At 65.5% G+C, this 112,594-nt stretch carries 106 protein-coding genes, 1 tRNA gene and 3 pseudogenes (2 of these 110 only partly in view); 37 read left to right on the top strand and 73 right to left on the bottom strand.

All coding sequences use genetic code 11. The annotated features are described in order from the left end of the window. Window positions 1-555, bottom strand: the start of a protein-coding gene (locus tag ACOYJQ_RS04860; RefSeq protein WP_433456839.1) for an FkbM family methyltransferase. It extends 681 nt beyond the left edge of the window; only the first 555 of its 1,236 coding nucleotides appear in the window; its start codon is at window positions 553-555; the stop codon falls past the left edge of the window. Between the two features lie 138 nt (window positions 556-693). Between ACOYJQ_RS04860 and ACOYJQ_RS04855 the strand changes: the two genes are divergently transcribed. Genes ACOYJQ_RS04855 through ACOYJQ_RS04845 form a run of 3 tightly spaced genes read left to right on the top strand, consistent with a single transcriptional unit; the run spans window position 694 to window position 3,921 of the window. Further along, the gene (locus ACOYJQ_RS04855) at window positions 694-1,581 is read left to right on the top strand and encodes an NAD-dependent epimerase/dehydratase family protein (RefSeq protein ID WP_433456838.1); all 888 of its coding nucleotides are present in this window, start codon (window positions 694-696) and stop codon (window positions 1,579-1,581) included. After that, the gene (locus tag ACOYJQ_RS04850) at window positions 1,553-2,629 is read left to right on the top strand and encodes a radical SAM protein (RefSeq protein WP_433457186.1); all 1,077 of its coding nucleotides are present in this window, start codon (window positions 1,553-1,555) and stop codon (window positions 2,627-2,629) included. Before ACOYJQ_RS04855 ends, ACOYJQ_RS04850 begins: the two co-directional genes overlap by 29 nt. Further along, a complete protein-coding gene (locus tag ACOYJQ_RS04845; protein WP_433456836.1) occupies window positions 2,626-3,921 on the top strand; it encodes a glycosyltransferase in 1,296 nt (431 codons plus the stop codon). The genes ACOYJQ_RS04850 and ACOYJQ_RS04845 overlap by 4 nt, the downstream gene beginning before the upstream one ends. Here ACOYJQ_RS04845 and ACOYJQ_RS04840 read toward each other — a convergent pair. The 3 genes from ACOYJQ_RS04840 to gmd all read right to left on the bottom strand — a co-directional run bounded on the left by ACOYJQ_RS04840 (window position 3,885) and on the right by gmd (window position 6,890). Then, on the bottom strand, window positions 3,885-4,388 hold the full coding sequence (locus ACOYJQ_RS04840; protein ID WP_433456835.1) for an NUDIX hydrolase: 504 nt from the start codon (window positions 4,386-4,388) through the stop codon (window positions 3,885-3,887). The genes ACOYJQ_RS04845 and ACOYJQ_RS04840 overlap by 37 nt on opposite strands. 228 nt (window positions 4,389-4,616) lie before the next feature. After that, the gene (locus ACOYJQ_RS04835; RefSeq protein ID WP_433456833.1) at window positions 4,617-5,534 is read right to left on the bottom strand and encodes an NAD-dependent epimerase/dehydratase family protein; all 918 of its coding nucleotides are present in this window, start codon (window positions 5,532-5,534) and stop codon (window positions 4,617-4,619) included. Window positions 5,535-5,834: 300 nt separating this feature from the next. After that, the gene (gene gmd, locus ACOYJQ_RS04830) at window positions 5,835-6,890 is read right to left on the bottom strand and encodes a GDP-mannose 4,6-dehydratase (protein WP_433456832.1); all 1,056 of its coding nucleotides are present in this window, start codon (window positions 6,888-6,890) and stop codon (window positions 5,835-5,837) included. Window positions 6,891-7,256: 366 nt separating this feature from the next. On the opposite strand from gmd, the gene ACOYJQ_RS04825 reads away from it, so the two are divergent. The 3 genes from ACOYJQ_RS04825 (at window position 7,257) to ACOYJQ_RS04815 (ending at window position 11,638) form a co-directional block, all read left to right on the top strand. Then, window positions 7,257-9,500, top strand: coding sequence for a transglycosylase domain-containing protein (locus tag ACOYJQ_RS04825; protein ID WP_433456830.1), 2,244 nt, complete (start codon window positions 7,257-7,259; stop codon window positions 9,498-9,500). Between the two features lie 310 nt (window positions 9,501-9,810). Next, complete coding sequence (locus ACOYJQ_RS04820; RefSeq protein WP_433456828.1) at window positions 9,811-10,347, top strand: CesT family type III secretion system chaperone; 537 nt, start codon at window positions 9,811-9,813, stop codon at window positions 10,345-10,347. Between the two features lie 421 nt (window positions 10,348-10,768). Then, complete coding sequence (locus ACOYJQ_RS04815) at window positions 10,769-11,638, top strand: hypothetical protein (RefSeq protein ID WP_433456826.1); 870 nt, start codon at window positions 10,769-10,771, stop codon at window positions 11,636-11,638. 6 nt (window positions 11,639-11,644) lie between these two features. On the opposite strand, the gene ACOYJQ_RS04810 is transcribed toward ACOYJQ_RS04815, so the two are convergent. The 3 genes from ACOYJQ_RS04810 to ACOYJQ_RS04800 are packed head-to-tail and all read right to left on the bottom strand — an operon-like array spanning window position 11,645 to window position 13,881. After that, window positions 11,645-12,913, bottom strand: coding sequence for a glycerate kinase type-2 family protein (locus ACOYJQ_RS04810; RefSeq protein ID WP_433456825.1), 1,269 nt, complete (start codon window positions 12,911-12,913; stop codon window positions 11,645-11,647). Between the two features lie 23 nt (window positions 12,914-12,936). After that, window positions 12,937-13,161, bottom strand: a complete 225-nt coding sequence (gene yacG / locus ACOYJQ_RS04805; protein WP_433456823.1) for a DNA gyrase inhibitor YacG — start codon at window positions 13,159-13,161, stop codon at window positions 12,937-12,939. Between the two features lie 24 nt (window positions 13,162-13,185). After that, the gene (locus tag ACOYJQ_RS04800) at window positions 13,186-13,881 is read right to left on the bottom strand and encodes a Maf family nucleotide pyrophosphatase (RefSeq protein ID WP_433457185.1); all 696 of its coding nucleotides are present in this window, start codon (window positions 13,879-13,881) and stop codon (window positions 13,186-13,188) included. Between the two features lie 227 nt (window positions 13,882-14,108). Between ACOYJQ_RS04800 and ACOYJQ_RS04795 the strand changes: the two genes are divergently transcribed. Beyond that, the gene (locus ACOYJQ_RS04795; RefSeq protein ID WP_433456821.1) at window positions 14,109-14,483 is read left to right on the top strand and encodes a hypothetical protein; all 375 of its coding nucleotides are present in this window, start codon (window positions 14,109-14,111) and stop codon (window positions 14,481-14,483) included. Window positions 14,484-14,577: 94 nt separating this feature from the next. On the opposite strand, the gene pssA is transcribed toward ACOYJQ_RS04795, so the two are convergent. The 3 genes from pssA to ACOYJQ_RS04780 all read right to left on the bottom strand — a co-directional run bounded on the left by pssA (window position 14,578) and on the right by ACOYJQ_RS04780 (window position 16,984). Then, window positions 14,578-15,438, bottom strand: a complete 861-nt coding sequence (gene pssA / locus ACOYJQ_RS04790; protein WP_433456819.1) for a CDP-diacylglycerol--serine O-phosphatidyltransferase — start codon at window positions 15,436-15,438, stop codon at window positions 14,578-14,580. Between the two features lie 52 nt (window positions 15,439-15,490). Beyond that, window positions 15,491-16,189, bottom strand: a complete 699-nt coding sequence (locus ACOYJQ_RS04785) for a phosphatidylserine decarboxylase (protein WP_433456818.1) — start codon at window positions 16,187-16,189, stop codon at window positions 15,491-15,493. Window positions 16,190-16,297: 108 nt separating this feature from the next. Next, window positions 16,298-16,984, bottom strand: coding sequence for a Crp/Fnr family transcriptional regulator (locus ACOYJQ_RS04780; RefSeq protein ID WP_433456816.1), 687 nt, complete (start codon window positions 16,982-16,984; stop codon window positions 16,298-16,300). Between the two features lie 920 nt (window positions 16,985-17,904). On the opposite strand from ACOYJQ_RS04780, the gene ACOYJQ_RS04775 reads away from it, so the two are divergent. Then, complete coding sequence (locus ACOYJQ_RS04775; RefSeq protein WP_433456814.1) at window positions 17,905-19,776, top strand: ABC-F family ATP-binding cassette domain-containing protein; 1,872 nt, start codon at window positions 17,905-17,907, stop codon at window positions 19,774-19,776. A 15-nt stretch (window positions 19,777-19,791) separates the two neighbouring features. Here the strand turns inward: ACOYJQ_RS04775 and ACOYJQ_RS04770 are convergent, their stop codons facing one another. Next, entirely contained in the window at window positions 19,792-20,388 is a 597-nt protein-coding gene (locus ACOYJQ_RS04770) for a superoxide dismutase (RefSeq protein ID WP_433456813.1), read from the bottom strand. A gap of 659 nt (window positions 20,389-21,047) precedes the next feature. On the opposite strand from ACOYJQ_RS04770, the gene ACOYJQ_RS04765 reads away from it, so the two are divergent. The 4 genes from ACOYJQ_RS04765 to ACOYJQ_RS04750 all read left to right on the top strand — a co-directional run bounded on the left by ACOYJQ_RS04765 (window position 21,048) and on the right by ACOYJQ_RS04750 (window position 24,779). Then, window positions 21,048-22,190, top strand: coding sequence for a hypothetical protein (locus tag ACOYJQ_RS04765; protein ID WP_433456811.1), 1,143 nt, complete (start codon window positions 21,048-21,050; stop codon window positions 22,188-22,190). A 232-nt stretch (window positions 22,191-22,422) separates the two neighbouring features. Next, on the top strand, window positions 22,423-22,824 hold the full coding sequence (locus ACOYJQ_RS04760; RefSeq protein ID WP_433456809.1) for a helix-turn-helix domain-containing protein: 402 nt from the start codon (window positions 22,423-22,425) through the stop codon (window positions 22,822-22,824). Beyond that, on the top strand, window positions 22,821-23,675 hold the full coding sequence (locus tag ACOYJQ_RS04755) for a DUF6456 domain-containing protein (RefSeq protein WP_433456808.1): 855 nt from the start codon (window positions 22,821-22,823) through the stop codon (window positions 23,673-23,675). The genes ACOYJQ_RS04760 and ACOYJQ_RS04755 overlap by 4 nt, the downstream gene beginning before the upstream one ends. A gap of 279 nt (window positions 23,676-23,954) precedes the next feature. After that, the gene (locus ACOYJQ_RS04750; RefSeq protein ID WP_433456806.1) at window positions 23,955-24,779 is read left to right on the top strand and encodes an IS5 family transposase; all 825 of its coding nucleotides are present in this window, start codon (window positions 23,955-23,957) and stop codon (window positions 24,777-24,779) included. 19 nt (window positions 24,780-24,798) lie between these two features. On the opposite strand, the gene ACOYJQ_RS04745 is transcribed toward ACOYJQ_RS04750, so the two are convergent. The 8 genes from ACOYJQ_RS04745 to ACOYJQ_RS04710 all read right to left on the bottom strand — a co-directional run bounded on the left by ACOYJQ_RS04745 (window position 24,799) and on the right by ACOYJQ_RS04710 (window position 33,721). Further along, window positions 24,799-25,680, bottom strand: a complete 882-nt coding sequence (locus ACOYJQ_RS04745) for a 3-hydroxybutyryl-CoA dehydrogenase (protein WP_433456805.1) — start codon at window positions 25,678-25,680, stop codon at window positions 24,799-24,801. 190 nt (window positions 25,681-25,870) lie between these two features. Further along, entirely contained in the window at window positions 25,871-26,803 is a 933-nt protein-coding gene (locus ACOYJQ_RS04740; RefSeq protein WP_433456804.1) for an electron transfer flavoprotein subunit alpha/FixB family protein, read from the bottom strand. 2 nt (window positions 26,804-26,805) lie between these two features. Next, a complete protein-coding gene (locus ACOYJQ_RS04735) occupies window positions 26,806-27,552 on the bottom strand; it encodes an electron transfer flavoprotein subunit beta/FixA family protein (protein WP_433456803.1) in 747 nt (248 codons plus the stop codon). 226 nt (window positions 27,553-27,778) lie between these two features. After that, complete coding sequence (locus ACOYJQ_RS04730) at window positions 27,779-28,351, bottom strand: cob(I)yrinic acid a,c-diamide adenosyltransferase (RefSeq protein WP_433456801.1); 573 nt, start codon at window positions 28,349-28,351, stop codon at window positions 27,779-27,781. Window positions 28,352-28,484: 133 nt separating this feature from the next. Next, window positions 28,485-28,676 carry a twin transmembrane helix small protein gene (locus tag ACOYJQ_RS04725; RefSeq protein ID WP_433456799.1) on the bottom strand — a complete coding sequence of 64 codons (192 nt, stop codon included), beginning with the start codon at window positions 28,674-28,676 and terminating at the stop codon, window positions 28,485-28,487. A 121-nt stretch (window positions 28,677-28,797) separates the two neighbouring features. Then, the gene (locus ACOYJQ_RS04720; protein ID WP_433456797.1) at window positions 28,798-31,260 is read right to left on the bottom strand and encodes a TIGR02302 family protein; all 2,463 of its coding nucleotides are present in this window, start codon (window positions 31,258-31,260) and stop codon (window positions 28,798-28,800) included. Between the two features lie 104 nt (window positions 31,261-31,364). Continuing rightward, on the bottom strand, window positions 31,365-31,844 hold the full coding sequence (locus tag ACOYJQ_RS04715) for a tRNA (cytidine(34)-2'-O)-methyltransferase (protein ID WP_433457184.1): 480 nt from the start codon (window positions 31,842-31,844) through the stop codon (window positions 31,365-31,367). An 11-nt stretch (window positions 31,845-31,855) separates the two neighbouring features. Then, window positions 31,856-33,721: an ABC transporter ATP-binding protein gene (locus tag ACOYJQ_RS04710; protein WP_433456796.1), complete on the bottom strand. Its 1,866-nt coding sequence runs from the start codon at window positions 33,719-33,721 to the stop codon at window positions 31,856-31,858. 351 nt (window positions 33,722-34,072) lie between these two features. Here ACOYJQ_RS04710 and hemF point away from each other — a divergent pair, with 351 nt between their 5' ends. Further along, window positions 34,073-34,972 (top strand): oxygen-dependent coproporphyrinogen oxidase, encoded by a 900-nt coding sequence (gene hemF / locus ACOYJQ_RS04705; RefSeq protein WP_433456794.1) that lies wholly within the window; start codon window positions 34,073-34,075, stop codon window positions 34,970-34,972. A 47-nt stretch (window positions 34,973-35,019) separates the two neighbouring features. Here hemF and ACOYJQ_RS04700 read toward each other — a convergent pair whose 3' ends face one another. Beyond that, the gene (locus tag ACOYJQ_RS04700; protein WP_433456793.1) at window positions 35,020-35,472 is read right to left on the bottom strand and encodes an Lrp/AsnC family transcriptional regulator; all 453 of its coding nucleotides are present in this window, start codon (window positions 35,470-35,472) and stop codon (window positions 35,020-35,022) included. Between the two features lie 129 nt (window positions 35,473-35,601). Here ACOYJQ_RS04700 and ACOYJQ_RS04695 point away from each other — a divergent pair, with 129 nt between their 5' ends. Then, window positions 35,602-35,835 carry a PaaI family thioesterase gene (locus ACOYJQ_RS04695; protein WP_433456792.1) on the top strand — a complete coding sequence of 78 codons (234 nt, stop codon included), beginning with the start codon at window positions 35,602-35,604 and terminating at the stop codon, window positions 35,833-35,835. A 15-nt stretch (window positions 35,836-35,850) separates the two neighbouring features. Here the strand turns inward: ACOYJQ_RS04695 and lysA are convergent, their stop codons facing one another. After that, the gene (lysA, locus tag ACOYJQ_RS04690; protein WP_433456790.1) at window positions 35,851-37,125 is read right to left on the bottom strand and encodes a diaminopimelate decarboxylase; all 1,275 of its coding nucleotides are present in this window, start codon (window positions 37,123-37,125) and stop codon (window positions 35,851-35,853) included. 44 nt (window positions 37,126-37,169) lie between these two features. Beyond that, on the bottom strand, window positions 37,170-37,427 hold the full coding sequence (locus ACOYJQ_RS04685; RefSeq protein WP_433456789.1) for a hypothetical protein: 258 nt from the start codon (window positions 37,425-37,427) through the stop codon (window positions 37,170-37,172). Window positions 37,428-37,702: 275 nt separating this feature from the next. Between ACOYJQ_RS04685 and tlpA the strand changes: the two genes are divergently transcribed. Continuing rightward, a complete protein-coding gene (tlpA, locus tag ACOYJQ_RS04680) occupies window positions 37,703-38,341 on the top strand; it encodes a thiol:disulfide interchange protein TlpA (RefSeq protein WP_433456788.1) in 639 nt (212 codons plus the stop codon). A gap of 28 nt (window positions 38,342-38,369) precedes the next feature. Here the strand turns inward: tlpA and grxD are convergent, their stop codons facing one another. The 6 genes from grxD to purC form a co-directional block, all read right to left on the bottom strand. Further along, window positions 38,370-38,705 carry a Grx4 family monothiol glutaredoxin gene (gene grxD / locus ACOYJQ_RS04675; RefSeq protein WP_433456786.1) on the bottom strand — a complete coding sequence of 112 codons (336 nt, stop codon included), beginning with the start codon at window positions 38,703-38,705 and terminating at the stop codon, window positions 38,370-38,372. Window positions 38,706-38,755: 50 nt separating this feature from the next. Beyond that, window positions 38,756-38,992: a BolA family protein gene (locus ACOYJQ_RS04670; RefSeq protein ID WP_433456784.1), complete on the bottom strand. Its 237-nt coding sequence runs from the start codon at window positions 38,990-38,992 to the stop codon at window positions 38,756-38,758. Between the two features lie 29 nt (window positions 38,993-39,021). Further along, window positions 39,022-41,232, bottom strand: a complete 2,211-nt coding sequence (gene purL, locus ACOYJQ_RS04665; RefSeq protein WP_433456782.1) for a phosphoribosylformylglycinamidine synthase subunit PurL — start codon at window positions 41,230-41,232, stop codon at window positions 39,022-39,024. A gap of 78 nt (window positions 41,233-41,310) precedes the next feature. Next, window positions 41,311-41,994, bottom strand: a complete 684-nt coding sequence (gene purQ / locus ACOYJQ_RS04660; protein ID WP_433456781.1) for a phosphoribosylformylglycinamidine synthase subunit PurQ — start codon at window positions 41,992-41,994, stop codon at window positions 41,311-41,313. Window position 41,995: 1 nt separating this feature from the next. Further along, window positions 41,996-42,241 carry a phosphoribosylformylglycinamidine synthase subunit PurS gene (gene purS / locus ACOYJQ_RS04655; RefSeq protein ID WP_433457183.1) on the bottom strand — a complete coding sequence of 82 codons (246 nt, stop codon included), beginning with the start codon at window positions 42,239-42,241 and terminating at the stop codon, window positions 41,996-41,998. A 358-nt stretch (window positions 42,242-42,599) separates the two neighbouring features. After that, complete coding sequence (purC, locus tag ACOYJQ_RS04650) at window positions 42,600-43,397, bottom strand: phosphoribosylaminoimidazolesuccinocarboxamide synthase (protein WP_433456779.1); 798 nt, start codon at window positions 43,395-43,397, stop codon at window positions 42,600-42,602. Window positions 43,398-43,790: 393 nt separating this feature from the next. On the opposite strand from purC, the gene ACOYJQ_RS04645 reads away from it, so the two are divergent. Further along, window positions 43,791-44,114, top strand: coding sequence for a DUF1476 domain-containing protein (locus ACOYJQ_RS04645; RefSeq protein ID WP_433456778.1), 324 nt, complete (start codon window positions 43,791-43,793; stop codon window positions 44,112-44,114). 59 nt (window positions 44,115-44,173) lie between these two features. Here ACOYJQ_RS04645 and ACOYJQ_RS04640 read toward each other — a convergent pair whose 3' ends face one another. Beyond that, window positions 44,174-44,860, bottom strand: a complete 687-nt coding sequence (locus ACOYJQ_RS04640) for an alpha/beta hydrolase (RefSeq protein WP_433456777.1) — start codon at window positions 44,858-44,860, stop codon at window positions 44,174-44,176. A gap of 51 nt (window positions 44,861-44,911) precedes the next feature. Continuing rightward, complete coding sequence (locus ACOYJQ_RS04635) at window positions 44,912-45,130, bottom strand: YdcH family protein (protein ID WP_433456775.1); 219 nt, start codon at window positions 45,128-45,130, stop codon at window positions 44,912-44,914. Between the two features lie 356 nt (window positions 45,131-45,486). Between ACOYJQ_RS04635 and ACOYJQ_RS04630 the strand changes: the two genes are divergently transcribed. Continuing rightward, window positions 45,487-45,675, top strand: a complete 189-nt coding sequence (locus ACOYJQ_RS04630) for a YdcH family protein (RefSeq protein ID WP_433456773.1) — start codon at window positions 45,487-45,489, stop codon at window positions 45,673-45,675. On the opposite strand, the gene ACOYJQ_RS04625 is transcribed toward ACOYJQ_RS04630, so the two are convergent. Continuing rightward, window positions 45,668-45,844: a hypothetical protein gene (locus ACOYJQ_RS04625; protein WP_433456772.1), complete on the bottom strand. Its 177-nt coding sequence runs from the start codon at window positions 45,842-45,844 to the stop codon at window positions 45,668-45,670. The two genes, ACOYJQ_RS04630 and ACOYJQ_RS04625, sit on opposite strands and share 8 nt — an antisense overlap. A 156-nt stretch (window positions 45,845-46,000) precedes the next feature. Here ACOYJQ_RS04625 and ACOYJQ_RS04620 point away from each other — a divergent pair, with 156 nt between their 5' ends. Continuing rightward, window positions 46,001-47,917, top strand: a complete 1,917-nt coding sequence (locus tag ACOYJQ_RS04620) for a propionyl-CoA synthetase (protein ID WP_433457182.1) — start codon at window positions 46,001-46,003, stop codon at window positions 47,915-47,917. A gap of 252 nt (window positions 47,918-48,169) precedes the next feature. Here the strand turns inward: ACOYJQ_RS04620 and ACOYJQ_RS04615 are convergent, their stop codons facing one another. Beyond that, window positions 48,170-49,120, bottom strand: a complete 951-nt coding sequence (locus tag ACOYJQ_RS04615; RefSeq protein ID WP_433456770.1) for an IS481 family transposase — start codon at window positions 49,118-49,120, stop codon at window positions 48,170-48,172. A 74-nt stretch (window positions 49,121-49,194) separates the two neighbouring features. On the opposite strand from ACOYJQ_RS04615, the gene ACOYJQ_RS04610 reads away from it, so the two are divergent. Beyond that, complete coding sequence (locus ACOYJQ_RS04610) at window positions 49,195-49,362, top strand: recombinase family protein (protein ID WP_433456768.1); 168 nt, start codon at window positions 49,195-49,197, stop codon at window positions 49,360-49,362. Here the strand turns inward: ACOYJQ_RS04610 and ACOYJQ_RS04605 are convergent. From ACOYJQ_RS04605 to ACOYJQ_RS04590, 4 genes and pseudogenes are all read right to left on the bottom strand, one after another. Then, a complete protein-coding gene (locus tag ACOYJQ_RS04605; protein ID WP_433457181.1) occupies window positions 49,334-50,284 on the bottom strand; it encodes a recombinase zinc beta ribbon domain-containing protein in 951 nt (316 codons plus the stop codon). The genes ACOYJQ_RS04610 and ACOYJQ_RS04605 overlap by 29 nt on opposite strands. Before the next feature lie 43 nt (window positions 50,285-50,327). After that, window positions 50,328-50,549, bottom strand: a complete 222-nt coding sequence (locus ACOYJQ_RS04600) for a hypothetical protein (protein ID WP_433456767.1) — start codon at window positions 50,547-50,549, stop codon at window positions 50,328-50,330. Further along, window positions 50,539-50,757, bottom strand: a complete 219-nt coding sequence (locus ACOYJQ_RS04595; protein WP_433456766.1) for a helix-turn-helix transcriptional regulator — start codon at window positions 50,755-50,757, stop codon at window positions 50,539-50,541. Before ACOYJQ_RS04595 ends, ACOYJQ_RS04600 begins: the two co-directional genes overlap by 11 nt. Before the next feature lie 130 nt (window positions 50,758-50,887). Continuing rightward, a pseudogene (locus tag ACOYJQ_RS04590) lies at window positions 50,888-52,460 on the bottom strand (AAA family ATPase); the annotation flags it as partial. 29 nt (window positions 52,461-52,489) lie between these two features. On the opposite strand from ACOYJQ_RS04590, the pseudogene ACOYJQ_RS04585 reads away from it, so the two are divergent. Then, window positions 52,490-52,570: pseudogene (locus ACOYJQ_RS04585) on the top strand (hypothetical protein); the annotation flags it as partial. An 830-nt stretch (window positions 52,571-53,400) separates the two neighbouring features. On the opposite strand, the gene ACOYJQ_RS04580 reads toward ACOYJQ_RS04585, so the two are convergent. From ACOYJQ_RS04580 to ACOYJQ_RS04565, 4 genes are all read right to left on the bottom strand, one after another. Beyond that, window positions 53,401-53,796, bottom strand: coding sequence for a hypothetical protein (locus ACOYJQ_RS04580; RefSeq protein WP_433456765.1), 396 nt, complete (start codon window positions 53,794-53,796; stop codon window positions 53,401-53,403). Continuing rightward, the gene (locus tag ACOYJQ_RS04575) at window positions 53,793-54,485 is read right to left on the bottom strand and encodes a hypothetical protein (protein ID WP_433456763.1); all 693 of its coding nucleotides are present in this window, start codon (window positions 54,483-54,485) and stop codon (window positions 53,793-53,795) included. Before ACOYJQ_RS04575 ends, ACOYJQ_RS04580 begins: the two co-directional genes overlap by 4 nt. A gap of 99 nt (window positions 54,486-54,584) precedes the next feature. Next, window positions 54,585-54,854 carry an excisionase family DNA-binding protein gene (locus ACOYJQ_RS04570; protein WP_433456761.1) on the bottom strand — a complete coding sequence of 90 codons (270 nt, stop codon included), beginning with the start codon at window positions 54,852-54,854 and terminating at the stop codon, window positions 54,585-54,587. 52 nt (window positions 54,855-54,906) lie between these two features. Next, window positions 54,907-55,041: a hypothetical protein gene (locus ACOYJQ_RS04565; RefSeq protein WP_433456760.1), complete on the bottom strand. Its 135-nt coding sequence runs from the start codon at window positions 55,039-55,041 to the stop codon at window positions 54,907-54,909. A 419-nt stretch (window positions 55,042-55,460) separates the two neighbouring features. On the opposite strand from ACOYJQ_RS04565, the gene ACOYJQ_RS04560 reads away from it, so the two are divergent. Further along, window positions 55,461-56,057, top strand: coding sequence for a tyrosine-type recombinase/integrase (locus ACOYJQ_RS04560; protein ID WP_433456758.1), 597 nt, complete (start codon window positions 55,461-55,463; stop codon window positions 56,055-56,057). Here the strand turns inward: ACOYJQ_RS04560 and ACOYJQ_RS04555 are convergent. The 3 genes from ACOYJQ_RS04555 to ACOYJQ_RS04545 all read right to left on the bottom strand — a co-directional run bounded on the left by ACOYJQ_RS04555 (window position 56,058) and on the right by ACOYJQ_RS04545 (window position 59,307). Next, window positions 56,058-56,134 (bottom strand) — tRNA-Arg (locus tag ACOYJQ_RS04555). A gap of 145 nt (window positions 56,135-56,279) precedes the next feature. Further along, window positions 56,280-57,791: a sensor histidine kinase gene (locus ACOYJQ_RS04550; protein WP_433456756.1), complete on the bottom strand. Its 1,512-nt coding sequence runs from the start codon at window positions 57,789-57,791 to the stop codon at window positions 56,280-56,282. Between the two features lie 10 nt (window positions 57,792-57,801). Next, window positions 57,802-59,307, bottom strand: coding sequence for an FAD-dependent oxidoreductase (locus ACOYJQ_RS04545; protein ID WP_433456755.1), 1,506 nt, complete (start codon window positions 59,305-59,307; stop codon window positions 57,802-57,804). A gap of 442 nt (window positions 59,308-59,749) precedes the next feature. Between ACOYJQ_RS04545 and rpmH the strand changes: the two genes are divergently transcribed. The 8 genes from rpmH to ACOYJQ_RS04505 all read left to right on the top strand — a co-directional run bounded on the left by rpmH (window position 59,750) and on the right by ACOYJQ_RS04505 (window position 66,533). Then, window positions 59,750-59,884, top strand: coding sequence for a 50S ribosomal protein L34 (gene rpmH / locus ACOYJQ_RS04540; RefSeq protein ID WP_166949980.1), 135 nt, complete (start codon window positions 59,750-59,752; stop codon window positions 59,882-59,884). A gap of 206 nt (window positions 59,885-60,090) precedes the next feature. Continuing rightward, window positions 60,091-60,597: a ribonuclease P protein component gene (gene rnpA, locus ACOYJQ_RS04535; protein WP_433456753.1), complete on the top strand. Its 507-nt coding sequence runs from the start codon at window positions 60,091-60,093 to the stop codon at window positions 60,595-60,597. After that, window positions 60,594-62,423: a membrane protein insertase YidC gene (yidC, locus tag ACOYJQ_RS04530; protein WP_433456751.1), complete on the top strand. Its 1,830-nt coding sequence runs from the start codon at window positions 60,594-60,596 to the stop codon at window positions 62,421-62,423. Before rnpA ends, yidC begins: the two co-directional genes overlap by 4 nt. Window positions 62,424-62,536: 113 nt before the next feature. Further along, a complete protein-coding gene (gene yihA, locus ACOYJQ_RS04525) occupies window positions 62,537-63,202 on the top strand; it encodes a ribosome biogenesis GTP-binding protein YihA/YsxC (RefSeq protein WP_433456749.1) in 666 nt (221 codons plus the stop codon). A 97-nt stretch (window positions 63,203-63,299) separates the two neighbouring features. Continuing rightward, on the top strand, window positions 63,300-63,683 hold the full coding sequence (locus ACOYJQ_RS04520; RefSeq protein ID WP_433456747.1) for a DUF423 domain-containing protein: 384 nt from the start codon (window positions 63,300-63,302) through the stop codon (window positions 63,681-63,683). Window positions 63,684-63,810: 127 nt separating this feature from the next. Beyond that, window positions 63,811-64,716, top strand: coding sequence for an acetylglutamate kinase (gene argB, locus ACOYJQ_RS04515; RefSeq protein WP_433456745.1), 906 nt, complete (start codon window positions 63,811-63,813; stop codon window positions 64,714-64,716). Between the two features lie 155 nt (window positions 64,717-64,871). Then, window positions 64,872-65,207, top strand: coding sequence for a DMT family transporter (locus ACOYJQ_RS04510; RefSeq protein ID WP_433456743.1), 336 nt, complete (start codon window positions 64,872-64,874; stop codon window positions 65,205-65,207). A 141-nt stretch (window positions 65,208-65,348) separates the two neighbouring features. Beyond that, window positions 65,349-66,533: an OpgC family protein gene (locus ACOYJQ_RS04505; RefSeq protein ID WP_433456741.1), complete on the top strand. Its 1,185-nt coding sequence runs from the start codon at window positions 65,349-65,351 to the stop codon at window positions 66,531-66,533. Between the two features lie 8 nt (window positions 66,534-66,541). Here the strand turns inward: ACOYJQ_RS04505 and tam are convergent, their stop codons facing one another. Beyond that, the gene (gene tam / locus ACOYJQ_RS04500; RefSeq protein WP_433456740.1) at window positions 66,542-67,336 is read right to left on the bottom strand and encodes a trans-aconitate 2-methyltransferase; all 795 of its coding nucleotides are present in this window, start codon (window positions 67,334-67,336) and stop codon (window positions 66,542-66,544) included. Window positions 67,337-67,548: 212 nt separating this feature from the next. Then, window positions 67,549-69,204 (bottom strand): energy-dependent translational throttle protein EttA, encoded by a 1,656-nt coding sequence (ettA, locus tag ACOYJQ_RS04495; RefSeq protein WP_433456738.1) that lies wholly within the window; start codon window positions 69,202-69,204, stop codon window positions 67,549-67,551. Between the two features lie 251 nt (window positions 69,205-69,455). On the opposite strand from ettA, the gene ACOYJQ_RS04490 reads away from it, so the two are divergent. From ACOYJQ_RS04490 to ACOYJQ_RS04480, 3 genes are all read left to right on the top strand, one after another. Continuing rightward, window positions 69,456-70,208: a metallophosphoesterase gene (locus ACOYJQ_RS04490; RefSeq protein ID WP_433456737.1), complete on the top strand. Its 753-nt coding sequence runs from the start codon at window positions 69,456-69,458 to the stop codon at window positions 70,206-70,208. Window positions 70,209-70,286: 78 nt separating this feature from the next. Beyond that, a complete protein-coding gene (locus ACOYJQ_RS04485; RefSeq protein WP_433456735.1) occupies window positions 70,287-71,273 on the top strand; it encodes a DMT family transporter in 987 nt (328 codons plus the stop codon). 52 nt (window positions 71,274-71,325) lie between these two features. Beyond that, window positions 71,326-72,210, top strand: coding sequence for a uracil-DNA glycosylase (locus ACOYJQ_RS04480; RefSeq protein ID WP_433456733.1), 885 nt, complete (start codon window positions 71,326-71,328; stop codon window positions 72,208-72,210). Between the two features lie 38 nt (window positions 72,211-72,248). Here ACOYJQ_RS04480 and ACOYJQ_RS04475 read toward each other — a convergent pair whose 3' ends face one another. From ACOYJQ_RS04475 to ACOYJQ_RS04455, 5 genes are all read right to left on the bottom strand, one after another. Further along, the gene (locus tag ACOYJQ_RS04475; RefSeq protein WP_433456732.1) at window positions 72,249-73,862 is read right to left on the bottom strand and encodes a PEP/pyruvate-binding domain-containing protein; all 1,614 of its coding nucleotides are present in this window, start codon (window positions 73,860-73,862) and stop codon (window positions 72,249-72,251) included. A 12-nt stretch (window positions 73,863-73,874) separates the two neighbouring features. Further along, entirely contained in the window at window positions 73,875-75,821 is a 1,947-nt protein-coding gene (locus ACOYJQ_RS04470; protein WP_433456731.1) for a hypothetical protein, read from the bottom strand. Window positions 75,822-75,923: 102 nt separating this feature from the next. Then, complete coding sequence (locus ACOYJQ_RS04465) at window positions 75,924-77,564, bottom strand: AAA family ATPase (protein ID WP_433456730.1); 1,641 nt, start codon at window positions 77,562-77,564, stop codon at window positions 75,924-75,926. A gap of 347 nt (window positions 77,565-77,911) precedes the next feature. Further along, window positions 77,912-79,429: a carbohydrate-binding domain-containing protein gene (locus ACOYJQ_RS04460; protein ID WP_433456728.1), complete on the bottom strand. Its 1,518-nt coding sequence runs from the start codon at window positions 79,427-79,429 to the stop codon at window positions 77,912-77,914. Window positions 79,430-80,284: 855 nt separating this feature from the next. Continuing rightward, window positions 80,285-80,761 (bottom strand): hypothetical protein, encoded by a 477-nt coding sequence (locus ACOYJQ_RS04455; protein ID WP_433456727.1) that lies wholly within the window; start codon window positions 80,759-80,761, stop codon window positions 80,285-80,287. A gap of 754 nt (window positions 80,762-81,515) precedes the next feature. Between ACOYJQ_RS04455 and ACOYJQ_RS04450 the strand changes: the two genes are divergently transcribed. Further along, window positions 81,516-82,655, top strand: coding sequence for a PA0069 family radical SAM protein (locus tag ACOYJQ_RS04450; RefSeq protein ID WP_433456726.1), 1,140 nt, complete (start codon window positions 81,516-81,518; stop codon window positions 82,653-82,655). A gap of 20 nt (window positions 82,656-82,675) precedes the next feature. Here ACOYJQ_RS04450 and ACOYJQ_RS04445 read toward each other — a convergent pair whose 3' ends face one another. Next, window positions 82,676-84,379, bottom strand: coding sequence for a lysine--tRNA ligase (locus tag ACOYJQ_RS04445; RefSeq protein WP_433456724.1), 1,704 nt, complete (start codon window positions 84,377-84,379; stop codon window positions 82,676-82,678). Window positions 84,380-84,625: 246 nt separating this feature from the next. Between ACOYJQ_RS04445 and ACOYJQ_RS04440 the strand changes: the two genes are divergently transcribed. Together ACOYJQ_RS04440 and ACOYJQ_RS04435 are read left to right on the top strand one after the other, a co-directional pair. After that, window positions 84,626-86,527: an aminopeptidase P family protein gene (locus ACOYJQ_RS04440; protein WP_433456723.1), complete on the top strand. Its 1,902-nt coding sequence runs from the start codon at window positions 84,626-84,628 to the stop codon at window positions 86,525-86,527. A gap of 129 nt (window positions 86,528-86,656) precedes the next feature. After that, window positions 86,657-87,325, top strand: a complete 669-nt coding sequence (locus ACOYJQ_RS04435) for a carbonic anhydrase (RefSeq protein ID WP_433456722.1) — start codon at window positions 86,657-86,659, stop codon at window positions 87,323-87,325. Window positions 87,326-87,335: 10 nt separating this feature from the next. On the opposite strand, the gene cydC is transcribed toward ACOYJQ_RS04435, so the two are convergent. From cydC to ACOYJQ_RS04400, 7 genes and pseudogenes are all read right to left on the bottom strand, one after another. After that, entirely contained in the window at window positions 87,336-89,033 is a 1,698-nt protein-coding gene (gene cydC, locus ACOYJQ_RS04430) for a thiol reductant ABC exporter subunit CydC (RefSeq protein ID WP_433456720.1), read from the bottom strand. Further along, window positions 89,030-90,847 (bottom strand): annotated as a pseudogene (gene cydD / locus ACOYJQ_RS04425) (thiol reductant ABC exporter subunit CydD); the annotation flags it as partial. The gene cydC and the pseudogene cydD, both read right to left, overlap by 4 nt. Further along, complete coding sequence (cydX, locus tag ACOYJQ_RS04420) at window positions 90,808-90,924, bottom strand: cytochrome bd-I oxidase subunit CydX (protein WP_433456718.1); 117 nt, start codon at window positions 90,922-90,924, stop codon at window positions 90,808-90,810. The pseudogene cydD and the gene cydX, both read right to left, overlap by 40 nt. Before the next feature lie 12 nt (window positions 90,925-90,936). Beyond that, window positions 90,937-92,088 (bottom strand): cytochrome d ubiquinol oxidase subunit II, encoded by a 1,152-nt coding sequence (cydB, locus tag ACOYJQ_RS04415; protein WP_433456717.1) that lies wholly within the window; start codon window positions 92,086-92,088, stop codon window positions 90,937-90,939. 5 nt (window positions 92,089-92,093) lie between these two features. Continuing rightward, entirely contained in the window at window positions 92,094-93,671 is a 1,578-nt protein-coding gene (locus ACOYJQ_RS04410) for a cytochrome ubiquinol oxidase subunit I (RefSeq protein WP_433457180.1), read from the bottom strand. 582 nt (window positions 93,672-94,253) lie between these two features. Beyond that, window positions 94,254-94,940 carry a VIT1/CCC1 transporter family protein gene (locus ACOYJQ_RS04405; RefSeq protein ID WP_433456715.1) on the bottom strand — a complete coding sequence of 229 codons (687 nt, stop codon included), beginning with the start codon at window positions 94,938-94,940 and terminating at the stop codon, window positions 94,254-94,256. Between the two features lie 155 nt (window positions 94,941-95,095). Continuing rightward, window positions 95,096-95,926, bottom strand: a complete 831-nt coding sequence (locus ACOYJQ_RS04400; protein ID WP_433456714.1) for an aldo/keto reductase — start codon at window positions 95,924-95,926, stop codon at window positions 95,096-95,098. A 332-nt stretch (window positions 95,927-96,258) separates the two neighbouring features. Between ACOYJQ_RS04400 and ACOYJQ_RS04395 the strand changes: the two genes are divergently transcribed. After that, window positions 96,259-97,329: a YncE family protein gene (locus ACOYJQ_RS04395; RefSeq protein WP_433456713.1), complete on the top strand. Its 1,071-nt coding sequence runs from the start codon at window positions 96,259-96,261 to the stop codon at window positions 97,327-97,329. A gap of 100 nt (window positions 97,330-97,429) precedes the next feature. Here the strand turns inward: ACOYJQ_RS04395 and ACOYJQ_RS04390 are convergent, their stop codons facing one another. From ACOYJQ_RS04390 to ACOYJQ_RS04370, 5 genes are all read right to left on the bottom strand, one after another. Then, a complete protein-coding gene (locus ACOYJQ_RS04390) occupies window positions 97,430-97,933 on the bottom strand; it encodes a hypothetical protein (RefSeq protein ID WP_433456712.1) in 504 nt (167 codons plus the stop codon). A gap of 92 nt (window positions 97,934-98,025) precedes the next feature. Then, entirely contained in the window at window positions 98,026-98,808 is a 783-nt protein-coding gene (locus ACOYJQ_RS04385; RefSeq protein ID WP_433456710.1) for an amino acid ABC transporter ATP-binding protein, read from the bottom strand. After that, complete coding sequence (locus ACOYJQ_RS04380) at window positions 98,805-99,980, bottom strand: amino acid ABC transporter permease (protein ID WP_433456709.1); 1,176 nt, start codon at window positions 99,978-99,980, stop codon at window positions 98,805-98,807. The genes ACOYJQ_RS04385 and ACOYJQ_RS04380 overlap by 4 nt, the downstream gene beginning before the upstream one ends. 9 nt (window positions 99,981-99,989) lie before the next feature. After that, window positions 99,990-101,213 carry an amino acid ABC transporter permease gene (locus ACOYJQ_RS04375; protein WP_433456707.1) on the bottom strand — a complete coding sequence of 408 codons (1,224 nt, stop codon included), beginning with the start codon at window positions 101,211-101,213 and terminating at the stop codon, window positions 99,990-99,992. Between the two features lie 186 nt (window positions 101,214-101,399). Next, a complete protein-coding gene (locus ACOYJQ_RS04370) occupies window positions 101,400-102,419 on the bottom strand; it encodes an amino acid ABC transporter substrate-binding protein (RefSeq protein ID WP_433456705.1) in 1,020 nt (339 codons plus the stop codon). Window positions 102,420-102,783: 364 nt separating this feature from the next. On the opposite strand from ACOYJQ_RS04370, the gene metC reads away from it, so the two are divergent. Beyond that, window positions 102,784-103,980, top strand: a complete 1,197-nt coding sequence (gene metC / locus ACOYJQ_RS04365; RefSeq protein WP_433456704.1) for a cystathionine beta-lyase — start codon at window positions 102,784-102,786, stop codon at window positions 103,978-103,980. A gap of 289 nt (window positions 103,981-104,269) precedes the next feature. Here metC and ACOYJQ_RS04360 read toward each other — a convergent pair whose 3' ends face one another. The 10 genes from ACOYJQ_RS04360 to secY form a co-directional block, all read right to left on the bottom strand. Next, window positions 104,270-105,586, bottom strand: coding sequence for an RluA family pseudouridine synthase (locus ACOYJQ_RS04360; RefSeq protein ID WP_433456702.1), 1,317 nt, complete (start codon window positions 105,584-105,586; stop codon window positions 104,270-104,272). Next, window positions 105,583-105,966, bottom strand: coding sequence for a fluoride efflux transporter CrcB (gene crcB / locus ACOYJQ_RS04355; RefSeq protein WP_433457179.1), 384 nt, complete (start codon window positions 105,964-105,966; stop codon window positions 105,583-105,585). Before crcB ends, ACOYJQ_RS04360 begins: the two co-directional genes overlap by 4 nt. Then, the gene (locus tag ACOYJQ_RS04350; RefSeq protein ID WP_433456700.1) at window positions 105,966-107,279 is read right to left on the bottom strand and encodes a replication-associated recombination protein A; all 1,314 of its coding nucleotides are present in this window, start codon (window positions 107,277-107,279) and stop codon (window positions 105,966-105,968) included. The genes crcB and ACOYJQ_RS04350 overlap by 1 nt, the downstream gene beginning before the upstream one ends. Window positions 107,280-107,305: 26 nt before the next feature. Further along, a complete protein-coding gene (locus ACOYJQ_RS04345) occupies window positions 107,306-108,709 on the bottom strand; it encodes a Do family serine endopeptidase (RefSeq protein WP_433456699.1) in 1,404 nt (467 codons plus the stop codon). Window positions 108,710-109,039: 330 nt separating this feature from the next. Further along, the gene (rplQ, locus tag ACOYJQ_RS04340) at window positions 109,040-109,453 is read right to left on the bottom strand and encodes a 50S ribosomal protein L17 (protein WP_433456698.1); all 414 of its coding nucleotides are present in this window, start codon (window positions 109,451-109,453) and stop codon (window positions 109,040-109,042) included. 130 nt (window positions 109,454-109,583) lie between these two features. Next, window positions 109,584-110,600, bottom strand: coding sequence for a DNA-directed RNA polymerase subunit alpha (locus ACOYJQ_RS04335; RefSeq protein WP_433456696.1), 1,017 nt, complete (start codon window positions 110,598-110,600; stop codon window positions 109,584-109,586). A gap of 118 nt (window positions 110,601-110,718) precedes the next feature. After that, window positions 110,719-111,108 (bottom strand): 30S ribosomal protein S11, encoded by a 390-nt coding sequence (gene rpsK, locus ACOYJQ_RS04330; RefSeq protein WP_433456694.1) that lies wholly within the window; start codon window positions 111,106-111,108, stop codon window positions 110,719-110,721. 124 nt (window positions 111,109-111,232) lie between these two features. Next, entirely contained in the window at window positions 111,233-111,601 is a 369-nt protein-coding gene (gene rpsM / locus ACOYJQ_RS04325; protein ID WP_433456693.1) for a 30S ribosomal protein S13, read from the bottom strand. A gap of 148 nt (window positions 111,602-111,749) precedes the next feature. After that, window positions 111,750-112,346, bottom strand: a complete 597-nt coding sequence (locus ACOYJQ_RS04320; RefSeq protein WP_433456692.1) for an adenylate kinase — start codon at window positions 112,344-112,346, stop codon at window positions 111,750-111,752. Further along, window positions 112,343-112,594, bottom strand: partial view of a preprotein translocase subunit SecY gene (gene secY, locus ACOYJQ_RS04315; protein WP_433456691.1) — the end only. The gene runs 1,086 nt beyond the window's last position; the window shows 252 of its 1,338 coding nt (coding positions 1,087-1,338); its start codon lies beyond the right edge, outside the window; it ends in the stop codon at window positions 112,343-112,345. Before secY ends, ACOYJQ_RS04320 begins: the two co-directional genes overlap by 4 nt.

The raw sequence follows: 112,594 nt of genomic DNA, 5'->3' as shown, positions 1-112,594 counted from the left end.
GTGCCAGCGGCCGAGCACGGACTCAACCGCGTTGCGTTCCGCCACATCGAGGCGACCGGCGAACCAGCCGTTGGACAGGGGATGCCGGTCGCGGCAGGACTCGGCCAGATCGTAGAAGGGCACGATATCGCGCCAGCCGCTGTCCTGAAGCGACCGGGCAAGCGGCACGAACGGCGCTGTCGCGACGCATACCGCCAGCAGGGCATCGGCCTTGATATCCCCGGAAACCTCGTCGGGCGCGACAAGGCGTGTGCCGGCCCAGAACCGGTCGTTGCGCAAGGCCGCCGCGTTGCGGTCGACGACGAGATCGACCGCGAAGCCGAGCCCCGTCAGATGGTCATGCGCCATGCGTCCGAGATCGCCGCCGCCATAGAGCACCAGCGGGCGGCACGGCAGGCGTGCGCCTTCGGGAGCGTCCCCGTCATCGATCTCCCGCAGCAAGGCCGCCGCGGCTTGAATGCCGGGCAACGTCTCGAAACGGCGCGCCGCAAACAAGCGCGGACGGGCGGCGGACGCATCCCCGCGATCATGCGATACAGGCTTGGTAGCGGCCATATCCGTCCCGTCTTGCGGTTGTCGTGCAGTCTGTCATGATGGCGCTCGCCGAGAAGGACATGCGATGACCGATCTGTCAGCTTCTAGCAGCAACTACCTGTTGCGAACCTTGCCATGAGTTCCGCCATGAGTTCCCCCATGAATACCGTACTGCTGACCGGCGCGGCCGGATTTGTCGGCCGCAAGATCCACAAGCATCTGACGGATAGCGGGTATGACGTGCGGCTCGTGCTCCGTCCGGGCAGCGCTTCCCGTCTGTCGGTGGCGCCGCAGCCGGGCCGGATCATCGAGACGCCCGATCTGTTCGGCGAGACGGCGGAATGGTGGGCAAGGAACTGCGAGGGCGTCGATACCGTCATCCACGCAGCATGGTATGTGAAGCACGGCGTCTATCTCGACGCGCCGGAAAACGCCGCATGCGTATCGGGCACCTTCGCCCTGGCCAAAGGCGCGGCGGAAGCCGGCGTCGGCCATTTGATCGGCCTGGGCACTTGCCTGGAATACCGCCTGCCGGGCACGCATCTGCATGCCGATTCGCCGCTCGAACCCTCGAACTTTTACGCCGCCTGCAAGCTTGCGACCTATCACATGGTGCGTGCATGGCTGGCCTCGCGCGACACCGTTTTCAGCTGGTGCCGCATCTTCTATCTTTATGGCGAGGGCGAGGACCCGCGCCGTCTGGCCGCCTATCTGCGCCGGCGAATCGAAGCCTCCGAAGTGGCGCGCCTTTCCGCCGGCACGCAGGTCCGCGACTTTCTGGACGTCGACGCCGCGGGCCGAATGATCGCGAGCCTCGCGCGGACACGACAGCCTGGCGCAATCAACATATGTTCAGGTAGGCCGATTACGGTTCGTGCATTTGCGGAGCAAATAGCCGATGCCTACGGCCGCCGGGATTTGTTGGAGTTCGGGGCCATGCAGCCCCATCCCTCGGACCCCAGCGCCGTGGTCGGCGTCTGCAATCTCGTCCCGGCGATGGAGTTGCTGGAGTCCTCGAATGAAAGCGCAGCTGAAGCCCAGAATTAATCTTCATGACCGGACGCCGCTGGAGACGGTCATCCCGCTGGAAACGCCATTCATCGTCTTTGTCGACCCGGCAAGCTCCTGCAACTTCAAGTGCACCTTCTGCCCGACCGGCCACCGCGACATGATCGCCCGGACGGGACGCTACCAGGGCGCGATGAAGTTCGAGGTGTTCCGGAAGGTCATCGATGATCTGGGCGAGTTCAATCGGCCGATCAAGGTGCTGCGCATGTACAAGGACGGCGAGCCCTTCCTCAACAAGCGCTTCGCCGACATGGTCGCCTATGCCAAGCAGAGCGGCTATTGCGACTATATCGATTCGACCACGAACGGCACCTTCCTGAGCCCCGACCGCATAGGGCCCGTCATCGAGGCCGGTCTCGACAAGCTGAACATCTCCGTCGACGGCATGACGCGGGAAACGTATCTACAGTTCACCGGCTTCAAGTTCGACTTCGAGAAATTTATCGAGAACGTCAAATGGATCTATGCCAATAAGGGCAATATGGAAGTCTCGATCAAGATCCCCGGCGAGCTGATTACGGAAGCTCAACGCCAGGAGTTCTTCGACACTTTCGGCAACTATTGCGACCGCATTTTCATCGAGAACTTCGCCCCCTGCTGGCCGGAATTCGATATCGAAAAACATACCGGCGTGAAAATCACCGGCGGCATCTATCAGCAGGACATCGGCGATACCGATACGTGCCCCTATATCTTCTACGGCTATTCGGTGAACGCCGATGGTTTGGTGAGTTCCTGCTTCCTGGATTGGGGGCGCAAGCTTGTCATCGGCGATGTCCGCAATGACAGCATGAAGGCCATCTGGAATTCGGAGCGCATGAACGCGCTGCGTCTTCAGCATCTGGAGGGCCGGCGCCGGGAAAACGGCGTTTGCGGCAATTGCGGCCAGTTGAGCCACTGCCTGCCCGACAATATCGACGCCCATCGCACGATGCTTCTCGCGCGCTTCAAGACCCATCTGGGTGAGTTGCCTCAAGTACCTGCGCCGGGCGGCATCAACATGCCGAAAATCGACGCCGCCGAATGAAAATCCTGCACGTAGCGGCCCATTTGGGGGGCGGCGTCGGCAAGGCGCATTCCAGCCTCGTTGATGCCGACGCTCTTTCCATCCGGCGCCATTACGTGCTTCTCGAGGAGCCGCGCGATACCCGTTACGCCGAGAGCATATCGCATAGCGGCGCGGCGCTCACCATCGCTCCCGACGAGGCGACACTGCTGAAACTGGCGGCCGCGGCGGATATCGTTCAAATCGAATGGTGGAACCACCCGCGGCTCTATCGCTGCCTTTGCAGCAACGACTGGCCCTTGATGCGCAGCGTCATCTGGTGCCATATCTCGGGCTTGGCGCCCCCTCTCGTCCCACCGGCGCTCCTGACGCTTGCCGACCGCTTCATCTTCACATCCGGCTGTTCGCTGGCCACCCTGTCGGGGCTCGATCTGTCTCCTGCGGATTTGAGGCGGATCGGCGTCGTCAACAGCGGTTTCGGCTTCCCGACAAGACAGCGCAGCAAGGAGCCTCCGCGCCGCGAAGGCTCCGTCAGCTATCTGGGAACCGTCAGCTTCAGCAAGATGAGCCGCGATTTCTTTCAGGTCGTCGACGATGCGGGCGACAGCGGCATGCTCGTGGAGATTTGGGGAATGGTCGAGGATGATAGCGAAGTCGCGAGCGTCGCCCAGGCCATGCGGCACCCTGAACGCATACGTTTCATGGGGCATGCCGCCGATCCGGCAAGGGTGCTGGAAACGACGCGAATTTTTCTTTACCTGCTGAAGCAGGACCATTTCGGCACCGCGGAGAATGCCCTGGTCGAGGCCATGTCCTACGGCTGCGCGCCGCTCGTCTTCCCAAATCCGCCCGAGCTTGCCATCGTCACGGACGGCGAAACCGGCTTCGTGGCCGAGAACGCCGCCGACGCCGCCGGACGGCTCCGCTGGATGCGCGAGCATCCGATGGAGACTGAACGAATCGGACGCAATGCGGCGGCGCATGTCGCCGCCACACGGCTGCCCGCCCATAGTGCAGCAGCCTTCGCCCGGATCTATGACGACCTTTTGGCAAGTGAGAAACGGCCGGTCGATTTCCGTGCCGCGCTCGGCTCCACGGCAGCCGATTGGTTCATGGGCACCCAAAATTCAACGGCCTCCGGGCAGACGGATTGGATGAGCCTTTCAACCACCCCCACCAAAGGCAGCCTCCATCACTTCCTCGCCTGCTGCCCCGATGACCGCTCTCTTCAGCGTCTACCGGCCGTTGGAGCGCTTTCCGATCAAGCGGAATCATCTCACCCGCGCGAGGCCGCCTTGCGCGCCTTGCGATAGAGCTTGTGCGAGGACCGGGGCAGGCCCTTGTCGCGCACCGCGCGCAGCAGCTCGCCCAACGAGGCGTCGCCTGCCCGCTCCGCCGCCTGCGCCACCGGCAGCCACTCCACCTCGCGTTCGCCGCGCTCCGGCCAGCGGGGCAGGTCATCCACCACCCACAGCGGATAGAGCTCCACATAACAGCGCGTGCTGCCGCCGTCGCCGAGCCGCTTGTCGTAGATATAGCCGCCTACCGGGCTCTTGCCGGTAACGCCCAGCACGCCCGCCTCCTCCTGCGCCTCGCGCGCCGCCGTCTGCGCGCCGGACAGGCCCTTGATCGGCCAACCCTTCGGCACGATCCAGCGCCGCGTCTCGCGCGACGTCACCATCATCACCTCAAGGCCGCCCGCATCGTCCATGCGCAAGGGCAAGGCCCCGAACTGCCGCCGGTAACGCGACTTCTTCTTCTCCGTCATCGTCATGGTCATCGCCGGCACCGGATCGTCAACCGAAGCCGGCGCTCTTCCCGCAAATCGATGTTCAAATGCTCTTCGCCTTCCTCCATCGCCCGCCTCCCTCCGCATGCGCAGCCGCGGGCGGAAATGGAAATTATCCAACATTCGTCGAATAACATAAACAATCGGATTTATGGAGTCGACAGGCCCGCGATTCAAGGCTGTCGGCGAACTTACCCGCAAACGGATGACGGTTTCGTATCAGTGGCCGTCACATTCGACAGCCAGCATCCAGCGCAGGGTGTCCGCCAGCGGCGGGGCGGGCGGGCCGGCATGTCGTCCTGTGGCGGAAACGGCGGCCTGCTCCGTGTTCCATTCGATCGGAACACCTTCCAGCAGGCGCTGCATGCGGGTGGCGTCGCCGTATTGCACGGGCGTTTCGCCGGGGCGCATCAGGGCGGGATCGGTGAGAATCGCCGGCCGATGGCCGGTCTGCGCTTCCAGTTCCGCCAGCAGGGCGGCGATGGCGAGCGGCCGGCCCGAACACAAATTGTAGACATCTTCCACCCGATCGGCCGTCAAAAGGGCGAGGTAGGCGCGGACGATGTGGCGCACATCCGAAAAATCGCGGGCGATGTCACGGTTGCCGAGGCGCAGCTCCGGCGCGCGGGCGCGGAAGGCGGCGACGAGCTTGGGCACCAGGAAGCGCGCCGCCTGCCCCGCGCCGGTGTAGTTGAAGGGCCGCGCGATCACCACGCCGAGGCGCTCGCGATAGGGCCGCGCGAGACATTCCATCGCCAGCTTGGAAGCGCCATAATGCGTGGCGGGCGACAGGGGCGCATCTTCCGCCAGCCGGCCGGCCTGCGCGCCGTAGACGTGGCTGCTGGAAGCGAGCACGACCCGGCACGGGGGGTGCGGCAAATTCGCCAGCGCTTCGAGCAGGTTGGCGGCGCCCACCGTGTTGACCGCGTAGACACGGGCGTCGACGCCGTCGGGCGCGAAGGAAAGGCCGGCCAGATGCACCACGGCCTCCGGCGCCAGCGCGGCCACCCGCTGCGCCAGCTCGCGCGGGCGGGTGACATCCGCCGCAAGCGGCAGCGCCTCATGGCCGTGGTCGGCCAGCAGCGGCGCGAGATGGCGAGCGGTGAACCCTCCCTCGCCGGTGACAAGCACGCGCATGACGTTCTCCGTCCGCCGCTTTCGGATATGTCCAGAGCATCGTGCAGAAAAGCGGATACCACTTTTCGTCGACAAAGATGCGTTAAATCAGAAACTTGGAGCGGTTTGCGTTCAAGTCGATTGATCGTTTTGAACGCAAACTGCGGTAAAATGTAGAATTTAGAGCATTTCGGCGTTTCGTTGAAACGCAGAAATGCTCTATCTTATTGACTTGACGCGTTTTCTTCACGCAAAGCGGTATCCGCTTTGCTTGAAAACGCTTTAGAGCGGCGTGACGATTCCGCTTGAATGCACGCCGCTCTAGAAGGACAGACCTTGCCGGTTTCGCCGGATGTCCGCTTCTACCATGAGCTGGCACAGGCGCTCCAGCCCGGTTTGCGCCCGCCAGCCGAGTTCGCGCTCCGCCTTGGCGGAATCGCCCAGCAGCACATCCACCTCCGCCGGGCGGTAGAGGCGCGGATTCACACGCACGCGCACCTCGCCGGTGCGGGCGTCGCGGGCCTGCTCGCCCTCGCCTTCCCCCTCCCAGACCAACGCGACGCCGATGATGCCGTAAGCCAGTTCCGCGAACCGGCGCACGCTGGAGGACCGGCCCGTCGCCAGCACGAAAGTGTCGGGCCGCTCGCATTGCAGCATCGCGTGCATGCCCACGACATATTCGCGCGCATAGCCCCAGTCGCGCTGCGCATCGAGCGCGCCAAGCTCAAGCGGCGCGCTGTCGCCAAGCGAGACGCGCGCGACGTGATCGGCGATCTTGCGGGTGACGAACTCCTTGCCGCGCAAGGGCGATTCGTGGTTGAAGAGAATGCCGGAAACCGCGAACAGGCCGTAGCTCTCGCGGTAGTTCACGGTGGCCCAATGCGCCATCAGCTTGGCGAAGGCATAGGGCGAGCGCGGATAAAACGGCGTCGTCTCGGACTGGCGCGGCGTCTGCGCCTTGCCGAACATTTCCGACGTGCTCGCCTGATAGAAGCGCGTGTCGGGCTTGACGATCCGCACCGCCTCCAGCAGGCGCAGCGCGCCGAGCGCGGTCATGTCGGCGGTCGCGAGCGGTTGCTGGAACGAGACGCTGACGAAGCTCTGTGCAGCGAGATTGTAGATCTCGTCCGGCCGGTGATCCGCCACGAGGCGGATGGCGCTGGTGGCGTCGCCGAGGTCGAAATCCACCAGTTCGAGGCCGGGATTGCCGAGCAGCCCCAGTTCCGCCAGCCGCCAGTGATTCACCGAGGACGTGCGCCGCACCGCGCCCACGACGCGATAACCCTGCTCCAGAAGGTATTGCGCCAGATAAGCGCCGTCCTGGCCGGTGACGCCGGTGATGATCGCGGTCTTGCGGGAGGATGACACGGCTGACATATGACTTTCGCGTTGTGAACAGGGGCAGGCGCCGTGCGGCGGAACGCCGGTTATCGGTTTTCGTGCCGTCATGCGTTATCAGAATTGATCGTCATATGGCAAACGATCGATTTTCGGCATCATCTTTTCGAATATCCCGCCATATTCTTCCATTTTCACTTGTTATGTGGCATCGGCGGTATTCGTGCAAACGCGGCGGCGTCGCATAAAATGCAAATCCTCCGCAAGTGCGGGGCAAACGCATCGTCGATTCCCGCAAGGCCGGCGCGGCGGGCGGCAACGTCCCCTTAATCCGCCACATTTACGATGCCAGAAGATAACCGAGACAACGGCGCGCGTTCCGGCGCGGACAGACATCCGGGTGAAATGACGCAAGGCAACGCTCACGGCAACGGTCACGGCAACGGCGGGTTCCGGCGGGAACCGCGCTTCGAGGCGGGCGACGGGCAGGATTCCGGCGCTGACGGCGGCACGCAGGAATGGCGCGTGACGGCGCAGGATCGCCTGCTGCAAGGCGGGCGGCCGGCGGGCTCCGGCGTGGAAACGGCCGGCGACGATCAGGTGCGGGGGGAGCCGGGAATGGCGGCAGGGCGCGGCAAGGGGGCGAGAAAGGCCGCAAGCGGGCATCCGGCGCGGCGCGCGCCAGCGAGGGGCGCCGCGAAGCGCCGCAGGCCGAGGCGGCGGCGCAGCCTCGTCGGCATGCTGTTTTCGACGCTTGCGGTGCTCGCCATCTGGGGCGCGATCGCGGTCACGGGCTTCGTGGCGTATCACTTCGCGCAACTGCCGCCCATCGACACGCTGACGGTGCCCAAGCGCCCGCCCAACATCGCCGTGCTCGCGGCCGACGGCTCCCTGCTCGCCAACCGCGGCGACACGGGCGGGCGGGAGGTGGCGCTGAAGGAGCTGCCGTCCTATCTGCCGAAAGCGTTCATCGCCATCGAGGACCGGCGCTTCTTCGAGCACATGGGCATCGATCCGCTCGGCGTGGCGCGCGCGCTGGTGCGCAACGTGAGCGCGGGCGGGGTTTCGCAGGGCGGCTCCACGCTGACGCAGCAGCTCGCCAAGAACCTGTTCCTGACGCAGGACCGCACCGTCTCGCGCAAGATCCAGGAGGCGATTCTCGCGGTGTGGCTGGAGCAGAACTTCAGCAAGAACGAGCTTCTGGCCCTTTATCTCAACCGCGTCTACTTCGGCTCGGGCGCCTATGGCGTGGAGGCGGCGGCGCTGCGCTACTTCGGCAAACCGGCCAAGGACGTGACGCTGGCGGAAGCCGCGATGCTCGCCGGGCTGGTGCAGGCGCCCTCGCGCCTGTCGCCCACGCGCAACCCGGCGGCGGCGCAGGCGCGGGCGCAGCGCGTGCTGATGAGCATGGCGGAAATGGGCTTCATCACCGAAAACGAGGCCAAGGGCGCGCTGATGACGCCGGCCGAGACGGTGAAGCCGCGCGGCGCGGGCAACGCCAACTACGCCGCCGATTATGTGATGGACGTGCTGGACGATTTCATCGGCAAGGCGGAAACGGATATCGTGGTGCGCACCACCATCGACCGCGCGATGATGGACGCCGGCGAAAGGGCGCTGACCGACACCATCGCGAAAAAGGGCGCGGAAGCGCATATCGCGCAGGGGGCGCTGGTGGCGCTGTCGAACGACGGCGCGATCCGCGCGCTGATCGGCGGGCGCAACTACGCGGCAAGCCAGTTCAACCGCGCCACCGCCGCGCGGCGGCAGCCCGGCTCCGCCTTCAAGCCCTTCGTCTACCTCACGGCGCTGGAGCGGGGCATGAACCCCGGCACCGTGCGCGTCGACGAGCCGGTGAACATCGGCGGCTGGCAACCGCGCAACTACACGCGCCGCTACAGCGGCCCGGTGACGCTGGCGAACGCGCTGGCGCACTCGCTGAACACAGTCGTCGTCAAGCTGGCGGTCGAGGTGGGGCCGAAGACGGTGGCGCAGACGGCGCAGCGGCTCGGCATCACCTCGCCGCTCACCGCCAACGCCACGATTGCGCTCGGCACCTCGGAGGTGAGCCCGCTGGAACTCACCGCCGCCTATGCCGCCTTCGCCAACGGCGGCACGGGCGTGGTGCCGTGGATCATCCGCGACGTCAGGACGCCGGACGGCAAGACCGTCTACCAGCGCGCGCCCTACGACCTCGGCCGCGTGATCGGCGAGGATGACGCCTCGATGATGAACTACATGCTGCATCAGGCCGTCACCATCGGCTCCGCGCGGCGCGGCGCGATCGAGGGCTACGAGATCGCGGCCAAGACCGGCACGACGCAGGAAACGCGCGATGCGTGGTTCGTGGGCTACACCAGCGGCCTTGTCACGGGCGTCTGGCTCGGCAACGACGACAACTCCCCCACGAAGAACGTTTCCGGCGGCACCCTGCCCGCCGAGACATGGCGCGCCTTCATGGTGGAGGCGCTGAAGGGCGTGGAGCCCCGCCGCCTGCCCGGCAGCCCGTGGGATGCGCCGATCAGCGAACTGCCGCCGCAAGCCCCGCCGCCGCCGGCCACGGCGCAGCCCGCTCCGCTGGACCTGCAAAGGCCCGTCCCGCAGCCGCCACGCGAAAAGAACTTCTTCGAGCGCCTGTTCGGCGGCTGATACCGCTTCTCCATGACCATGCCTCATCGGGAAACGGCGGCGCGCTCCGGTAAACCTCGCACCATCGAGCCGGTTAACGGCCGCTGAAGCAAACATTCCGCGCGCGGTCCCGGGCATTTGTCGGTTCAACAGGGCCGGCAAATGCTCAGATGCCAAAATACCGGCAAGTGTGATATGGATCACAAGGCGCGCCGCCGCCGGTGATACTCTGCGGCCGCGCCGGCTTCAGGGGCAAGCGCGCCAGTAGCAGAGTGTCATATTACTGTGTCATCATGATCTTTGTTTTATGAATTTTTCAGGATGAACCGGCATGAGCGATCCGGCACTTGGTATTCCATCGGCAGAGCATGGCGATCCGCAGGATGTGCATGTGCCGGTCGCGGCGCGGCTGCTGCTTGAGGATTTCGGCCGCGACATCGGGTTGCCGGGGCTGGCTTTCAGCGCGAAGGGCGAATGCTGGCTGAATTTCGGCGATAACCTCGCGGTGTTCGTTTTCCTGCCCGCCGATGAAGGCGCGATCCTCGTCTGCATCGATGCCGGCGCCCTGCCGCCCGGCAGCGACGCGCAGGCGCTGAAGCGGGAAATCGACGCGGCCCGGCCGCCGGTGGAGCCGGGCAAGACCTTTCTCGTCGTGGACGGCAAGAGCGAGCGGCTCAAGCTGGCGGTCAACCTGCCGCTGCCGGGGCTGGACCAGACCACCTTCCAGAACGCCCTGCGGGACATCCTGCACCGGATGGAACGCGTGAAGCGCGATCCGCTCGCAGAATGCGCCGCGCCGCACGGCAGGACGGAACACACCGCCACAACCGCCGACCTGCCGTTCGACAGCATGATCATCCGCCTGTAACGGCTTCCCACGAACGCGGAGCGACATACGATGACTAGTTATTTCGGGGCGGCTTTGAACACGGCGGCCCGTTTCATCGCTAATTTCGGGGCGGCTGCTGTCGAAACAAGCAATGCCGGCGGCAATATCGATTCGGCAGCACTCTTTCAAGATTATCCTATCACTCCGGCATCAGCGAGATCGTCCGAATCTTATCGCTCTGTCCTCGATACCATGACGACCGGCGACACTGACACCAGGACGAGCACGACATCGGAAGATGAGCATATACCAAGGGCATCGGAAGAGACGTCCTCCATAGGGGATGCAGCATACGACGACAACGAGTTCGATCGCGGAAGCACGACATCGCAGAACTCGTTTTTAATAACGCGGAAGCGCAGCCCCTCTGAAACGAGTACGGTGTCAACCGATGCGGCAGATGCGAGCGATCGATGCGGCAGATGCGAGCGATCCGCTCAAAAGCCATATAGCGGCATTCCAAAGTTCCCAGAAAGAACTACTTGACCGCAACGATTTGATATCTACTTGGCTGGCGGATCGTCGCCTCCAGCAAGTTGCATGCGCAGCATTGGCATCCCCCGACTCTACGGAAGACCGCCTCAAAGGCATGAGTGCTATCGACAACAGCAACAACGGCCCGATCGGGGAAAGCAGTACCGTAATCGAGCGCTTGCGGGCAAAAGTTGAAGATCTAAGTACAAAGCACAAACTCACTCCCCAGGAAAGAGAAGCGATCTACAGAGTCATCAGTAAAAGCCCGGACGGCATCAAGCAACTCAAGCTACTGATCAAACAGAAGCAAAGGCGAACGGCGGCGCCAACTACTGCGCCGACCCCTGCGCCAGCGACGGCGACAACGGCGCGCGCTCCAGCACAGACGGCTACAACACCGCCGACGACGGCGGCCCGCGCTCCGGCACCGACGGCGACAACATCGCCGGCAACGGCGGCCCATGCTCCTGCACCGACAGCAACAACACCGCCGACGATGGCCCGTGCCCCGGCACCGACGGCGACAACACCAGCGGTAACGACCGCTCCAACACCGGCGGCAGCAACCCGCGTACTGGAACGGCTCTCGGCAGACGCAGACTACCGCCGCGACAATCCTCCTTCGGTCAGGAGTTCCATTCTGGACTTCCTGCGGGCCTTCCTCGACGCGCTGGGCGAATTGAGCGTGGAAGATCTGGCCGGGCTGGAGGAGATAGACGACGCAGCGCTCTTGGCGTTTCTCCGCGAGAACGATTGCGCGGACTGGCTGGACTTGCCCGCGACGGGGATCGCCTGAGCGGCTTCAGCCCGCCACCAGCACGGCCCGGAAATCGTTAACGTTGGTAAGCGTCGGCCCGGTCATGACGAGATCGCCGAGCGCCGCGAACAGGCTGTAGCTGTCGTGGCGCGCCAGCGCCGCCGCCGGGTCGAGATCGGCCGCCAGCGCGCGCCGCCAGGAATCCGGGCCGATGACCGCCCCGGCGGCATCTTCCGTGCCGTCGATGCCGTCCGTGTCGCCGGCAAGCGCCCAGATGCCCTCGTCGCCTCGCAGCGCGAGCATCAGGCCGAGCAGAAAGGCGGTGTTCCGCCCTCCCCGGCCGGCCGGCCCCCGGCCGATGCTGACGGTCGTCTCACCGCCGGAAAGCAGCACCGCCGGGGCGCCGGCAGGTTCGCCGTGGCGGCGTATGGAACGGGCGATACCCGCCATGGCGGTGCCGAGTTCCCGCGCCTCGCCCTCCAGCGCATCGCCGAGGATCACCGGCGCAAGCCCTTCCGCGCGGGCCGCTTCCGCCGCCGCGCGCAGCGCCAGCATGGGCGTCGCGATGAGCCGGTAATCGGGAGCGGCCGCTTGCGCCGCCGCATCGGCGTCGCGCGTCAGCAGGGGCAGGAGATGCGCGGGCAGATCGCCGGCGATATGCGCCAGAAAGCCGTCGACGTCGGCCTCGCGCCCATCCGGCGGCACTGTCGGCCCCGATGCGATGGTGAGCGGGTCGTCGCCCGGCACGTCGGAGATGGCGAGCGTCACGACGCGCGCCGGCGCGGCGGCCGCGGCGAGCTTGCCGCCCTTGATCGCGGACAGACGCCGCCGCACGGCGTTCATCACGCCGATATCCGCGCCGCTCGCCAGCAGCAGGCGGTTGACGGCGCGCTTGTCGGCCAGCGTCACGCCCGCCGCCGGCAGCGCCAGCAAGGAGGAACCGCCGCCCGATATCAGCGCCAGCACGAGATCGTCCGGCCCGAGGCCGCGCACGGCATCGAGCACGCGCCGCGCGGCGATCTCGCTGTTGTCGTCCGGCACCGGATGCGCGGCCTCGATGACCGCGACGCGCCGCGTCGGCACGGCATGGCCGTAGCGCGTCACCACCACGCCGCTCAGGGGCACGTCGGTCCAGGCGGCCTCGACCGCCTGCGCCATCACGGCGGCGGCCTTGCCCGCGCCCACGACGACGCAACGCCCTCGCGGCGGCTCCGGCAGATGCCGTGCGAGCACCCGCAACGGATCGGCGCTTGCCACCCCCGCATCGAAAAGGCGGCGAAGAACGCGGCGCGCCCGCTCGTCGTTCCATTCCATGACGCATCCTCCCAACCGGCGAATCAGCCGCGCTCCGTGTCGGCATCCCGCTCGTCGCCGGCATTTTCGCCGGCATCTTCCCCCGCCTCTTCCGCTGCCGGAATGACATAACCGCCCGAGAGCCACCGATGCAGATCGACATCCGCACAGCGCTTCGAGCAAAATGGCCGCCAGCGCGTTTCCGTGGGCTTGCCGCAAATGGGGCAAACCGCTTGCGCGCGCCTCTCGCTATCGTCGGCATCCGGCATGATGCGCCCTCCCGATCCGGCCTGTCACAGATTGAGCCAGTGGCGATGCACGGGAAAGCCCTCGCCCGACAGCAGCGACACGGTCTCGTACAGCGGCAGGCCGACCACGGCCGAATACGACCCCACGATCCTGACCGCGAAAGAGCCTGCCAGCCCCTGAATCGCATAGCCGCCGGCCTTGCCGCGCCATTCGCCGCTGGCGAGATAGCCGTCGAGTTCCGCGTGCGAGAGGTTCTTGAAGCGCAGCCGCGTCTCGACCACGCGGTCGCGCACGCGCCCCTGCGGCGACACCACCGCGAGCGCCGTATAGACGCGGTGCGTGCGCCCCGAGAGCAGGCGCAGGCACTCTTCCGCCTCCTCGGCGATTTCCGTCTTGGGCAGTATCCGGCGGCCGACCGCCACGACCGTATCCGCCGCGACGATGTAAGCGCCGCCGACATCCTCGCCGCGGCCTTCCGCCGCCTTCAGCAGCGTCTTCGCTGTTTCCGCCTTGCCGATGGCGACGCGCCGCGCATAGTCGCGCGGCTTCTCGCCGCGCCGCGGCGTCTCGTCGATATCCGCCGGCAGGAGCAAATCCGGCGTCAACCCCACCTGTTCGAGCAGCGCGAGACGCCGGGGCGACGCCGAAGCCAGCACGAGCAGCGGCCGCCACGGCGGACGCTGCACGGACGATGCGGAAGCGCCGCCGCGCTCCTCCTTCTGCTCACCCGGCGCAACCATATCGCTCAACGGATTCTCCTGCAAACGTCGCCACGCTATCCATTTGTTTATGCGTCATCTTTTTCAGAAACTGGATATCACCTTTCAATGCCGCGCTCCAGCATGGAACAATCGGCCGCAACAGGAATTATGTCACGCAGCGGCTCGTCGTGCTCCCGTCGTCAGGGAGACATCACGGTCGCTTATCCATATCATTACGACATAGCTCCATCCGGCGCAGGTTATCCATGTCCTTGAAACGCTTCACCCCTCACGTCACGCCCGCGCAACTGGCGAAGGCGACCGAGACGGCACAATTCGCCGCCACGACCATCGCTTTCCGCCTGCCGCAATTCCTCTACGACACGCTCGACCCCACCCATCCGATGAGCGCCGAAACGCAACGCGCGTTCTCCGAAAAGGCGGCCGCCGCGATGGAGGGCAGCGTCATCGCCGCGCAGGCGTGGCAACGCCTGTGGATCGACATGGCTTTCGGCCGCGTGGGGCCGAACGACCTGTCGCGCAAGATCATGAAGATCGCCGACGACAGCGCCGCGCCCGCGCGCCGGCGCGTCAAGGCCAACGCGAAGCGCCTCACCGGCAAGCATCTGCACGGCAAATGACGCCGGACCCGCTCCACGTCGACGAGTTTCGCCTCTCGACGTGGGCATGAGTATGGGCATGGCCCGATCCGAAACAGCGCGGCGCGGAAAAGCGCTACGAAGGCTCTTCCGGCGCGGGCTCGCCCGTTTCCTCCGGCGTGTCCGCACCGGCGGCCCGCGCCCGCGCCTCCTCCCGCTCGCGGGCGCGATAGCGCGCCACACCGAACGGCAGCGACAGCAGATAGGCGACGGTGGCGATCGCCAGCACATGAAACGTGAAGCTCACCAGCAGCGCCGCGAAGAGAACGACGAGCACGAACAGCGGCAGCACCATCTCGCGCGGAATACGCTGGCCCGCAGCCTTGCCCGAGAAGGTCGGTATCTGGCTCACCATCAGCAGGCCGATGAACACCGTATATGCCGCGACCGCCGGCGCCGCGAGCTCGCCCACCGGCCAGACGATGAAATGCAGATAGACCGGCAACAGCACCGTGAGCGCGCCCGCCGGCGCCGCCATGCCGACGAAGTAGTTCTTCTGCCACTCCGGCCGCGACGGATCGTCGAGCATCACGTTGAAGCGCGCCAGGCGCAGCGCCGCCGCGATGGTGTAGACCATGGCCGCGATCCAGCCGAGCGACTTCATCTCGTCCAGAATGAACGTATAAAGCAGCAGCGCCGGCGCGACGCCGAAGTTCACGAAGTCGGACAGCGAATCAAGCTCCGCGCCGAAGCGCGACGTGCCCTTGAGATAACGCGCGACGCGCCCGTCCGCGCCGTCGAGCACCGCGGCCACGGCGATGGAGAACACGGCGAGATCGAGACGCGCCTCGATCGCCATGCGAATGGCGGTCAACCCGAGACACAGCGCGAGCAGCGTAATCAGGTTGGGAACGAGCAGCCGCAGCGGAATCGGCCGGAAGCCGCGGCGGCGCGGCTCCTCGGTATCGGGAACGAAAGGCGGAAACAGGTCACTCATACGCGCTATTCATACACCAGCGCGCACGCGGGGCAAACGGCATCCGCGTGCCTCACGCGCCGCGAAAGGTGCGCGGCGGCTCGGCGGACAGGAGATCGGCCAGCACCGTCTCGCCCGCGACCGTGCGCTGGCCGAGGCCGACCAGCGGTTGCGTGCCGACGGGCAGATAGACATCCAGACGCGAGCCGAAGCGGATGAGGCCGAATCGCTCCCCCGCCTGCACCGTGTCGGTTTCGCGCACGAAACAGACGATGCGCCGCGCCACCAGACCCGCGATCTGGACGACGCCGATGCGCGTTTCCCCCGAGGCGATGACGAGCCCGTTGCGCTCGTTGTCCTCGCTCGCCTTGTCGAGATCGGCATTGATGAACACGCCCGGCGTGTAGACCACGCGCTCGACCGCGCCGTCCACCGGGCTGCGGTTTACATGGCAGTCGAACACGCTCATGAAGATGGAGATGCGCAGCAGCGGCCCCTCGCCCAGCTCCAGCTCGGGCGGCGGCAGCGTTTCCGCGATGGCGCTGACGCGCCCGTCCGCCGGCGCCACCACGAAACCGGGATGCACCGGCGTCTGCCGTTCGGGATCGCGGAAGAAGTAGCAGATCCAGAGGGTCGCGATGAGACCGATCCAGCCGAGCGGCGACCACAACTGTCCAAGCACCAGCGAGGCGATGGCGGCAACCGCGATGAAGGGATAACCTTCCTTGTGAATCGGCGTGATTGTCTGCCTGATGGAATCGTAGATGGACATCTTCCTGTCTCCGCCTTTGCCCGCCGTGAAGAAACAGCCTCTCGCCACGCATGACAGAGACATGCCGGCCCCGGCGCGTCAACCGCTCCCGCGGGTGAATTGCCGCGCTCAGGTCATTTCGCGCATGGCGTCGTCTAGGCGGCGGCGCAAGACAGCGGGCTGCTTCAAAACCAGCGCGCCGCGCGTGCGCTCGATCACGTCGTCGCGCGAGAGCGAGGTGAACTCGCGCGTCACCTGCTCACGGCGGCACCCGATCCGCGCCGCCAGCACATGATGAAACGGCGGCGGTGTGATGACGCGCTCGTCCGGCCGGCCGGCGCGCGGCGTCGACAGCCGCAGCAGTTCCGCGTAAAGGCGGTGGCGCAGATCGAGAATCGCATGCTCGGTCAGCCGCGCGTTGAGTTCGCGCACCCTTTGCGCCAGCAGGCGCAGCAGGCGGTCGCTCACGGTGGGCGAGGCGAAGACGATCTCGCGGAAGACGCTCGCCGGCATGACGCAGACCTCGCCCTGCGTCAGCGCAGCGACGTTGGCCGACCGGCCGATACCGTCGATCGCAGCCAGTTCGCCGAAAAACTCGCCGGCGCGCATGTCGTCCAGAATGATTTCGCGCCCCGCCCGCGTGCGCACCAGCACGCGCACTTCTCCCGCGACGAGAAAATAGACGTCCGTCGACTGCTCCTCGTAATCGATCAGCACCTCGTCGGCCGTGAAGCGGCGCCAGTGAAGCCGCGAGTCCAGACGCGACAGGTCGATACCGGCGCCCTCGAAAAACGGCACCCGATCAAGCGTACTCATCCTGCCTCCCGATCGCGAATCTGGACTCTCCGGTCAGGATACACCGGAAGGAAAGAAATCCGTCTGCTGAAATTGCCGTCTTCAGCCGACACGGAAGGCGAAACCGGCCAAGCGGAGACCCGACCGTCCCTGAAGCTTTATTCATGAAGCGCATTCCGACCGATCAAACGATTCCGTTTGATCGGAACGCGGTCTAAAGCGTTTTCAAGCAAAACGGATGCCGCTTTGCTTGAAAACGCGTCGAATCAATGAGATAGAGCATTTCGGCGCTTCAACGAAATGCCGAAATGCTCTAGAAATGCATTGCGGATCGCAACCCGGAATCGCCTCCGGCCATCAGCGACGGACCGTCTTGTGCCGACGCAGGGTGACGCAGACCCGCGGATACGATATTCGCCGTCATCGCGATCCCGAGAATCAGGGCCGCGACGGCTATGGCGAAGGCGCTCCGCGAGAATTGGCAGGGCAAAGTTTTCATGGCACGGCCCGAATCACGCTTATCCACAGAACATCAACAAAACCGTTACACGCTGTCCACAATCCGTGAAAGCGCGAAACTGCCGCGATCTCATGGTCATCCGCTTGTCTTGCACGGTCTTGCGATACGATGCACACTTATCCACATATTCACCGACGAATTTGAACCTACGTAATTTTATAACTTTCGCAAGCCTTAAAATGTGAATCCGGGGGCAAGAAGTTCGTTTTCCGTTCACCATATGGCCCGACCGCCTCACCTGATCCGCAGCGTGGTCGAAATCCCCTGCGGATACTGCAAATACTTGCACGCGGGCCGGTTTGACGCGACAAGGGCTGTCTGCGCATGCGGCAGGCGGGGCGTGGCGGCCCGCTTTCCGCTACCGCGCCAGCGGCATCCATCGGACACAGGCCGGCGAAACGCGCCGGGCGGCACATCGGACATGTTACAGATCAACGATCTCACCTACCGGCTGGGCGAGCGGCTCATTCTCGATCACGCCAGCGCGGCGATTCCCGGCGGCGCGAGGGTGGGGCTCGTCGGCCGCAACGGGGCGGGCAAGACGACCCTTTTCAAGCTTCTGCTGGGGGAACTCGCCTCGGAAAGCGGTTCCGTCTCCCTGCCGCGCGGCCACCGCATCGGCGCGGTGGCGCAGGAAGCGCCGGGCGGGCCGGAATCGCTCATCGACGTCGTGCTCGCGGCCGACACCGAGCGCACCGCGCTCATGGCCGAGGCGGAAACGACACCCGACCCGCTTCGCCGCGCGGAGATCGAGACGCGCCTCGTCGACATCGGCGCGCATGCCGCGCCGGCGCGCGCCGCCAGCATCCTGCATGGTCTGGGCTTCGATTCGGAAGCGCAGGCGCGTCCCTGCTCCTCGTTTTCGGGCGGCTGGCGCATGCGCGTGGCGCTGGCCAGCGTGCTGTTCAGCGAGCCGGACCTGCTGCTGCTCGACGAGCCCACCAACTACCTCGATCTGGAAGGCACGCTGTGGCTTTACGATTATCTGGCCCGCTATCCCTACACGGCGCTGGTGATCAGCCACGACCGCGAATTGCTGGACACGGCCGTGGATCACATCCTGCATCTCGACCGGGGCAAGCTCGTGCTCTACCGGGGCGGGTTCACGTCCTTCGACCGGCAACGGCGGGAGAAACAGGCGCTCGCGGCCAAGGCGCGCACGAAGCAGGAGGCGGAGCGCAAGCACCTGCAAAGCTTCGTCGACCGCTTTCGCGCCAAGGCATCCAAGGCCAAGCAGGCCCAGTCGCGCATCAAGCGGCTCGAAAAGATGGAGCCGATCGCCGCCATCACCGAAGAGGAGACGATTCCCTTCCACCTGCCCGGCCCCGAGCGCCCGCTGTCGCCGCCGATCGTCGCGATGGAAGGAGCGGCGGCCGGCTATGACGGGCGCGCGGTGCTCGACAGGCTCAACCTCACCCTGCTGCCGGACGACCGCATCGCGCTGCTGGGCGCCAACGGCAACGGCAAATCCACCTTCGCCAAGCTGTTGTCAGGCCGGCTGGAGCCGATGAAGGGCACTGTCACGCGCGGCGCGAAGCTGCGGGTGGCCTATTTCGCCCAGCATCAGCTCGACGAGTTGCGCCCCGGCGCCACGCCCGTGCAGCATGTCGCTGCACTGATGCCGGAAGCGACGGAGGCGCAGCAGCGCTCGCGCGCGGCGCAACTCGGCTTTCCCGCCGCAAAAGCCGATACGCCCGTGGCGCAATTGTCGGGCGGCGAGAAGGCGCGGCTGCTGATGGGCCTTGCCGCCTTCAACGCCCCGCATCTGCTGATTCTCGACGAGCCGACGAACCACCTCGACATCGACAGCCGGCAGGCGCTGATCGAGGCCATCAACGATTATCCGGGCGCGGTGGTGCTGGTGAGCCACGACCGCTTTCTGATCGAGGCGTGCGCCGATCGGCTGTGGCTGGTCGGCGTGGGCTCCGTCAAGCCCTATGACGGGGACATGGACGATTACCGCCGCCTCGTGCTGGCCGGCGACGCGCCGGCGACGCGCAGCTCCGGCGGGGCGGGCGGCGGGGAAAAGGCCGACCGCCGCCGCAACGCCGCGAAAACGCGCACCGCCCTCGCCCCGCTGCGCAAGCGCATCGAAACGCTGGAGGCGCGCATGGCGAAACTGTCGGACGGCATCGCGAAGATCGACGCCGCGCTCGCCGCGCCCGACACGTTCAGCCGCAACCCCGAGAAGGCGGCGGAACTGGCGAAAATGCGCTCGGACGCCGCCCTCGCGCTCGCGCAGGCGGAAGAGGAGTGGCTCGCCGCCTCGGCTGAAATCGAGGCGGCGTCCTGAAAGCCTTCGGGGCGATCAAACGGCCTTGCTGTACAGCTCGGCGACATATTCCCAGTTGACGAGGTTTTCCACGAACGCCTTGAGATAGTCGGGGCGGCGGTTGCGGTAGTCGATGTAGTAGGAGTGCTCCCACACGTCGACGCCCAGAATCGGCGTCGCGCCGTGCACGAGCGGGTTTTCACCGTTGGGGGTCTTCAGAACGACGATCTTGCCGTCCTGCACGGCAAGCCACGCCCAGCCGGAACCGAACTGGCTGACGCCGGCCTGGATGAAGTCTTCCTTGGCCTTCTCGACGGAGCCGAGATCCTCGATGATCTTCTTTTCCAGTTCGCCGGGGATCGCGCCGCCGCCGTTGGGCTTCAGCCAATGCCAGTAGTGCAGATGATTGTAATGCTGGCCGGCGTTGTTGAACAGCGCCTGATTGGTGCCGAAGGACGCCTTGACGATTTCCTCGATGGACTTGCCGGCGAGATCGGTGCCTTCGAGAAGCTTGTTGCCGTTGTCGACATAAGCCTTGTGGTGCTTGTCGTGATGATACTCAAGCGTCTCGCGCGACAGGTAGGGCTGAAGGGCGTCGTGGGCATAGGGAAGTTCGGGAAGCGTAAACGACATGGCATGCTCCTGAGGGTTTGATGCTTGGTTTCCGTCGCGGGCGCCGCTGCCGGCCCCCGCAGCTTCAGCGATGACGACACTACCAACCGTTGCGGCGGCTGACAATGAAAGCAGAAATTCACGGCGTTGCATATCGGCCTCCATTTACACGAAATAAACGCGCACCGTCCCATGAATGATACGTCGGAAAGCATGCGCGGGAATGTTCGCGCGCATATCCGGCCATGCCGCCGCGTGCGCCCGGACACCCGCCGGACGGCCGCGGCGGAGAAAGCCCAATCCTCCGGGCGCCAGACTCCCGCGGATACCGGGCTTCCGTGCCGGCGAAACCATGCGCAGACAGCATCTTGCACGGATCGCGCCTTGTTTTCGGCGAATTTTTTTCGATAGTAGACCAAACGACAAGGCAGTTCAGTGAAAGCTTCACGCGCTAGGATGTCCGCGAATGGCCCGCCTCCCGTCACAAAGGGGCCTTCTTTCCCGGCGCAGGGGGTCATCCGGGAAATGTCCGCAGTTCCAGAGACACTTTACCATCGCATGAAACGTCAATGCTATTATGACCGCCGTGTCATCGAATGCAGGTCTGCGCCGGGTATGATCGGGACGCCCGGCGTTTTCCCGTCAGCCGGACCTGCATCCACCGCAAGGGTGCCTGTCGCATGATTTTTTTCAGCACTGTTCTCGCATGCCTTCTCATCGGCAGCGGTCTCGGCGCCGTCGTGATCGGCTCGGGCATGATCGTCCTCGAAAGAGGCTGGTCGATGGTCATCTCGGGCACGATCGTCGCCACGGGCGGCGCCCTGCTGCTCGGCATCGCCATGCTTCTGCGGGAATTGCGCCGCCTGCCGGAGCGTCTTGCCGACCGTCTCGCGGACGCCCTGCCGGAGATCGCGGCGTCGCTGCCGCCCGCGCTCGACAGCGGCTCCGTCGACGCCTTCCACGCGGCTCACGACCGTCCCGCCCCCGTCCGGCCCCGTCTGGAGCCGCCCCTGACGACGGAGCAGGAGGAAAGCAGGCCCGACCTTGCCAGATCCGACCTTGCCGGATCCGGGGATCTCGCGCCGGATTCGCCGGCCGGAAACGGCGCTTTGAAAATCCAGATATCGCTGCACAACGACGAAAGCCCGACGGGCGACGATACGGACGAGTCCGATCGGACACGGCGCAAGTTCTGGCCGCGATTCGGCAAACCCGATGTCCCGGCGCGCGTCGAGAAGACACAGCCGGAAGCCGTACCCGCCGGCCCCACGGCGGCGGAACTCGCGCGCGAGCGGCTGGCGCTGGCCGACGTCCCCGACCGGCCGGCACCCTCTGGCGGCGAAGCGCCCGTTTCCACGCCGGACAAGAACGAAACCGCAGCCGAAACCGGAATCAGGGCCGATCCCGCCTCCGCCGCAGCGCGGTTGAGACCGGAAGTGCCGCCACCCGCCCCGAAGGGCGACACCGCCGCCGGGAGCGGCGAGGGCAATGGCGGTGACGGCAGGCGCGACGATGGCAAGGACGGCGCGCGAAAGGACAACGGCACGCCGCCGGCGGTGGGCGACAGCCCGGCGGCAGCGCAGACGCAACCCGCATCCGGCGACAGCCCGGAAGGGAGCGCCGACACGGTCGTGGGTTCCTATCGCGCCGGCGCAAACGTCTACACCATGTTCGACAGCGGCGCGATCGAGGCGGAAACCCCGAAGGGCGTTTTCCGATTCGCGTCTCTCGACAAGCTGAAAGCCTATATCGCCTCCGGCGAGGATGCCGCGCTCGCCGGCACGCCCGTCGACCGCAAACCGGAAACATCGGCCGCCGGCTGAGCGACCGGCTGAAGGCGCGCCGGCCGCGGCCGCGCGCCTTCCCGTCCGCCCTCTTTCTCCATCGCCGGATTTCTCCCGGATCATCACTTATCCGCAGCTAATCGCACCGGAACGGCTCCGCCTCCCGGAAAATCATTGCGCTTGCGATTTAGGATGATACTCCTATTAATGCGATTTATGTCGCATTAAGCGGATAATATACCTATATCCTGCCTGATGATGGAGGTTTTCGATGTCCTGGATCGGATTCGGTCACGGCGGCGGCCGTCCGCTGCACGAGGCCATGATCTGCCGTCAATGTGAGGCCGCCCTATCATCCGCGTTCGACGTGCCGCTTGCAGCCCTGCGCGCGAGCCGCAGAAGCCGGGCGCGGCATGCGCTGGCCCGCGCCGGCGCCATCTATCTCGCACGGACCTCTTTCGGACTGGCGGAAACAACCGTGGGCCGGGCGTTCGGTCGCCATCGCTCCACCATCGGGCATGCCTGCCGCCGGATCGACGAGCGGCGCGCCTGCGACCGGAGCATGCGGCACGGCCTGCTTTGCCTTGAACACGCCCTTGCCCGGCACGTCGCGCGCCGCTGGCAGGATGCGGCCATGGCCGGAAACGGGGAAACGCCGGAGGTTGCGCGATGAGCAAACGCCCTGTCAACGGCAAGAACGTATCGCCCAAAAAGAGCGCATCACCGGCCGGCCCGCGCACCGACGCCGAAACGCTCCAGCTCCTGCGCCATCTCGCGCAGGACGGCAACATCGCCCTGATCGGCAGCCAGTTGCCGGATCGCGTCATTCTGTCGAGCGCACGCGGCGGCGTATCGCTCGGGCGAGGCAGCGTGCCGGCCGCCGTCGCCGGCACGCTGCTTGAGCAGCGGCTGATCCGCCTCACGCCGGATAAAACCTTCGCCATCACCGAAGCGGGACGCATCGCGCTTGCCCGCCTTCTGCACGCGCCCGCCGCTTCCTCCGGCCCGCACCGCCGCCTGCGCACGGCGTCGTCATGCGATGACGGCAAGGTCGCCAACGTACAGGTCAACGATGCCGAGAGCCCCCTCGCCTGGCTGCACAAACGGCGCGGGCGCAACGGCGAGCCCTTCATCGACGCGGCCTGCTTCGAGGCGGGCGAACGCCTGCGCCGCGATCTGACGCTGGCGCAGCTCATGCCCCGCGTCACCAGCAACTGGACGCCGGCGCGCGGCGATCGAGCCGGCGGCGGCCCTGCGATCGCCACCGAGACAATGGTTTCGGCGCGCCAGCGGCTGCACCGGGCGCTCGACGCGGTGGAGGGCGAATATGCCGGCCTCCTGCTCGATGTCTGCGGGTTTCTCAAGGGCCTGGAGGAAGTGGAACGTGAACGGCACTGGCCGCCGCGCTCCGGCAAGGTGGTGCTGAAACTCGCTCTCCAGCGCCTCGCCCGCCACTACGGGCTCGGCGCACAGGCAAACGGCCCGGATCGCGGCCGGGGAATCCGCGTCTGGCAGGATCTTTGAACGGCGCGGCAGGCCGCCCCGGATATCGATACGCTTCGCATACCGCCCCGGTGGCGCCCGGCTCCGGCGCGGGGATGGGCAGCAAAGGCAAATATCAAGACTGGATAAACACGGCCACCTGAAGCATTCCGACATTTCGTTGAAACGTCGAAATGCTTCAGGATTTTGATTTTACGCGTTTTCTTCACGCAAACCGGCATCCGGTTTGCTTGAAAACGCCTCAGAGACCGTTTGAAAACGGTAGTGGTCAACATTGCCGATTTGTGATTCAAGCTATCCATGTGGACAGCGAAGACCCGAGGCCGGATGGCCACTATCGAGAAGAAGACCCTCCGTTACCCAACCGATCTGACTGACGAAGAGTGGCTGCAAATGGAGCCGCTGCTGCCCAGGCCTGCCCGGACTGGCCGGCACCGAAGTGTTGATCTGCGCGAGGTTTTGAATGCGGTGCGCTATCTGGTGCGCACGGGCTGTGGCTGGCGTATGCTTCCGGTCAACTTTCCGGCGTGGCAGACCGTCTATTGGTGGTTCCGCCGGTTCGTGCGCCAGTTCCTGTTTCGGACGATCCACGATATCGCCCTGATGATCGACCGGGAACGCAGCGGGCGCGAGGCCTCGCCTTCGGCTGGTATTCTCGACAGCCAGACGGTGAAAGCCCCGGCGGCCGGGGCCAAACGCGGCTTTGACGGCGGCAAGAAGATCGTCGGTCGCAAACGGCATATCGCTGTCGATACGGACGGGCGCCTGTTGATGGTCAACCTGACGTCTGCCGACATCTCCGATAGTGCCGGAGCGCAGCAGGTTCTCGACGGGATCCGTAAGCGCTGGCCGTGGCTGAAGAAATTCTTCGCCGACAGCGGCTATGACAGGGTCAAGCTGATGGATAAAGCCGCTTGGAAGGACTTCGTCATCCAGATCGTCAAGCGCATCGAAAATCAGGACGGCTTCAAGGTGCTGCCGCGACGATGGGTCGTTGAACGCACTTTCGGCTGGATGATCCGTTGGCGACGCCTCGTTCGCGACTACGAGGCACGCATCGATGTCGCCGAGGCCATGCTACACATCTCAATGGGAAGCCTCCTTCTACGAAGAATATCCCATTGAGGCGTTTTCAAACGGACTCTCAGCGCGTCGGCACCGGCTTCTCGCCACGGTAGTCGTAGAAGCCGCGGCGGGTCTTGCGGCCGAGCCAGCCGGCCTCGACGTACTTCACGAGCAGCGGGCAGGGGCGATACTTGGAATCCGCCAGCCCCTCATACAGCACCTGCATGATCGACAGGCAGGTGTCGAGGCCGATGAAGTCCGCCAGTTGCAGCGGGCCCATCGGGTGGTTGGCGCCGAGGCGCATGGCGGTATCGATGGACTCGACCGATCCGACGCCCTCGTAAAGCGTGTAGATCGCCTCGTTGATCATCGGCAGCAGGATGCGGTTGACGATGAAGCCCGGAAAATCCTCGGCGACCGTCAGGCTCTTGCCGAGCCTTTCGACAAGAACACGCGTCGCCTCATAGGTCTCCTCCGCGGTGGCAATGCCGCGGATAACCTCGACGAGCTGCATCACCGGCACCGGGTTCATGAAGTGGATGCCGATGAACTGCTCCGGCCGGTCGGTGGTGGAGGCCAGGCGCGTCACCGAGATCGAGGACGTGTTGGTGCCGATCAGGGCGGAGGGCTTCAGCGCGGGGCACAGGGCCTGGAAGATCTTGCGCTTGATGTCCTCGCTCTCGACGGCGGCCTCGATCACGATGTCGCTGTCGCCGAAATGCTCGTAGCTGAGGGCGGGGGCGATGCGCGAGAGCACGGCGGCCTTCTCGTCCTCCGTCAGATGCCCCTTCGTCACCTGCCGGGACAGGTTGCCGTTGATGGTGGCGAGGCCGGCGTTGATGCGCTCCTCGCTGATATCGTTGAGCGCGACCTCATAACCGGAAGCGGCGCAAACCTGCGCGATGCCGCCGCCCATCTGCCCGGCCCCGATGACGCCCACCTTGCGAATCTCGATCGACATGTTGCCCGTCCGTTGCGTTGTTGCTGAATGGTTCGATGAATGCGTTGGTGACCGGTTCTGACGCGGGGTGGCGCCCCATCCCGTCCCGGATTCGGCGACACCTTACAGACCTATTTTGACGTATTTTCTTCAGGCGGACGGATCGTCCGCCCGAAGATGCCCCGGCACGCGGCAATTCGGCCTGGAACGCTTATCCCAGCGCCTTCTCCAGCTCGGGCACGACCTTGAACAGATCGCCCACGATGCCGTAGTCCGCCACCTGGAAAATCGGCGCTTCCTCATCCTTGTTGACGGCGACGATGACCTTGGAGTCCTTCATGCCGGCAAGATGCTGAATGGCGCCGGAGATGCCGAGCGCGATGTAGAGATCCGGCGCGACGACCTTGCCCGTCTGGCCGACCTGAAGGTCGTTGGGGGCATAGCCCGCGTCCACGGCCGCGCGGCTCGCGCCGATGGCGGCGCCCAGCTTGTCGGCCAGCGGCGGAATCACCTCGTTGAACTTCTCGGCGGAACCGAGCGCGCGGCCGCCCGAGACGATGATCTTCGCCGCCGTCAGCTCCGGCCGCTCGGACTTCGCCACCTCTTCGCCCTTGAACGACGACAGCGCCGGATCGGCCGCGGCCTCCACCGTCTCGACGGATGCGGAGCCGCCCTCGCCCGTCGCCTTGAAAGCCGCCGTGCGCACGGTCAGCACCTGCTTCGCATCCGTGGTCTGCACGGTCTCGATGGCGTTGCCGGCGTAGATCGGATGCTCGAACGTATCGGCGGACACCACCTTGGTGACGTCGGACACCTGCGCGGCGTCGAGCAGCGCGGAGACGCGCGGCAGCACGTTCTTGCCATGCGAGGAAGCGGGCGCCACGATCGAGCGGTAGCCGCCCGCGAGGCCGGCGACCAGCGCCGCCAGCGGCTCGGCCAGCCCGTGCGCATAGACCGCGCCTTCCGCCAGCAGTACCTTTTCCACGCCTTCGAGCTTCGCGGCGGCGTCGGCGGCGGCGCGCGCGCCCTCGCCCGCGACGAGAACGTGCACCGGTTCGCCCAACTCGCGTGCCGCGGTCAGCGCCTTGGCCGTGCCGTCCTTGAGAGCCGTATTGTCGTGATCGGCAATGAGCAAGGTCGTCATGATCAGAGTACTCCCGCTTCCTTGAGCTTCGACACCAGTTCCGCCGCGTCCGCCACCTTGACGCCGGCCTGCCGCTTCGCCGGCTCGGCGGTGTTCAGCACCTTGAGGCGCGGCGACACGTCGACGCCCAGCGCCTCCGGCGTGGTTTCGGCGATGGGCTTCTTCTTCGCCTTCATGATGTTGGGCAGCGAGGCGTAGCGCGGCTCATTGAGACGCAGGTCGGTGGTGACGATGGCGGGAAGCCGGAGCGAAACCGTCTGGAGACCGCCGTCGACCTCGCGCGTCACGTCGACAGCGCCGTCGCCGATCTCCACCTTCGATGCGAAAGTGCCCTGACCCCAGCCGAGCAGCGCCGCCAGGATCTGCCCCGTCTGGTTGGAATCGTCGTCGATGGCCTGCTTGCCGAGAATGACCAGATCGGGCTTTTCCTGCTCCACGACCTTCGCCAGCACCTTGGCGACCGCCAGCGGCTCCACCCGGCTCTCCACCTTGACGAGGATGCCACGGTCGGCGCCCATTGCAAGGCCGGTGCGGATGGTTTCGGTCGCCTGCGCCGGGCCGATCGACACCAGCACCACCTCGGTCGCCTTGCCCGCCTCCTTGAGACGCAACGCCTCTTCGACGGCAATTTCGTCGAACGGATTCATCGACTGCTTGACATTGGCAAGGTCAACACCGGAACCGTCGGGCTTGACCCGAATCTTGACGTTGTAGTCGACCACCCGCTTGACGGGCACCAGCAATTTCATTGACAACCTCCATCGGGCTTTATTGGAATTTATCTCAGGTAAACCCTGACCTCACCTCGTGAACTGATCGTATTCCACCAGCGAACGCAATAGAATAAATCTCCGGCTGCCCTTCCATTTGCTCACGAGTCTGGCCGCCGACGCCTTCACGTTCCCAAACGGCCGTTTGTTCGGCACCGCAACGTAGCGATGCGGATTTGCGGTTGTCAATCGTGATCTGCGGCCGTCAGCGGTTCGCGCCCGGACGCCACAGGACATCCTGCGCGCCGTTGCCGTTCGCGGCGCGTCCGAGCACGAAGAGCAGGTCGGACAGCCGGTTGAGATAGCGCACGACCGCCGGCGACACCTGCCCCGGTTCTTGCGCCGAGAGCGCGACCGCCACCCGCTCCGCCCGGCGACAGACAGTGCGCGCCAGATGCAGCGCCGCCGCCGCGGGCAAACCGCCCGGCAGCACGAAGGAGCGCAGCGGCGGGAGCGCGGCGTTGAACGCATCGATTTCCCGTTCGAGCCGCTCCACCTGCGCATTCACGATCCGCAGCGGCTCGAACGGCAACGGTTCCGGGCCTGCCGGGGTCGACAGGTCCGCGCCGAGATCGAACAGGTCGTTCTGCGCGCGCGCCAGCACCGCGTCGATCTCGCCGTCGGTATGAAGCCGCGCCAGGCCGATCGCCGCGTTCGTCTCGTCGACGACCCCCATCGCCTCGACGCGCAGATCGTGCTTGAAACGCCGCCCGCCACCGGTGAGGCCCGTGGTGCCGTCGTCGCCGGTGCGGGTGTAGATGCGATTGAGACGAACCATGATCGGACACCACCGTTACGACCGGAAGGACATTAAAGCGTTTTCAGGCAAAGGGGATACCGGTTTGCGTGAAGAAAACGCGCATAGTCGGAAGCCTGAGCATTTCGACGTTTCAGCGAAATGCCGAAATGCTTCAGCGCGATGCGATCAGCAGCACGAGCAGCACCACGACGACGGCCGCGAACTGGAACAGCACGCGCAACTGCATCAGCCGTTGCGAGCGCTCGGGACTGCCGCCGCGCATCAGGTTGATCAGGCCGAGCACGAGCACGACGGCAACGGCCCCCACCATGACCGACACAAGGATATAGCCGAGAGAGCCCATTCGCCTGCCTCCACCGCAACCAGAGCGCCCATCGATCAAGTGGCGTCATTCAATCGACGGAAATCGCTCGAAACCAATGACTTGCAGAGCATTTTCAGACATTGCGACATCGAAAGACGCTCTACTCGCGGCGCAGCAGACGCTCCAGATAATCACGCTCCGGCGCGGGGCGCGCGGGGTCGCCCAGCCGCCGGCGCAGTTCCTCCAGAATGCGGCGCGCACGCACGATGGCCGATTCGTCGGCGCCGGGCACGCGCGTATCGCCGTCCGACCAGCGGCGCTGTCCGGTCGCGCGGCCGAGCGGGTCCTGCTCGTTCCCGCCCGGTTGCCGCGCCCCCGGCTCGCCGCCCTCGCCCTGTTGCGCCTGCCTCATCTGCCGCGCGAGCCCCTGCGCGCCGTTCAGCAGCGCCTCCAGCGCGCGGCCCTGCGCATCCACCGCGCCCTCGCCGTCGCCTTCCGCCAGACGCTCCTGCGCATCGCGCATGGCGCGTCCGGCCGCGCCGAGACCCGGCTCCGCTTCCAGCCCCTGCCCCGCGAGGCCGCGTTGCAGACGTTCCAGCCGGTCGCGCAACGCCTGCTGACGGCCGGCGAGATCGCCCTCGCCGGTCCCTTCCGCCTCGCCGCCGCCTTCCGACGCCTCGCCGTTCTGCCGGTAGGTGTCGTCACGCAGGCGCTGCTGGTTGCGGATCATGTCGTCGAGCGAGCGCAGCGCCCGCCCCGCCTCGCCGGCCTGCGCCCCGGCCGAGGGGGCGCCCTGCGCCATCCGCATGTTGTTGAGGATGTCGTTGAGCTGCTGCAACAGCCTTTCAGCCCCGGCCATGTCGCCTTCGCGCGCCATGCGCTCCATGCGGTCGATCATGGCGGAGAGTTCTTCCGGCGTCACCGTCCGGCCCTGCGCGCCGTCGCGCGCCTGCGCCTGATCGCGATTACGGGCCTGATTACGCGCCATTTCGGCCAGATGCCGGTTCATCGCCTCGCGCAGCGCCTGTGAGAGACGGGCGATTTCGTCCGCCGAGGCATTGCGGTCGATCGCCTCCTGCAACGCCCGTTGAGCGGCGCGCAGGGCGCGTTCCGTATCCGCGGCGTCGCCGTCCTCGATCCGGAGCGCCATATTCCACAGAAAATCCGCCACCGCGACGAGATCCACGCCGCTCTCCGCGCCGGTCAGCATGCGATCCGCCGTCACCAGCCCGAGATAGACGCCGCTTTCGGGCGTGAAGACATCCGGCGCGATCGCCAGCGCGCGCAGCGCCAGCCGCACATCGCGCCAGTCGTGCGGCCGAAAGACGAGATTGCGCCGCTGCTCCACGAGCGCCTTCGCCAGCGGGTTGGCGAAGGCGCGCTGCGGCAGCTTCACCTCCAGCGCCTCGCTGCGCCCCTCCTGCCCGCCGCCGTCCCGCGCCACGAGCGTCAGCAGAACCGTCGCCCCGGCCCACGGATGCGCCGCCAGATCGGCGGTGGTGCGCAACTCCTGCTCCGCCTCGCCCGCGCGCGGCAGCGGCAGCGCGATGACGGGCGGCGGCACCAGCGCCTGCTCGGCATCCTCGCCCGGCAGCGATACCGCGCCTTGCGCGGAAACCACGCCGTGATCGTCGCCCGCGCGGAAAGCGATGGTGAGCCCGCCGCGCCGGGAAGCCTCCGGCGGCGCGGCGAAGGCGATGACGGGCGGCTTGTCCGGTATGGCGGCGATCGTCAGCACCGCCTGTCCCGCGCCGGTGTCGCGCGCCACAGCGCCCGGCCCTTCCACGGTATAGCGGCTCTCGCTGATGCCCTCGCCCGCCGGCTGCGCCGCGGGCCGGGCGGCAAGGCCGCCGGAGACGGCCACGTCCCGCATCGCGCCGCCGGCCGAGCGCAGCACCAGCACGCTGCCGGCGGGCGCCGAAACCTCCCGCGTCCCCACGCGCGTGAGATCGAGCATGACGGGCGGCAGGCGCGTATAGGCGGGCGGGTCGATCCACCCGTCGACGCGCGCGGCGGCGCCGTCGGCCGCCGCCTGCCCGCGCCAGTCGAAGGCCAGCGCCAGCCGCCGGCCCCGTTCGGGCCCCGCGATGAAGGCCGCCGCCACCAGCGCCACGACCAGCGCCCCGCGCAGGCCGAAATGATCGTATTCCGCCGTCAGCGGGCGCGGCAGCCGCGCGCGCAGCCGCGCCACCGCTTCCGCCGCCCGGCGCTGGTGCAGCGCCCACAGGGCGCGGCTCGCGGGATCGTGCGCACCGAGCGCCTGCGCGTCGGACAGCGCGCTCGCGGGATCGGCCAGACTCGCCGGCCCTGCGGCATCGGCATCGCGGTCGAGCACCCGCAGCGCCGCGCGCCGCGACGGATAACGCACGGCAAGGGCGGGAATCGTGGCGACGATGAACGCCAGCGCGAAAACGATCGTGCCGGCCATGCGCCCGCTCGCGGGCAGCAACGACCATAAGCCCAGCCACGACACGACGACGAACGCGCCCGCGACACCCAGCGGCCACCACAGGCGCGGCCAGACGCGCTCCCAGAACAGCGCCCGGCGCGTGCCCCGCACGGCGCGCTCCAGCCGCTCGCCGGCCTGACGCACCTTCATTTCTTGCCCTGAGGGGCCGCTCACCGGCGTGATCCTCGTTCTACCGCTTTACGCATCCGTCCATCAACCAAGGTTAGCACGCTCCGCTCGCCCGCGCACGCGTGCGAACGTATTTGTGAGCAGCAAATTCATCCGTCCGCGGCCTGCCCGGCCGGGAAGCCGCCCAGTTGCCGCAGCGCCTCGCCGAGCAGCATGGCGGCGCTCACCGCCACGTTGACGGAACGCAGGCCGGGACGGATCGGCACGACGACGCGCGCATCGGCGGCGGCATGCACTTCCGCCGGCACCCCCGCCGATTCCCGCCCCACCATGACGATATCGCCGGGCCGGAACACGAACGCCGTGTAGGGCACGCTGGCGCGCGTCGTCGCCAGCACGAGGCGGCCGCCCGCCGCCGCGCGCCATTCCTCGAAGCGTCGCCAGGAATCGTGGCGGCCGATGGCCACCTCGTCCAGATAATCCATGCCGGCGCGGCGAAACGCGCGGTCCGAGACGGGAAAGCCCGCCGGCTCGATGATCTCCGCCGCCACGCCGAGGCAGGCGCACAGCCGCAGCATCGTGCCGGCGTTCTGCGGAATATCCGGCTGGTAGAGCGCCAGCCGCAACACGGGCGCACCGCTCATTCGCCCGCCAGCGAAACGCGATCGGCATCCGGCCGGTCGACGCCGAGGAACCCGCCCGACTGGCGCCGCCACAGGCCGGCATAGATGCCGCCCCTGCGCACCAGTTCGTCGTGGGTGCCGGTTTCCACGATCGCGCCGCGCTCCATGACGACGAGCCTGTCCATGCGCGCGATGGTCGACAGGCGGTGAGCGATGGCGATCACGGTCTTGCCGGCCATCATCGTTTCAAGCTCTTCCTGAATGGCGGCCTCGACCTCCGAATCGAGCGCCGAGGTGGCTTCGTCCAGCACGAGCACCGGCGCGTCCTTCAGCAGCACGCGCGCGATGGCGATGCGCTGGCGCTGGCCGCCGGAGAGCTTCACCCCGCGCTCGCCGACATGGGCGTCGAGCCCCCGTCGCCCGTAGGGATCGACGAGATCCGGCACGAAGCCGTCGGCGTGCACCTGCCGCACCGCCTCCCAGATCGCCTCCTCGCCCGCGCCGGGACGGCCGTAGCGGATGTTGTCGCGCACCGAGCGATGCAGCAGGGAGGTATCCTGCGTCACCACGCCGATGGCGCCGCGCAGGCTCTCCTGCGTCACCTCCGCGATATCCTGCCCGTCGATGAGAATGCGCCCGCCCTGCAAATCGTGGAAGCGCAGCAGCAGGTTGACCAGCGTCGACTTGCCCGCGCCCGAGCGCCCCACGAGGCCGATGCGCTCGCCCGCGCGAATCCTCAGCGTCAGATCCTCGATGACGCCCGACTCGCGGCCGTAATGGAAGCGCACCTGTTCGAAGGACACTTCCCCGCGCGTGACCCGGAGCGGCTTAGCCCCCGGCCTGTCGACGACCGCATGCGGCCTGGAAAGCGTCTCCATGCCCTCCTGCACGATGCCGACATTCTCGAAGATGCCCGTCACCACCCACATGATCCAGCCGGACATGTTGTAGATGCGGATCGCCAGCCCCGACGAGAAGGCGATGGCGCCCACCGTCACGCTGCCCTGCGTCCACAACCACACGGCGAGGCCGGCGGTCGCGCCGATCAGAAGACAGTTCAGCACGGAGACGGTCGCCGACATGGCGGTGACGAGGCGCGTCTGTTTCTGCGTCGCCGAGACGTTCTCGCCGATGCTGTCGCGGATGTAGGCGTCCTCGCGCTCGGCATGGGCGAACAGCTTGACCGTCATGATGTTGGTGTAGCCGTCGACCACGCGGCCGCTCAGGGTGGAGCGCGCGTTGGAGACTTCCCTGGCGCTGTCGCGAATGCGCGGCACGAACCAGAAGAGCGTGACCGTGTAAAGCGCGATCCAGACCGCCAGCGGCACCGCGAGACGCCAGTCGGCTTCCGCGAACAGCACGATCGCCCCGCCGGCGTAAATGATGACGAACCACAGCGAGCCGAACACCTCGACCGACGATTCACGCAGCGCCATGCCCGTCTGGATGACGCGCGCCGAGAGCCGCCCCGCGAAATCGTTCTGGAAGAAGTCGAGGCTCTGGCGGATGAGGTAGCGATGCGACTGCCAGCGGATCAGGGCCGGAAAGGACGGCAGCAGCGACTGGCGCATGATCATGTCGTGCAGCACGTTGGCGAGCGGGCGCACCAGCAGCACCAGAAACGCCATGAACAGGAACGTGCCGCCGTGCTCCGCGAACAGGCGGTCCGGCGCCGTCGTGCCGAGCAGATCGACGATCTCGCCGAGATAGCCGAACATCAGCACCTCGAGGCCGGCCGCGACGCCGCCCGAAACGACGAGCGCCGCGAAGACCGGCCATACCTGACGCAGGAAATGCCAATAGAACGCCAGCAGCGTCGTCGGCGGGCGCTCGATCGGGACTTCGCGGAACGGATCGATTCTGGTCTCGAACCAGCGGAACATGATCGTCTCCTGTCGCGGCGCACCGCCTCGTCGCCGGATTCCGCAAAACGGGAATCGCCGCAGCACCGCCCCGAAGGCGGGAGCATGCCATATACCCGAATATCGCATCCGATGCGCGAGAAATGCCGTCATCCGACCATCCCGACCCGGACCCGATCCATGGTCGCTCGCAGCCTTTAGACCGCTTGTCCGTTTCACCGAAGCGGACAAACGATCTAACTCTTTGATTTTGAGCGAATCCTTATCGATGGAATGATTCCGTTCGATCGGAAAACGCTCTAGCCGCGCGGGATGCGATGGCGTATCAGGCGTGCGTCGTCATACACTTTGCATCTGCAAAAAGGATTCATCATGGCTGCGCCGGTCGATCTCGACGATCTCAAGGCAAGCGCCGCGCAATGGTTCTCGACCCTGCGCGACCGCATCTGCGCCGATTTCGAAGCGCTGGAGGACGAGGCGGCCGGGCCTTTCTTTCCCGGCGCGGACCGGCCCGGCCGCTTCGTCCGCGAGCCGTGGGCGCGTGACGGCGCAACGGGTGGCGCAACGGGTGGCGGTGGCGTGATGTCGCTGATGCACGGGCGCGTGCTGGAAAAGGTGGGCGTACACGTTTCCACCGTGTTCGGCGAGTTCTCGCCGGAGTTCCGCACGCAGATTCCGGGTGCGCAGGACGACCCGCGCTTCTGGGCCTCGGGCATCTCCCTCATCGCCCATCCGTGGAATCCGAACGTGCCGACCGTGCACATGAACACGCGCCTCGTCGTCACCACGAAGGCGTGGTTCGGCGGCGGCGCGGACCTCACGCCCATGCTGGCGAGACGGCGCACGCAGGACGACCCGGACAGCGTCCGCTTCCATGCCGCCATGCGGGAGGCCTGCGCGGCGCACGCGGCTGTTGCGCCCTACGAGGAATACCGCGCCTGGTGCGACCGCTATTTCCATCTGCCGCACCGCAACGAGCCGCGCGGCATCGGCGGCATCTTCTACGACCATCACTGGTCAGGCGACAGCGCAGCCGATTTCGCCTTCACGCAGGCCGTGGGCGAGGCGTTCCGCGCCGTCTATCCGGCCATCGCGCGCGCCAATCTCGCGACGCCTTGGACCGATGAGGACGTGTTCGAGCAGGAGGTGCGGCGCGGCCGCTACGCCGAGTTCAACCTTCTGCACGACCGCGGCACGATCTTCGGCCTGAAGACCGGCGGCAACGTCAAATCCATCCTGTCATCGCTGCCGCCCCGCGTGCGGTGGCCATAGGGCGCGCCGCCCGCGCATTCCGCCCGCATGGCGTGACGATATCCGCGTCAGAGCGGAAAGGGCCGCTCCTGGATGACATCCTTCATCACGAGGGTGGACGTGAGACGCTGCACGCTCGGCAGCGCTGACAGCCGACGGTCATAAAGTTGCTGAAACGCCGTCAGGTCCCGGCAAATGACGTGCAGCATATAGTCGGGATCACCGAAGAGTCTTTGGGCGCGAACAACCTCCGGCACATCGGAAACCGCCGCCTCGAACGCCAGCACACTCGCGCGGTCGCCCTCCCGGAGCGTCGCGAACACAATCGCGGAGAAATTGAGCCCCACGCGAACCGGGTCCACGTGAGCCCGGTAGTGGCTGATGACGCCCGCCTGTTCCAGCGCCCGGAGGCGTCGCTGGCATGGCGAGAGGCTTAATCCGACGCGTTCGGCCAACTGTGTGACCGTAAGACGCCCGTCAGACTGAAGCTCGGCAAGAATCTTGCGGTCAATCCGGTCCATGCGTGAGCATATTTGCCTGAAATGCGGCGGCATGGCAAGCTTTCGGAAGCACTTTCCTTTTCCCGAAGGATATGAATGGAGCAAGCGGGCTCATCCATCCACGTTGCAATATTTCCGCTCGCAGGCTGCATGACGGGCTTCACCCTGTTCCCGGAAGACAGCTCGGTCCTGACGGTCGAGTTCAAGCTGAACCTGCTGAACCCGGCGCAGGGCGATTTCGTCGAGGCTGTCGGGCGCGTCGTCAAAGGCGGACGAACGCTGACCGTCTGTCAGCTCGACGTGTTTTCGTCGACGGTGGGCAAACGGTTACAGGTCGCGGTCGGCCAGCAGACGCTCATCTGCGTGCAGAAGCGCGAACGATAAGCGGGGCCGCCGCCCCTATTTTTCCGCCAGCCAGTCCGGCACGCGGTCGAGACCGACGAGGTCGTCATAGGTCTGGCGCGGACGCACCACCGCCGCACGCGCGCCGCTGACCAGCACTTCCGGGATCAGCAGGCGGCTGTTGTAGGTGCTGGACTGCGTGGCGCCGTAAGCGCCGGCCGTCATCACCGCCAGCAGATCGCCGGGCCGGACAGCGGGAAGCGCGCGTTGCAGCGCCAGATAGTCGCCGCTCTCGCACACCGGCCCCACGACGTCGGCGACGATGCGCGGCGTCTCCGCCGCAGGCTCCCGCACCGGCTTCACGGCATGATAGGCTTCGTAGAGCGTGGGGCGGATGAGGTCGTTCATGCCCGCGTCGACGATGACGAAGGTGCGCCCCTCGCCCTGCTTCACGTAGATGACCTGCGTCACCAGAATGCCGGCGTTGCCGACGATCATGCGCCCGACCTCGAACACCAGCTTGAGCCCGAGGCCGCGCGTGTGGCGCTTGACGATATCCGCGTAGGCCGAGGGCAGCGGCGGCGGTTCCGCATCCTCGTCATAGGGAATGCCGAGCCCGCCGCCGAGATCGACATGATCGAGCTTGTGGCCCTGCGCGAGAAGATCGCGCGCCAGCTCGACGATCAGCGCCGTGGCGTTGTCGAAGGGGGCGAGGTCCGTGATCTGACTGCCGATGTGCATGTCGACGCCGGTGATGGCGATGCCCGGCAGCGCGGCGGCGCGCGCGTAGACGGCCCGCGCATGCGACAGCGGAATGCCGAACTTGTTTTCCGACTTGCCCGTGGAGATCTTGGCGTGCGTCAGCGCATCCACATCCGGGTTGACGCGCACGGAAACGGGCGCGCGCGCGCCCTTCGACACCGCCACCTCGGACAGCGCCTCAAGCTCGGGCTCCGATTCGACGTTGAAGCACAGGATGCCGGCGTCGAGAGCCGCCGCCATTTCCGCCCGCGTCTTGGCGACGCCCGAAAAGACGATGCGCTCGCCCGGCACACCCGCCGCGAGCGCGCGGCGCAACTCGCCCTCCGAGACGATATCGACGCCCGCGCCCTGCCGGGCGAGCGTAGCGATCACCGCCTGGTTGGAATTGGCCTTGACGGCGAAGCACACCAGCGCCGGCACGTCGGAGAACGCCTCCGCGAACACCCGGTAATGGCGCTCGATGGTGGCCGTGGAATAGCAGTAGAACGGCGTGCCGACCGTCCCCGCGAGCGCCGTCAGATCGACGTCTTCCGCCCGCATGAGGCCGCCGGCATAGGAAAAATGATGCATGATGTCGCCCGGAATGAAATCAACAACGTGAAACGGAACGGCGGTCAAAGCAGCGGATCGAGGACGAATTTTTCATCCGGCACGACATAGCCGCGGATCACCTTTTGCCCCTCGCGGCCGGAGCTCTGGACGCGCACCCCCGAATCGCGCACGCGCGGATCGTTGGGATCGACGGGATATTCCAGCCCGCCGCGCCGGCCGCAACCGGCCGCGGCCGCGCAGAGGGCGACGGCGAGGCAAAGGCGGAACACCGTCCCGCGGGAGGATACTGGGCCAAATCGGCGCATGGGTGAACGTTGCACGGGCTAACCTCCATGAAGCGGGCGCACCATAGCAGCTTGCGTCCGATTTGATGATCAAATTGAGCGCGAGTTGCGGAAAACGGCGTGAATGGGTAAGTTTCGCGTGACTGTTCGACCCCGTTCCGCATGTCCGCGCCTGCCTGCGGCAACCGATCACGCACATGCGTCCGGGAAGGCGGTTGAGATCGCCGCGCAATCGCTTACCTTGTGCCCGTCCGCCGCTCCCGCCTCGTCGGGGCGGAAAACGCATCGTCCAAGCCTGTCCGGGATTCAGCATGGGTATTTCATTTCGGGGCCTGTCGTCCCGACGCATTGTCATCGCCGTTGCGCTCGGGCTCGTCGCTGGCGTCGTGGGCCTGCGCGCCTTCAACGGCGGCGGCCCCTCGGGCGGTTCCTGCCCCGCGTCGGACGCGGCGCTCGCGCGCCTCAAGCCGCTGGCGACCGGCGAAGTCGCCGCCCTTCAGGTCGAGAATCGCGCCAGCCCGCTCGCCGAACTCGCCTTTCTCTCTCCCGAAGGCAAGCCGCTGTCGCTCTCGGACTTCAGGGGTCGCACGGTGCTGCTCAATCTGTGGGCGACATGGTGCGTGCCCTGCCGGGCGGAAATGCCGGCCCTCGACGCGCTTCAGGAAAAACTCGGCGGCGAGAATTTCGAGGTCATCGCCGTCAACATCGACACCCGCAACCCCGACAACGCCCTGCAATGGCTGAAGGACAACGGCATCGCCCGCCTCGCCCCCTACAGCGATCCGAAAGCGAAGATATTTCAGACCTTACGCGCGGATGGCAAGGCGTTCGGCATGCCCACCACCGTGCTGGTCGACAGGAACGGCTGCGCATTGGGCCATCTCGCCGGCGCGGCGGAATGGGCCTCCGACGACGCGGTGGCGCTCGTCAGGGCGGCCATCGGCGGCTGAAACCGCCGATGCGCCCGAGCGCGGCCGATCATTCGGCCGCCGTCACCGCGATCCCGTGCCCGGCAAGTATCTTCTGCAACTCGCCTTCCTGAAACAGCTCGCGCACGATGTCGCAGCCGCCAACGAACTCGCCCTTGATGTAAAGCTGCGGAATCGTCGGCCAGTTGGCATATTCCTTGATGCCCTGGCGCAGGTCGTCGCTTTCCAGCACGTTGACGCCCTTGTAGGGCACCCCGACATAATCGAGGATCTTCACCACCTGCCCGGAAAACCCGCACATGGGGAAATCCGGCGTGCCCTTCATGAAGAGCACGACGTCGTTGGACTTGACCTCGTTGTCGATGAACGCAAGTACGTCGGACATGATCGAAACTTTCCTGTAAGGCGCGAACGGCGCAAACGGTTGGCTTGCCGTCAATCCTGCTGTGTTCCGGTGGTGAGCGCAAGGGCGTGCAGCACGCCGCCCATGCGCCCCTCCAGTGCGGCATAGACACGCTGGTGCTGCTGCACGCGGCTCAGGCCCGCGAAGGAGGGCGAGATCACCGTCGCGGCATAATGATCGCCGTCACCGGCCAGATCGCGGATCTCCACGACAGCATCGGGAATGGCCGCCTTGATGAGGGCCTCGATTTCCGCTGCTTCCATCGCCATTGCAAAATCCCTCTGTCGTCAATACGTTATTATGGCTTGCTCATGTAGTTCTGAAGCCATTCCTCGTGCCGGCCACGCAGGTCTTCAACCGATATGGCGCCTTCGCCGGCGATCTGCAACAGGCCGTCGCCCGTGGTCGCGCCGAGACGGGCGAGCGGCACGCCGGCGGTCTGCGCGGCCGCCGTCACGGCGGCGACATCCGCTTCCGCCAGCGTCAGCACATAGCGCGCCTGATCCTCGCCGAACCAGAAGGCGTGCGCTGCCGCACCCGCCGGCACGGCGGCAAGCGCCGCTCCGATGCCGGAAGCGATCGCCATTTCCGCCACCGCCACCAGCAGGCCGCCGTCGGATACGTCATGCGCGGCGGTCAGACGCCCCTCGAGGATAAGCGCGCGCACGAAATCGCCGTTGCGCCGCTCGGCGGCGAGATCGACGGGCGGCGGCGCGCCCTCCTCGCGGCCGAGGATCTCGCGCAGATAGATCGACTGCCCGAGCCAGCCGGCCGTTTCGCCCACGAGCAGGATCGCCTCGCCGGCGTGCTTGAAGGCGAGCGTGGCATGCACGGCGACATCGTCCAGGAGCCCCACGCCGCCGATGGTCGGGGTGGGCAGGATGGAGCGCCCCTGCGTCTCGTTGTAGAGCGAGACATTGCCCGAGACGATGGGAAAATCGAGCGCCGCGCAAGCATCCGCGATGCCGCGCAGGCAGCCGACGAACTGGCCCATCACGTCCGGCTTGCCGGGGTTGCCGAAATTCAGATTATCGGTGACTGCCAAAGGCTTGCCACCGACGGCGGTGATATTGCGCCAGCATTCGGCCACCGCCTGCCGGCCGCCCGCGACCGGATCGGCCTCGCAGTAGCGCGGCGTCACGTCGGTGGTGAGCGCCAGCCCCTTCGGCCCGTCGCCGACGCGCACGATGGCGGCGTCGCCGCCGGGAACCTGCACCGTGTTGCCGAGGATGAGGTGGTCGTACTGCTCCCACACCCAGCGCTTCGAGGCAAGGTCGGGCGCGCCGATCAGCCGCCGAAGCGCCTCCAGGCTGGATACGGGGGCGGAAACCGTCGCCGGATCGAGCACGGGCTGCGGCACCGGCTCGTTCCACGGCCGGTCGTAGAGCGGCGCCCTGTCGCCCAGTTCGCGGATCGGCAGGTCGGCCTTCACCTCGCCGCCATGGCGCACGACGAAGCGCTGCGTATCCGTGGTGCGGCCGACAATGGCGAAGTCGAGCCCCCACTTGCGGAAAACCGCCTCGGCCTCCGCCTGCCGCGCGGGGTCGAGCACCATGAGCATGCGTTCCTGGCTTTCGGAAAGCATCATCTCATAGGCCGTCATGCCCTCCTCGCGGCAGGGAACGGCGTCGAGATCGAGCTCGATGCCGAGCCCGCCCTTGGCGCCCATCTCCACGGCGGAACTCGTCAGCCCCGCCGCGCCCATGTCCTGAATGGCGATGACCGCGCCGGTCTGCATCAGTTCCAGACAGGCTTCGAGCAGCAATTTTTCGGCGAAGGGATCGCCTACCTGCACGGTGGGGCGCTTTTCTTCCGAGTTTTCATCGAATTCGGCCGAGGCCATCGTCGCGCCGTGGATGCCGTCGCGCCCCGTCTTGGAGCCCAGATAGACGATGGGGTTGCCGACGCCCGCCGCCGCCGAATAAAAGATGCCGTCCGTGCGGGCGATGCCGACCGCCATGGCGTTGACGAGAATGTTGCCGTCGTAGCGGGTGTGGAAACCGACCGAGCCTGCCACCGTCGGCACGCCGAAGGAATTGCCGTAGCCGCCGATGCCCGCCACCACACCCGCGACGAGATGGCGCGTGCGCGGATGCTCGGGTGCGCCGAAACGCAGCGCGTTGAGCGCCGCGACAGGCCGCGCGCCCATGGTGAACACGTCGCGCAGAATGCCGCCCACACCCGTCGCCGCGCCCTGATAGGGCTCGATGAAGGACGGATGATTATGGCTCTCCATCTTGAACACGCAGGCGAGCCCGTCGCCGATGTCGATCACGCCGGCATTCTCGCCCGGCCCCTGAATCACCCACGGCGCTTTGGTCGGCAGACCCCGCAAATGGATGCGCGACGACTTGTAGGAGCAATGCTCGTTCCACATCGCGGAAACGATGCCGAGCTCCGTGAACGTCGGCTCGCGGCCGACAAGCTCCCTGAAACGCTCGTATTCGTCCGGGGTCAGGCCGTGCTCGGCGACAAGCTCAGGGGTGATGGCAGGCTCTTGGACGGTCATCGGAGGCTCACATTGGAACGCCGCGATTATCGCGACTTTTCAAAATGTTGAAAGAGATCGCTCATAAAGCGGATGATATTATGCCGCGAGCAGGCTCGCAAACAGCCCGCGCCCGTCCGTGCCGCCGACGAGATCGTCGATCAGGTTTTCGGGATGCGGCATCATGCCCAGCACATTGAGCTTTTCGGAATAGATGCCGGCGATGTTGTTCAGCGACCCGTTCGGATTGGCCGGCGCCGTCACCGCGCCGGTGCGGTCGGCGTAGCGGAAGGCGACGCGCCCCTCGCCCTCGATCCGCGCCAGGGTTTCGGCATCGGCGACGAAATTGCCCTCGCCGTGCGCGATGGCCACGTCGATGGCCTGCCCCTGCGCGTACCGGCGCGTGAAGGCGGTGTCGTTGCGCTCCACGCGCAGGAACTGGCGGCGGCAGATGAAGCCGAGCCCCGCGTTGCGCATCAGCACGCCGGGCAGCAGGCCGGATTCGCACAGGATCTGGAAACCGTTGCAGATGCCGAGCACCAGCCCGCCCGCGCCCGCGTGGGCGCGCACGGCGTCCATCACCGGCGCGCGCGCGGCGATGGCGCCGCAGCGCAGGTAATCGCCATAGGAGAAGCCGCCCGGCAGCACGGCGAGATCGGTGCCGGCCGGCAGGGCGCTGTCGGCGTGCCAGACGCGGACGACATCCGCGCCGGCCTGCGCCAGCGCTTGCGCCACGTCGCCGTCGCGGTTGGAACCGGGAAAGATGATGACGGCGGCCTTCATGTCAGGCGTCCACGAATGCGATGCTGTAGTTCTCGATCACGGTATTGGCGAGCAGCTTCTCGCATGCCTCGCCGAGCAGCGCCCTCGCCCGCTCCGGATCCGCCTCCGCGAGCGCGATGTCGAACACCTTGCCCTGCCGGACGCCGGCGATGCCCGCGATCCCGAGCGAGGCCAGCGCGCCCTCGATCGCCTTGCCCTGCGGATCGAGAACGCCGTTCCTGAGCGTCACCGTCACGCGCGCCTTCAGGGCGTGTTCGGGGGCGGTCTGTTCTGCGGCGGTCATGAATGCTTTGCTCCCTCTCGGACGTGCGGGCCGAACGCGCCCCTATCGCCCCTGCCGATACGACACTTGATGCGGACGGGGGCTCCGGGCCCCCGCTCCAGGCTGCGCGGGATCGCCGCCGTTATAGCGTTTCCAGGCGAAGCAGATACCGCTTTGAGCGAAGAAAACGCGCTAAATCAATAAGACAGAGAATGTCGGCGTTTCAATGAAATGCCGACATTCTCCAGAGCAGTTCGCGTTCAGGTCGATCGATTTGAACGCAAGTTGCGGTAAGATACGGAATTCAGAGCGGCATGACGATTCCGTTTGAATGCACGCCGCTCTATTCCACGAGGCGCGGCGTCTCGCTGCGGGCGGGGTTCTCGCTCTCACCGAGAATGCCGAGCCGGCGCGCCACTTCCGAATAAGCCTCGACCAGCCCGCCCATGTCGCGGCGGAAACGGTCCTTGTCGAGCTTGTCGGCGGATTTCACGTCCCACAGCCGGCAGGAATCGGGCGAGATCTCGTCGGCGACGACGATGCGCATCATGTCGCCTTCCCACAGGCGGCCGGTTTCCATCTTGAAATCCACGAGACGGATGCCGATGCCGAGGAAAAGGCCGGTGAGGAAGTCGTTGACGCGGATGGCAAGCGCCATGATGTCGTCGATTTCCTGGGGCGTCGCCCAGCCGAAGGCCGTAATGTGCTCTTCCGAGACCATCGGGTCGTTCAGCGCGTCGTTCTTGTAATAGAACTCGATGATCGAGCGGGGCAACTGGGTGCCCTCCTCGATGCCGAGGCGCGTCGACAGCGAGCCCGCGGCGACGTTGCGCACCACGACTTCCAGCGGGATGATCTCCACCTCGCGGATCAACTGCTCGCGCATGTTCAGACGCCTGATGAAGTGCGTCGGCACGCCGATGTCGTTGAGCTTCGTGAAGATGTACTCGGAAATGCGGTTGTTCAGCACTCCCTTGCCATCGATCACCTCATGCTTCTTGGCATTGAAGGCGGTCGCGTCGTCCTTGAAGTGCTGAATGAGGGTTCCCGGCTCCGGCCCTTCATAGAGGACCTTTGCCTTACCCTCGTAAATACGACGGCGGCGATTCATCGGCGTATACCGTATCTTGAGGAAATCCATAGGGTGCCGTGGCTCCGAACTAGACGATCCGCGGCTCGAACAGGCGGAAAAGATCGATCGGACGCTTCCGATGCCGGACAAGCGGCTTCCCGCCCGTTTGCAACGTAGCCGATCACGCGCCAAAGCACAATGGCGGCCGGCGAGCCTGCGGTCCTCGCCCGTCCGCGCCCTGACGCATCCGGCATGATCATTATAACTTATCGTGGTTAACGGCAAGGCCCGGAAATCCCGGCCCCGAAATCCCGGCCCCGAAATCCCCCGCCGGGGCGTCCGTCACATACCCGTCAGGACAAGGCGACGCGCTTCCTGCAACCGAAATTACACTGGCCTTCAACGGCACGGCACATTATATCGATTGCATCCGCTGGGATGCATCTACGGGGAGCACGACCGATGACCACGTTTAATGATCGTCAGAAGGCAGAAGAGGCCAAGTTCGCCATCGACGAGGAACTCCGCTTCAAGGCCGTCGCCCGCCGCAACAAGCTGCTCGGCCTCTGGGCGGCGGAGAAGCTCGGCAAGGCCGGCGCGCAGGCCGACGAATACGCCCGCACCGTCGTGCTGTCCGACTTCGAGGAACCCGGCGACGAGGACGTGTTCCGCAAGATTCGCGCCGATTTCGATGCGGCCGGCATCGAGCAGTCCGATCACCAGATTCGCCGCGAGATGGAGGCGCTGCTGGTGCGCGCCCATGCCGAGGTCCGCGGCGGCGCGTAATCGTCCGGCGGATTTTCTCCCCTCCCGGCCCGCCGGGAGGGACATGCGGCGTCAACCGTTCAGCGCGGCGCAGGCTCGGGAAACGGCAGCCCGAAGGACGACGCCAGAAACAGGCCGCCGTGGCGCAGGCCGCCACCGTCGATGCCGTGGCCGATGCGCGGCGAAAGATGCCACTCGACGCCCGTTCCATCCTTGGCGAGCTGCTCCATGGAGAAGAACAGCCCCTCCACGGGGATCACCTCGTCGGCTTCACCGTGAACGAGAAGAATCGGCGGCGTCGCGGCCGGGCGCGGAGCGGAATCCCGCCCGCCGGCCGGCGGCACCACCAGAATGCCCGAGTAACCGACGATCGCGGCCGGCGTCGTGCGGCGGCGCAATCCGACATGCAGCGCCATCATCGTGCCCTGGCTGAAGCCGACCAGCGCCAGCCGGTCGCCTGAAAGTCCCTGCCGCTCGAGTTCCGCGTCGAGAAACGCCTCAAGCCCCGGCGCGGCATGGTTGACGCCGCGCCAACGCTCGTCCGGGTCGCGGAACGTCAGCGCGAACCATTGCCTGCCGAACCCGGAGGCGGGGCATGGTTCCGGCGCATGGGGAGCGACGAAGGCGGCGTCAGGCAACCACTGCTGCCATTCCCGGCCGATGCCGATCAGATCGTCGCCGTTGGCGCCGTATCCGTGCAGGAAAACGACGAGTTGCCGCGCCCTGCCCGACCGCGCGGCAAGGCGCGGCCCGTCGATGATTGCCATTGAAGTTCCCCCGATTGTGCCGGCCGCTTGCGGACGGCGGCGGCGCGCCCGTCAGGCAATGATGTCGGGCGTCAGCCGGTCCTCAACGTAGGCGATGCGATCCTTCAGCGCCAGCTTGCGTCGCTTCAGGCGCTGCACCTGAAGTTGCACCGCAGCCCCCTCGCCCTCCAGCGCCACGATGCGCGCATCGAGTTCCCGGTGCTCGATGCGCAGCCGCTCGAGTTCGCCGGCCAACATCGCGCGTTCCTCAGTATCCAGATCGAATGCCATCGCCGCCCCGGCACCCCAACATCAGACCGAAAAGCATGCCCGCCTCCCGGAGCCATCCGATGCGATAACGAACGGGCACAACGGCCGCCCGATCGTGCTCCCGATCCGCCGCGCTGTCCCCGGATTGCCTTTTCACGCCGCACCTTATGCGAGGAAACCTCGCGACCGCAAGCCTTCTTTGGCAAGGCTCCATCCCGCCGGCGGCGATACAGCGATCACGCTATAGCCGGATCCGGGCAAGATCCGGGCCAACACCGCCGCGTCGCTTTATTTTCGCGCCGGCTACGAATCGCGTTTGACGTTCCGCAGTTTTATGCCAGACTGGTGACATCGGTAATCGATGTGGAGGTTATTCGATGTCTCTTGAAGGTCATCTCGTCGAGTTGGAACGCCGTCATCAGGCTATAGAACGTGAGATCAAGACGTATCTCGCCCGCCCTTCCTCCAATAGCGAACAAATCATCGAACTCAAACGCCGAAAACTCCAGCTCAAGGATGAAATCGAGCGCCTTCATTCCCAAAAGGCCAGGCGGAAGCTTAACTGAACAGGAGTGAATTTTCTGAATCGGGATCGATATTGAAAACAGCCCTGTACCCGCCGCTTCCGGCGGCGCGGTTCAGGGCGGGCTCCGCCGTTGCGGCCCGAATGTTGCGTTTTTCCTGCGGCAGTCGACCAAAGTTGTAATAGTTTGCGACTTGCGCGATATTTTTCATCCTCCTACCCTCCGCTGACAGCGTCCCGGCCGGCGACTGGACTTGGCTGTTCGGTGGACTTGCCATTCGGCTTGACCGCCGGCCGCATCGGAAACGCAAGCAGGGAGGAAAGCCGTGAGCACTCAGAATACCACATCGCCATCCGACGCCGCCGGCGTGCATGCGGGCGAGGTTGCGAACAGCGCTTATTCCGAAGTCTACGCGCGCTGGCAGGCCGACCCGGAAGCGTTCTGGGGCGAGGCTGCCGGGGCCGTGAGCTGGGTGCGGGCGCCCTCGCGCATCTTCGATCCCGGCGAAGGCGTCTACGGCCGCTGGTTTCCCGATGCGACGCTGAACGCAAGCTATAACGCCGTCGACCGCCATGTCGAGGCGGGGCGCGGATCGCAACCCGCCATCATCTACGACAGCCCGGTCGCGGACGCGAAACGGGTGATATCCTACAGCGGCCTGCAAAGCGAGGTGCAGACGCTCGCGGCGGTCCTCACGGATCTCGGCGTCAGGCAGGGCGACCGTGTGGTCATCTACATGCCGATGATTCCCGAGGCGGTGATCGGCATGCTGGCCGTGGCGCGGCTTGGCGCCATTCACTCGGTGGTGTTCGGCGGCTTCGCCGCGCCCGAGCTCGCGCAGCGTATCGACGACACCGAACCCAAGGCCATCCTCACCGCCTCGTGCGGTCTCGAGCCGTCGCGCGTGGTCGCCTACAAGCCGTTGCTCGACGAGGCCCTTCGGCTTGCCGGCGTCAACCCCGCCTGCCTCGTGTTCCAGCGTCCCCAGGTGCGGGCCGAGCTGGTGGAAGGGCGCGATCACGACTGGGCGGCGCGCGTGGAAGAGGCCCGCGCGGCCGGCCGCTCCATGGCGCCCGTGCCCGTCAAGGCGACCGATCCGCTTTACATCCTCTATACCTCCGGCACCACCGGCAAGCCCAAGGGCGTCGTGCGCGACACCGGCGGCTATCTCGTGGCGCTGTCGTGGACGATGAAGAATCTCTACGGTATCAAGCCGGGCGAGGTGTTCTGGACGGCGTCGGACATCGGCTGGGTGGTCGGCCACAGCTATATCGTCTACGGCCCGCTGATCAACGGCAGCACCACGCTCATCTATGAGGGCAAGCCCGTCGGCACGCCGGATGCCGGCGCCTTCTGGCGCGTGATCGGCGAATACGGCGTTTCGGCGCTGTTCACCGCGCCCACCGCCTTGCGGGCCATCCGCAAGGAGGACCCTGCCAGCACGCTGCTGCCGCCCTACGACATATCGACGCTGCGCACGCTGTTTCTGGCCGGCGAGCGCGCCGATCCCGACACCGTGAACTGGGCGCGCGACACGCTGAAGATTCCGGTGATCGATCACTGGTGGCAGACGGAAACCGGCTGGGCGATCACGGGCAACCCGGTCGGCGTCGGCCTGTTGCCGGTCAAGGCCGGATCGTCGACCGTGCCGATGCCCGGCTATGACGTGCGCATCGTCGACGAGAGCAACAAGGACGTGCCGGCCGAGACGATGGGCTCCATCGTCATCCGCCTGCCCTTGCCGCCCGGCTGCCTGCCCACCCTGTGGCGCAACGACGAGCGTTTTCGCGAGGGTTATCTGAGCGAGTTCCCCGGCGCATACAAGACTTCGGACGCCGGCTTCAAGGACAAGGACGGCTACATCTTCATCATGGGCCGCACGGACGACATCATCAACGTCGCCGGGCACCGCCTGTCCACGGGCGGCATGGAGGAAGTGCTGTCGAACCATCCGGCGGTGGCGGAATGCGCGGTCATCGGCATCGCCGATGCGCTCAAGGGCGAGGTGCCGTGCGGCTTCGTGGTGCTCAAGAGCGGCGTCACGGACAATCCCGCCGACATCGAGAAGGACCTGATCGCGCGCGTGCGCGAACAGATCGGCCCGGTGGCGGCGTTCCGCCTCGCGATCACCGTCGGGCGGCTGCCGAAAACCCGCTCCGGCAAGATCCTGCGCGGCACCATGAAGAAGATCGCCGATGGCGAAACGTGGTCGCTTCCGGCGACGATCGAGGACCCGCAGTCGCTCGAGGAAATCGCCGAGGCGCTGAAAAGCCGCGGTCTCTAGGGCATCGTGCAGAAAAGTGGATACCACTTTTCGTCGACAAAGATGCGTTAAATCAAAAAGTTGGAGCGTCAGTTCTGATTCTGTCAGAACTGACGCTCCAGAGCAGTTTGCGTTCAAATCGATCCATCGAATTGAACGCAAGTTGCGGTAAAATATGGAACTTAGAGCGGGATGGCGATTCAACCTGATCGCATCCCGCTCTTAAGAGCAGTTTGCATTCAATTCGATGGATCGACCTGAACGCAAACTGCTTTAAGTGTTTAGTCCCTGCATTTTGTGGCTCGGGTTCAGAATGAATCTCTCCGGCTCGATTGTCCATCGCTTGCAGATGAATTCGTAAGGGGTGAGGCCTTTGAGGGTCTTGAGCCTTCGGGCGAAATTACAGGCATCGATGAAGTCGGTGAGGTGCCTTCGCAGTTGATCGTGATCGTCATAGTGGAAGCGCTTGACGGTGGCGTCCTTGATGGTTCGGTTCATCCGTTCCACTTGGCCGTTCGTCCAGGGATGATTGATCTTGGTGAGCCTGTGTTCGATGCCGTTCTCGTCGCAGACGCGATCGAAGATGTGGTGGAAGGCGTATTTGTGACGGGCATGGTTGGTGAACTGGATACCGTTATCGGTGAGCACCGTGTGGATGGTGTAAGGAACCGCTGCGATGAGGTTGCGCAGGAACTGAGCCGCGACCATCTTGCTCGCCTCCTGGTGGAGTTCGGCGTAGGCGAACTTTGAAGTGCGGTCGATGGCCACGAACAGGCGCAGCTTACCTTCAGCTGTCTGGACCTCAGCAATGTCGATGTGAAAATAGCCGATCGGATAGCTTTTGAACTTCTTCTTCGCCGGTTTGTCGCCTTCGATCTCTGGAAGCCGGCTGATTCCATGCCGTTGCAGGCAGCGATGCAGGGAAGACCGTGTCAAGTGCGGGATCGTCGCCTGAAGCGCGTAGAGGCAGTCATCGAGCGGCAGCAGGGTATGACGCCGGAAGGCGACAATGATCGCCTCCTCCTCGGGTGACAGCACGGTGGAATGCGGCTCCTTCGGCCCTGTCGGCAGATCGGCCGTCGAGCTCCGCTTCTTCCACTTCGCTACAGTCTTCTGGTTGATCCCGTAGCGCTTGGCCAGAGCCCTCAGGCTCTCTTGACTATTCTGTATTGCTCGACGGACCGCCTCTGTCGTTCGGGCGCTCCCGTGCAGAATTTGTCCCATAGCGCATCCTTCCATTGATGGCTAAATAATGCACCACAAAATGCCGGGACTAAACACGGCCCGAATTCCAACGCATGATGGAACGCGCCACCGATGATGACCGGCCTTACGACGTCGTGGTCGTCCACTCCTATTCTCGCTTCTTCCGCGACAGCTTCTCGCTGGAAATGTACATCCGCCGTCTCGCGAAAGCCGATGTCAGGCTGGTCTCGATCACGCACAAGATGCTACTGGCGGCATGAAACGAATGTTTTGCTTCGGCTTCTGTTCGGTGGCGAAGGCGAGGATGCCCATGAGTTCGCCGCGCAGTTCGGCATGAACCTCGCCGCGCTTCAGGCCGGGGGTCAGCACGATCTCACCGATGAGCGAGCGCAGCGCCTCGGCCGCTTGCCTGCCGCCATCGGGATCGTTGAGGGCTTCGGTGAACCGCTCCACGTTCCGGCGATAGACGCTGGCGATGTTGGGATGCACGTCGGGAACGTCGGCCGGAGCCTGCGCCATGCGGGCGACGATCTCGGCCTTGTCGCGCTCAAGCTCGGCCATGCGTGCCTTCATGGACGGCTGATACAGCCCGTCCTCGATAGCAGCCATGATCCCGGCAATGGCCTTGTCGATCTTCTGTAGCGCCTTCTGGTCGGTTTCCGCCTGCGCCCGCCTGTCACGGTTCAGCCGGTTGGTTTCCTTGGCATAGGCGCGGACTGCTTCCGCGACCGCCTCGGACGATACCAGCTTCTCTTTCAATCCCGCCAGCACGCGCGCCTCGATCTCGTCGCGGCGGATGGTGCGGCCGTTGTCGCAGATGCCCTTGCGCAGATGGTTGCGGCAGGCATAGCGGTCAGTCATCACCATGCTGATTCTGCCGCCGCAGCAGCCGCAGGTGAGCAGGCCAGACAGAAGGGTGACGGGCCGGTTGGTCAGATGTAGCCTTTTGGCCCGCGCCTCGCGGGTGGTGCCGAGGTTGGGGCCGAACATGGCGGAAATGCTGCGCTGACGCTCCCGCACTGCCTGCCAGAGTGCATCGTCCACGATCCGCAGATGCGGAACCGCCGCCCTGATCCATTCGCTTTCCGGGTTCACGCGGGAGACGCGCGTGCCGGTCTCGGGGTTCTTGATGAACCTCTGCCGGTTCCATGCAAGAACACCGGCATAAAGCTCATTGTAGATACAGCATCCGGCCCTGATGGGAGCACGCGCGAGGCGTCATGGGTCATTCTTCTTCCGGCGGCGCGTCATTGTCGTTGGCGGCGTGCATGGCATTCTCGAAGTCCTCGCGCGCCATCCGCCTGCCGATTAGGCGGGCGATAGACAGCACCACCGCGTCCAGCCGTTCGGCTGCATCAGCATCGCACCCGGCATCCTGTCCCTCGGGCGGGCAGTTGTCATTCGCCGGTCTCCGTTTCCGGTCATCGCCCCCGCTGTCAGAAGTCATCGAAATCGAACTCGCCGCGAGGCCTCCATCCGGCAGGGTTGGCGACCCAGCGGTTGATTTCGGATTCATGCCAGCCTGCGCCGTTGGCGCTGATCTTTAGTTGAGGCGGGAACGTGCCCTCCGTCATCTTGCGGTAGATTGTGGAGCGGGACAGGCCGGTGCGGGCCTGAACGGTTTTCATGCGGATGATACGCTCTGGTTGACGCATGATCGTGCTGACTCCTGCTGGCTGTTTCTGACGATTGCAGCGACCAGACAGAGCAACGATTTATCGTTGTGTAAGAGTTGGTTAGGAGCAGTAGGGCTATCGGCGGCGAACGGCGGCAAATAGGATGGGTCTATAGTCCGAGACCCCGGCCCATGCCGAGGTCGATACCATGATTGAAGGCAAGTTGCTGGCCGAGGCTGCGGCCTGAGTCGATCCCGATGCCGAGGTCTTTCTTGCGGCCTGCGAGGATGGATTCCATCTGCGGATCACGTTCGAGGCTTTTCGCCATGTTGCCCATCTCGGCCCGCGCGGCCCTGTAGCCGGAATAGTCGCCCGCCGCATACTGGCGTTCGCCGGTCTGCCTGAGTTCCCGAAAGCGTTCGACAAAGCGGTCGGCGCGCAGATCGGGATTCCTGCGCATTTCGGTTTCCAGTTGCAGGGGGCGTCTGGCGGGCGCGGCGCGGTCGGGATCGCCCGACGCGACAGCCGCCGCAAAGTCGGGGTTCTTCTTGTAAACCGCCTCGGCATCGCGCGAGCCGTGGGACCGGAGTTCGTCGAATCCGGCACGGGCCTCGTGCAGTTCCCGCACCTGTCCGGGTGTTGCGGCCATGTCCTGCGCCTGCGCCTTGAAGATCGCGTCCACGGCACGGGCATGGCGGACGAAGGCCCGGCCACGGGCGCGGCGCAACGCCGCCTCCGGGTCAGTCTCGGCCTGCCGCTCCGCCTCCCGCTTCCCGGCCTTTTCCCTTTCCGGCTGCTTCACGGCATCGGGGCCAGGTGCGCCATCGCCGGGGGAGCGCAGACCGTCGAGCATCCCGTCGATCCTGTCGCGGACGCTCTCGGGCACGAGCTTGCGCATGGGTGAGGATGATCCTGCTGCTGTCGGGTGCTGCCTGCCGCTGACGGTCCCAACGGTCAATGAGATTGTCGCGGGCCTGCTCGCGTGTTTCGGCGGCATGCACCATGCCGTGACTGTCATAGGCATGGATCGCCGCGCCCGTCCTGCCGGTCGCCAGATCGCGGGTGGCGTTACGCTGCCAGTCCTCGCGCTGGCGGCGAACCTCATGGATTTCGACGCCGCCATGACGCTCATGAGTAGAGCGGAACGCCGCGCCCGCCTCGATGGATTGCAACTGCTGCGGATCGCCAACCAGCACCACCTTGGCCCCGGCATCTGCGGCATGGGACAGCACACGCTCCAACTGCCGCGTGCCGACCATGCCCGCCTCGTCGATGACAAGCACATCGCGGCTGGTAAGCATGTCGCGCCCATTCTTCCACCCGTGTTCCATGCTGGCAATGGTGCGGGACGCAATGCCCGATCCGCCTTCCAGATTCTCGGCGGCGATACCGGACAGGGCAACGCCACGGACCTCGTAGCCTGCCGCTTCCCATGCCTCTCGCGCCACGCCAAGCATGGCGCTCTTTCCCGTCCCGGCATAACCGACGACAATGCCAAGGTCGCGTCCGTCCGTGACATGCGCCAGCGCGTCGGCCTGCTCGTCGGACAGGACAAGACCGCGCTGCTCGGCACGCGCCAATGCTACCCGTCTGTCGGCTTCATTGACTTCATGGCGTTCGCGGCCCGCCATCATCGCGGCTGCACGATGGAGCCGCTGTTCGGCTTCGATCATGTCGCGGGTCGTGAGCCGATCCTCGCCGCGTCCGTCGTGCCCGAGCTCGACCAGATCGGGCGAAGCTCGGCCTTGAAGGACAACCCCATGCCATCGTCATGCACGAAAAGGAAGGACGGCGGCACGCGCATGTTGTCTGGTCGCGGATTGATCCCGAAACCATGAAGGCGATCAACCTGCCGTTCTTCAAACAAAGGCTGAACGAACTGGCTCGGGAACTGTACCTTGAACATGAATGGACATTGCCGGACGGCCTGCGTCGTGACGGCGGCAAGTCGCCGCTCAATTTTACCTTGGCGGAATGGCAGCAGGCAAAGCGGCTCAATCTCGATCCCCGCGAAATCCGCCAGAGCTTCATAGAAGCATGGCAACAGTCAGACGATGCCAAGTCCTTCGATGCCGCCTTGCGCGAACGCGGATACTTCCTTGCCAAAGGGGACCGACGCGGTTTCGTCGCCCTCGACGTACAGGGCGAAGTCTTCGCCATATCCCGATGGACCAACCTTCGCACGAAGGAGGTCCGGGATAAATTGGGCGATCCCGAAAACCTGCGGCCGCTTGATGAGGTCCGGCAGCATGTCAAAGGGCTGGTGTCCGACAAGATGCTCGGTTTCATCAAGGACGTTGACCAACGCCATGATGATGAGCTGGGACCCCTGAACGGGCAGCGCAAGACCATGATCGAAACGCACCGCAAGGAACGTGAGACGGTACGCGCCAAGCAGGAAGAACGGTGGCAGCAGGAACAGCGCGAACGCTCGCAGCGATACAATAAGGGGCTGCGCGGGTTGTGGGATCGGCTCACGGGTACGGCATCGAATGTTCGCAGCCAGAACGAACGGGAAGCCATGCAATGCCTGATCCGCGACCGCGATCAACGCGACGATCTGGTGCGCGAACAGATGGCGGAACGGCGGGAACTGCAAAAGCAGATTGAAGCCGTGCGGCGGCGTCATGCCATGAACCGCCGCTTGCTCGCTCGCGAAATGGCCCAAGCCCTCAACCGAACTCATTTGAGAGACGATATCTTCAGCGATGTCATAGGCAGCTCGAACATTGAGCCGCCGGTGACGCCGGCCGCGACTTTTTCTATTGACGGCCAAAGCGCTATGAGCCGCTCTGCCTGCTTCAGGATGGGCGCTTTATAGAGGCCAGGCGAAAGGAACATGCCGATGATGCGCGAGTTCTGAAATGCCTGCCTCTCCGCCTTGTTGCGGGTGATGCGACGATCACCGGAAATCATGATCCAGCCACCTTGGCGGCTTAATTCCGCGATGAGGTCGATATCCTTTGTGTTCATCGGAAATCTATCCCGTAGCGCGACGATTTCGTGTTCATCACCCATGAGTGCCTGAAGGCATCGCGCCAGCCGGGGAGACAGATTGTTGTCGAACAGGACTTTCACGCTGCGAGCGAGGCCTCGAACGCCACCGCATCCTTGACAACGGAAAGCGGCACCTCGAATAGCTTGGCAACAGCCTTCTCCGATCCTTCCGCTTTGACGGCCTGCGCAAGGGCGATCGTCGGAACGTTGTATTTCGCGGTTGTCGGCTGGCCGAACACGAATTCCGGATCGATCACGATTGACGACTTGCCCTTGTAGGGCCGCCAGCGGCTAACCGAATCGTTGTCTATGTCGAGATCCTTGAAGGTACGCTCGATCACGGCCTTGATCGCATATTGCCTGTTCTTCAGGTCCAGAAGGTTCTCGTAGCCGGCGACGTTGGCGCTTTCCAGAAAGATTGTCCTGCCATCGGTGCGGAAGCGCCGTGTCGAGAACGGCCGATCGTCATCGACGCATTGCCGCGCATAATCGAGGCAATGACGGATGGTTTTCAGGCCGAGGCCGACATCAAGGAAGGCATTGACGAAGCGAAGCTCGATCAGATCGCGGAAGCCGAGCTCGATGCGATCGTCATCGCGTGGCAACTGCGGTTTCCAGAGCGGCTCCATATGGCGTTTCTCGCCGTCCTGTGTGTAGTTATATCCGCCAAGCCAACGCCGGATATTGCGCACAGGAACGCCCAGCAACCGCGCAGCATCGCCGGCCGTATAGAACCCGATGCCAAGAGCTGGTGCTGCATTCTGTGTCATGGCCTGAAAATGCTTCCTTCCCTCTCCAATTGCCACCAATTATCTTCACCCCTCGCCAAACGTCAAAGGGATAATTCGGAGGCGGTTGGCGAACAAGATTCAGAGCAACTCCGCATCGAGCTCGGCCAAATCCGACAGCGCGGCGGCGCGCCTCTCGTCCCGCGCTTTCTTGTATGCGAACAGGTGCTCCGCCTTGATCCGCCGATGGCGGCCGACCAGAGAGAACTCAATCTCGCCCTTCTCCAGCAGCGAGATCAGGAACGGCCGTGAGATATTGAGGATATCCGCCGCCTGCTGGGTGGTCAGCATCTTATTGACAGGCACGAGCGTCACAGAATCGCCGCGCCCGATATGGCGCAGCAGCTCCATCAGCAGACCGGACAGCGCCGGTGAGAGAATGACTTCCGCTGGCTTCCTGTTTTCATCGAGCAGGCGAAGGCTCGCACCCGTCCGCCGCCGCGTTGGCAATGATCTGCCGAAGCTGGTTGGCCGCCGCCTTCTCATTCGCCGAGGGCAGGCGGCCGCCGAGCCCTTCGGCATAGGCTGATATGGTCATGACTGCTCCTCCACTAAGGGAGCCAACATGGCGCGCATTCGAAACAAACGCAACGCGCGAAGCTGTCGGAGTAACGCTCCGCCGGCTCGCAGGTGGCACTGCGATTCTTGACGGCGAGCTATTTTCGTATATACATAAATTCATGAAGATCGTATGGGACGACCATAAGCGGATGGCGAACATATCAAAGCATGGCTTTGACTTCGCCACGCTCACGGAAGAGTTTTTTCTCCAGTCCGTCATCGTCCCGGCGAACCACGGTCGCCAGATGACGCGTACTCGGCCCAGTTTCCCCGCGAGGCCGACAACCGCGTGACGATCCTCGCGCGCGCCTTCTATCATGGGCAGAGAAAGACGGCCCGCTTGAGAAGAACGCGCTGGAGAGCTTTGATCGCGCCTACCAAGGCGACAGGTCGGATATGATCTGGTTGCCGGAGCATGTCGAAGCCTTCATGGCCGTCGCCAGCCCCGAAATGCGCCTTGCCTTGGTGCTCGCGCTGCACACGGGGCAACGTCAAGGCGACATACTGCGATTTGCATGGGGCGATTACAACGGTACGCACCTTTCGCTGCGCCAGAGCAAAAGCCGGCGTGGTGACAAACCGGGGCGGCTGATCACGATCAAATGCACGAAAGCGCTGAAGGAAACGCTTGACGATCTGTGGAAAGAGAAGAAGTCACCGTTGATTCTGACCACGAAAACCGGCCGCGCATTCAAGAAGCGCTACTTCGCGGATCAATGGGATGAAGCATGCAAGGCTGCGGGCATCGAGGGTCTGTACTTCCACGATATCCGTGGCACAACCGTGACCATGCTCTTTCAGGCAGGCTGCAACCTCGGCGAGATCGTCTCGATCACCGGCCATTCGCTCCGCCGGGCGCAAGAGATTCTCGACAAATACCTCGCCCGCACAAGCACTATGGCTGACAACGCCATCGCCAAATTCGAGAACGTTCTAGATACGGACTTTGCAAAACGACCTGCAAAACAGCAGGAGGTGAAACATGCTAAATAGTGGCGCGCCCGAAAGGATTCGAACCTCTGACCCCCAGATTCGTAGTCTGGTGCTCTATCCAGCTGAGCTACGGGCGCATCGCCAGTCGCGATCGATCAACGTCGTCGCGATGAGAGGTGTAGTAGTCATCTCCCCCGTTCTTGGCAAGCCCCGTTTCGCAGAAACATCCGAAAATCATTCGCCAATTTCCTTCATCAATTTGATATATATGACAAAAAGAAGTTATCCACCGCATGGCAGCGAAATGGCGAAGCAGGTTCCCGTTTCCATCCCGTCGGCTGTTTCCGCCAGGGCGATGGTGCCGCCGTTCAGGCGGACGAGCTCGGCGGCTATCGGCAGGCCGAGGCCGGAACCGCCGGGGCGCGTGGTTCCGCTGAACGCCTCGAACAGGCGCTCCCGCGCATGGGACGCAAGTCCGGGACCGTTGTCCGCCACGCGAATCGTCACCGTTTCCGATTTCGCGCGCGCCGCAATCGTGATTCTGCCCCTACCCGCCCCCGAAACGCCGCCGGCGGCGTGCTCGAGCGCCTGCACCGCGTTGCGGCCGAGATTGAGCAGGACCCGGAACAATTGATCCGAATCGGCCATCACGACCAGATCGTCGGGAATGTCGATGACGAGCCGGATGTCGTCGCGGGTGCCGAGCCCGAGGCTGTCGCGCAGTTCCTCGACCAGCGGCAGCAGCCGGAAGCGCCTGCGTTGCGGCAGCGCCTCCCTTACCTTGCCATAAGCAAGCGCGGTTTCGCAGAACGCGATGGCCCGGTCCAGTGTGGCGATGAGGCGCGGCGCGAGACGCTGCACCACCGGGTCCGACGCCTCCACAAGACGGTCGGAAACGAGTTGCGCCGCCGTCAGCATGTTGCGCAACTCGTGGCTGATCTTCGCCACCGCGAGCCCGAGCGCGGCAAGCCGCTGCTGCTGGCGCAACTCCGTGGCGAGCGTTCGCTCCATGCGCTCCAGCGCGCGCTCGGCAACGCCGATCTCGTCTCGCTTGCCGGAGGGCACGATGATCCGCGCCGGGTTGCCAGGCTCGCGCTCGAACGCCGTGATATGGCTCGCCAGCCGGCGCACCGGGCGCACGATGAAATGCATCAGCGCCACATACAGCGCCGCCGCAGCCACCCCCCAGACGAGAAGCGAGATCGCCGCCATCCGCGCGGAAAAACGCAGCATCGCCGCCCGCAGCGGCCGCGCGTCCATGATGAGCTCGACGAAGGCCACGTCGCCCATGCCCGCCCCGATCACCCGCATCGCCATGCCGTCGGGCAGCACCAGATCGGCCAGCGCATCGCGCATGTGCTCCATCCAACCGGCGTCGCGCAGGTCGATCGTGCGGGCGATCTCCGCCGGCATCGCATCCTGCGACAGCAGATGACGCGCCCCGCCGACGCTCAGGGCGATGCCCATGACGCCCACGCCTTCGAGCAGTTTTCCCTCGATGGCCGGCGGCACCTCCGCGTCGGGAGCCGCCTCCAGCACCAGCGCCGCGATCTGGGCCGCCGACAGCCGGTCGTTCAGCCAGCTTCGCCGGAAGGCGGCGACGGAAGGCACGAAAACGAGCGCCTGCGCAAACAGCGCGAAAACAAGCGTCAGGATGATCAGACGCAGGGAAAGGCCGACGCCGCCCTTCTCGCGGCCTGCCGCCCGGTCCGCGACACGCGCCGGATCGTCGGCGGAGAACGGCGCGCCGGCCTCGCTCCGTCCATTGTCCGCCGCCCGCACCGCACGATCCATCGCCCTCGCCTCAGCCGCCCAGCATGCGCCACCAGCGCGAGAGGCGCAGCAGCAACCCGCCCGCGCGCGGCCAGCCGAAAATCTCGAGGCGCGTCGCCCGCCGCGTCAGACCGTGGCGACCGATGTCCGGGAAGGCCGGCTGCGCGACGTCCGCCAGCTTCAGCCTCCGCGCCACCGCCAGCGCCCACATGCCCGCCAGGTCGTCCGCGCCGTCACCGACGATCGTGCAACCCAGGATGCGCCCGTCCGGCCGCGCGATCACCTTGATTTCGCCCGCCACGGGAGCGCTTCCCCGGTAGCGCGCGACATGGGCGGGATGCCAGGCGAAGGATGTGCGCACGATCCTGACTTCCCCTTCCCGCCGCGCCGTCTCCTCCGTGAGCCCGACGACCGCCACTTGCGGCGATGTCGGAACGAAGCGGAACGTCGGCGTCACTCCTGCCCGGCGGCCGTAAAGCGCCTGATCGACGATCATGTCAGCCTGCCGCTCAAGCGTGGCGGAAAAAAGATCGCCGCCGATATCAGCGCCGATGGCGACGATCCTTCCGTTGGACGTCCGCAGCCGCGCATCCAGCAGGGGAGCGCCGTCATGCAGCCCGATCCGAGCCTCCTGCCAGCCGGGATCGGCGAAGATCGCGCGCGTGCCGGGCGCGACCAGCACCTGGCCGACGTCGACGGTTTCCGCGCCGGATGGCCCGACGGCATGCACCCGCGCCTCACGCCCGCGCGCCTCGACGCGCGACACGGCAAGGTCGCTGCGTACGGCGACGCCCTCCCCGATCAGCGCCATCAGGATGAGGCGCAACGCTTCCTCCCCGAATACAGCGGCGGCTCGTTCGCGCTCATCGGTGGAAAAGCCCAGCAAAATCACTTCGGAGCCCAGCCGCCTGTGCGCCTGCGCCAGCGCCAGCGACGCATCGGTGAATCCGATGACGGCGAGCCTGCCGGCAGGACGCGAGGCTACCAGCGGGCGATCGGGCGTCAGGTAATCGATTTCGGCGAGGCCGGGAATCGCGGGAATCGCCCATTGCCGCTCCGGCGCCAGCACGAAGCGGCGGGCAACCACATTCCGCTCGCCCACGCGCAACGTCTTCGCATCCTCGAAACGCGCCGCATCCACCGACATCCGCACCCGCAGCGCTTTCAGGCGCGCATCGGTCAGGCGCGGCGAGAGCATGGCGGCGGCGCGCCGCATATGCCGCACCAGCCCCTCGCCGGATGGAAGCGGGGGCGCGGAACCCGGCGCCGCCTCCGACGCCTGCGCAAGACCGAGGCCGGCGATCACGCGGTTCGCGTGAAAAAGCGATGCCGCCTCGATGAAAGCGAGCGGCGCCATGAAATCCGGCCGCGGCGGGGCAGAGCCGGATGCATTCGCCTCTCCGCCGGCCGGCGAGACATGCAGGACGGACGCACCCGCCTCGGCAGCCCTGGCGGCGACAAGCCTGCCGCCCGCGCCCGGCCCCAGCACGCATAGATCCACCCGCTCGACGGGACGCCGGACAGGTTCAGGCGCCATGCGGCAAACCCTCCGCCTCGCAGTTCCCCGCGCGAAAAGATTCGAACACAGGCGGCAACGGCGGGTTGGCCCACGACAAGCCGGGTAACGACATGTCCATCCATCGCCTCCAGTTCGACAATACGCTCATGTCAGGACATACACGGCGCGACGACGCCGGTTGTGCCGTTTCGTGATAACCGACAAGCCGCCGCCGGGCAAAAAGAAACGCCGGCTCCCGCCTCCCCGCCGGGCATCAAAGTCGACGTTGACTTTGACGGGGAAAACAGCCATAAGGCCATTTCGGTATGGCGGTGCCTGTCGTGGGCGCCGTTTGTCGTTTTGCGACGACCGAAACCTTCATTCTATCTGATCGCGGTCGGTACAACCGATGCGATCGCGGGTGTGGGCGGCGTTTTGCCGCACGCGCTTGTTGTCATTTCGTGCGACCGGAGTCAGGGCCGTGAAAAGGACTTATCAACCGAGCAAGATCGTTCGCAAGCGCCGCCACGGCTTCCGTGCGCGCTTGGCGACCAAGGGCGGCCGCGCCGTGCTGGCGGCGCGTCGGGCGCGTGGCCGCAAGCGCCTGAGCGCCTGAGGCCATCGGACGGCCGGCGCGGGCGCTGAAGCTCTTCCCGATCAGACGAGATGATCTGATCGATCGGGATTCGCTCGGATCCTGAAGAGAGTAACGAGACTTTTCCGGTTTCGTGGAATCGGAAAAAGCTCTGAACGGCGCGGCGGGCCGGCTGACGACGGAAACGGGCGGGCAGGAGATGCCGCCGCAATCCGGGAGGCGTCGCCGTGAACGAAGCCCGGCATCGGCCGAAAAGACGCAGTTTGTCGCGCATGCCGCGTCTGCGCAAGCGGTCCGAGTTTCTGACGGCGGCCTCGGGTCGCCGTGTTCATTCCAGCCGCATGACGGTGCAGATTTACGAGCGCGCCGAGACCGCTGCGCAGGAACCTGCCGATCTCTCCGCCGTCAGCGGGCCGCGTTTCGGCCTCACGGTGACGAAAAAGACGGCCAACGCCGTCGGCCGCAACCGTATCCGGCGCCGGCTGCGCGCGGTTTTGCGCGATCTGCGGCCCGTCTGGCCGGATGCCGATGTCGATTTCGTGATCGTGGGACGGGCCGGATTGCTGACGGCGCCGATGGACGTCATCGCATCCGATCTCAAACGGGCCTTTTCCTCGCCGCCGCGGCAGGGTAATCGTCAGGGCCGCAGCGACCGTGCCTCGTACAGGAAACGTGGCAAGGATGCGGCACGCCCACCCGGCACCACACAGCGGAACCCAACGGATCATCCATGAGCGGCGAACACAAGAACCTGATACTGGCCATTACCCTGTCGTTCCTGATTCTGCTCGGATGGCAGTATTTCTTCGCCGAGCCGGTCGTCCAGCCGCCCGCGCAGCAAGCGACGCAGCAACAACAGCAGACTGCTGACAGCGCCGTTCCCGCTCCGGCGCAGCCGGCCGTCGGCGGCGTGCCCGAATCGGGGGCGCCCGTCGCCGCCGTCTCGCGCGAGCAGGCCATCGCCGCGGGTGGGCGAATCGCCGTCGACACCCCCAAGATCGGCGGATCGATCGCGCTGACGGGCGGACGCATCGACGACGTGTCGTTGCGCGCCTATCGCGAAACCGTCGATCCGAACAGCAAGAACATCGTGCTGCTCTCCCCCGCGGGAAGCCCGCATCCTTATTATGCGGATTTCGGCTGGGTGACGGGCGGCAACGATTCCGCGGCCGTGCCGACGCCCGCGACCGTGTGGACGGCGGATGCGGAGCGCCTGACCACGGCCGCGCCGGTGACGCTGACATGGAGCAACGGTCAGGGCCTCGTCTTCCGGCGCGTCATCGCCGTCGATGAAGACGCGATGTTCACGGTGACGGACAGCGTGGAGAACGCGGGCGAGACTCCGGTGACGCTGCATCCGTGGTCGCTGGTGTCGCGGCGGGGCACGCCGAAGACGGAAAACTTCTACCTGCTGCACGAAGGCATGATCGGCGTGCTCGGCGACGAGGGCCTGCGGGAAATCAAATATGCCGACCTCGCCGGCAAGGACGCGCTGCCCACCGGCGGCAACGGCGTGGCTTTCGGCAACGTGACGGGCGGCTTTGTCGGCATAACCGATAAATATTGGGCCACCGCGCTCATTCCGGGCCAGTCGACGCCCTACACGGGCCGTTTTTCCCTGCGCTCCGGCGCCGGCAATCAGCCCGTCTATCAGGCGGACGTGCTCGGCGGCGCGCAGGAGCTTGCGCCCGGAAGCCGGATCGAAAACCGCGTGCACCTGTTCGCCGGGGCGAAGGAAGTCGCGGCGATTTCGAGGTATCAGGATGAGCTCGGCATCAAGAATTTCGACCGGCTGATCGATTGGGGCTGGTTCTACTTCATCACCCGGCCGATGTTCTGGTTGATCGACGTCATCTATCGTCTGGTCGGCAACTTCGGCGTGGCGATCCTGATCGTCACCGTGCTCGTGAAGCTCGCATTCCTGCCGCTCGCCAACCGCTCCTATGCGTCGATGGCGAAGATGAAGGCCGTCCAGCCGGAAATGCTCGCCATCCGGGAGCGCTACAAGGAAGACAAGGTCAAGCAGCAACAGGCGCTGATGGATCTCTACAAGAAGGAGAAGATCAATCCGATCGCCGGCTGCTGGCCGATGCTGGTGCAGATTCCGGTCTTCTTCGCGCTTTACAAGGTGCTGTTCATCACCATCGAAATGCGCCATGCGCCCTTCTTCGGCTGGATCAAGGACCTCTCGGCCCCCGATCCGCTGCCGATCCTGACCCTGTTCGGCCTCATCCCGTGGGATCCGTCGCAGGTGCCGGTGCTGGGACCGTTCCTGATAATCGGCCTGTGGCCGGTGTTGATGGGCATCACCATGTTCGTCCAGATGAAGATGAACCCCGCTCCGCCGGACCCGATCCAGCAGACGATGTTCACGTGGATGCCGATCCTGTTCACCTTCATGCTGGCGTCGTTCCCGGCCGGTCTCGTGATCTACTGGTCCTGGAACAACCTGCTGTCGGTGCTTCAGCAGGGCTACATCATGCGCAAGAACGGCGTGAAGATCGAACTGTGGGACAATCTGCGCGCCATGTTCCGCAAGAAGGAAGCCACCCGCAGCTAAATCCCTTCTCCGAAAGGGAAAAGTGCTGACGCCATCCGCCGGCGCAAACCTGCCGGCGGATGTTTTGTCCGGCCACGCTTGCGTCGCGCGGCGCGGCGTCCGATAAAGCCATCATGACAGACCCGATCGAAACAGACCTGATCGCGTATCGCGATATCGCCCGCAAGTTGTTTTCCGGCAAGGCGGACTTTTTCTGGGGCGCCGATTCCCTCGGCGGCCTGCCTCCCATGCACGGCATCGAGATCGCTTTCGCGGGACGCTCGAATGTCGGCAAGTCCAGCCTCGTCAACGCCCTCACCCGCCGCAAGGCGCTGGCGCGCACCTCGAGCACGCCCGGCCGCACGCAGGAACTGAATTTTTTCCGCATCGGCGAAGGGCAGCCGCACGCCTTCACTCTCGTCGACATGCCCGGCTACGGCTATGCCGCCGTCGGCAAGGAAAAGGTCGCCGCGTGGACGGATCTCATCCATGCCTATCTGCGCGGGCGCGCCAATCTGGCCCGCGTCTACGTGCTGATCGACGCCCGGCACGGCCTGAAGGAAAACGATCTCAAGGTGCTGGATACGCTCGATAAATCGGCCGTGTCATACCAGGTCGTGCTCACCAAGGCGGATGCGCTGCGGCCCGGCCCGCTGGCGGAACGCATCGCGGGGACGGAAACGGCGATCGCGCGCCGCGCCGCCGCCTATCCGGGCGTCATCGCCACGTCGAGCCACTCCGGCGACGGGCTGGAAGCGCTGCAAACGGCCATTGTCCGGCTGCTGCACGAACGCGCCTGAATGCGTGGCAACGGGTGAACACGACTGTTTGTCGCAGTTCACGCGGACCTGGATCGGCGCGATAGTACCGCCGGGTATTGCAAAAGGGGGCTTGATCATGGATCGCGCGCTGATCGCGCTCGGAGCGCTGTTCGGCCTGCTCGGCACGGCCGCCGCCGCCGTCGCGGCGCATGTGACGGGACCGGGCACGGGGCTCGATACGGCGGCGAACTTCCTGCTGTTTCATGCGCCGGTTCTTATCGCCGTGCCGCTGCTGATCCGCGCCGGCCTCGCACAGGCGGCGCTCGCGCGCGGCGGCGGCTGGCTGGTGTTCGCCGGGGTGGCGCTGTTCAGCGGCGAGCTGGCGTTGCGGGCCGTCGAGGGCCGCACGCTCTTCTACATGGCCGCGCCCACCGGCGGAACGCTGCTGATGGCGGGCTGGCTGGTTCTCGCCATCGGGGCCCTTGCCGCACGGCCCCTTGCCGCCCGGCGCGACGCCTGAAAGGAATTGCCGGGAGAGTTGGCCGGCGAAAAATCGCTGGCGACACGGCGGCGGATGTCCTGTAGAAATGCGGCGGGACATGCGAATCGTACTTCTGGCGAATTATACTTCGGGATTGCCGCACGATATGACCGACCGTTCTCCCTCCGAATTGCCCGACGTCTTCACGCGGGCGGAAGTTCTCGTGCAGGCCCTGCCCCATATGCAGCGCTACGACCAGCAGGTCGTGGTGATCAAGTATGGCGGCCATGCGATGGGCGACGCCGCGGCGGCTGAAGATTTCGCCGAGGATGTCGTGCTGCTCGAACAATCGGGCGTGCTGCCCATCGTGGTGCACGGCGGCGGGCCGCAGATCGGCGGCATGCTGAATCGCCTCGGCATTACCTCCGAGTTCCAGGCGGGGCTGCGCGTCACCGACAAGGCGACCGTCGAGGTCGTCGAGATGGTGCTGGCCGGTTCGATCAACAAGCAACTCGTCGGCACCATCGCCGCCGAGGGCGGGCGGGCGATCGGGCTTTGCGGCAAGGACGGCAACATGGTCACGGCCCGCAAGGTGACGCGCAGCATCGTCGATCCCGAGTCGCATGAGGAAAGAATCGTCGATCTCGGCTTCGTCGGCGAGCCGCAGCGCGTCAACCGGGCGGTTCTCGACGCCGTGCTGAAGGCGGAACTGATTCCGGTGCTCGCGCCCGTCGCCCCCGGCGAGGACGGCGCCACCTACAACATCAACGCCGATACGTTCGCCGGCGCCATCGCCGGCGCCATGCGCGCCAAGCGCCTGCTGCTGCTCACCGACGTGCCCGGCGTTCTCGACAAGAACAAGGAGCTGATGCCGCAGCTCACCGTCGACGACTGCCGCCGCCTCATCGCCGACGGCACCATCACCGGCGGCATGATTCCCAAGGTCGAGACCTGCATCTATGCGCTCGAACAGGGCGTCGAGGGCGTCGTCATCCTGGATGGCAAGGTCCCCCACGCGGTGCTGCTCGAACTCTATACCGACCACGGCGCGGGCACGCTCATCACGCGCTGAGTTTCTGCCGGAAAGGGCGCCTGCCGGTCGAGCAGATCGACAGGCGGGCCTCGCATCTCCATATTCCGCTGAAGCGCGGAAACGCTCCGTCCATTTGTTTGCGCATCAAGCCGGAAAACGCGCATTTTCCGGCCTGATGCTTCAGGCGGTGTTTCATGAGCAATGCCTATATCTATCTCGCCATAGCCATCGTCTGCGAGGTGATCGCCACCTCGTCGCTGAAGATGACGGCGGGGTTCACGCGCCTGGCGCCCTCCCTCGTCACGGCGGCGGGTTACGCCATTTCATTCTATTTCCTGTCACTCACACTCAGGTTTCTTCCGGTCGGCATCGTCTATGCGATCTGGAGCGGCATCGGCATCGTGCTCATCGCGCTCGTCGGTTTTTTCGCCTTCCAGCAGAAGCTCGACTTTCCGGCCATCGCCGGCCTCGCGCTGATCGTCGCGGGCGTTCTGGTCATCAATCTGTTCTCGAAAACGGTCGGCCATTGATCGAACGACTGATCGGACGACACATGGCGGCAGGACGCGATGTGCGCTGACGCACATGACGTCGTTCCGGCGGGAACTGTCAAGCTACATAAGCGTTTGCGGGTGTGAACCGTGACAACCGGGCACGCGGAGGATAGCGCATTGCATAACGGCAACGGAGCGGGAGCAGGTCAGACGGGGCGCGGCCAGCCGGAATTCGGGCGGATCGAGACCATCGATTTCTGGCGCGGACTGGTGCTTGTCATCATCTTCATCAACCATGTGCCGGGCAATATTTTCGAAACGTTCACGCCACGCAATTTCGGTTTCTCCGACTCGGCGGAAGCCTTCGTGTTCATTTCCGGCATGTCGGTGGCGCTGGCTTACGGGGGCAGCATGTCGCGCGGCGATGTCCTCGGGGCGCTGAACAAGGCGTGGCGGCGCGCCTCCCTGCTTTACGTGATCCACCTGCTGCTGACGTTCACGGCCATCGCGCTGTTCGCCAACGCCTTCGTGCTGACCGGCAAGGAAATATTCCTGCTGGGCCATGGCCGCGACGTGATTTTCGACGATCCCTCCGCCGCGCTGCTCGGGATCGTGAGCCTGGGGCATCAACTCGGCTATTACAACATCCTGCCGCTCTACATCCTGCTGATGCTCTGCGCGCCTTTCATCCTGCTTGCCGCGTGGCGCTCGCCCATGACGACGCTGACCGTGTCCTTCGTCATCTACGCGATCGCGCAGGCGCCGCAGGTGAACCTGCCGAGCTGGCCGGTGCCGGGGTTATGGTTCCTTAACCCGTTCGCCTGGCAGCTCGCCTTCGTGATCGGCGTCGTCACCGTCGTGGTGATGCGGCGTTCCGGCGATGCATTGCCCGGCTTCCGCTGGCTTACGGCGATCTGCGCGCTGCTGGTGGTCGCCGGTATCGTCCTGACCACCAACTGCTTCGGCTACAGGCCGGGGCTGTTCGATGCCGCGCGGGCCCTCGGCGGCTTCGACAAGACCGACATGAACGTGATGCGGCTGGCGCATTTTCTGGCTCTCGCCTACCTGCTGGCGCGTTTTCGCGTCGGCGACGGCCTGATGCGAATTCCCGCCGTCGGCAGTTCCCTCGCCCTGATGGGCCGTCACGGACTGGCGGTGTTCGCGCTCGGCTCGGTGCTCAGCAGCGCCGGACAGATCTTCGCGACGATGACGGAAGACATGCGCCTGTCGGGCACGACGCTGACGGGGCTCGCGGTCGTGCCGGCAGGCATCATGTGTCTTTACTGGCTTGCGCGCTATCTGGCGGGGCCGGCGACCGTCGCCGGGGCGGCGCAAAGCGGGCCGGCGGTAGCCCGCGCCTGACCCCGCGCTTACTTCTGCGCGACGATGAAGAGCCTCGGGAAGGCGAGCAGCACCTTTTCATCGGCGCGCGGCAGATAATATTCCGCCAGCTTTTCCGTGTAATCGGCAAGGAACAGGGCGCGCTCGGCCTCGTCCAGCGGCGCGATGAACGGCAGCAGCCCGGTGCCCTTCACCCATTCCGCGATGGCCTCGACGCCATCGAGCGGATGCTGATAGATCGTGTGCCAGATGTCGACCCGGCTCACATGCGGGATCAGCATGTCGTAATAGGCTTCCACGGAAGCGAGCCTGAAGCGCTCGACCCCCGCCAGCCGGGCCGCCCACGGCCCCGCCCCGGCAACCTCGCGCATGAGACGGTGAGACGGCTGGTCCAGATTGTCCGGCATCTGGATGGCGAGCACGCCGCCGGGCGCGAGCGCCTCCACCAGGGCCGGCAACAGGACGGCATGATCCGGCACCCATTGCAGAACGGCGTTGGCGAACAGGAGATCGAAGGGGCCTTCGCTCCGCCAGTCGCCATCGGCGGCAGGCCCGCTATCCGCCGGGCCGATGTCCGCCTCGAAGAAGGGCACACCCGGCAGCCGCCGACGCGCGGCCTCCAGCATGTCGGGCGCGTTGTCGACGCCGATCACCCGCGCCTGCGGGAAACGTTCCAGGAGGAGCTGGGTCGAATTGCCCGGCCCGCTGCCGAGATCGACCACGGCGCGCGGCGCGTCAAGCGGCACCTGTGCCAGCAGATCGCGCGCGGGGCGCGTGCGCTGATCCTCGAACTTCAGATACTGGCGCGCGTCCCATGCCGTCATTCTGCCTTCTCCGTTTGAAGGTTGGCGCACGTCGTCGTTTTCATGAAACGACGACGTGCGCCAGGTCATTGATGATGCCCCGGATTCTATCCCGTTTCAATTGAAACGGGATAGAGCGGGATGCGATCAGGTTGAACGCCATCCCGCTCCAAGTTCCATATTCTACCGCAACCTGCGTTCAAATCGATCAATCGACTCGAACGCAAACCGCTCTAACGTCCGAACTTCTTGTACTGGATGCGCTTCGGAATGGTTGAATCGATGCCGAGACGCCGCTTCTTGTCTTCCTCGTAATCCTGGAAATTGCCCTCGAACCATTCGACGTGGCTGTCGCCCTCGAAGGACAGGATGTGCGTGGCGATGCGGTCGAGGAACATGCGATCATGGCTGATGATGACGGCGCAGCCGGCATAATCCTCCAGCGCCTCTTCCAGCGCGCGCAGCGTGTCGACGTCGAGATCGTTGGTCGGTTCGTCGAGCAGCAACACGTTGGCGCCCGACTTCAACATCTTGGCGAGGTGCACGCGGTTGCGCTCGCCGCCCGAGAGCATGCCGACCTTCTTCTGCTGGTCGCCGCCCTTGAAGTTGAAGGCGGAGCAATAGGCGCGGGAGTTGATCTCGCGCTTGCCCAGATAAATGATGTCGTTGCCGCCGGAAATCTCTTCCCATACGGTCTTGCTGTCGTCCAGCGCGTCGCGGGACTGGTCGACGTAGCCGAGCTGCACCGATTCACCGATGGTGATCGTGCCGGCGTCCGGCTTCTCCTGCCCGGTGATCATGCGGAACAGGGTCGTCTTGCCGGCGCCGTTCGGCCCGATGACGCCGACGATGCCGCCCGGCGGCAGCTTGAAGCTGAGGTCGTCGATCAGCAGCCGGTCGCCGAAGCCCTTGGTGAGCTTGTCGAATTCCACGACGTTGTTTCCCAGCCGCTCGGCGATGGGGATGATGATCTGCGCCGTGGTCGAAGCCTTGTCGTTGGCCTTCTGCACGAGTTCCTCATAGCGCTGGATGCGGGCCTTGCTCTTGGCCTGCCGCGCGCGGGGCGAGGCGGAAATCCACTCGCGCTCGCGCTCCAGCGTGCGCTGGCGCGCCTCTTCCTCGCGGCCCTCCTGCTGGAGACGCTTCTGCTTCTGCTCCAGCCAGGACGAATAATTCCCCTCGTAGGGGATGCCGCGGCTGCGGTCGAGCTCCAGAATCCAGCCGGTGACGTTGTCGAGGAAGTAGCGGTCGTGGGTGACGATCAGGATCGCGCCGGGATACTGGCGCAGATGCCCTTCCAGCCACGCCACCGTTTCGGCGTCGAGATGGTTGGTCGGCTCATCGAGCAGCAGCAGTTCGGGCTGCCACAGCAACAGCTTGCACAATGCGACGCGGCGCTTCTCGCCGCCGGAAAGCTTCGAGACGTCGGCGTCGTCCGGCGGGCAGCGCAGCGCGTCCATGGCCTGATCGACGCGGCTGTCGAGATCCCAGAGGTCCTGCGCCTCGATCTCGTCCTGCAACCGCGTCATCTCGTCGGCGGTTTCCTCGGAATAATTGACGGCGAGTTCGTTGTACTTGTCGAGGATCGCCTTCTTTTCGGCGACACCCTCCTCCACGTTCTCGCGCACGGTTTTCGCGGGATCGAGCTGCGGCTCCTGCGGCAGATAGCCGACGCGCGCGCCGTCCGCCGCCCATGCCTCGCCGGAAAATTCCTTGTCGGTGCCGGCCATGATGCGCAGCAGGGTCGACTTGCCGGCGCCGTTGACGCCGAGCACGCCGATCTTGGCGCCGGGATAGAAGGAGAGATGCACGTTGTCGAGCACCTTCTTCCCGCCGGGATAGGCCTTGCTCAAGCCATGCATATGGTAAACGTACTGGTAGGAGGCCATGCGTCTCTCTGTCGGTAAATGCGCGCTCGCTCGGGCGGACTTCGGGAACGTTTCCTGAAAGAAGGGGTTAGCAGGCGGCGCCCTGCGCTTCAAGCCCACTTGCTCTTCAAGCCCACTTGCGTTTCAGGACCGCCTGCGCCCGTGGCCCGCTTGCGTCTCTGCGGCGACATTATCCCAAATATGGAGCAATGGCTTGCATGAAAGGGCAGAATCGCCGCTAATATTGCCGCAAGTCAAAGATTCGATCGTCTATGCAGATGCTGTCCAGGTACAACGCGCTCCGTTTCGACTGGCGTCCCGCCATCCGGCCGGCTCCCGATGGAAGCCCGATCGCCGTCATCGGCGACGTACACGGCCATGACAGCCTGCTCGCCGCCATGCATGACGCCATCGGGCGGGAGCTGGACGAGATCGGCCCGCACGACGCCACCGTCATCCATCTCGGCGATCTCATCGATCGCGGCCCCGGCAACCGGGAGGCTTTGGTGCGCGCGCGCGAAGGCATCGCCGGTGCGACGAACATCACCCTGCGCGGCAACCACGAGGACCGGCTTCTCGCCTATCTGCACGGATTGCCGGGGGCGCTGGGACGGTGGCTGGACGCCGGCGGCGACGGCATGTTCGAGCAGATGGGGCTCGATCCCTGGCGGATCACGCCGGAGGAATTCCGCGCCCGCCTCGGCGAGGATCTCGCCCGCTGGATCGAGGCGACGCCGGTGATATACCGCGCCGGGCAGCTCGTGTTCGTGCATGCGGGCATCGATCCCGCCCTGCCGCTCGACCGGCAGGACCCGCACACCCTGATGTGGACCCGCCGCACCTGGCTCGACAGCCCCGGCCCCTACCCGGAAGGGGTGGCGGTGATCCACGGCCATATTCCCCGCCGCACGGTCGACTTCCGCAACCCCCACCGGATCGATCTCGACAGCGGCGTGGTGAACTGGGGAGTCCTCTCCGGCCTCGTCATTCACGGCGACCGAATGCGTTTATTGCAGGTCAGCTAGGCGTTCTGCCCATCTTATCGGCACAGCCGTAAATCCGACATAGTCGGCGTGCTTGATTGCACGGCAATCGTCCCGATTGTGTCCTCGATTTCAGCGGTTTACGTCCTCTCGATCATGGCTGGCATCTCTCTCGTCCGCTCCCCTCAGGGAGCGAGCAACACGACGCTCGCAGGCATCGGCCTGATGGTGTTCGGACTGTTCGTCTTCGGCATCAACGACGTCATGGGCAAATGGCTGGTCGCCACCTATTCGGTGGGGCAGATCCTGCTGATTCGCTCGGTCGCCGCGCTTGCCGTGCTCGCCCCTTTCATCTGGCGCGAGGGGCTCGCCTCCTTTCGCGCCATCCCCCATCCGCGCGTGCAGATCGTGCGCGCCCTCTGCGGCACGGCCGACGTGGCCCTGTTCTACTGGGCGGTGGCCTATCTGCCGCTGGCCGATGTCATGACATTCTACCTCGCCGGCCCGATCTACGTGACGGCGATGTCGGCGCTGTTCCTCGGCGAGCGGGTGGGGCCCACGCGCTGGGCGGCGGTGCTCATCGGCTTTGTCGGCGTGCTGATCGCGCTGGGGCCTTCCATCACCACGCTGTCGTGGCCGTCGCTGATCGCGCTCGCCGGCAGCCTGGCCTTTTCCGGGCTGATGGTGACGACACGGCTGTCGCGCGGCACGGGCGACGTGCAACTCGTCACCGTGCAGGTCGCGGCAGCACTGATCTGCGGGCTGATCGCCGCGCCGTTCGGCTGGGTGATGCCCGACATGCCGGATCTCTTCGCGCTCGGCATGCTCGGCATCGTCTCGATGACCGCCTTTCTTTGCGTCAACCGGGCGTTGAAGCTCGCGCCGGCTTCCGTCATCGTCCCCTATCAGTACACGCTGATCGTCTGGGCGGTGGTGTTCGGCTACGTCTTCTTCGACGAGATGCCGAAGGCGACGACGCTTCTCGGCGCGGCCGTCATCGTCGGCGCGGGCATCTTCCTGTTCTTCCGCGAGCAGGCGCAGGCGCGCATGACGGCGCGGGCCGAGGAGGCGGAGCAGGAAGGCGCCGCCCTCCCGCCGCGCCCCTGAGCGGCGCGCGGCGGGCGTTTCCTTCGTCCGCCGCCTGCACTATAATGGCGGCATGTCCGACAGTTTTCCCCACGGCGTCACGGATGCCGCCATCGAAGCCCTGCTCGATTTCTACGTCGAGGCGGGTGTCGATTGCACCATCGCCGATACGCCGCAGGACCGTTTCATGCAAAGCGCGCCGCCACGGCGGGATGCGCCGGCCGGCGAGCGCGCGCCAGCGACGCAGGTAGCGGCGGCCGCGCGGGAAGCCGCACCGCGCCCGTCGCAGCGGCTTTCCGCCGGCGGTCCGCCCGCACACGAGGCGGCCGGCGATGTCGCGCGCGCCGCCCGCGACCGGGCGCAGGCAGCGGCGACGCTCGACGAATTGCGCGCGGCGCTGGCTTCCTTCGATGGATGCGGATTGAAGGCCACCGCCAGAAATCTGGTGTTCGCGGACGGCAATCCGCAGGCGCGCGTCATGTTCGTGGGCGAGGCGCCCGGCCGCGACGAGGACATCCAGGGCCTGCCCTTCGTCGGCCGGTCCGGCCAGTTGCTCGATCGCATGCTCAAAGCCATCGGCATCGAGCGGGCGACAGGCGCCTACATCGCCAATGTCGTGCCGTGGCGCCCGCCGGGCAACCGCACGCCGACGCCGCAGGAGGCGGCCGCCTGCCATCCGTTCATCGAACGGCAGATCGAGCTGTGCGACCCCGACATCCTCGTCTGCCTCGGCGGCCCTTCGGCGCAGGCGCTGCTGGGCGTGCGGGAAGGCATCCTGCGCACGCGCGGGCGCTGGTTTCCCTATCACACCGGCCGGCGCGAAATCCGCGCCCTCGCCACGCTCCACCCCGCCTATCTGCTGCGCCAGCCGCTGCAAAAGCGCCTTGCGTGGCAGGATTTCCGCGCGCTTCAGAAGGCGCTGGCCGAAACCGCGCCGACTGAAGCGCATTCCGGTTGAAATCAAAAGCCCGAATTATTTCTGCGTTTCAAGATGCTTCATTCGCTCCAGCCCGCGACGACGGCGAGTTCGGTCTCGGGCCGCACCGTCACCACCTCCCGCCGGCCGGCATAGACCGCACCCGTTCCACCGTCGATCGACAGCCAGTCACCCGCCGACAGGGCATGCCCGCCGATCTCCGCGACGGTCTTGCCGTCCTTCTCCGACAGGGTCAGCGCGCGGCAGCCCACGACGCAGGCGCGCCCGAGCTGGCGCGCCACCACGGCGGCGTGCGCCGTGCGGTTGCCGGCCGCCGTCAGCGTGCCCGTCGCGGCGGCGATGCCGGCCACATCGTCGGTTGCGATATCGTGCCGGATCAGGATCACCGGCTCGTTGCGCCCGGCCAGTTGCGTCGCCGTCTCGCTGTCGAAGGCCGCCCGCCCGGCAACGGTGCCGGGCGAGGCCGGAATGCCGGTCGCCACCGGCGTTTCCTCGCCGGCGAAGCGCGTGAGCACGATCTTGTCGAGATCGACGCCCGCCAGAAGCGCCTTGCCCTCGGCGGGCGTGAGAAGCCCGGACTGGACGAGATCGACCGCCACCTTCAGCGCCGCGCGGGGCGTGCGCTTGGCGGCCCGCGTCTGCAGGAAGTACAGCACGCCGCCCTCGACGGTGAACTCGACGTCCTGCATGTCCTTTTGCGCGGCTTCGAGCTGCGCGATGCCGGCCACCAGTTCCCGCGCCACCTGCGGCAGGCGGCGCTCCAGCAACGACAGATCGCCCGGAAGCCTGCGGCCGGAAACGACATCCTCACCCTGCGCATCGAACAGGAAGTCCGCATAAACGCCCGGCGCGCCCGTCGCCGGATCGCGCGAGAAGGCCACGCCGGCCCCCGACGCGCCGCCGGCGTTGCCGAACACCATCGCCTGCACGGTCACGGCCGTGCCCGACAGATCCTCGAAATGGTTCAGACGGCGATACTCGCGCGCCTTCGGCGCCTCCCACGAGCGATAGACCGCGATGACCGCCCGTTCGAGCTGCTCGACCGGGTTCGCCGGCAGCGGCTTGCCTATGCCCTGCATCGCGCGGCCGTAATCGGCCACGAGCCTTTCCAGCGATTCCGAATCGAGATCCGTATCGGCCGTGACGCCCTCCTCGGCGACGAGCGCCGAAAGGCGCGTCTCGAACAGCTCCTTGCCGATGCCGGCCACGACCTCGCCGTACCCCTGCTGCAAGCGCCGGCAACTGTCCCACGCAAGGCGCGGGTCGCCATAGAGCCGCATCAGGCCGTGCACCGCCCCCTCGCCGAGCCCGACGTTGAGCACCGTCTCCATCATGCCCGGCATCGACCGTTCGGCCCCCGAGCGCACGGAGACGAGCAGCGGCCGGCGGGAATCGCCGAAAGCGCGCCCCGTCTCCTGCTCGAGAAAGCGGATGCCCGCCGCCAACGCCACGCGCACCCGGCGCAGGGCGTCGGGATCGTCCCGGTTGACGGGACCGCAAAGCGCCGTGGGCAGCACGAAGGCAGGCGGGACGCGCAACCCGAGCAGGCTCATCACCCGCAACTGCGCCGCCTTGGAACCGATCTCGCGGGCGCTGACGCCCTCTTCCGCCGCTGCGGTCTTGCCGGACACCGACCGGCCGATCAGCACGGGACGCATTTCCGTATCGCTCATCGCGAAAACTCCTCAGCCTCTGGCCACCGGCGCCTGCTCGTCCAGCACGCAGCGGCGCAGGACGAGCGCGGCGCGCGCGATATGATCGGTGGAATTCTCGATGGCGCGCGCCGTTTCGACGCCCACCGTCAGCGTGCGCGCGCTGTCGATATCGGCGATGAAGCCCGCCATCGCCGCGCGCTGGGCGGTGTCCGCCAGCTTCTCGGCCTGCACGGCGTCCTCGATGCCCTCCAGCGCATCGGCCATGTCGCGCCGGTTGCCGGCCGGCACCTGCAACGCCGCCGCGACGGCGCGCACGAGCCCCGAGCAGCACTCCACCGCCGTGCGCGAAAGATCGCCCAGCGGACGCGCGATCGCCGCCGTCGCCACGTGCTCGGGCGCGATGCTGAGCACGAAGGCGGCCTCTTCAAGCTCGTCGATCGCATCCTCGACGCCGTTCACGACGGGCAGATAGCGCAGCCCGCGCCCCATCGGCCCCTCGGCCATTTCCCGCGCCCGCAACGCCAGCGCATCGGCCTTCGCCTCAAGGTGCTTCGCGCGCTGGCTGAGGCGCCCCGCCGCCTCCCGGTCGAGCCCGTGCTCGTCGGAAACGGCCTCCTGGATCATGCTCGCGAGACCGCGCGCCAGCCCGAGCTGGCGCAGCACGATATCGAGAATTTCCCGCTCCACCGAAACCACGCATTGCGTGAGCTCGGCGCGCACCTCGTCACGCAGCAGGCGGGCGGAGCGATGCTGCGCCAGGCCGTTGCTCGACAGGCGCATCACGCGCGCCAGCAGGTCATACGCCTGCGAGGCCCCCAGCGCCGTGTCGAGCCGGGTGCCGTAGGGGATGCGCCCTTCCGCGCTGCGCTGGATCGCGTCGAACAACAGCTCGGCCCCGCCGAGCTCCAGAAAGCCGCGATGGCCGTATTCCTCCGCCGCGCCCCGCTGGAGCAGGCGCACCGCGTCCCCCTTGCTGACGAAGGGTTGCAGCGCCTTGCGCGCCTTGTTCCAGTCGATCAGGAAGACGAGCCGCGAGCCGAGATATTCCAGAAAGGCCTGACAATCCGCCTCGTCCCGCGAGGCGTAGCTCCCCGTCACCAGAAAGAACGCCGCATCGTCGGCAAGGCCGCGCGCCTTGCGCTCCGCAAGCGAGGCCCACTCCATCTTCCAGCTGTCGAACAGACCGACGAAGAACTTGGCCCGACGCAGGTGAACGTCGGTATAGGTGATCGTCACCACGCCCGCCTCGACGGTGACGATGATCACGTGCGCGTCCGTGGTGCCGATATCGTTCTGGATGATGAGCCGAGCGCCGTTGCGCGCGGCAGTCGTGCCGAGCCCCGGATGACCGAAGGCGAGCCCGCGCGTGCGGTCGACGCCGCGCATGAAGGCGCGGATGCGCGGCCGGTCCTCCGGCGCGATATGCAGGACATGCGCCCCCGCGAGCGTCTCGACGGCGATCTCCGCGGACAGCCGGTTGAGCGCCTTGTGCAAATCCATCACCAGCAGATGCGCCGTGTCGCCACCCTCGCGCTGGGCCGAGGTGAGAAGGGCGATTTCCGCATCGCCGACGTGATCGCCGGACAGGTCTCCGAGCCGCAATTGCCCGAGCCTCGCGGCAAAACCCTCCGTGGCGGCATCGCCCACCGCGTCGAGCGGGGCGATCATCTCGCCGATATCCGCATGCAGGCCAGCGACAAGCTGCGCCGCGCCGGGCACCAGCACCGCGCCGCCCGGCAGCAGCCGTGCCTCCCTCACGCTCTCCTCGAACAGCGAATCGTCCAGTCCCGCCGCCCGGAACTCGCCCGCAAGGCTGCGCACGCCGGTTTCCGGGTGGCGCGCATGCGCAACCGCTTCCTGCAACACCGTCATGCGCAGCTTCGCCCGATCGTTGGCTTGCAGGGCGGCGGTCAGCAGATCCGGCACGAGAACCGCCTTCTCCCCGAGATGCTCGACGATACCGGTCTTGACAGTCATGATGCGCACCTCCTTCCGAAACAGCAGATCTAGGCGATTCCGATGACAGCCGCGTTGCCGGATATCATACGCAAAACCGTCACAAACGGATAACGACCGCCCTCACGCCGCCCCCTCCCCGATGCCGAGCAGCGGGGCGGCCGCCGCGGCCACTTCGTCCGGCGTTCCTCCCGTCCGCAGTCTGCGCCAGTCGATCGCACCGGTATCGTAAGCGGATTGCGCGCGCACCACGTCTGCGCCGGCGTCCGAGGCGTCGCCGGTACGCGCCTCGACCCGCGCCTCCAGCACCGCCTGGGGCGCCTCCAGCCACAGGCCGTCGAAGCGCGCGCCGGCGTCCTCGGCAACCCGGCGGATCGCCTCCCGTTCCTCCGGCGCCGCATGCACCGCGTCGGCAATCACGCTCTGCCCGGCATCGAGCGCCAGCGCCGCGAGCCGGCGCAGGCGCGCATAGGTGCGCAGGGTCACGTCGCGCGTATAGGCGGAGGACGGCAGATGTTCCGTGGCGGCGACGCCGAAGAGGTTCTTGCGTTCGATATCGCTGCGCAGATGCACCGCGCCGACCGGGCGGCCGATGCGGGGCGCGAGCATGGCGGCCAGCGTGCTCTTGCCCGTGCCCGACAGCCCTCCGATCGCGGCGAGCCGCACGGGAGCGGGCGCGATGAACGCACCGGCGAGCGCGAGATAACCGCGCGCCTCCCGTTCCGCCTTCGCGCGCGCATCGCCTTCGAGATGCGGCAAGGCGGCAGCCGTCACCATGGCGCGCACCCCCGCGCGAATGCTCAGGAACAGCGGCAACGCCGCAAGCCCCGCGACATCCGCCTCCTCGCCGCGCGCCCACAGATAGCGGTTCAGCACACCGTTGGCGACGCCCTCAAGGCCCCGGTCCCACAGATCCATGAGCAGGAAGGCGAGATCGTAAAGGATATCGACGGTCGCGATGCTCTCGTCGAACTCGATGGCATCGAAAAGCACCGGCGCGCCGTCGATGAGCGCGATATTGCGCAGGTGCATGTCACCGTGGCAGCGGCGCACGAACCCCGCACCGGCGCGCGACAGCAGCAGGGGGCGCTGCGCATCGAGCGCGGCGCGGCTCGCGGCGCGCACGGCCTTCACTTCCTCCACCGAAAAAAGCCCCGGCCGGGTGGCGAGGCCCTCCGCGTTGCGGTCGATATAGCGGCCGAGCGCATCGACAGACGCGGCCGGGTCGGCCGCCACCGGCGCCGACGCATGGGCGCGCGCCACCATGCCGGCGAGCCTGGCCGTCACGTCGTCCGGCAGCGCGCCGCGTTCGGCCAGCCTGTCGAGCGTCGCATTCTCGTCGAACCGGCGCATATGCACCGCCCATTCAACGACGTCGGCGCCATCCGGCACTTCGCCGCCGGGCGCGATGTCGGCCCCGAGCGCCAGCCCCTCCGGCATGCGCACGATGGGCGTCACCCCGAGATAGACGCCCGGCGCATTGGCGCGATTGACCGCGATTTCGGAATCGCATGCCGCGCGCCGCTTCTCGCGCGTGGAAAAATCCATGAAGGAATAGCAAACCGCCCGCTTGACCTTGTAGACATCGCCGCCAGCCAGAAAGACGACCGCGCCATGGGTATCGATGCGCCGGACATCCGCCGCCGCCCCGTCCGCTCCGGCGTAACTTTCAGGGCGTGAAAGGAAGGCGAAAACCTCCTCCTGCTCCTCGCCCTGCCCCGCATTCGCACGCACCCGCACACCGAACTCCCGCCGCTCGCCCATGCCCGCCCCCGAAACCGCGATCCCTTCGACGCATCAACCTGACAACCATAGCCTAACAGCCATTCGTGGCATTCATACCCTCGTCGTTTACGAGGCGGGCCATGTAGCGATTGCGCAAACGCAACACGGCCCGCGATCGGGCCGCGAGCATTGAAGGTGCGCGGGTTTGCACGGGACGCAACCAGGAACGCAACCGGGCGCGTTCACAACGCACATGCGAACGGTCCCGAGGTCGATGTCCAATCCGGCCTCAGGACCGTCGCAACTCCGGGTCCATCGTGATCTCGACGGCGGAAGAGTGCCTCCTCCCTGCGACGGGAGAGCGGCAACGTCACGAATTGAGTATATCAGACATCGAGGATAGTGAACGTATGCGTACTCGTTCCCAGAAGGTTCCAGGACGCATTCTTTACCTCGACGCCGTTATAGGTCGCAGCATCGAGATAAAGGTTGCGATCCGTACCCGGCGTACCGCCCCAGGCATCGTTGAGGAAGCTGATTGCCACGTCATGGAACCCGTGAGACCAATTGCCGCTGATCAACACCTGCTCGGTGTCGCCGGCGGCATGCGACGCGCTTGCCTTACGAACGCCGCCGATCTGCTTGCCGTCGACAGATACGGTATACTCGGCGTCCCCGTTATAAGCGCTCTGGCTGATATGGAGAACCAGCTCGTCCAGGTTCCCGTCGCCACCCGGCGTTGAATCCTTGGCGTAGTCAAATCCGAACCGCTTCGCACCTTGTCCTTTCAGTTCCAGATCGGCGTTGACGATATCCTCGCCGTTGAACGAGGCTCCGTCGACATAAAGATTGCGGTCCTTATTGTTGCCGCTCTCCCAAAAATCGTTGATGAAGTTCACGGCCACCACATGATGACCTTCGCCCCAGTTGCCTTTGAGAACGACCGCCTCCGTTTCGCCGGCGGCATGAGACGCGGAGGCCGAGCGAACGCCGCCAACCTGTTGCCCGTCGACGGAGATCGTATATTGGGCGTTGCCTTTATAGGCATCCTGGCTGATGAAAATGACCAGTTCGTCCCCAGCATCCTCGCCGGGATCCACAGGATCGACAGGGTCCACCGGATCCACAGGTGTTTCGGATCCCTTCTGGTAAACCCTGATATAATCGATCGTCATCGAAATCGGAACGCCGGCGGCATCGACGTTATTGTCCGGATGGTCGGATGCCGCCAGATTGGCCACCAGGTACATCGGGGCCTGATAATCGCTCGGCGTCGCCCGGGAACCCACCAGCTTTCCATCGATATAGAAATCCAGAGAGGTTTCCGACCAGTCCACACCGAAAGTATGGAATCCGTCAGGATTACGTATCTCGCTGTAAACTTGAAGATCCCGCTGCCAATTGACATTCGGATCGGGATCTGTCGTATGAATATGGCTGTAAACGCCCTTGTCGTTGTTGCCGTAATGCTCGATGATATCGAGTTCCTGCCACCTGCCTGCATTGTTCGGATCGGGGGTCTGGGTGTCGGGCAATAGCCAGAATGCTCCCCAGGAACCGATCTGATTGGAGAAATCCGCGCGGATTTCAAAATAACCGTATTTTTGCGAGAAGAGGCCCTGTGTTGTAATCAGTCCCGATTCCCAGCTGCCGGGAAAACCGTACGGCGTCCTGTCCGGAACCGCTGTAATGGTCAGGTTGCCGTCCTTTACCGCGAACGGATCATATCCGGAGCCTGCGTTGACAAAAGAAGTCCGGCTGAACCCGATATCAGAATATTCATCGAATTTCCATTCGGACCGGATGCTCTTCCATTTCGTGCCTTCGCCGGTTGTCGAGATGCTTCGCGTATTGAACTCATCACTGAAGGTCAGTTTGTATTTCGAAAGATCAAGATAAGTCATTGCTGCCTCTCAATTACCATCTCGGGAAAACGTTTGCCGCAGCCTTCCTCTCATGGAATACGATACACAATTAACGCATTACTTTTCCACTAAGACGAAGTTCGTCATAAGACAATCTCCGACGCGTTGACGAAAGTAAAACCGCTATCCGGAGCCTCGAACAATCCGTAGAAAGATCATCTCCGCTTAACGTGACAGAAGTCTTCCCGTCATTTGTCGTACATCTGCTGCTCACGCAGCAAATTTTGACAAAACTGGATAGACAACTGAAAAATCCTCTCCGGTCCCGGACAGATCGGGTACAAGCTGGAAGATAGAACGCAAGCGTTACTCTAATAACGGGAGGTCGCGAAAAATCGCGTCATCACTCACATTTCGCCATTTCACTGAAATGTGCTGGAATGTCAGCTTTTTGTCAATAAAAAATACAGATTCACCCCTAATTATTGTTATAATGAAAAAAATATGACATAGTTCACAGCAAATCGATAGCGATTTCCGCAATAAATATGAATAGACAAAAAAATATAGTGATAATTGCAAATCGCTTAACAGCGCGCGGCATGAGGCGGAACAGCCCAAAACACAGACGGAGTTGCGCTATAAAAACCATATTCTGAAGTGTGCCCGGAACTTATACCTTTACATATCCATTTAAGTTTCTTGAGTTGCGGTTGTAGCCTGATCGGAAAATATGGAGGAAACCTCTCATAACCTGTCAGATTCCGAAAAAGGTCTGGGTTCCTTGCCTAATCAGAACGGATTGTGGATATCCGCCTCGGCCGAGCTGGGCGACGGCGCGCGTCCGCCGAGCACGCTGTTCAGTTTATGCCTTCAAAGAAGAGGAAAATGCGATCAGCGGTGGCGGGACCCGTTGTCATTGGCCCCGTCCTTCTGTCTCTTTCGGTTGCGTAGTGGTCGCCGAAAACCGTCGTCCCGTAGACGGCGGAAGTGGCGAATTACTGTCGAACGGTCGACACTGACGGTCCGTGCAGCTTCGTCAATAGTTGCCGTCGAGAAGAAGGCGCGCAGCATCGCTTTTTCACGCTGCACGGCCGCGCTACGAAAATCATTTACGGGTGATGGAATCGATACGATTGCGCCCCCGTATCCAGCCTGAAAATGGCCGCACACCTTGAGCGCGGCGTCACGGCCAAGAAGCCCGACAAGCCAGTGCTCAGGCGTGAGCCGTGATGGAGCGGGAAAAGAGACACGCGTGCCGCCAGCATGATCCGCAATAGCCAGCGCCGCTTCCAGACCCGCCGCGTCGGCGATGCCGCGCAAGATACCGGTCAATTCGTCAGCCGATACAGGTCTGATATCGTTCTCCATATTCCCGCCCTGTCCTTCGCCGCAGGCAGGTTAGACACCGGCAGAAGTGCCCGCGCTGCATGGAGCGCATCAAAGCGCAAGGGATGCAATTGCAACATGGATGCGGCTGCATTCAGCGTATCGACAAGTGTGGAGATCCGGCGGGGAAACTATGAGCCCAAGGTGCGCCCAAGGCACAAGTATCTCGAATGCCACGGCGGACTGGACGGGAAATCCTCGGATGTCCTCGCGCCACGTGGGGGTGACGGCCCACCGGGCGCAACCTTCTCATCAAGAACGGCCAAGCGTCAATATACCTGTTTCGATGGTGCGGGGGCTTGGCGATAATCACCGGCTGAGATAGGCTTCTTCCGCTCCCGAGTCATTGCATCCATTGCGAGATGCGCCGAAGAGCCGGTCATGAGCCGGGTGGGGGTGACGGCCCACCGGGAGCACTTTTCTCCCACTGATGACGGCCAAGCCCATTTCCGAAATAGAAGCCCATAGAGGCCCGTTCATGCCCTCGCTGGTACGGCCAAGTAGCAGGAAGGCCGTGGACACCCGCCCACGGCCTTCAATGCACCTTCAAATTTGATCCTGTCAGCCGGTCTGGGGCGTCTTTTGCGCTGGAGGCGATTTTCGCGGTCTTCGGGTCATGGCCCGCAGCCCGTTTATGGCCTTCAGCGCCGACGCCTCCATCGCCGCTGGCCACTTTACGTAGTTCGATTTATGTTCTATGTAAAGACATTCTTTGTTCGGCATGACAGGGCGCAGAATGGCTTGCCTCGATAAAACCGCTTGTCTCGAAGGTAACGGCATCGGAGAGGACGCGGCCGGCGGCGCGCCTCCCGCGGGCTCCCGGATTCAGCGCGGCCGCGGCGCGGTGTCGAATCCGACGGGCCGCTTCGAGCCCGCCGCGCGGGAGGCCGTGGATGACGGCTGGGGAGAGCCGGACGACCTGCCGCCCCTGCGTACCGAAGTGCTGATCGACAAGGCGCGCAGCGTGATCGCGCGCAATGCCTCGCCCGATATTCCCTTCGACCGCTCGATCAACCCCTATCGCGGCTGCGAGCACGGCTGCGTTTATTGCTATGCGCGGCCGACGCACGCCTATCTCGGACTGTCGCCGGGGCTCGACTTCGAATCGAAGCTGTTCGCCAAGCCCGACGCGGCGATATTGCTGGAAAAAGAACTGTCGAAGCCGGGATATACGCCCCGCACGCTCGCCATCGGCACCAATACCGATCCCTATCAGCCGATCGAGCGCCAGTACCGGCTGATGCGCGCCATCCTGGAAGTGCTTGCACGGCTGGGCCATCCCGTCAGCATCGTGACGAAATCGGCGCTCGTCGCGCGCGACATCGATCTGCTCGCGCCCATGGCGAAACGGGGGCTCGCCTGCGTCGCGATTTCGGTGACGACGCTCGACGGCAAGCTCGCGCGCACGATGGAACCTCGCGCGGCTGCGCCCCACCGGCGGCTGGCGACGATACGGCAGTTGAGCGAAGCGGGCATTCCCGTCTCCGTCATGGTCGCACCGATCGTCCCGGCCATCAACGACAGCGAGATCGAGGTCATTCTGGAGCAGGCCCATGCGGCAGGCGCGCGGGAGGCGGGTTACGTCCTGCTGCGGCTGCCGCTCGAAGTGCGCGATCTCGTGACCGAATGGCTCGTGACCCATTATCCCGACAAGGCGCGGCACGTGCTCTCGCTGCTGCGCACGATGCGCGGCGGCAAGGATTACGACGCGCGCTGGAACGAGCGCATGACGGGCACCGGCCCCTATGCCGCGCTGATCGCGCGCCGTTTCGAGGTGGCGCTGAAACGCATCGGCTATCTCAGACGCCATCCCCGGCTGCGGACGGACCTCTTCAAAGGGACGCCGAAAGCCGCGGAACAATTGAGCCTTTTCTGATGTCAGCCCCCTGCCCGACGTCAGCTCCCCGCCCGCTCCTTCAGAAAGGCTTCGTGCTCGCGCTTCAATTCGCCCGACAGGCCCGCCGCGATCAGGGCGCGCGTGCCCTCGACGCCGTAAAGCGCCACGAAGGAACCGAAACGCGGCCCGCGCTCCTCGCCGAACAGGATGCGGTAGAGCGTCGAAAACCACGTCTGCGACACGCCGGGGCGGCCATCCGGGCTTTTCGTCTTGCCGCTGGTGTCGGGAAAATGCGTGCGGCCGATCTCGTAGACGGCATTCTGCAACGCCTCGGCATCGGTGGAGCCCGCGTGCCGCGCAAGCTCGGCGGAGAGATCCGCCAGCGCCGCCCGCTCCGCGTCGGTGGGCTCGGCATATTGCTTGGCCGGCTTCACGAAATCGCGGAAATAGTTGATGGCGTAGCCGACGAGCCGATCGAGCTGCGGATGGGTATCGGGCGAGGTGCCGGGCGCGTAGCGCTGGATGAAGCCCCACAGCACCGCCTTGTCCTCGGAATTGGCGACGGCGGCGAGATTCAGCAGCATGGCGAAGCTCAGTTGCGTACCGCGCCCGTCCGCGCCGATCGTCTCCGGTGCGGGCGGATTGCCGGCATGCAGATGCCAGACGGGATTGCCGAGGCGGTGCTTCCACTCCTGCCGGCCGTAATTGGCGAGAAAGGCGAGATAGTCGTCGACGTGACGCGGAATGACGTCGAAGTAAAGCCGCTTCGCCTCGCGCGGCTTGTTGTACATGAAAAGGGCGAGGCTTTCCGGCGTGCCGTAGCGCAGCCACTCGTCGATGGTGAGGCCGTTGCCCTTCGACTTGGAAATCTTGGTGCCGTGTTCGTCGAGGAAAAGCTCGTAGTTGAAGCCTTCCGGGGGCTCGGCGCCGAGCGCGCGGGCGATCTGACCGGAAAGCTTGACCGAATCGATGAGATCCTTGCCCGCCATTTCGTAATCGACGCCGAGCGCCACCCAGCGCATGGCCCAGTCGGGCTTCCATTGCAGCTTGACGTGGCCGCCCGTCACGGGCGTCTCGAAGCGCTCCTGCGTTTCGGGATCGCGCCAGACGATGGTGCCGGCTTCCGGGCGCACCTCGTCGACCGCGACCTGCATGACGATGCCGGTCGTGGGATGGATCGGCAGGAACGGCGAATAGCTCTGTGCGCGCTCCGCCCGCAGGCTCGGCAGCATCACCGCCATGACGGCGTCGTAATGGCGCAGCATGCGCAGCAGGGTCTCGTCGAAGACGCCGCTCGTGTAGGCCTGTGTCGCCGAGCGGAAGTCGTAATCGAAGCCGAAGCTGTCGAGAAACGCTTGCAGCCGCGCATTGTTGTGCGCGCCGAAACTGTCGTGGGTGCCGAAGGGATCGGGCACCTGCGTCAGCGGCCGGCCGAGGAAAGGCACGAGGCTCTCGCGGTTGGGGATGTTGTCGGGCACCTTGCGCAAGCCGTCGAGATCGTCGGAGAAGGCGATGAGGCGCGTGGGAATGCGGTCTTCCGTCAACACACGGAAGGCGTGACGCACCATCGACGTGCGTGCGACTTCGCCGAAGGTGCCGATGTGCGGCAGGCCGGAAGGGCCGTAGCCGGTCTCGAACAGCACTTCCTTCTTGCCCGTGCGCGCGATGCGCGCCACAAGCTTTCGCGCCTCCTCGAACGGCCAGGCGGCCGAGACCTGGGCTGCCTCGACAAGCGCGGGATCAAGGTGGAGCGGGGCAAGCATGCGTTCACTCTTTCGACGTTGGACCATACGAATCCGTCCGATCAACGCCCGTCGGAAGCCGGCCGCGCGCACGGAAAGGGGATCAGGGGCGCAGACAGTAGGAATTGCACGCCGCAACGTCAACGCGGCGCGGCATCGGGAAACCGAATTTGGGCTTTTTCACGCCGATTTCGTGAAAACCGGGTGCCCACGCCGCGCGGGAAAGGCTATTTTCGCTTCCCGTTGCGCTCATCGGGGAGAATCGCCGTGACGTCCAGATCCACGACCTGCCAATCGACGACCTGCAAATTCCAGTCCTTCGACGATCCGGCGCCTCCGGCCGGCGCCCGGCCGGAGGCGGAGCGGCTTGCGGCGCTGCGCCGCGTGCTGGCGCAGCACGGGCTTTCCGGCTTCGTCGTTCCCCGCGCCGACGAGCATCAGGGCGAATACGTGCCGGCCGGCGAGGAACGGCTCGCGTGGCTCACGGGCTTCACCGGCTCCGCCGGCACGGCCGTTGTGTTGGAGAGCGAGGCCGCGGTCGTGGTGGACGGGCGCTACGTCATTCAGGTTCGCGAACAGATCGACACCGCCCTTTTCACGCCGGTCGCGCTGGCGGAAACGACGCCCGAGCAGTGGATCGCCCGCCATCTCCCGGAGGGCGGCGCGCTCGGCTACGATCCGTGGCTGCATACGGACGCGCAGGTCCGCAAGCTGGAGAAGGCCGTAGCCGAGGCCGGCGGAACGCTCGTCGTCGTCACCGACAATCCCGTGGACGCCGTGTGGAACGACAGGCCCGCGCCGCCCGCCGCGCCCATCCGCCTGCACCCGCTGTCCGTCGCCGGCGAGACCGCGGCGAGCAAGCTGGAGCGGCTGCGCGAAAAACTCGCCGACACGAAGACCGACGGGCTGATCGTGAGCGATCCGCACAATATCGCCTGGCTGTTCAACATTCGCGGCGGCGACGTGCCGCATACGCCGATCGCGCTCGGCTATGCGCTGGTGCCCGTCGCCGACCGGCCGACGCTGTTCTTCGCCCCGGACCGCTTCGACGAGACGGCGGTGAGCGCGGTGGGCCGGATCGCCGATTTCGCGCCTCTGGGGACGACGCCGGACGGTCGGCCGCTGGAAGCGCGGGAATCGCTGGCGCGGGCCGTGGCCGATCTCGGCGCGCGGGCGCGAGACGACATCCGCATCCTGATCGATGCCGCCACCGGCGCATTCGCCCTGCAATCCGCCGTCGCCAATGCCGGCGCGCGGTTCCATGTCGCGCCCGATCCGCTGACGGCGCTCAAGGCGGTGAAGAACGGACGCGAGATCGAGGGCGCGCGCGCGGCGCACCGGCGGGACGGCGCGGCCGTGACCCGGTTCCTCGCCTGGCTCGCGCGCGAAGCGCCTTCCGGCGCGCTGACCGAGATCGACACCGTCGAGGCGCTGGAGGGCTTCCGGCGCGACACCGGGTTGCTCGAGGACGTCTCCTTCCCCACCATCGCCGGTGTGAACGGGAACGCCGCCCTGCCGCATTACCGCGTCACCCGCGCCGGCAACCGCCCGGTTGCGCCCGGCGTCCTGCTGGTCGATTCGGGCGGGCAATACGTCGACGGCACCACCGACATCACGCGGACCGTCGCCATCGGCACGCCTACGCCCGAACTGCGCGACAGGTTCACCCGCGTGCTGAAGGGGCATATCGCGGTTGCGACGGCCGTCTTTCCCAAGGGTACTTCCGGCGCGCAGATCGATCCCTTCGCCCGCCGCCCGCTCTGGGAGGCCGGGCTCGATTTCGATCACGGCACCGGCCATGGCGTCGGCTCGTTCCTGTCGGTTCACGAGGGGCCGCAGCGCATATCCCGGCTTGGCGGCGTGGCGCTGGAAGCCGGCATGATCCTGTCGAACGAGCCGGGATATTATCGCGAGGGGCATTACGGCATCCGCATCGAAAACCTTCTGGTCGTCGAGGAGCGGGACGTGCCGGGCGCCGACAGGCCGGTGCTCGGCTTCGCCACGCTGACGCTGGCGCCCATCGATCGCGCCCTGGTCGATGTCGCGCTGCTGACCGACGGCGAACGCGCGTGGCTCAACGATTATCACGATCGCGTGCGCAGCGCGCTGTCGCCGCTCGTGGACGAGGCGACGCGCGCGTGGCTCGCCGCGGCGACCGCGCCGCTCTGACGGCGCTCGCGAATAGTGTGGAGCGGATCATCGATCCGTTCTATACGACAAGGCGGCGGTCGCTTGCGGCGCATCAAGCGCGAAAGTCGACGGTCGCCCCGCCCTTTTCTCGTTTTCGACAGGATCGGCATGTTCCCGAAACGGCTTCTCGACGGTTATCGCTCTTTTCTCGACGGACGTTTCACAAACGAGCGGTCGCGTTACGAGGCGCTGGCGGAAAGCGGCCAGAATCCCGAAATCATGGTGGTGGGCTGCGTCGATTCGCGCGTGTCGCCCGAGGTCATCTTCGATGCCTCGCCCGGCGAGTTGCTGGTGGTGCGCAATGTCGCCAACCTCGTGCCCGCCTACGATCTCGACCGCGACTCGCAACACGGCACCAGCGCCGCGCTGGAATTCGGCGTGCAGGCGCTCCGGGTGAAGCATCTCGTCGTGCTCGGTCACGCATCCTGCGGCGGCATCAAGGCGTTCGCGGACGACAGCAAGCCCTTGTCGGCAAGCGACTTCATCGGCAAGTGGGTGTCGCAGATCGCCCCCGCCGCGCATGGGCTGGGGCAGCGCGCCTCCTATGACGCCGCCGATTATCTCAGGCGTCTGGAACTGGCTTCCGTGGTCCTCAGCCTTGAGAACCTCATGACTTTTCCCTTCATCGCCAAGGCTGTGGAGAAAGGCGCGCTCACGCTGCACGGCGCCTATTTCGGCATCGGCACCGGCCAGTTGCTGGCCCGCGATCCCGCGACGGGCATCTTTCAGCCCGCGCTGGACGACGCCACGCCGCTGCCCCGCTTCCGCTGCACCTGAACCGAAGCCATCAACCGGGCCGCAGGCCGGCGAGTCCATCCGCGAATGCGGCTTCGCCGCGCCGCGTGTCGCCGACGATGCGGCCTTCGGCCATGACGACGAGACGATCGGCGGCCTCGGCCTCCCGGCGCACATGGGTTGCGATCAGCAGGGCGCGGCCGCCGTCCCGCGCCGCGCGATACAGGCGGCGCAACACGTCGCGCGCGGTGTCGGCATCGAGCCCTTCCGTCGCTTCATCGACAAGCCAGAGCGGCTCCGGGCACAGCAGCAGACGCGCGAGCGCGAGCCGTCGGGCCTGCCCGCCCGAGAGCCCGAGGCCGCCCTCGCCGAGGCGCGTGTCGAGACCGGAAGGGAGACCGCGAATGTCGGCGGCAAGGCCCGCATCGTCGAGCGCCCGCCAGAGCATGGCGTCGCTCGCCGCCGGCGCGGCAAGGCGCAGATTGTCGCGCAGGCTGTCCTGAAACAGTTCCGTGCGCTGGGGCAGCAGCGCGAAGGGCAGCGCCGCCACCGCGCCCGAGCACGGCGCGATATCGCCCGCGGCCAGCGCGAGCAACGTCGATTTCCCGGCCCCGCTCGCGCCGACGAGCGCGACGGTTTCGCCTTGCGGAACCATGAGCGATACGCCGCCGAGGCCGGGACGATCCGCCCCCTCATGCCGGAAGACGACTTTTTCCAGCGCGAGCGCCACGCCGGGCTCCGGTTGCCTCGACATGGGCGGCGCGGCGTCGGCTTCGAGTTGCGGACCGAGGCGACGCGCCGCGAGCAGCGTGCGCCCGAGTTCCAGCGCCCCGCGCTGCAAGGCGGAAAAAGGCTCGAAAGAGGCCAGCGCGACGAGCAGCAGGAACGCCGCCACCGGCGCGCCGATGCGATCATGCGCCATCAGAAAGCCGGTGGCGAGCAGCATCGCCGCCGTGACGGCGGCGGAAACGATGCCAAACGCCAGACCGGCGCCGGTATCGAGCCGGTGAAGGGCGTCGTCCGCCTCCGACAACCGGCGATCCGCCGCAAGCACCCGATCGCGCTGCGCCGTCAGTTGCCCCGCCATGACGAGTTCCGTCTGTCCCGACGAAAGGTCGATCGCGCGCGCCCGCAGCGCCTCGATCGCGCAGGCGCGCCGGCGCGCGGCGCGGCGGCTCGCGCGCGCCACGGCAAGCGGAATGCCGAGCCCCGCCGACAGCAGCGCCGCCAGCAGCGCCATGCCGGTCCATGCATCGGCCAGCGTCACGGCAAGTCCGGCCGCAAGCGCGGTGGCGACGGCCGCGCCCGCGGGCACGATCACGCGCAGATACACGGAATCGAGCGCATCCACATCGGCCGTCAGCCGGAACAGCAGTGTCGCGGGGCGCATCAACAGCCGCCGCGCCGCGCCGGGCCGCGCCCAGCCGCGAAACAGCCGCTCGCGGATCGCAGCCAGAATGGCGAGCGTCACGTCATGGGTCGTCAGCCGCTCGCCGTAACGCGCGGCCGTGCGCCCCAGCGCCAGCAGGCGGATGCCGGCCGAGGGGGCGAACACGTCGAACAGGAGCGCCGTCGCGGACGCCATCCCGGCGATGGCGGTGGCCGTGATGAACCAGCCGGAAAGGCCCAGCAGCGCGACGCCCGCCAGCATCGTCAACCCGGCGAGGAGCACGCCGAGCAGCAGCTTGCGGCGTCTCCCCGCGCCGAAAAGCGCGAGAACCGGACGCAGATCGCGCCAGCCGCCGGTCATGATGCGCCTCCGTCCCGCGCAGCCGGGCCGATGCGCGCGGCGCAGTCCGGATGCATCACGCGATCCACATGTACCGTGCGATCCATGCGCGCCGCGAGCACGGGATCGTGGGTGGCGACGATCAGCGTGCGGCCGACGGCGAGGCGCAGCAAGCCGGCGGTGACTTCCGCGGCGGTGGCGGCATCGAGATGCGCGGTCGGCTCATCGGCGAGGATAAGGTCGGCGCGGGGGTCGGCCGCCGCGCGCGCCAGCGCGAGCCGCAGCGCCTCGCCGCCGGACAGTCCCGCCCCCGCCTCGCCCACCGCGCGCGGCGCCATAGGCGGGCCGGAGCGTTTGCCGGGCGCTTCTTCGGGGCGGGCGAACCCCGATCGACCGGATGCTTCCGCCGCATCGGAGTACGTCGTGAAGGCGCTCAGGGCGAGCGCATGCGCGACATCGGCCTTTTCGATCCATCCGCGCCCCAGCGTCACATTGCGCGCGACGCTGCCGGCGAAGAAATGCGGCTTCTGGCCGATCCAGCCCATGCGCCGGCGCACGGCCGCCGCCGTCTCGCCGGTGAGCGGCACGCCGCCCACGACGATCTCGCCCGCCCGCGCCGGCGCCAGTCCCGCGATCAACGCCAGCACCGTGGACTTGCCCGCGCCGCTCGCGCCGAGCAAGGCCACCTTCTCACCCGCCGCGATGTCGAGCGAGAAGCCGTCGAGCGCCGGCTCGTGCCGGCCCGGATAGCCGAATGTCAGATCGCGGATGGACACGGAAGGCGGCAGGCGCGGCCCGTCACCAAACGAGTCGGACGCCTCCGGCAGCGCGCCGGGCAGTTGCAGCGCCGTGCCGTCATCCGCGCCCACAAGCCCGTCGAGCGCATCCAGCGCCGCCTCGCCGGCGGCGCGATCGTGCCAGACGGTCGCCAGTTCGCGCAGCGGCTCGAAGAAAGCCGGCGCCAGCAGCAGGATGAACAGCCCCTCACCGAGCGTGAGCTTGCCGCCCCACGCGCCGAAAGGAAACTGCTCCAGAAAATGAAAGCCGACATAAACGGCCACCATCGCCACGCCGAGGGCCGAGAACAGCTCCAGCACCGCGGACGACAGGAAGGCGATGCGCAGCACCGCCATCGTGCGGGCGGCCAGCGCCAGGGCGGAAGCCCGCAACCGCAACGCCACCGCATCGACCGCGTGCAGCGCGCGGATGGTGGTCATGCCGCGCAACCTGTCGAGCAGAAAGGCGTTCATGCCGCCGATCTCGAGCATCTGCGCCTCGCTCGCCTCCTTCGCGCGCAGGCCGATGAGCGCCATGAACAGCGGGATCAACGGCGCGGCGGCGAGCAGGATGATCGCGGCGAGCCACGACAGCGGCAGCACGGCGGCGAGGATCGCCAGCGGCACCAGCGTCGCCCGCAGGCGCACGGGCCGATAGCGCGTGAGATAGGGCAGCACCATTTCCGCCTGCTCCGCCAGCACGCTGGCAGCAAGACCGGACGCGGGCCTGTCGCGATCCACCGGCGACCGGCGCGCAATGGCCGACACCGCCCGCGCGCGGATCGCGGCAAGCTCCGCACGGGCGGCGCGAAACATCAGCCGCGCCCCGCGCGCATGCAACGCCGCCCGCAACGCACCGAGCAGGAAAACGGCGAGAGCCGGCCATAGGACGGCGCGAAAACCGGCGCCGGAGGCCAGTTGCTGCACGGACCACGCCAGCACCGCCGCCTGCGCGATCCACACCAGCGCGGCGGCAACCTGCAACCACGCGCCGGCCTTGCGCCCGGATGGACGATCCCTCACCGGGCGGTCGTTTTCTTTTTCGCCTCGTCGTCCATCAGTTCATACCACATTGCGTTCAGCACGGCGAAGGCGGCCGCCAGCGGCAGACCGAGAAGCCAGGCGAAGTACCACATCGTTTCCCCCGATCAATAGGCGTGCCCGCCGCCTTCCACTTCGTCCCGCCCGACCTTGCCACGCAGGATGCTGTAGACCCATGACGTGTAGGCAATGATGATCGGCAGGAAGAACAGGCTGATGCACAGCATGATGAACAGCGTCTGGTGGCTCGACGACGAATCCCACACGGTGAGGCTCGCGCCGGGCTGCACCGTCGACGGCAGGATGAACGGAAACATCGACACGCCCACGGTGGCGATGATGCCGAACAGGCTCACCATGCCGGTGACGAGCGTGAGGATCTCGCGGCGCGAACCGATGAGCGACCGGAGCGCGAGCGGACCGAGCAGGCCGATGGCCGGGGCGATCAGCGTCCACGGATGGGCGCCGTAATTCACGAACCACGCCTGCGCGCTGCGCTCCGCCGTCTTGAGCAGCGGATTCGACGGGCCGGCCGGATCGATGGCGCCGGTGATGACATAGCCGTCGACGAAGAGCCACAGCGCCACACCGCCGAGCGCGAAGAGCGCCACCGTCACCACAGCAGCGAGCCGGCCGTAGCCCACGGCGCGCGCGCGCACCTCGCCGTCCGTCTTCAGCGCGAGCCACGCCGCGCCATGCATGGTCAGCATCGTCACCGACACGAGCCCGCACAGCAGCGCGAACGGGTTGAGGAGGCCGAAGAAGGTGCCGTCGTAGAAGATGCGCAGGTCGCCGTCGATGCGGAACGGCACGCCCTGCAAGGTATTGCCGACCGCGACGCCGAAGATCAGCGCCGGCAGGAAGCCGCCGATGAACAGCGCCCAGTCCCACGCCGAGCGCCAGCCCGCGTGTTCCAGCTTGCTGCGATATTTGAAGCCCACCGGCCGCAGGATCAACGCGAACAGAATGGCGAACATCGCGAGATAGAAGCCGGAGAAGGAAACGGCGTAGAGCTGCGGCCACGACGCGAAGATCGCGCCGCCGCCGAGGATGAGCCACACCTGGTTGCCCTCCCACACCGGCCCGACGGTGTTGATGACGATGCGCCGTTCGATGTCTTTGCGTGCGACGAAGGGCAGCAGGATGGCCGTGCCGAGGTCGAAGCCGTCCATGGCCGCAAAGCCGATGAGGATCACGCCGAGCAGCACCCACCAGATGACGCGCAGCGTGGGATAGTCGATCAGTTCATGGAGAATCATTGCCGTTACTCCGCCGCGACGAGTCTGGCCGGGGCAGCGGGCGCCGGCTCGCCGTGCTCGGCCTCCGGTCCCTTGCCGATCGCGCGCAACATCAGTTTCATCTCGACGATGAACAGAACCGTGTAGATCAGCGCGAAGCCGCAGATGGTGATGAGCAGCGTCGTGATGCCGAGATCGGACACCGCGACGGCCGTGGGCAGGATGCCCTCGATCGACCACGGCTGACGGCCGAATTCGGCGACGACCCAGCCGAGTTCAGCCGCGATCCACGGCAGCGGAATGCACGCCACCGCCACCCGCAGCAGCCAGCGCCGGCGGTCGAGCTGGCGCGTGGCCGAAAGCAGGAAGAACGTCGCCGTCAGCAGGATGAAGAAGAAGCCAAGACCCACCATGACGCGGAACGACCAGAACAGCGTGGGCACATGCGGCACCGTATCCCAGGCCGCCTTCGCGATCTGCTCCTCCGTCGCGAGGCGCGGATCGTCCACATAGCGCTTGAGCAGCAGCGCGTAGCCGAGCTGGCGGCCATGCTCCTCGAACGCCGCCTGCACGTCCGGCGGAACCGGCGTGCCGGGCGGCAGCGCACGGATCTTCTGGAGCGCGTCATAGGCCGCGACGCCGTTGCGGATGTGATCCCGCGCGCTGGCCACCAGCTCCTCGATGCCGGGAATTTCCGTGTCCAGCGACCGCGTCGCGATCAGGCCCATCACCACGGGAATGCGGATGGCGTAATGCGTCTCGCGCGCCTCCTGATCGGGAAAGCCGAACAGCGTGAAACCGGCCGGCGCGGGCTCCGTCTCCCACATCGCTTCCATCGCGGCGAGCTTCATCTTCTGATGCTCGTTGGCGAGATAGCCGCTTTCGTCGCCCAGCACGACCACGGACAGCGACGCCGCGAGGCCGAAGGAGGCCGCGACCGTCATCGACCGCTTCGCAAGCTCCGGCACGCGCCCCTTCAGCAGATACCACGCCGAAACGCCGAGCACGAACAGCGAAGCCGTCACATAGCCGGCCGAGACCGTATGCACGAACTTGGCCTGCGCCACCGGATTGAACAGCACATCGGCGAAATTGTCGATCTCCATGCGCATCGTCTGCACGTTGAACACGGAGCCGACCGGATTCTGCATCCAGCCGTTGGCGATGAGAATCCACAGGGCGGAGAAGTTGGAGCCGATCGCCACCGCCCACGTCGCCGCGAGATGGCCGAGTTTCGACATCTTGTCCCAGCCGAAGAAGAACAGGCCGACGAAGGTCGCCTCCAGGAAGAAGGCCATCAGCCCTTCCGCCGCCAGCGGCGCGCCGAAGATGTCGCCGACATAATGGCTGTAATAGCTCCAGTTCATCCCGAACTGAAATTCCATCACGATGCCCGTCGCCACGCCCATGACGAAGTTGATGCCGAACAGCGTGCCCCAGAACTGCGTCATCTGCCGCCAGATGGGCCGGCCGGTCATCACATAGACCGTCTCCATGATGGCGAGCAGCACGGAAAGGCCAAGCGTCAGCGGAACGAACAGGAAGTGATAGAGCGCCGTCAGCGCGAACTGAAAGCGCGAAAGCGATACGATGTCGAGTTCCATCATGTCCGCGCCGGTTGCCCGGCGTCCTCTCGGTCTCCGCCGCGAAGGGCGGAGACGCAGACCGACTCCAACAATGCGAACGAGAAAAGATATAACATGAGCATTACTACGATATAATTACACAACATCACACCGTTTATTTCTTTCCGGCGCGACGTCCCTGAAAATAAAAACCATCTCCATCGACAAAGGATGAAGTATCCGGCTGCCGTCAGGATGGAGCGATCTTTCGCTCATTCGTCATTTCGCCCCGTATCCTCGTGATGATCATGTCTTCCCCGGAAAGCGAAAGCCGCGTCCCGAAGCAGGTCAGGCATCGGCGACCGCCGGCCCCGGCCAGAGCGGGATGCAATGAAGCCGGATCGCCGTCCCGCTCTCCATTCCATATTTTACCGCAACTTGCGTTCAATGCGATCAATCGACTTGAACGCAAACTGCTCCAGGCGCGGCGACACGTCGGCGACGCCCGGTGGACGAAGCCGCTGTCCAAATTACATACTCCTGCGGGAAATGATGCGAAACCGGACATTATGTCCGACATGTTTTGTCGCATCGGCCAAATGGTCGCACGCGGCTGCGGCGTCAGACCACCGTGCCGACGAGCGTGCCGATGGCCGACGTCACCGCCATGGCGAGCGCGCCCCAGAAGGCCACGCGAACGGTCGGCTTCACAACGTCCGCGCCGCCCGCCAGCGCGCCCAGCATCCCGAGAGCGGCGAGAAACACCAGTGAACCGCCAGCGACGATCCACAGCAGCATGTCGGGCGGCGAGGCGAGCACGAGGGCGAGCGGCGCGGAAGCGCCCAGGGTGAATGCCGCGGCGGAGGCGGACGCCGCCTGTATCGGGCGCGCGACGACCACCTCGGATATGCCGAGTTCATCGCGCGCATGCGCCCCGAGCGCGTCCTTCGCCATCAGTTGACCGGCGACCTCGCGCGCCAGGGAGATCTCGACCCCGCGCGCGACATAGATCTGCGCCAGCTCCTCCCGCTCGAAAACCGGATCGTCATCCAGTTCCCGCTTCTCGCGGGCGAGATCGGCGTTTTCCGTATCCGACTGGGAACTGACGGAAACATATTCGCCCGCCGCCATCGACATCGCACCCGCGACAAGGCCGGCGACGCCCGCCAGCAACACCTCGCTCCTCGGCGACGAAGCCGACGCGACACCCATGACGAGGCTCGCCGTCGAGACGATGCCGTCGTTCGCCCCAAGCACCGCCGCACGCAGCCAGCCCACACGATTGACGAGATGGTCTTCCTTGTGCATGTCGCCCGCCGAGATCAGATTAGAATAATTCTTATATATAGCGTATGGAGCGAAACGGCAATCCGTTTTCGACGGTCTTCCCGCCTGCGAACAAAAGCCGCCGCCCTTCTGGGGCGACGGCTTTCGATGCGAGCGAACGTATGGTGCGGCGAGAATCAGAAATCGGCGGTCAGCGGATCGGGGCCGATGCGCCCCCCGGCCGAATCGAGCGCCGCGATGGCGGCGAGATCGTCGGCATCGAGCCGGAAATCGAACACGCCGAAGTTCTCGGCGATGCGGGCCGGCGTCACGGACTTCGGGATCGCGATCAGACCGTTGTCGAGATGCCAGCGGATGATGGTCTGCGCCGGCGTGCGGCCGTGCTTTTGCGCGATCCTGCCGATCACGGGATCGTCGAACAGCGTCCCCTGCCCCAGCGGGCTCCAGGATTGGGTCGCGATGCCGTGCGCGGCATGGAAGGCGCGCAGCGCCTGCTGCTGGAAACGCGGATGGAGTTCGATCTGGTTGAGCACGGGCACGACGCCGGTTTCGCCGACGATGCGCTCCAGATGCTCCGCATTGAAATTGGAAACGCCGATGGAGCGCGCCCGGCCATCGTTCTTCAGCGTGATCAGCGCCTTCCACGTCTCGACGAACAGATCCTTGCGCGGCGCGGGCCAATGGATGAGGTAGAGATCCACATAATCGACGCCGAGCCGCGCGAGGCTCTCATCGAAAGCCCGCAATGCGCTGTCGTATCCCTGCGCGTCGTTCCACAGCTTCGTGGTGAGGAAAATGTCGCCACGCGCCACGCCCGAGTCTCGCAGCCCCTCGCCGACCTCATGCTCGTTGCCGTAGATGGCGGCGGTGTCGACATGCCGATAGCCGGTTTCCAGCGCCTTACGGACCGATGCCGCCGCGACATCCTGCGCCACCTGCCATACGCCAAGGCCCACCTGCGGAATCCTGTGGCCATCGTTGAGAAGCACGCTCGGCTGATCCGTCATGACGACATTCCCGTGTAATATGAGGCGATATCGAACGGTCAGGCATATCGGCAGGGCTGTCAAGGGAGCGTTCGGCCGGCATCGTGCGCTTCGACACACGGGCGCGCCCGGTCCGTGCGGGCACGGAAACTTAGAAGTAATATAAGTAAAATATAATATAATCACTTTGTAAATCGGCATGAGCCTGTATAGTTTCGCCGTTCGGGCGTCGACGGGCGGTTTATCCGGCCGCCGTCGGCTTGTTTTGCATTGCATCAAGCCCCGATCATCGTTTATGCGGCGGAATCGCGCCGCCCGTCCCTGCTGTTTCATCAACCTACGGGAGACCCCGCATGGTCGCATTCAACACTCTCCTTGCAGGCGCCGTGATCCGTCGCAGCCGCGCCGTTTCGTTCGCCGCCCTCGCGCTCGTGCTGGCCGCGCCCGCCTTCGCCGACCCTGTCGTCAGGAAGACGGAAAAGGTCGGCGTCGGCCTTTACCAGTCGTTCATCGACAACAACGGCGCGCTCAACGTCTCTCACACGGGCGCCCAGCGCGCCGCGCCCGACGGCAAGATCCTGGTGCTGGATCCCGAGACGCTGGCCGTGAAATCCGAGATCGTCACCAGGGATTCCGCCGCGCTCGGCCTCGCGTTCAACGCCCGGACCAACACGGTCTTCACCACCGACACGCGCCATTCCAACGCCTCCGTCGTCGATCTCGCGGAGGGCAAGATCGTCGCGACGTTCACCCATGGCGAGAAGGCGCATCCCTACAATGTCGTGGTCGATGAGGCCGCCAACCGCGCCTATATCTCCGTCACCGGCGGCCCGGAAGACGAGAAGAGCGCCGTCTGGGTGGTCGACGGCGAGACGAGGAAGATCAACCGCGTCATCGAGAACCTCGGCGGCCGCGCCGCCGGCATCGCGCTTGATGCGGCCAACAACCAGCTTTTCCTCACCCGCCTCGTGACGCACGACATCGCCGTCGTCGATCTGGCGAAGAACGCCATCGCGCGCACCTTCAAGACCGGCGGCGAAGGGCCGATCCGCGCTGTCCTCGATGCGAAAGGCAACCGGCTGTTCGTCGCCAATCAGGTGTCGGGCACGCTCACGGTCCTCAACCCGCAGACGGGCGAACTCGTCAAGTCGGTCGAGACCGGCAAGGGCGCCATCGCGCTGGCCTACAACCCCGCCAACGACCAGATCTATGTCGGCAATCGCGGCACCGGCACGGTGACGATCGTCAGCGGCAAGGACTATGCCGTCATCGCCGATCTCAAGACCGGCAGCCATCCCAACCACATTACCGTCGATCCGAAGACGAACCTCGTCTACGTGGTCAACAAGGCGAAGCGCGCCGACCGCGGCCAGCCGGAAATCGTGGACCCGGAAGGCGACACGGTCAGCATCATCGCCCCCTGAGGCTGGCAACGCATCAAAGACACAGCGCCCGGCGAACCGGGCGCTTTTTTCGTGCGGGCGCTCTTTTCGTGAAAGCCTGTCGTCGTCCGACCGGTCCGTCTCAGGCGAAGGTCGGCCGGGTGCGGCTGCGGCGCCAGATGCTGATCAGGATCGCCAGCGTCACCACGGCCTCCGTCAGGAACCAGGGACCGGCGAGCCGGTCGAAACCGGAAGCCGACAGCTCCGTCGTGAAGAAACCCGCCAGCGCCGCGCCGCAGGGGCAATGCCCCTCGAACGTCGCGAAGATGAGCAGCCGCGACGCCCAGATCGCCTGCACGACCATCAATCCGCCAAGTCCGTAGAGCAGCCGGGGCGGAATGTGAAAGACATTGGCCTGCGCCAGCGCGATCCATCCCACGATGAAGAACGGTGACGACAGGAAGGCGGCGATGCTCAGCACCTCCGTCCAGCACAGGTTGCACGAGGTGATGAGAGGCCCGAGCAACGCCACGCCGGCCCCGGCCAGCAGCGCCACGCCCGCCACATAGACGCCCTGCCGGCCGAGCACCCAGGACAGCGCCACAGCGCCGACCAGAGACAGGACGATCACGGAAATCAGGAACATGCCACCGCTCCGCCATGATGAAAGCACGTCGCCGCAAGGCAACGCCGCGGGACCGCCGCTTCTCTTCTGCTTGCCATCGGCGAAGCGCCGAATCAATGCAATATCTGGCCCAGGAACAGCTTTGTGCGCTCGTGTTGCGGATTGGAAAAGAATTCAGCCGGCGTATTCATCTCCACGATCTGCCCCTGATCCATGAAGATCACCCGGTCCGCCACCTGCCGGGCGAAACCCATTTCATGGGTGACGACGAGCATGGTCATGCCTTCCTCGGCGAGGCTCACCATGGTGTCGAGCACTTCCTTCACCATTTCCGGGTCCAGCGCGGAAGTCGGCTCGTCGAACAGCATGATCTTGGGATTCATGCACAGGGAGCGGGCGATAGCCACGCGCTGCTGCTGACCGCCGGAGAGCTGGCCGGGATACTTGTGCGCCTGTTCGGGAATCTTCACCCGCTCCAGATAGCGCATGGCCGTCTCCTCGGCCTGCTTTTTCGGAATCTTGCGCACCCAGATCGGCGCGAGCGTGCAGTTTTCCATGATGGTGAGATGCGGAAACAGGTTGAAGTGCTGGAACACCATGCCGACCTCGCGGCGCACCTCGTCGATGCGCTTGATGTTGTTGGTCAGCTCGACGCCCCCGACGATGATGCGCCCTTTCTGGTATTCCTCCAGCCGGTTGATGCAGCGGATGAGGGTCGACTTGCCCGAGCCGGACGGACCGCAAATGACGATGCGCTCGCCCCGCGCGACATCGAGATTGACGTCGCGCAGCACATGAAACTCGCCATACCATTTATGGACGTCGATCATGCGGATCTCGGGTTCTCCCGCGAGTTCGCGGGCGGACTGTCCGGCTTGCGGCGCAACACTGGTCATCTATCGGTCTCCTGTCGTTTCCGGCCGGTCGCCAGCCGTCTTTCCATCGCTATAGAATAACGGGACATACCGAAGCAGCATATGAAATAAAAGATGGCGGCGAAGGCGTAGCCGGTGGCCGCCGTCACCGGCGTGGACCATTTGGGATCGGCGAGCGACACCTCGATCGTGCGCATCAGATCGAAGATGCCGACGATCGACACCAGCGAGGTATCCTTGAACAGACCGATGAACGTGTTGACGATACCCGGAATGACGATGCGCAGCGCCTGCGGCAGCACGACGAGCCGCGTCGTCTGCCAGTAGTTGAGGCCGAGCGAGGCCGCGCCCTCGAACTGCCCCTTCGGAACGGCCTGCAAGCCGCCGCGCACCACCTCCGCCATGTAGGCGGAAGCGAACAGCGCCACGCCCACCAGCGGACGCAGCAGCTTGTCCGGCGACATGTTGCCCGGCAGGAACAGCGGCAGCATGGTGTTGGCCATGATCAGCACCGTGATCAGCGGCACGCCGCGCCAGAACTCGATGAACGTTACCGAGACGAGCCGCACGAACGGCAGGCGCGAGCGGCGGCCGAGCGCCAGCAGCACGCCGAAAGGCAGCGACACCACGATGCCGGCGAAGGCGACCACGAGCGTCACCACCACGCCGCCCCACAGCGTCGTCGGCACGCGCGGCAGCCCGATCGCCGGCCAGCCGTGAAGCAGCACGAAAGTGACGACCGGGAACACGCCGAAGAAATAGACCGCTCCCAGGCCCTTGCGCGGCAACCGCGTCGACAGCAGCCACACGATGCCGATCGCGCACAGCACGAACACCAGATTGACGCGCCACAGCTCCCCGTCGGTATAGGAGCCGTAGACGAAATAGCGCAGCCGCGCGCCGACGAACGCCCAGCAGGCGCCGACCTCTCGCCCCGCCGCGGCGACACACGCCTGGCGGTCCTCGCCCGTCCACACGGCGTCAAGCAGCAGGAAGCGGACCGCCGGCGGCACGACGAGATAAAGGAGGTAGCCCCCGAGCAGCGTCAGCGCCACGTTGAGCGGCGAGGAAAACAGGTTGGCGCGCAGCCACGCCAGCGGACCGTGCGCGAGAACCGGCGGCGTCGACGCCGGCACGAACGCGGTGCGCAGGAATGCTCCGGGCGCGGAAGAACCGTTTGAGGATGTCGTCATCGCCGCTCCCTATCTTTCGATGATCGCCACGCGGCGGTTATAGATGTTCATGGCCAGCGAGGTCAGCAGGCTCAGCAGCAGGTAGACCAGCATGGTGATCACGACGCATTCGATCGCCTGCCCCGTCTGGTTCAGTACCGTGCCCATGAACACCTGCACGAGATCGGGATAGCCGATGGCCACCGCCAGCGAGGAATTCTTGGTCAGGTTCAGCAACTGGCTGGTGAGCGGCGGCACGATCACCCGCATCGCCTGCGGAATGATCACGAGCCGCTGCGTGACGCCCGGACGCAGGCCGAGCGAATAGGCGGCCTCCGTCTGCCCGCGCGATACCGAAAGGATGCCGGCCCGCACGATTTCCGCGATGAAGGAAGCCGTGTAGATACTGAGCCCCAGCAGCAAGGCGACGAATTCGGGATAGACCTGCAATCCGCCCACGATGTTGAAGCCGCGCAGCTCCGGCACGTTGAACGTCACCGGCTGGCCCGCGGCGAGCCAGCCCGCCGCCATGAAGCCGGCGAGAAGAGCAAGAGACACGAGCCCCGCCGGATGCTGCCGCCCGGTCGCGTCCTGATCCCGCCGCGCCCAACGCCGGTAGAGCAGGATGGCGGCGCAGGCCAGAATCGCCGCGATGAACAGATAGTCGCTGCCCGGCCCGAACACGGGATCGGGCACGAACAGGCCGCGGTTGTTGAGGAAGACCGCATCGCCCATCGTCACCGACTGGCGCGGCGCGGGCAAGGCCCGCAAGACGGCGTTGTACCAGACGTAGAGTTGCAGCAGCAGGGGAATGTTGCGGAAGAACTCGACGTAGCTCGTCGCGATGACCGAGATGATCCGGTTGCCCGACAGCCGCGCGACGCCGACGATGAAGCCCAGCACCGTCGCCAGCACGATGCCCATGCCCGCCACCAGCAACGTGTTGAGCAGCCCCACCCAGAACGCATCCCCGTAGGTCGAATAGGTCGAGCTGTAGGCGATCAGCTTCTGGTTGATGTCGAAGCCGGCCGGCGCATTCCAGAAATCGAAGCCGGACACGATGCCGAGCCGGCGCATGTTCGCGATGGCGTTGACCGACGCTTCATAAAGGATGAACCCCACGGCGACCGCGAGCGCGAGCTGATAGGCCGCTCCGCGCACTGCGGGATTGTAGAGCCACGAGCCCCCCGCATCGTCGCGGCCGGGAGGGCGCCCCGATCCGCTTGGCGTGTTGCCGGGCGCCTGTCCTGCCATCGATGAATCCCCCCGAACACATGGTGCAATGACGCCGCCCCCACGCGCGGCCGGCACACGGGGCCGGGAACGCATGGCGCAGAGAGAGCGACGCACGTTGTTGAGAGCGCCGGGCCGCGGGATGCCGCCGCTCCGCGCCCTGCGATGCAGGAAGAAGGAGCGGCGTCCCCGGCCGAGGCGGCGCCGTCAGCGGACAGGCGGAGCGTAGAGAATGCCGCCGTCGTTCCACAGCCTGTTCAGGCCGCGCTCGATCTTCAGGAGGCTGTCTTCGCCGAGATTTGCCTTGAAGATCTCGCCGTAATTGCCGACATGGCGGATAATGCGCACCGCCCAGTCGGCGGGAAGCCCGATGCTCTCGCCGAAATTGCCTTCAAGGCCCAGCAGGCGGCGCACTTCCGGGTTTTCGGACTTGAGCTGCTCGTCGACATTGGCCTTCGTCACGCCAAGTTCCTCGGCGTTGATGATGACGTTCACCGTCCACTGCACGAGGTCGAACCACTGATCGTCGCCATGGCGGACGACGGGCGCGAAAGGCTCCTTCGAGATGATGTCGGGCAGGATGACGTGATCGTCGGGCGCGGTGAGGCGCAGGCGCTCGGCGTAAAGCGCGGAAGCGTCCGTGGTGAAGGCGTCGCAACGCCCTGAATCATAGGCCTTCACCGCCTCGACGGCGGAGGCATACGTGACGGGCTCGTACTTGATGTTGTTGGAGCGGAAGAAATCCGCCAGATTGAGTTCCGTCGTCGTGCCCTGCTGCACGCAGACGGACGCGCCCTCGAGTTCCTTGGCCGATTTCAGCCCGAGCGAGCTGCGGACGATGAAGCCCTGACCGTCATAATAGTTCACCGGGCCGAGATTGAGGCCCAGTTGCGTATCGCGCGACATGGTCCAGGTGGTATTGCGAATCAGGACGTCCACTTCGCCGGACTGCACGGCCGTGAACCGGTCCTTGGCCGTCAGGGGCTCCAGCCGCACCTTCGCGGGATCGTCGAAAATCGCGGCGGCGATGGCGCGGCAGAACGCCACGTCGAACCCGCTCCATTGCCCCTTGTCATCCGTCACGGCAAAACCGGCAAGGCCGGGATTGGACCCGCAACGCAATTCGCCGCGCTGCTTCACCCTGTCGAGCGTCGCAGCGGAGGCCGACGACACGCCGCCGCCGATCGTACAGACCGCAACAAAAGCAGCCAGGATACGCGTCTTCATGTAACTTCCCCTCTTCCCGCCGAGTATTTGAGGCAGCTATTCACCGCTCGCCCGAGCACCGCCAAGTTCAGAAATCGAACTACACGGCCACGGCAAAGGTATGAACCGCCTTTTCGGACATATCGATTTTGCCAGATAACTTTGTCACCCGGTTTCGCGGCAATCGCCGCTTCAGTTATACATACGATGCATATCACAGTCGAATTTTCCCTCCCGGTCAAGGAAAGATTGCATGCATGTCCAGGCCGGCGCCAATTCCCACGCTGCGAGGGAAAATACCGAAGGACGACATGCACTTGCAACCGGACGCGCCGCGCGCCACACTGGTCGTCCGCTCGCAAACAACCCGGGATTCTCCTGTCCAATGCCTAAACTTTCAGCCGATGACATCGCCAACCTGCATGAGGGCACACGGCTCGCCGTCGCGGGGCGGCATCCCGACGAAGCCTTCGGTTTCGTCAATCCGCCCGTCTACCGCGGTTCGACGGTGCTACATCCCACGACGCGCGATCTCCTAGACCATACCAACCGCTACGCCTACGGCCGGCGCGGCTCTCCTACCTCGACGGCGCTGCGCGAGGCGGTCGGCGCGATCGAAGGCGGGGCGGGCGTCGTGCTATGTCCCTCCGGCCTCAACGCCGTGTCGACGGCGCTCTTGTCCTGCCTTTCGGCCGGGGACCACCTGCTGGTCACGGATTCCGCCTACGATCCGATCCGGGCCTTCTGCGACAATACGTTGACGCGCTTCGGCATCGAGGTGAGCTATTATGATCCGCTCGCGGGCGCGGACATCGCGCGTCTCTTCCGGCCCAACACGCGGGCGGTGTTCACCGAATCGCCCGGCTCGCTCACCTTCGAGATCCAGGATATCCCCGCCATCGCCGAGGCCGCCCACGCGCGCGACATCGCGGTGCTGCTCGACAACACCTGGGCGACGCCGCTCTATTTCCCCGCCCATGCGCGCGGGGCCGATATCTCGATCTGGTCCGGCACCAAATATCTCTCCGGCCATTCGGACGTGATGTTCGGCACGGTTTCGGCCAATGCGCGCTACTGGCGCGCCCTGCAAAAAGCGCATGGCTATCTGGGTCTCTACGTGAGCCCCGACGACGTGTATCTTGCGCTGCGGGGCTTGCGCACGCTGGGCATCCGCCTTGAGGCGCATCAGAAATCGGCGCTGGAAATCGCGCGCTGGCTGGAAACGCGCCCCGAGGTGTCGCGCGTGCTTCATCCCGCGCTTGAAAGCCATCCCGGTCATGCCCTGTGGAAACGCGACTTCCTCGGGGCAAGCGGCCTGTTCTCGATCATCCTCAAGCCGATGCCGCAAAAAGCCGTGGAAGCTTTTCTCGATCACCTGTCCTTTTTCGGCATCGGCTATTCTTGGGGCGGCTTCGAGAGCCTCGCCATTCCCTTCAACGCCGCCCCGGATCGCACCGCGACCAAGTGGCAACCGGAAGGCCCGGCCATCCGCCTGCAAATCGGCCTCGAAGACGTGCGCGACCTGCGCCGCGATCTGGAACAGGGCCTCGCGCGCCTCAACGCCGCGGCGGCGGAAGCCTAGAGCGGCGTGCATTCAAGTGGAATCGTCACGCCGCTCTAAATTCTATATTTTACCGCAACTTGCATTCAATTCGATGGATCGATTTGAACGCAAACTGCTCTAAAGCGTTTTCAAGCAAAGCGGATACCGCTTTGCGTGAAGAAAACGCGCCAGATAAATAAGGTAAAGCGTTTTGGAGTTTCAACAAAAAACCGAAATGCTTCAACCCTCGCGACCCATGGCCGATGAGCGTGATTCATCGGCCGTTTGAAGCCCGTTCGGCATCGGTCGAAGACCGGGGCCGATGGCATCATTCGTCGGGCGCCTCGACGATCGGGTCGAAGCGTGCGGCGTCGAAACCCAGCAGGTTCCACGACTGTTGCATGTGCGGCGGCAGCGGCGCGGTGATATCGATGGGCCTGCCGGTGCGCGGATGGGGAATGACGATGCGCCGCGCCAGAAGATGCAGCTTCTTCTGGATGCCGCCCGGCAATTCCCAGTTCTCGACGTTGAAATACTTCGGATCGCCGACGATGGGATGCCCGATGTGCGCCGTGTGTGCGCGCAACTGGTGCGTGCGTCCCGTCACAGGCTTCAGCGACAGCCAGGCGAGCTTCTGCGCCACGTTGTCCACCAGCGCATAATAGGTGACGGCGTGGCTCGCGCCGTCGTCGCCATGCTGGGCGACCGCCATGCGCGCATCGCCGTCGGCCGCCTCCTCGCGAGCGAGAAAAGTCGAGATGCGTCCCTGCTTCACGCGCGGCACGCCCGCCACCAGCGCCCAATAGACCTTGCGCGCCGAGCGGGAACGGAAGCTCTTCGCCAGCGCGGTGGCCGCGAAGCGCGTCTTGGCGATGACGAGGCATCCCGCCGTATCCTTGTCGAGACGATGCACGAGGCGCGGCTTCTGCCCGTCGGCATCACGCATCGCCTCCAGCATGCCGTCGACATGGCGCGTGGTGCCGGAGCCGCCCTGCACCGCAAGCCCCATCGGCTTGTTGAGCACCAGCACGTCCTTGTCTTCATAGAGCGTGACGGACTTGAGGAAGGCCAGATCGTCGCCGCCATGTCTCATGCTGCGGGGCGCGGGCGCACGCTCCTCGATCTTCAGCGGCGGCACCCGCACCGCCTGCCCGGCGAGCAGCCGGTCGTTGGGCTTCACCCGCTTGCCGTCGACGCGCAATTCGCCCTTGCGCACGATCCGCTGGATATGCGTGAAAGGCAATTGCGGAAAACGGGCGGTCAGAAAACGGTCAAGCCGCATATCGGCTTCGTCGGCGGTCACGGTCAGCGTTTGCACGCCGGTGGCGAGCGCCGCCGTGGCCTCGGCCTTCTGCTCCGCTTTCGCCGGGATGGCGGCGACGCCCCTGACCGGCCGGGCGCTTCCGGATGACTTGCCGCCTCCGAGCGACTTGCCGCCTCCGAGTGATTTGCCGCCTCCGAGTGATTTGCCGCCCAAGGAAGATTTGCCCTCGGAGGACGATTTTCCGCCCGCAAAAGGTTTGCCGCTTGCGAGAGACTTGCTGCTTGCAAAAGGCTTGGCCGGACGCGCCGTCCGCGCCGGACGGCCGGGATCCGCGCCGGTTGCCGGCTTGCCCGGCCTGCTATTTCCGCGAAACACGCTCATGAAAAGCTCCGCACCATAACGAGCCCGATCATGAGCCCCGCCAACCCCAGTATAACCGACCCGATGCAGTAAAGCGCCGCCGCCAGCACGTCGCCGCGCTCCCACAGCGTTATCGCCTCGAGCGAAAACGACGAAAAGGTCGTGTAGCCGCCAAGAACGCCCGTCAGCAGGAACAGGCGCGCGATCTGCCAGCGTTCCGCATCCGGACGTTCCAGAAACAGGCCGGCAAGCGCGCCCATGACGAACGAGCCGGAAACGTTGATGAACAACGTTCCCCACGGAAAGGCGTCCCTGAACCAGCGGGCCGCGACGACGCCGACCTGCCAGCGCAGCGCGCCGCCGATACCGGCCCCGACGAATACCGCGATCAGACGCGTCATCATTCCTCGCCCTGCCGCTCGGCGCGCAGCTTCTCCCACCAGCTCAACCGCTTGCGGATCTCGCGCTCGAATCCGCGCTCGACAGGCCGGTAGAACTTCTTGCGGCCGATGGCCTCCGGCCAATAATCCTGTCCCGAGAACGCATCCGGCTGATCGTGGTCATAGGCGTAGCCCGCGCCGTAGCCTTCCGACTGCATGAATCGCGTCGGCGCATTCAATATCACCTTGGGCGGCATCGGGGAACCGCCCTCCTTCGCCACCTTGCGGGCCTTCTTGTAGGCCAGATAGGCGGCGTTGGACTTTGGTGCCGTCGCCAGATAGATGATGGCTTGCGCCAGCGCCAGCTCCCCTTCCGGCGAGCCCAGAAAATCATAGGCGTCCTTGGCCGCGTTGGCGACGACGAGCGCCTGCGGGTCGGCGAGACCGATGTCCTCCACCGCCATGCGCACCATGCGCCGCGCGAGAAAGAGCGGATCTTCCCCCGCATCCAGCATCCGCGCCAGATAGTAAAGCGCCGCATCGGGATCGGAACCGCGCACGGTCTTGTGCAGGGCCGAGATCAGGTTGTAGTGCCCGTCCTGCGACTTGTCGTAGATCGGCGCGCGCCGCTGCACCACCTCCTGCAACTGTTCGGCCGTGAACACCTCGCCCTCGCCCGCCGCGCGCCAGATTTCCTCGGCCAGCATCAGGGCGGCGCGTCCGTCGCCGTCGGCCATGCGCAGCAGCGACAGGCGCGCTTGCGCATCGAGCGGCAGGGAGCGCCCTTCCACCTTCTCCGCCCGCGTGAGCAGCGCGCCGATCGCGTCCTCGTCGAGCGCGTGAAACGTCATCACCCGCGCCCGCGACAGCAGCGCGGCATTCAATGCGAAGGACGGGTTTTCGGTGGTCGCGCCCACCAGCGTGATGGTGCCATCCTCCATCACCGGCAGAAAAGCGTCGAGCTGGGCGCGGTTGAAGCGATGGATTTCGTCGACGAACAGCAGCGTACCCTGCCCGGTCTCCCGCCGCGCGCGCGCCGCCTCGAACGCCTTCTTGAGATCGCCCACGCCGGAGAAAATCGCCGACATGGGCACGAAGACAAGATCCGTCGCACCGGCGAGAAGCCGCGCCACCGTCGTCTTGCCGGTGCCCGGCGGTCCCCAGAAAATCAGGCTGCCGATGGAGCCGGAACGCAGCAGGCGCGTCAACGCCCCGTCGGGCCCGGTCAGATGCTCCTGCCCCACCACATCCGCAAGAGAGGTCGGGCGCAGCCTGTCCGCAAGCGGGCGGGGCGCGCCGTGGTCGACACCGGCATGGGAAAAGAGGTTGGACATGATCGATCAACAACTCGCGGCCGCAATCATCCCTGCAATTCGGTTTGCAGGATGCGCCCCTGCCGGTTGACGACGATGCGCCAGATGCGCGGCCGGCTGCGCCATGCCGTTTCAAAATCGCGGGTACCGGTGATCTCGCGCCCGTTCACGCTCACCAGGATATCGCCCTTCTGAAAGCCGTATTGCACGGATGCGCCGGGATCGAGAAACACGACGCCCTTGTCCGTGTGCGACACACCGAGTTCCTCCGCCACCGCCGGCGAGAGGTTCACGAGCGTCGCGCCGGCAAAGGGCGACAACGGCCGTGCGCCCGCCGTCACCGGATCGCGGGCCGGATGCTCGGGCGCGGCCGCAAGAGCGATCTTCACGGTAAGCTGTCTGCCGTCGCGCAGCACGCCGAGCGCCACCTCGCCCGACAACGGCCGCGCCGAAAAATGATAGCCGAACCCGTCCGGGTCATCGACGCCACGGCCGGCGACGGCGGTGATCACATCGCCGGGCTTCAGGCCCGCGCGCGCGGCCGGCCCCCCGGGCGAGACCGAAGCGACGAGCGCGCCGGCCGGGCGCTCCAGCCCCAGCCCCTCGGCGATCTCGGGACTCACGGCCTGCAACCGCGCGCCAAGCCACGGGCGGCGCACGATGCCGCCGCCGCCGCGCGCCGAATCCGCCACCAGCCGCGCCATGGCCGCCGGCACCGCGAAACCGATGCCGTGATTGCCGCCGGAGCGTGAGAAAATAGCCGTGTTGATACCGACCACCTCGCCCTTGAGATCGACGAGCGGCCCGCCCGAATTGCCGGGGTTGATGGCCGCATCCGTCTGGATGAAAGACTGGAAATCACTGATGCCGACCTGCGTGCGCGCCACCGCCGACACGATGCCCTGCGTCACCGTCTGCCCGACCCCGAACGGATTCCCGAGCGCGATGACGAAATCGCCCACCTCGAGGCTGTCCGAATCGCCGAGGCGGGCGGCGGGAAACGGCCCCTCGCCTGCAATGCGCAACACGGCGAGATCGCTGCGTTCGTCGGAAAGCACGACCGTGGCCGGGAACTCGCGCCGATCATGAAGCGAGACCTTCACCTCCGTCATGTTCGCGACGACATGGTGATTGGTGATGACAAGACCCGCCGCATCCACGATCACGCCCGATCCCAGCGAGCGCTGCACCCGCTCGCGCGGCACGCCGAAGCCGCCGTCCCCGAAGAAGCGCCGAAAGAACGGATCGTCCAGAAACGGATGCGCCTGCCGCTGCTCGACCCGCGTTCCGTAAACGTTGACAACGGACGGCGCGATGCCCCGCACCACCGGCGCGAGCGACAACAGCACGTCCTGCCGCGCACCGGGCACGACGCGCTCCTGCGCGCCCGCCATGCCGACACCGGACACGGCAAGCGCAAGCCCGAACGCAATCGCCAGAGTTTTCTTCATCCCTCGCCGTCTCCCAACACGCCCACAGGAGAATGGCCGTCTGCCATATAAAACGGGATGCGATCCGGTTGACGCGCCATCCCGCTCTCGATTTCATATTTTACCGCAACTTGCGTTCAATTCGATGGATCGACTTGAACGCAAACTGCTCCAATGCCTTAAAGCGAAGCCGATATGGCTTCGCCCGCAGAAAATGCTTCAACCGGAACCGATCCGGCGCGGAAAATATGGGGCCCGCCACGCTCCGTTGCAAATGCAAACGCGTGACGGCGGATATGAAAAAGGGCAGCACGAAGCCGCCCTTCCCTCCTTCAGCCGGCGAACGCCCGCTTATGCCTCGGTGTCGCCGCCCTGAACCGGGCCGGAATCCTGGCCCTTGGCATCGACATCGCGATCGACGAACTCGATCACACCGATCGGCGCGTTGTCGCCGTAACGGAAGCCGGCCTTGAGCACGCGCGTATAGCCGCCGTTCCGCTCCTTGTAGCGCGGGCCGAGCACGTCGAAAAGCTTGCGCACGATCTCGGGATCGCGAAGCTGGGCGATCGCCTGACGGCGCGCATGCAGATCGCCGCGCTTGCCGAGCGTCACGAGCTTCTCGACGATGGGACGCAGGTCCTTCGCCTTGGGCAGCGTGGTGATGATCTGCTCATGCTTGATCAGCGCGGCGGCAAGATTCGCGAACATCGCCTTGCGATGGGCGACGGTGCGGTTGAAACGGCGATGGGCAAAACCGTGACGCATGGCTCACTCCTTCTTTGCGCGACCGCCGTGCCACGGTACGGCCGCGTCGTTCTGATTTTTGGCGGGTACAAATGAAAAACGGCGCCGGGAAACAACGCCCCGCGCCGCCGTCCGGGACGCAACATGCGCCTCAGTAATGCTCCTCGAAGCGCTTGGCGAGCTCCTCGATGTTATCCGGCGGCCAGCCGGACACTTCCATGCCCAGATGCAGGCCCATGGAGGCGAGCACTTCCTTGATCTCGTTGAGCGACTTGCGGCCGAAGTTCGGCGTGCGCAGCATCTCGGCCTCGGTCTTCTGAATGAGGTCGCCGATGTACACGATGTTGTCGTTCTTGAGGCAATTGGCCGAACGAACGGAAAGTTCGAGTTCGTCCACCTTCTTGAGCAGCGCCGGGTTGAACGGAAGCTGCGGCGTCGAAACGGCGGCTTCCTCGCGGCGCGGTTCCTCGAAGTTGACGAACACCGCAAGCTGATCCTGCAAAATGCGCGCGGCATAGGCCACCGCATCGTCAGGCGCGATCGAGCCGTTGGTCTCCACGGTCAGCGTGAGCTTGTCGTAATCGAGAATCTGGCCTTCGCGCGTGTTCTCGACGCGATAGGAGACTTTCTTGACCGGGCTGTAGAGGCTGTCGACGGCGATAAGGCCGATCGGCGCATCCTCGGGCCGGTTGCGCTCGGCGGGGACATAGCCCTTGCCCGTATTGACGGTGAACTCGATGCGGATTTCCGCGCCGTCGTCGAGCGTCAGCAGCACCAGTTCCGGGTTGAGAATCTGGATATCACCCACCGTCGCGATGTCGCCGGCCGTCACCGCGCCGGGGCCCTGCTTGCGCAGCGTGATGCGCTTCGGCCCTTCGCTCTGCATCTTGATGGCGATGGCCTTGATGTTGAGGATGATATCCGTGACATCTTCACGCACGCCGGGAATCGACGAAAATTCATGCAGAACGCCGTCGATCTGCACCGCCTGCACAGCGGCGCCCTGCAACGACGACAACAACACGCGGCGAAGGGCATTCCCGAGCGTCAGGCCGAATCCGCGCTCGAGCGGCTCGGCGACCACGGTCGCGATACGACGCGGATCGTCGCCGGGGGCCACCTGCAACTTGCTGGGCTTGATGAGTTCCTGCCAGTTTTTCTGGATCACGACCGCACCTCTCGCAGTGCTCGACCGCGGCTGCGGACCTGATGAAAGAGCCCCGCCTGCGGACTGGAAGACCGCGCAGCAACTGCCCTGCGCGGCCGGAACAAAAGATGCAACGGCATCAAACGCGACGACGCTTGCGCGGACGGCACCCGTTATGCGGAATCGGCGTCACGTCGCGGATCGACGTCACGGTGAATCCGGCCGCCTGCAAGGCGCGCAGGGCGGATTCGCGCCCGGAGCCGGGGCCGGTCACTTCGACCTCGACGGTGCGCATGCCGTGGTCGGCGGCCTTGCGGGCTGCATCTTCCGCCGCCACCTGAGCCGCATACGGCGTGGACTTGCGGGAGCCCTTGAACCCCATCGAACCGGCGGACGACCACGAAATCGTGTTGCCCTGGGCGTCGGTGATGGTGATAAGCGTGTTGTTGAACGACGCGTTGACATGGGCAACGCCGGAAGCGATGTTCTTGCGTTCGCGGCGGCGGATACGGGTTGCTTCTTTTGCCATTCTCTTCCAGATCCTTCAGGCGCGCCCGTAATGCCAGGCGCTCGGGACAACTATTCAGAAACAAAACGAGCCGCCGCGGCGCTGGGCCACGGCGACGAGAGGGGCGGCGCAAGCCACCCGCGAATCACTTCTTCTTGCCGGCAATCGGCTTCGCCTTGCCCTTGCGGGTGCGGGCGTTGGTGTGCGTGCGCTGGCCACGAACCGGCAGACTGCGGCGATGACGCAGACCACGATAGCAACCGAGGTCCATCAGCCGCTTGATGTTCATCGACACTTCGCGCCGGAGATCGCCTTCCACCACGTAATCGCGGTCGATCGTCTCGCGGATCTGGAGAACCTCGGCGTCGCTGAGTTCATTCACGCGACGCTCGGGCGCGATATTCACCTTCTCGATGATTTCCTGCGCCTTCTTGGGCCCGATACCGTGGATATACTGCAATGCGATAACCACACGCTTGCCGGTCGGGATATTGACACCTGCTATACGAGCCACGCTCAACTCCATCTGAAGCCCGAAAGGGCTGATATGAGACACGCGTCCGGTGGAGCCCGGCCCATGCGCGTCTGGCGGTCAAACGGCGGCGGCCGCTACCCGGCCGCCAACATCTGATTCAAGTGAAGGCAGATCGTCTATCCGCTTTCTATGCGTTCGTCAAGAGGGGAGCGAGCGCCTTTTCGATATCGCCAGCCACCTGCTCGACCGGCTGCTGCCCGTCGATCTGCACGAGAAGTCCGCGCTCCTTATAGTACGGCGCGACGATGGCCGTGTCCCGCACATAGGCGGCGAGGCGGGTCTTGAACACCTCGGGATCGTCGTCCTTGCGCACTTCCTCGCCGCGCGCCTTGGCCTCGGCGGCGCGATTGATGATTCGGTCGACGAGCTTTTCCTGATCGACCACGAGTTCGAGCGCCAGATCGACCCTCTGCCCCTTCGCCGACAGCGCGGCGTCGAGCGCCTCGGCCTGCGCGACAGTGCGCGGAAACCCGTCCAGGATGAAGCCGTTGCGCGCATCCGGCTCCTCGATACGATCGACGATGATGCCGACCACGATTTCATCCGAAACGAGCTGCCCGGCTTCCATCACCGCCTTGGCCTTGAGGCCGACCGGGGTGCCCGCCGCAACCGCGGCGCGCAGCATATCGCCCGTGGACAACTGCGGAATGCCGTACTTTTCAACCAGACGCTTGGCCTGCGTTCCCTTACCCGCGCCGGGCGGCCCCAGGAAAATCAGTCTCATCTTCTTCTCGCCCCCTTCAACTTAGACTTCTTGACCAGCCCTTCGTACTGGTGGGCCATGAGATGACCATGCACCTGCGCGACGGTGTCCATCGTCACGCTGACGACGATCAGCAGTGACGTGCCCCCAAAATAGAACGGAAGAGATGCGTAGGAAATCAGCACTTCCGGTAATAGACAGATCAGCGCGATATACGCCGCGCCCACGACAGTGATGCGCGTGAGCACATAATCGATGTACTCGGCCGT

This window comes from Pseudochelatococcus sp. (assembly GCF_050946405.1).
GTDB lineage: Bacteria > Pseudomonadota > Alphaproteobacteria > Rhizobiales > Beijerinckiaceae > Pseudochelatococcus.
This window is presented reverse-complemented; position numbering and strand designations above follow the sequence as displayed.

Bases quoted from the DNA above. Each gene is read 5' to 3' on its own strand.
- ACOYJQ_RS04855 (WP_433456838.1), top strand. From the start codon at position 694: ATGAATACCGTACTGCTGACCGGCGCGGCCGGATTTGTCGGCCGCAAG.
- ACOYJQ_RS04850 (WP_433457186.1), top strand. From the start codon at position 1,553: ATGAAAGCGCAGCTGAAGCCCAGAATTAATCTTCATGACCGGACGCCG.
- ACOYJQ_RS04845 (WP_433456836.1), top strand. From the start codon at position 2,626: ATGAAAATCCTGCACGTAGCGGCCCATTTGGGGGGCGGCGTCGGCAAG.
- ACOYJQ_RS04840 (WP_433456835.1), bottom strand. From the start codon at position 4,388: ATGACCATGACGATGACGGAGAAGAAGAAGTCGCGTTACCGGCGGCAG.
- ACOYJQ_RS04835 (WP_433456833.1), bottom strand. From the start codon at position 5,534: ATGCGCGTGCTTGTCACCGGCGAGGGAGGGTTCACCGCTCGCCATCTC.
- gmd (WP_433456832.1), bottom strand. From the start codon at position 6,890: ATGTCAGCCGTGTCATCCTCCCGCAAGACCGCGATCATCACCGGCGTC.
- ACOYJQ_RS04825 (WP_433456830.1), top strand. From the start codon at position 7,257: ATGACGCAAGGCAACGCTCACGGCAACGGTCACGGCAACGGCGGGTTC.
- ACOYJQ_RS04820 (WP_433456828.1), top strand. From the start codon at position 9,811: ATGAGCGATCCGGCACTTGGTATTCCATCGGCAGAGCATGGCGATCCG.
- ACOYJQ_RS04815 (WP_433456826.1), top strand. From the start codon at position 10,769: ATGCGAGCGATCGATGCGGCAGATGCGAGCGATCCGCTCAAAAGCCAT.
- ACOYJQ_RS04810 (WP_433456825.1), bottom strand. From the start codon at position 12,913: ATGGAATGGAACGACGAGCGGGCGCGCCGCGTTCTTCGCCGCCTTTTC.
- yacG (WP_433456823.1), bottom strand. From the start codon at position 13,161: ATGCCGGATGCCGACGATAGCGAGAGGCGCGCGCAAGCGGTTTGCCCC.
- ACOYJQ_RS04800 (WP_433457185.1), bottom strand. From the start codon at position 13,881: ATGGTTGCGCCGGGTGAGCAGAAGGAGGAGCGCGGCGGCGCTTCCGCA.
- ACOYJQ_RS04795 (WP_433456821.1), top strand. From the start codon at position 14,109: ATGTCCTTGAAACGCTTCACCCCTCACGTCACGCCCGCGCAACTGGCG.
- pssA (WP_433456819.1), bottom strand. From the start codon at position 15,438: ATGAGTGACCTGTTTCCGCCTTTCGTTCCCGATACCGAGGAGCCGCGC.
- ACOYJQ_RS04785 (WP_433456818.1), bottom strand. From the start codon at position 16,189: ATGTCCATCTACGATTCCATCAGGCAGACAATCACGCCGATTCACAAG.
- ACOYJQ_RS04780 (WP_433456816.1), bottom strand. From the start codon at position 16,984: ATGAGTACGCTTGATCGGGTGCCGTTTTTCGAGGGCGCCGGTATCGAC.
- ACOYJQ_RS04775 (WP_433456814.1), top strand. From the start codon at position 17,905: ATGTTACAGATCAACGATCTCACCTACCGGCTGGGCGAGCGGCTCATT.
- ACOYJQ_RS04770 (WP_433456813.1), bottom strand. From the start codon at position 20,388: ATGTCGTTTACGCTTCCCGAACTTCCCTATGCCCACGACGCCCTTCAG.
- ACOYJQ_RS04765 (WP_433456811.1), top strand. From the start codon at position 21,048: ATGATTTTTTTCAGCACTGTTCTCGCATGCCTTCTCATCGGCAGCGGT.
- ACOYJQ_RS04760 (WP_433456809.1), top strand. From the start codon at position 22,423: ATGTCCTGGATCGGATTCGGTCACGGCGGCGGCCGTCCGCTGCACGAG.
- ACOYJQ_RS04755 (WP_433456808.1), top strand. From the start codon at position 22,821: ATGAGCAAACGCCCTGTCAACGGCAAGAACGTATCGCCCAAAAAGAGC.
- ACOYJQ_RS04750 (WP_433456806.1), top strand. From the start codon at position 23,955: ATGTGGACAGCGAAGACCCGAGGCCGGATGGCCACTATCGAGAAGAAG.
- ACOYJQ_RS04745 (WP_433456805.1), bottom strand. From the start codon at position 25,680: ATGTCGATCGAGATTCGCAAGGTGGGCGTCATCGGGGCCGGGCAGATG.
- ACOYJQ_RS04740 (WP_433456804.1), bottom strand. From the start codon at position 26,803: ATGACGACCTTGCTCATTGCCGATCACGACAATACGGCTCTCAAGGAC.
- ACOYJQ_RS04735 (WP_433456803.1), bottom strand. From the start codon at position 27,552: ATGAAATTGCTGGTGCCCGTCAAGCGGGTGGTCGACTACAACGTCAAG.
- ACOYJQ_RS04730 (WP_433456801.1), bottom strand. From the start codon at position 28,351: ATGGTTCGTCTCAATCGCATCTACACCCGCACCGGCGACGACGGCACC.
- ACOYJQ_RS04725 (WP_433456799.1), bottom strand. From the start codon at position 28,676: ATGGGCTCTCTCGGCTATATCCTTGTGTCGGTCATGGTGGGGGCCGTT.
- ACOYJQ_RS04710 (WP_433456796.1), bottom strand. From the start codon at position 33,721: ATGTTCCGCTGGTTCGAGACCAGAATCGATCCGTTCCGCGAAGTCCCG.
- hemF (WP_433456794.1), top strand. From the start codon at position 34,073: ATGGCTGCGCCGGTCGATCTCGACGATCTCAAGGCAAGCGCCGCGCAA.
- ACOYJQ_RS04700 (WP_433456793.1), bottom strand. From the start codon at position 35,472: ATGGACCGGATTGACCGCAAGATTCTTGCCGAGCTTCAGTCTGACGGG.
- ACOYJQ_RS04695 (WP_433456792.1), top strand. From the start codon at position 35,602: ATGACGGGCTTCACCCTGTTCCCGGAAGACAGCTCGGTCCTGACGGTC.
- lysA (WP_433456790.1), bottom strand. From the start codon at position 37,125: ATGCATCATTTTTCCTATGCCGGCGGCCTCATGCGGGCGGAAGACGTC.
- tlpA (WP_433456788.1), top strand. From the start codon at position 37,703: ATGGGTATTTCATTTCGGGGCCTGTCGTCCCGACGCATTGTCATCGCC.
- grxD (WP_433456786.1), bottom strand. From the start codon at position 38,705: ATGTCCGACGTACTTGCGTTCATCGACAACGAGGTCAAGTCCAACGAC.
- ACOYJQ_RS04670 (WP_433456784.1), bottom strand. From the start codon at position 38,992: ATGGCGATGGAAGCAGCGGAAATCGAGGCCCTCATCAAGGCGGCCATT.
- purL (WP_433456782.1), bottom strand. From the start codon at position 41,232: ATGACCGTCCAAGAGCCTGCCATCACCCCTGAGCTTGTCGCCGAGCAC.
- purQ (WP_433456781.1), bottom strand. From the start codon at position 41,994: ATGAAGGCCGCCGTCATCATCTTTCCCGGTTCCAACCGCGACGGCGAC.
- purC (WP_433456779.1), bottom strand. From the start codon at position 43,397: ATGGATTTCCTCAAGATACGGTATACGCCGATGAATCGCCGCCGTCGT.
- ACOYJQ_RS04645 (WP_433456778.1), top strand. From the start codon at position 43,791: ATGACCACGTTTAATGATCGTCAGAAGGCAGAAGAGGCCAAGTTCGCC.
- ACOYJQ_RS04640 (WP_433456777.1), bottom strand. From the start codon at position 44,860: ATGGCAATCATCGACGGGCCGCGCCTTGCCGCGCGGTCGGGCAGGGCG.
- ACOYJQ_RS04635 (WP_433456775.1), bottom strand. From the start codon at position 45,130: ATGGCATTCGATCTGGATACTGAGGAACGCGCGATGTTGGCCGGCGAA.
- ACOYJQ_RS04630 (WP_433456773.1), top strand. From the start codon at position 45,487: ATGTCTCTTGAAGGTCATCTCGTCGAGTTGGAACGCCGTCATCAGGCT.
- ACOYJQ_RS04625 (WP_433456772.1), bottom strand. From the start codon at position 45,844: ATGAAAAATATCGCGCAAGTCGCAAACTATTACAACTTTGGTCGACTG.
- ACOYJQ_RS04615 (WP_433456770.1), bottom strand. From the start codon at position 49,120: ATGGGACAAATTCTGCACGGGAGCGCCCGAACGACAGAGGCGGTCCGT.
- ACOYJQ_RS04610 (WP_433456768.1), top strand. From the start codon at position 49,195: ATGATGGAACGCGCCACCGATGATGACCGGCCTTACGACGTCGTGGTC.
- ACOYJQ_RS04600 (WP_433456767.1), bottom strand. From the start codon at position 50,549: ATGACTTCTGACAGCGGGGGCGATGACCGGAAACGGAGACCGGCGAAT.
- ACOYJQ_RS04595 (WP_433456766.1), bottom strand. From the start codon at position 50,757: ATGCGTCAACCAGAGCGTATCATCCGCATGAAAACCGTTCAGGCCCGC.
- ACOYJQ_RS04575 (WP_433456763.1), bottom strand. From the start codon at position 54,485: ATGACACAGAATGCAGCACCAGCTCTTGGCATCGGGTTCTATACGGCC.
- ACOYJQ_RS04570 (WP_433456761.1), bottom strand. From the start codon at position 54,854: ATGGAGCTGCTGCGCCATATCGGGCGCGGCGATTCTGTGACGCTCGTG.
- ACOYJQ_RS04565 (WP_433456760.1), bottom strand. From the start codon at position 55,041: ATGACCATATCAGCCTATGCCGAAGGGCTCGGCGGCCGCCTGCCCTCG.
- ACOYJQ_RS04560 (WP_433456758.1), top strand. From the start codon at position 55,461: ATGATCTGGTTGCCGGAGCATGTCGAAGCCTTCATGGCCGTCGCCAGC.
- ACOYJQ_RS04550 (WP_433456756.1), bottom strand. From the start codon at position 57,791: ATGGATCGTGCGGTGCGGGCGGCGGACAATGGACGGAGCGAGGCCGGC.
- ACOYJQ_RS04545 (WP_433456755.1), bottom strand. From the start codon at position 59,307: ATGGCGCCTGAACCTGTCCGGCGTCCCGTCGAGCGGGTGGATCTATGC.
- yidC (WP_433456751.1), top strand. From the start codon at position 60,594: ATGAGCGGCGAACACAAGAACCTGATACTGGCCATTACCCTGTCGTTC.
- yihA (WP_433456749.1), top strand. From the start codon at position 62,537: ATGACAGACCCGATCGAAACAGACCTGATCGCGTATCGCGATATCGCC.
- ACOYJQ_RS04520 (WP_433456747.1), top strand. From the start codon at position 63,300: ATGGATCGCGCGCTGATCGCGCTCGGAGCGCTGTTCGGCCTGCTCGGC.
- argB (WP_433456745.1), top strand. From the start codon at position 63,811: ATGACCGACCGTTCTCCCTCCGAATTGCCCGACGTCTTCACGCGGGCG.
- ACOYJQ_RS04510 (WP_433456743.1), top strand. From the start codon at position 64,872: ATGAGCAATGCCTATATCTATCTCGCCATAGCCATCGTCTGCGAGGTG.
- tam (WP_433456740.1), bottom strand. From the start codon at position 67,336: ATGACGGCATGGGACGCGCGCCAGTATCTGAAGTTCGAGGATCAGCGC.
- ettA (WP_433456738.1), bottom strand. From the start codon at position 69,204: ATGGCCTCCTACCAGTACGTTTACCATATGCATGGCTTGAGCAAGGCC.
- ACOYJQ_RS04490 (WP_433456737.1), top strand. From the start codon at position 69,456: ATGCAGATGCTGTCCAGGTACAACGCGCTCCGTTTCGACTGGCGTCCC.
- ACOYJQ_RS04480 (WP_433456733.1), top strand. From the start codon at position 71,326: ATGTCCGACAGTTTTCCCCACGGCGTCACGGATGCCGCCATCGAAGCC.
- ACOYJQ_RS04475 (WP_433456732.1), bottom strand. From the start codon at position 73,862: ATGAGCGATACGGAAATGCGTCCCGTGCTGATCGGCCGGTCGGTGTCC.
- ACOYJQ_RS04470 (WP_433456731.1), bottom strand. From the start codon at position 75,821: ATGACTGTCAAGACCGGTATCGTCGAGCATCTCGGGGAGAAGGCGGTT.
- ACOYJQ_RS04465 (WP_433456730.1), bottom strand. From the start codon at position 77,564: ATGGGCGAGCGGCGGGAGTTCGGTGTGCGGGTGCGTGCGAATGCGGGG.
- ACOYJQ_RS04460 (WP_433456728.1), bottom strand. From the start codon at position 79,429: ATGACTTATCTTGATCTTTCGAAATACAAACTGACCTTCAGTGATGAG.
- ACOYJQ_RS04455 (WP_433456727.1), bottom strand. From the start codon at position 80,761: ATGGAGAACGATATCAGACCTGTATCGGCTGACGAATTGACCGGTATC.
- ACOYJQ_RS04450 (WP_433456726.1), top strand. From the start codon at position 81,516: ATGGCTTGCCTCGATAAAACCGCTTGTCTCGAAGGTAACGGCATCGGA.
- ACOYJQ_RS04445 (WP_433456724.1), bottom strand. From the start codon at position 84,379: ATGCTTGCCCCGCTCCACCTTGATCCCGCGCTTGTCGAGGCAGCCCAG.
- ACOYJQ_RS04435 (WP_433456722.1), top strand. From the start codon at position 86,657: ATGTTCCCGAAACGGCTTCTCGACGGTTATCGCTCTTTTCTCGACGGA.
- cydC (WP_433456720.1), bottom strand. From the start codon at position 89,033: ATGACCGGCGGCTGGCGCGATCTGCGTCCGGTTCTCGCGCTTTTCGGC.
- cydX (WP_433456718.1), bottom strand. From the start codon at position 90,924: ATGTGGTACTTCGCCTGGCTTCTCGGTCTGCCGCTGGCGGCCGCCTTC.
- cydB (WP_433456717.1), bottom strand. From the start codon at position 92,088: ATGATTCTCCATGAACTGATCGACTATCCCACGCTGCGCGTCATCTGG.
- ACOYJQ_RS04410 (WP_433457180.1), bottom strand. From the start codon at position 93,671: ATGGAACTCGACATCGTATCGCTTTCGCGCTTTCAGTTCGCGCTGACG.
- ACOYJQ_RS04405 (WP_433456715.1), bottom strand. From the start codon at position 94,940: ATGCACAAGGAAGACCATCTCGTCAATCGTGTGGGCTGGCTGCGTGCG.
- ACOYJQ_RS04400 (WP_433456714.1), bottom strand. From the start codon at position 95,926: ATGACGGATCAGCCGAGCGTGCTTCTCAACGATGGCCACAGGATTCCG.
- ACOYJQ_RS04395 (WP_433456713.1), top strand. From the start codon at position 96,259: ATGGTCGCATTCAACACTCTCCTTGCAGGCGCCGTGATCCGTCGCAGC.
- ACOYJQ_RS04390 (WP_433456712.1), bottom strand. From the start codon at position 97,933: ATGTTCCTGATTTCCGTGATCGTCCTGTCTCTGGTCGGCGCTGTGGCG.
- ACOYJQ_RS04385 (WP_433456710.1), bottom strand. From the start codon at position 98,808: ATGACCAGTGTTGCGCCGCAAGCCGGACAGTCCGCCCGCGAACTCGCG.
- ACOYJQ_RS04380 (WP_433456709.1), bottom strand. From the start codon at position 99,980: ATGACGACATCCTCAAACGGTTCTTCCGCGCCCGGAGCATTCCTGCGC.
- ACOYJQ_RS04375 (WP_433456707.1), bottom strand. From the start codon at position 101,213: ATGGCAGGACAGGCGCCCGGCAACACGCCAAGCGGATCGGGGCGCCCT.
- ACOYJQ_RS04370 (WP_433456705.1), bottom strand. From the start codon at position 102,419: ATGAAGACGCGTATCCTGGCTGCTTTTGTTGCGGTCTGTACGATCGGC.
- metC (WP_433456704.1), top strand. From the start codon at position 102,784: ATGCCTAAACTTTCAGCCGATGACATCGCCAACCTGCATGAGGGCACA.
- ACOYJQ_RS04360 (WP_433456702.1), bottom strand. From the start codon at position 105,586: ATGAGCGTGTTTCGCGGAAATAGCAGGCCGGGCAAGCCGGCAACCGGC.
- crcB (WP_433457179.1), bottom strand. From the start codon at position 105,966: ATGACGCGTCTGATCGCGGTATTCGTCGGGGCCGGTATCGGCGGCGCG.
- ACOYJQ_RS04350 (WP_433456700.1), bottom strand. From the start codon at position 107,279: ATGTCCAACCTCTTTTCCCATGCCGGTGTCGACCACGGCGCGCCCCGC.
- ACOYJQ_RS04345 (WP_433456699.1), bottom strand. From the start codon at position 108,709: ATGAAGAAAACTCTGGCGATTGCGTTCGGGCTTGCGCTTGCCGTGTCC.
- rplQ (WP_433456698.1), bottom strand. From the start codon at position 109,453: ATGCGTCACGGTTTTGCCCATCGCCGTTTCAACCGCACCGTCGCCCAT.
- rpsK (WP_433456694.1), bottom strand. From the start codon at position 111,108: ATGGCAAAAGAAGCAACCCGTATCCGCCGCCGCGAACGCAAGAACATC.
- ACOYJQ_RS04320 (WP_433456692.1), bottom strand. From the start codon at position 112,346: ATGAGACTGATTTTCCTGGGGCCGCCCGGCGCGGGTAAGGGAACGCAG.